The sequence below is a fragment of the Leptolyngbya boryana PCC 6306 genome (genome assembly GCF_000353285.1).
Taxonomy (GTDB): domain Bacteria; phylum Cyanobacteriota; class Cyanobacteriia; order Leptolyngbyales; family Leptolyngbyaceae; genus Leptolyngbya; species Leptolyngbya boryana.
Genome location: NZ_KB731324.1, coordinates 1223284 through 1335334 on the forward strand (window position 1 = coordinate 1223284; position 112051 = coordinate 1335334).

The 112051-nt window shown below is 47.1% G+C and carries 123 protein-coding genes, 1 tRNA gene and 1 other RNA gene (1 of these 125 cut by a window edge); 55 read left to right on the forward strand and 70 right to left on the reverse strand.

The window, feature by feature from the left end; translation table 11 throughout:
* Window positions 1–192 precede the first annotated feature (192 nt).
* From LEPBO_RS0105730 to LEPBO_RS0105745, 4 genes are all read left to right on the forward strand, one after another.
* Entirely contained in the window at window positions 193–411 is a 219-nt protein-coding gene (locus tag LEPBO_RS0105730; RefSeq protein WP_017286583.1) for a hypothetical protein, read from the forward strand.
* Between the two features lie 111 nt (window positions 412–522).
* Window positions 523–765 carry a hypothetical protein gene (locus tag LEPBO_RS0105735; protein WP_017286584.1) on the forward strand — a complete coding sequence of 81 codons (243 nt, stop codon included), beginning with the start codon at window positions 523–525 and terminating at the stop codon, window positions 763–765.
* A gap of 259 nt (window positions 766–1024) precedes the next feature.
* A complete protein-coding gene (locus LEPBO_RS0105740) occupies window positions 1025–1348 on the forward strand; it encodes an Mpo1-like protein (protein WP_026148442.1) in 324 nt (107 codons plus the stop codon).
* Window positions 1349–1371: 23 nt separating this feature from the next.
* Window positions 1372–2763 (forward strand): amidohydrolase family protein, encoded by a 1392-nt coding sequence (locus tag LEPBO_RS0105745; RefSeq protein ID WP_017286586.1) that lies wholly within the window; start codon window positions 1372–1374, stop codon window positions 2761–2763.
* Between the two features lie 58 nt (window positions 2764–2821).
* Here the strand turns inward: LEPBO_RS0105745 and LEPBO_RS0105750 are convergent, their stop codons facing one another.
* Window positions 2822–3691, reverse strand: coding sequence for a CNNM domain-containing protein (locus LEPBO_RS0105750; RefSeq protein WP_017286587.1), 870 nt, complete (start codon window positions 3689–3691; stop codon window positions 2822–2824).
* A 116-nt stretch (window positions 3692–3807) separates the two neighbouring features.
* On the opposite strand from LEPBO_RS0105750, the gene LEPBO_RS0105755 reads away from it, so the two are divergent.
* Window positions 3808–5607, forward strand: a complete 1800-nt coding sequence (locus LEPBO_RS0105755) for a DUF3352 domain-containing protein (protein ID WP_017286588.1) — start codon at window positions 3808–3810, stop codon at window positions 5605–5607.
* A 137-nt stretch (window positions 5608–5744) separates the two neighbouring features.
* Here the strand turns inward: LEPBO_RS0105755 and LEPBO_RS0105760 are convergent, their stop codons facing one another.
* The 6 genes from LEPBO_RS0105760 to psbB all read right to left on the reverse strand — a co-directional run bounded on the left by LEPBO_RS0105760 (window position 5745) and on the right by psbB (window position 10959).
* Window positions 5745–5975, reverse strand: coding sequence for a hypothetical protein (locus LEPBO_RS0105760; RefSeq protein WP_017286589.1), 231 nt, complete (start codon window positions 5973–5975; stop codon window positions 5745–5747).
* Window positions 5976–6002: 27 nt separating this feature from the next.
* A complete protein-coding gene (locus tag LEPBO_RS36270; RefSeq protein WP_017286590.1) occupies window positions 6003–7166 on the reverse strand; it encodes an EamA family transporter in 1164 nt (387 codons plus the stop codon).
* A gap of 79 nt (window positions 7167–7245) precedes the next feature.
* Window positions 7246–8448 carry an inorganic phosphate transporter gene (locus LEPBO_RS0105770; protein ID WP_017286591.1) on the reverse strand — a complete coding sequence of 401 codons (1203 nt, stop codon included), beginning with the start codon at window positions 8446–8448 and terminating at the stop codon, window positions 7246–7248.
* 130 nt (window positions 8449–8578) lie between these two features.
* The gene (locus tag LEPBO_RS0105775; RefSeq protein WP_026148444.1) at window positions 8579–9169 is read right to left on the reverse strand and encodes a GNAT family N-acetyltransferase; all 591 of its coding nucleotides are present in this window, start codon (window positions 9167–9169) and stop codon (window positions 8579–8581) included.
* A gap of 101 nt (window positions 9170–9270) precedes the next feature.
* Window positions 9271–9366 (reverse strand): photosystem II reaction center protein T, encoded by a 96-nt coding sequence (locus tag LEPBO_RS0105780; protein WP_017286593.1) that lies wholly within the window; start codon window positions 9364–9366, stop codon window positions 9271–9273.
* Window positions 9367–9429: 63 nt separating this feature from the next.
* Window positions 9430–10959 (reverse strand): photosystem II chlorophyll-binding protein CP47, encoded by a 1530-nt coding sequence (gene psbB / locus LEPBO_RS0105785; protein WP_017286594.1) that lies wholly within the window; start codon window positions 10957–10959, stop codon window positions 9430–9432.
* Window positions 10960–11306: 347 nt separating this feature from the next.
* Here psbB and LEPBO_RS0105790 point away from each other — a divergent pair, with 347 nt between their 5' ends.
* Both LEPBO_RS0105790 and psbM read left to right on the forward strand, forming a co-directional pair.
* Window positions 11307–11693 (forward strand): 2Fe-2S iron-sulfur cluster-binding protein, encoded by a 387-nt coding sequence (locus LEPBO_RS0105790; RefSeq protein ID WP_017286595.1) that lies wholly within the window; start codon window positions 11307–11309, stop codon window positions 11691–11693.
* A gap of 52 nt (window positions 11694–11745) precedes the next feature.
* Window positions 11746–11859: a photosystem II reaction center protein PsbM gene (psbM, locus tag LEPBO_RS0105795; RefSeq protein WP_017286596.1), complete on the forward strand. Its 114-nt coding sequence runs from the start codon at window positions 11746–11748 to the stop codon at window positions 11857–11859.
* Between the two features lie 62 nt (window positions 11860–11921).
* On the opposite strand, the gene LEPBO_RS0105800 is transcribed toward psbM, so the two are convergent.
* On the reverse strand, window positions 11922–12362 hold the full coding sequence (locus LEPBO_RS0105800) for a hypothetical protein (RefSeq protein WP_017286597.1): 441 nt from the start codon (window positions 12360–12362) through the stop codon (window positions 11922–11924).
* Window positions 12363–12574: 212 nt separating this feature from the next.
* Here LEPBO_RS0105800 and psbO point away from each other — a divergent pair, with 212 nt between their 5' ends.
* The 4 genes from psbO to LEPBO_RS0105820 all read left to right on the forward strand — a co-directional run bounded on the left by psbO (window position 12575) and on the right by LEPBO_RS0105820 (window position 16273).
* Window positions 12575–13402, forward strand: coding sequence for a photosystem II manganese-stabilizing polypeptide (gene psbO, locus LEPBO_RS0105805; RefSeq protein ID WP_017286598.1), 828 nt, complete (start codon window positions 12575–12577; stop codon window positions 13400–13402).
* A gap of 371 nt (window positions 13403–13773) precedes the next feature.
* Window positions 13774–14547 (forward strand): RNA polymerase sigma factor SigF, encoded by a 774-nt coding sequence (locus LEPBO_RS0105810; protein WP_017286599.1) that lies wholly within the window; start codon window positions 13774–13776, stop codon window positions 14545–14547.
* Window positions 14548–14606: 59 nt separating this feature from the next.
* A complete protein-coding gene (locus tag LEPBO_RS39790; RefSeq protein ID WP_017286600.1) occupies window positions 14607–15542 on the forward strand; it encodes a hypothetical protein in 936 nt (311 codons plus the stop codon).
* A 98-nt stretch (window positions 15543–15640) separates the two neighbouring features.
* Window positions 15641–16273: a DUF6391 domain-containing protein gene (locus LEPBO_RS0105820; protein ID WP_017286601.1), complete on the forward strand. Its 633-nt coding sequence runs from the start codon at window positions 15641–15643 to the stop codon at window positions 16271–16273.
* On the opposite strand, the gene LEPBO_RS0105825 is transcribed toward LEPBO_RS0105820, so the two are convergent.
* Window positions 16270–17169: a 4-hydroxybenzoate solanesyltransferase gene (locus LEPBO_RS0105825; RefSeq protein WP_017286602.1), complete on the reverse strand. Its 900-nt coding sequence runs from the start codon at window positions 17167–17169 to the stop codon at window positions 16270–16272. The two genes, LEPBO_RS0105820 and LEPBO_RS0105825, sit on opposite strands and share 4 nt — an antisense overlap.
* 192 nt (window positions 17170–17361) lie before the next feature.
* Between LEPBO_RS0105825 and LEPBO_RS0105830 the strand changes: the two genes are divergently transcribed.
* The gene (locus LEPBO_RS0105830) at window positions 17362–19005 is read left to right on the forward strand and encodes a Ppx/GppA phosphatase family protein (RefSeq protein ID WP_017286603.1); all 1644 of its coding nucleotides are present in this window, start codon (window positions 17362–17364) and stop codon (window positions 19003–19005) included.
* Window positions 19006–19148: 143 nt separating this feature from the next.
* Here the strand turns inward: LEPBO_RS0105830 and LEPBO_RS0105835 are convergent, their stop codons facing one another.
* The 7 genes from LEPBO_RS0105835 to LEPBO_RS0105865 form a co-directional block, all read right to left on the reverse strand.
* Window positions 19149–19802 carry a PIG-L deacetylase family protein gene (locus LEPBO_RS0105835; protein WP_017286604.1) on the reverse strand — a complete coding sequence of 218 codons (654 nt, stop codon included), beginning with the start codon at window positions 19800–19802 and terminating at the stop codon, window positions 19149–19151.
* Window positions 19803–19825: 23 nt separating this feature from the next.
* Window positions 19826–20614 carry a glucose-1-phosphate cytidylyltransferase gene (locus LEPBO_RS0105840; protein WP_017286605.1) on the reverse strand — a complete coding sequence of 263 codons (789 nt, stop codon included), beginning with the start codon at window positions 20612–20614 and terminating at the stop codon, window positions 19826–19828.
* A 26-nt stretch (window positions 20615–20640) separates the two neighbouring features.
* A complete protein-coding gene (locus tag LEPBO_RS0105845) occupies window positions 20641–21957 on the reverse strand; it encodes a DUF4910 domain-containing protein (protein WP_017286606.1) in 1317 nt (438 codons plus the stop codon).
* 5 nt (window positions 21958–21962) lie between these two features.
* Complete coding sequence (locus LEPBO_RS0105850; protein ID WP_263970823.1) at window positions 21963–22868, reverse strand: phytanoyl-CoA dioxygenase family protein; 906 nt, start codon at window positions 22866–22868, stop codon at window positions 21963–21965.
* A gap of 104 nt (window positions 22869–22972) precedes the next feature.
* A complete protein-coding gene (locus tag LEPBO_RS0105855) occupies window positions 22973–24310 on the reverse strand; it encodes a UDP-glucose dehydrogenase family protein (protein WP_017286608.1) in 1338 nt (445 codons plus the stop codon).
* The gene (locus LEPBO_RS0105860; protein ID WP_051077844.1) at window positions 24310–25443 is read right to left on the reverse strand and encodes an NAD-dependent epimerase/dehydratase family protein; all 1134 of its coding nucleotides are present in this window, start codon (window positions 25441–25443) and stop codon (window positions 24310–24312) included. Before LEPBO_RS0105860 ends, LEPBO_RS0105855 begins: the two co-directional genes overlap by 1 nt.
* 131 nt (window positions 25444–25574) lie before the next feature.
* Window positions 25575–26807: a class I SAM-dependent methyltransferase gene (locus tag LEPBO_RS0105865; RefSeq protein ID WP_036044424.1), complete on the reverse strand. Its 1233-nt coding sequence runs from the start codon at window positions 26805–26807 to the stop codon at window positions 25575–25577.
* Window positions 26808–27350: 543 nt separating this feature from the next.
* Between LEPBO_RS0105865 and LEPBO_RS0105870 the strand changes: the two genes are divergently transcribed.
* Window positions 27351–28166, forward strand: a complete 816-nt coding sequence (locus LEPBO_RS0105870; RefSeq protein ID WP_017286611.1) for a VanZ family protein — start codon at window positions 27351–27353, stop codon at window positions 28164–28166.
* Here the strand turns inward: LEPBO_RS0105870 and LEPBO_RS0105875 are convergent.
* Window positions 28113–29072 (reverse strand): inositol monophosphatase family protein, encoded by a 960-nt coding sequence (locus tag LEPBO_RS0105875; protein ID WP_017286612.1) that lies wholly within the window; start codon window positions 29070–29072, stop codon window positions 28113–28115. The two genes, LEPBO_RS0105870 and LEPBO_RS0105875, sit on opposite strands and share 54 nt — an antisense overlap.
* 524 nt (window positions 29073–29596) lie before the next feature.
* Between LEPBO_RS0105875 and LEPBO_RS0105880 the strand changes: the two genes are divergently transcribed.
* Window positions 29597–30535 (forward strand): alpha/beta fold hydrolase, encoded by a 939-nt coding sequence (locus LEPBO_RS0105880; protein ID WP_017286613.1) that lies wholly within the window; start codon window positions 29597–29599, stop codon window positions 30533–30535.
* Between the two features lie 306 nt (window positions 30536–30841).
* On the opposite strand, the gene LEPBO_RS36280 is transcribed toward LEPBO_RS0105880, so the two are convergent.
* The 5 genes from LEPBO_RS36280 to LEPBO_RS0105905 all read right to left on the reverse strand — a co-directional run bounded on the left by LEPBO_RS36280 (window position 30842) and on the right by LEPBO_RS0105905 (window position 39087).
* Window positions 30842–35224 carry a PAS domain S-box protein gene (locus tag LEPBO_RS36280; RefSeq protein WP_017286614.1) on the reverse strand — a complete coding sequence of 1461 codons (4383 nt, stop codon included), beginning with the start codon at window positions 35222–35224 and terminating at the stop codon, window positions 30842–30844.
* A 167-nt stretch (window positions 35225–35391) separates the two neighbouring features.
* On the reverse strand, window positions 35392–35556 hold the full coding sequence (locus tag LEPBO_RS43270) for a hypothetical protein (protein ID WP_017286615.1): 165 nt from the start codon (window positions 35554–35556) through the stop codon (window positions 35392–35394).
* Window positions 35557–35961: 405 nt separating this feature from the next.
* On the reverse strand, window positions 35962–36651 hold the full coding sequence (locus tag LEPBO_RS0105895) for a glycoside hydrolase family 24 protein (RefSeq protein WP_017286616.1): 690 nt from the start codon (window positions 36649–36651) through the stop codon (window positions 35962–35964).
* Window positions 36652–36716: 65 nt separating this feature from the next.
* On the reverse strand, window positions 36717–38351 hold the full coding sequence (locus LEPBO_RS0105900; protein ID WP_017286617.1) for a dipeptide ABC transporter ATP-binding protein: 1635 nt from the start codon (window positions 38349–38351) through the stop codon (window positions 36717–36719).
* 49 nt (window positions 38352–38400) lie between these two features.
* Window positions 38401–39087, reverse strand: a complete 687-nt coding sequence (locus LEPBO_RS0105905; protein WP_017286618.1) for a diacylglycerol/polyprenol kinase family protein — start codon at window positions 39085–39087, stop codon at window positions 38401–38403.
* Window positions 39088–39297: 210 nt separating this feature from the next.
* Here LEPBO_RS0105905 and LEPBO_RS0105910 point away from each other — a divergent pair, with 210 nt between their 5' ends.
* On the forward strand, window positions 39298–39522 hold the full coding sequence (locus LEPBO_RS0105910) for a DUF433 domain-containing protein (protein ID WP_017286619.1): 225 nt from the start codon (window positions 39298–39300) through the stop codon (window positions 39520–39522).
* On the forward strand, window positions 39519–39860 hold the full coding sequence (locus LEPBO_RS0105915; protein WP_017286620.1) for a DUF5615 family PIN-like protein: 342 nt from the start codon (window positions 39519–39521) through the stop codon (window positions 39858–39860). The genes LEPBO_RS0105910 and LEPBO_RS0105915 overlap by 4 nt, the downstream gene beginning before the upstream one ends.
* Window positions 39861–39904: 44 nt before the next feature.
* Here the strand turns inward: LEPBO_RS0105915 and LEPBO_RS0105920 are convergent, their stop codons facing one another.
* The 8 genes from LEPBO_RS0105920 to pedR form a co-directional block, all read right to left on the reverse strand.
* Complete coding sequence (locus tag LEPBO_RS0105920) at window positions 39905–40726, reverse strand: slipin family protein (protein ID WP_017286621.1); 822 nt, start codon at window positions 40724–40726, stop codon at window positions 39905–39907.
* A gap of 92 nt (window positions 40727–40818) precedes the next feature.
* Window positions 40819–41745 (reverse strand): branched-chain amino acid ABC transporter permease, encoded by a 927-nt coding sequence (locus LEPBO_RS0105925; protein ID WP_017286622.1) that lies wholly within the window; start codon window positions 41743–41745, stop codon window positions 40819–40821.
* The gene (locus LEPBO_RS0105930) at window positions 41742–42692 is read right to left on the reverse strand and encodes a branched-chain amino acid ABC transporter permease (RefSeq protein WP_017286623.1); all 951 of its coding nucleotides are present in this window, start codon (window positions 42690–42692) and stop codon (window positions 41742–41744) included. The genes LEPBO_RS0105925 and LEPBO_RS0105930 overlap by 4 nt, the downstream gene beginning before the upstream one ends.
* A gap of 41 nt (window positions 42693–42733) precedes the next feature.
* Window positions 42734–43918, reverse strand: a complete 1185-nt coding sequence (locus LEPBO_RS0105935) for an ABC transporter substrate-binding protein (protein ID WP_017286624.1) — start codon at window positions 43916–43918, stop codon at window positions 42734–42736.
* A 64-nt stretch (window positions 43919–43982) separates the two neighbouring features.
* Entirely contained in the window at window positions 43983–44693 is a 711-nt protein-coding gene (locus tag LEPBO_RS0105940; RefSeq protein ID WP_017286625.1) for an ABC transporter ATP-binding protein, read from the reverse strand.
* 36 nt (window positions 44694–44729) lie between these two features.
* A complete protein-coding gene (locus LEPBO_RS0105945) occupies window positions 44730–45494 on the reverse strand; it encodes an ABC transporter ATP-binding protein (RefSeq protein ID WP_017286626.1) in 765 nt (254 codons plus the stop codon).
* Window positions 45495–45553: 59 nt separating this feature from the next.
* On the reverse strand, window positions 45554–45814 hold the full coding sequence (locus LEPBO_RS0105950) for a hypothetical protein (protein ID WP_017286627.1): 261 nt from the start codon (window positions 45812–45814) through the stop codon (window positions 45554–45556).
* The gene (gene pedR, locus LEPBO_RS0105955; protein WP_017286628.1) at window positions 45811–46080 is read right to left on the reverse strand and encodes a photosynthetic electron transport-dependent transcriptional regulator PedR; all 270 of its coding nucleotides are present in this window, start codon (window positions 46078–46080) and stop codon (window positions 45811–45813) included. Before pedR ends, LEPBO_RS0105950 begins: the two co-directional genes overlap by 4 nt.
* 167 nt (window positions 46081–46247) lie before the next feature.
* On the opposite strand from pedR, the gene LEPBO_RS0105960 reads away from it, so the two are divergent.
* Window positions 46248–46754: a DUF2396 family protein gene (locus tag LEPBO_RS0105960; RefSeq protein WP_017286629.1), complete on the forward strand. Its 507-nt coding sequence runs from the start codon at window positions 46248–46250 to the stop codon at window positions 46752–46754.
* A gap of 63 nt (window positions 46755–46817) precedes the next feature.
* Window positions 46818–47648 carry an Rpn family recombination-promoting nuclease/putative transposase gene (locus LEPBO_RS0105965; RefSeq protein WP_017286630.1) on the forward strand — a complete coding sequence of 277 codons (831 nt, stop codon included), beginning with the start codon at window positions 46818–46820 and terminating at the stop codon, window positions 47646–47648.
* Window positions 47649–47711: 63 nt separating this feature from the next.
* On the opposite strand, the gene aroF is transcribed toward LEPBO_RS0105965, so the two are convergent.
* The 6 genes from aroF to LEPBO_RS0105995 form a co-directional block, all read right to left on the reverse strand.
* Window positions 47712–48773, reverse strand: a complete 1062-nt coding sequence (gene aroF, locus LEPBO_RS0105970) for a 3-deoxy-7-phosphoheptulonate synthase (RefSeq protein WP_017286631.1) — start codon at window positions 48771–48773, stop codon at window positions 47712–47714.
* 100 nt (window positions 48774–48873) lie between these two features.
* The gene (locus LEPBO_RS0105975; protein WP_017286632.1) at window positions 48874–49416 is read right to left on the reverse strand and encodes a PAM68 family protein; all 543 of its coding nucleotides are present in this window, start codon (window positions 49414–49416) and stop codon (window positions 48874–48876) included.
* Between the two features lie 6 nt (window positions 49417–49422).
* Window positions 49423–49692, reverse strand: coding sequence for a 30S ribosomal protein S15 (gene rpsO / locus LEPBO_RS0105980; RefSeq protein ID WP_017286633.1), 270 nt, complete (start codon window positions 49690–49692; stop codon window positions 49423–49425).
* Between the two features lie 66 nt (window positions 49693–49758).
* The gene (locus tag LEPBO_RS0105985; RefSeq protein ID WP_017286634.1) at window positions 49759–51354 is read right to left on the reverse strand and encodes an alpha-amylase family glycosyl hydrolase; all 1596 of its coding nucleotides are present in this window, start codon (window positions 51352–51354) and stop codon (window positions 49759–49761) included.
* Between the two features lie 38 nt (window positions 51355–51392).
* Entirely contained in the window at window positions 51393–52061 is a 669-nt protein-coding gene (locus LEPBO_RS36285) for a 4'-phosphopantetheinyl transferase family protein (protein ID WP_017286635.1), read from the reverse strand.
* Window positions 52058–52729, reverse strand: a complete 672-nt coding sequence (locus LEPBO_RS0105995) for a hypothetical protein (protein ID WP_017286636.1) — start codon at window positions 52727–52729, stop codon at window positions 52058–52060. Before LEPBO_RS0105995 ends, LEPBO_RS36285 begins: the two co-directional genes overlap by 4 nt.
* 41 nt (window positions 52730–52770) lie before the next feature.
* On the opposite strand from LEPBO_RS0105995, the gene cutA reads away from it, so the two are divergent.
* The 4 genes from cutA (at window position 52771) to LEPBO_RS0106015 (ending at window position 54490) form a co-directional block, all read left to right on the forward strand.
* Window positions 52771–53097: a divalent-cation tolerance protein CutA gene (gene cutA / locus LEPBO_RS0106000; protein WP_017286637.1), complete on the forward strand. Its 327-nt coding sequence runs from the start codon at window positions 52771–52773 to the stop codon at window positions 53095–53097.
* Window positions 53067–53579 carry a GNAT family N-acetyltransferase gene (locus tag LEPBO_RS0106005; RefSeq protein WP_225885712.1) on the forward strand — a complete coding sequence of 171 codons (513 nt, stop codon included), beginning with the start codon at window positions 53067–53069 and terminating at the stop codon, window positions 53577–53579. The genes cutA and LEPBO_RS0106005 overlap by 31 nt, the downstream gene beginning before the upstream one ends.
* A 93-nt stretch (window positions 53580–53672) precedes the next feature.
* Window positions 53673–53873, forward strand: coding sequence for a hypothetical protein (locus LEPBO_RS0106010; RefSeq protein WP_017286639.1), 201 nt, complete (start codon window positions 53673–53675; stop codon window positions 53871–53873).
* Window positions 53874–53899: 26 nt separating this feature from the next.
* The gene (locus LEPBO_RS0106015) at window positions 53900–54490 is read left to right on the forward strand and encodes a pseudouridine synthase (RefSeq protein WP_017286640.1); all 591 of its coding nucleotides are present in this window, start codon (window positions 53900–53902) and stop codon (window positions 54488–54490) included.
* Here the strand turns inward: LEPBO_RS0106015 and LEPBO_RS0106020 are convergent.
* From LEPBO_RS0106020 to LEPBO_RS0106065, 10 genes are all read right to left on the reverse strand, one after another.
* Window positions 54447–54635: a hypothetical protein gene (locus tag LEPBO_RS0106020; protein WP_017286641.1), complete on the reverse strand. Its 189-nt coding sequence runs from the start codon at window positions 54633–54635 to the stop codon at window positions 54447–54449. The two genes, LEPBO_RS0106015 and LEPBO_RS0106020, sit on opposite strands and share 44 nt — an antisense overlap.
* 27 nt (window positions 54636–54662) lie before the next feature.
* On the reverse strand, window positions 54663–56345 hold the full coding sequence (locus LEPBO_RS0106025) for an NAD+ synthase (RefSeq protein ID WP_017286642.1): 1683 nt from the start codon (window positions 56343–56345) through the stop codon (window positions 54663–54665).
* Complete coding sequence (locus tag LEPBO_RS0106030; RefSeq protein WP_017286643.1) at window positions 56342–56689, reverse strand: HepT-like ribonuclease domain-containing protein; 348 nt, start codon at window positions 56687–56689, stop codon at window positions 56342–56344. The genes LEPBO_RS0106025 and LEPBO_RS0106030 overlap by 4 nt, the downstream gene beginning before the upstream one ends.
* Window positions 56686–56994 carry a nucleotidyltransferase family protein gene (locus tag LEPBO_RS0106035; RefSeq protein WP_017286644.1) on the reverse strand — a complete coding sequence of 103 codons (309 nt, stop codon included), beginning with the start codon at window positions 56992–56994 and terminating at the stop codon, window positions 56686–56688. The genes LEPBO_RS0106030 and LEPBO_RS0106035 overlap by 4 nt, the downstream gene beginning before the upstream one ends.
* On the reverse strand, window positions 56991–57332 hold the full coding sequence (locus LEPBO_RS0106040) for a HepT-like ribonuclease domain-containing protein (protein WP_017286645.1): 342 nt from the start codon (window positions 57330–57332) through the stop codon (window positions 56991–56993). The genes LEPBO_RS0106035 and LEPBO_RS0106040 overlap by 4 nt, the downstream gene beginning before the upstream one ends.
* Window positions 57329–57622: a nucleotidyltransferase family protein gene (locus LEPBO_RS0106045; RefSeq protein WP_017286646.1), complete on the reverse strand. Its 294-nt coding sequence runs from the start codon at window positions 57620–57622 to the stop codon at window positions 57329–57331. The genes LEPBO_RS0106040 and LEPBO_RS0106045 overlap by 4 nt, the downstream gene beginning before the upstream one ends.
* A gap of 11 nt (window positions 57623–57633) precedes the next feature.
* Complete coding sequence (locus tag LEPBO_RS0106050) at window positions 57634–58377, reverse strand: NUDIX hydrolase (protein ID WP_017286647.1); 744 nt, start codon at window positions 58375–58377, stop codon at window positions 57634–57636.
* Window positions 58341–58928, reverse strand: a complete 588-nt coding sequence (locus LEPBO_RS0106055) for a nicotinate-nucleotide adenylyltransferase (RefSeq protein ID WP_017286648.1) — start codon at window positions 58926–58928, stop codon at window positions 58341–58343. The genes LEPBO_RS0106050 and LEPBO_RS0106055 overlap by 37 nt, the downstream gene beginning before the upstream one ends.
* Window positions 58925–60259: a nicotinate phosphoribosyltransferase gene (locus tag LEPBO_RS0106060; RefSeq protein ID WP_017286649.1), complete on the reverse strand. Its 1335-nt coding sequence runs from the start codon at window positions 60257–60259 to the stop codon at window positions 58925–58927. Before LEPBO_RS0106060 ends, LEPBO_RS0106055 begins: the two co-directional genes overlap by 4 nt.
* A gap of 165 nt (window positions 60260–60424) precedes the next feature.
* Window positions 60425–60658 (reverse strand): hypothetical protein, encoded by a 234-nt coding sequence (locus tag LEPBO_RS0106065; protein WP_017286650.1) that lies wholly within the window; start codon window positions 60656–60658, stop codon window positions 60425–60427.
* Between LEPBO_RS0106065 and LEPBO_RS43275 the strand changes: the two genes are divergently transcribed.
* The 10 genes from LEPBO_RS43275 to atpC all read left to right on the forward strand — a co-directional run bounded on the left by LEPBO_RS43275 (window position 60657) and on the right by atpC (window position 68104).
* Entirely contained in the window at window positions 60657–60818 is a 162-nt protein-coding gene (locus LEPBO_RS43275) for a hypothetical protein (protein WP_172410470.1), read from the forward strand. The two genes, LEPBO_RS0106065 and LEPBO_RS43275, sit on opposite strands and share 2 nt — an antisense overlap.
* Window positions 60819–60945: 127 nt before the next feature.
* A complete protein-coding gene (locus tag LEPBO_RS0106075) occupies window positions 60946–61629 on the forward strand; it encodes a hypothetical protein (RefSeq protein WP_017286652.1) in 684 nt (227 codons plus the stop codon).
* 94 nt (window positions 61630–61723) lie between these two features.
* An RNA gene (gene rnpB, locus LEPBO_RS40500) (RNase P RNA component class A) lies at window positions 61724–62119 on the forward strand.
* A gap of 264 nt (window positions 62120–62383) precedes the next feature.
* Window positions 62384–62992: a hypothetical protein gene (locus LEPBO_RS39795; protein WP_017286653.1), complete on the forward strand. Its 609-nt coding sequence runs from the start codon at window positions 62384–62386 to the stop codon at window positions 62990–62992.
* 59 nt (window positions 62993–63051) lie between these two features.
* On the forward strand, window positions 63052–63768 hold the full coding sequence (gene rnc / locus LEPBO_RS0106085; RefSeq protein ID WP_017286654.1) for a ribonuclease III: 717 nt from the start codon (window positions 63052–63054) through the stop codon (window positions 63766–63768).
* A gap of 27 nt (window positions 63769–63795) precedes the next feature.
* Window positions 63796–64794 carry a Gfo/Idh/MocA family protein gene (locus tag LEPBO_RS0106090; protein WP_017286655.1) on the forward strand — a complete coding sequence of 333 codons (999 nt, stop codon included), beginning with the start codon at window positions 63796–63798 and terminating at the stop codon, window positions 64792–64794.
* A gap of 55 nt (window positions 64795–64849) precedes the next feature.
* The gene (gene ureE, locus LEPBO_RS0106095) at window positions 64850–65281 is read left to right on the forward strand and encodes an urease accessory protein UreE (RefSeq protein ID WP_017286656.1); all 432 of its coding nucleotides are present in this window, start codon (window positions 64850–64852) and stop codon (window positions 65279–65281) included.
* Window positions 65265–65918: an urease accessory protein UreF gene (locus LEPBO_RS0106100; RefSeq protein WP_017286657.1), complete on the forward strand. Its 654-nt coding sequence runs from the start codon at window positions 65265–65267 to the stop codon at window positions 65916–65918. Before ureE ends, LEPBO_RS0106100 begins: the two co-directional genes overlap by 17 nt.
* Window positions 65919–66159: 241 nt before the next feature.
* Window positions 66160–67611: a F0F1 ATP synthase subunit beta gene (gene atpD / locus LEPBO_RS0106105; protein WP_017286658.1), complete on the forward strand. Its 1452-nt coding sequence runs from the start codon at window positions 66160–66162 to the stop codon at window positions 67609–67611.
* Window positions 67612–67693: 82 nt separating this feature from the next.
* Window positions 67694–68104 (forward strand): ATP synthase F1 subunit epsilon, encoded by a 411-nt coding sequence (atpC, locus tag LEPBO_RS0106110; RefSeq protein ID WP_017286659.1) that lies wholly within the window; start codon window positions 67694–67696, stop codon window positions 68102–68104.
* 164 nt (window positions 68105–68268) lie between these two features.
* Here the strand turns inward: atpC and LEPBO_RS0106115 are convergent, their stop codons facing one another.
* Window positions 68269–69264, reverse strand: coding sequence for a pentapeptide repeat-containing protein (locus LEPBO_RS0106115; protein WP_026148450.1), 996 nt, complete (start codon window positions 69262–69264; stop codon window positions 68269–68271).
* Between the two features lie 46 nt (window positions 69265–69310).
* Window positions 69311–70306 (reverse strand): hypothetical protein, encoded by a 996-nt coding sequence (locus LEPBO_RS0106120; protein ID WP_017286661.1) that lies wholly within the window; start codon window positions 70304–70306, stop codon window positions 69311–69313.
* Between the two features lie 448 nt (window positions 70307–70754).
* Here LEPBO_RS0106120 and LEPBO_RS0106125 point away from each other — a divergent pair, with 448 nt between their 5' ends.
* The 6 genes from LEPBO_RS0106125 to LEPBO_RS0106150 all read left to right on the forward strand — a co-directional run bounded on the left by LEPBO_RS0106125 (window position 70755) and on the right by LEPBO_RS0106150 (window position 75117).
* Entirely contained in the window at window positions 70755–71075 is a 321-nt protein-coding gene (locus LEPBO_RS0106125; protein ID WP_017286662.1) for a 2Fe-2S iron-sulfur cluster-binding protein, read from the forward strand.
* On the forward strand, window positions 71072–71236 hold the full coding sequence (locus LEPBO_RS43280) for a hypothetical protein (RefSeq protein ID WP_017286663.1): 165 nt from the start codon (window positions 71072–71074) through the stop codon (window positions 71234–71236). The genes LEPBO_RS0106125 and LEPBO_RS43280 overlap by 4 nt, the downstream gene beginning before the upstream one ends.
* Window positions 71229–72308: a DUF3326 domain-containing protein gene (locus tag LEPBO_RS0106135; RefSeq protein ID WP_017286664.1), complete on the forward strand. Its 1080-nt coding sequence runs from the start codon at window positions 71229–71231 to the stop codon at window positions 72306–72308. The genes LEPBO_RS43280 and LEPBO_RS0106135 overlap by 8 nt, the downstream gene beginning before the upstream one ends.
* Before the next feature lie 66 nt (window positions 72309–72374).
* Entirely contained in the window at window positions 72375–72959 is a 585-nt protein-coding gene (locus LEPBO_RS0106140) for a CPBP family intramembrane glutamic endopeptidase (protein ID WP_017286665.1), read from the forward strand.
* A gap of 562 nt (window positions 72960–73521) precedes the next feature.
* Entirely contained in the window at window positions 73522–74511 is a 990-nt protein-coding gene (locus tag LEPBO_RS0106145; protein ID WP_017286666.1) for a sigma-70 family RNA polymerase sigma factor, read from the forward strand.
* A gap of 195 nt (window positions 74512–74706) precedes the next feature.
* Entirely contained in the window at window positions 74707–75117 is a 411-nt protein-coding gene (locus tag LEPBO_RS0106150) for a response regulator (protein ID WP_026148451.1), read from the forward strand.
* A 101-nt stretch (window positions 75118–75218) separates the two neighbouring features.
* Here the strand turns inward: LEPBO_RS0106150 and LEPBO_RS0106155 are convergent, their stop codons facing one another.
* Window positions 75219–75641 (reverse strand): hypothetical protein, encoded by a 423-nt coding sequence (locus LEPBO_RS0106155; protein WP_017286668.1) that lies wholly within the window; start codon window positions 75639–75641, stop codon window positions 75219–75221.
* A 170-nt stretch (window positions 75642–75811) separates the two neighbouring features.
* Window positions 75812–76372: a DUF2808 domain-containing protein gene (locus tag LEPBO_RS0106160; protein WP_017286669.1), complete on the reverse strand. Its 561-nt coding sequence runs from the start codon at window positions 76370–76372 to the stop codon at window positions 75812–75814.
* Window positions 76373–76868: 496 nt separating this feature from the next.
* Here LEPBO_RS0106160 and LEPBO_RS0106165 point away from each other — a divergent pair, with 496 nt between their 5' ends.
* Window positions 76869–77339, forward strand: a complete 471-nt coding sequence (locus LEPBO_RS0106165) for a DUF4149 domain-containing protein (protein WP_017286670.1) — start codon at window positions 76869–76871, stop codon at window positions 77337–77339.
* A gap of 110 nt (window positions 77340–77449) precedes the next feature.
* Here the strand turns inward: LEPBO_RS0106165 and LEPBO_RS0106170 are convergent, their stop codons facing one another.
* The 3 genes from LEPBO_RS0106170 to LEPBO_RS0106180 are packed head-to-tail and all read right to left on the reverse strand — an operon-like array spanning window position 77450 to window position 78511.
* On the reverse strand, window positions 77450–77740 hold the full coding sequence (locus LEPBO_RS0106170; protein ID WP_017286671.1) for a TMEM165/GDT1 family protein: 291 nt from the start codon (window positions 77738–77740) through the stop codon (window positions 77450–77452).
* A gap of 3 nt (window positions 77741–77743) precedes the next feature.
* Window positions 77744–78100, reverse strand: a complete 357-nt coding sequence (locus tag LEPBO_RS36295) for a TMEM165/GDT1 family protein (protein ID WP_017286672.1) — start codon at window positions 78098–78100, stop codon at window positions 77744–77746.
* A 60-nt stretch (window positions 78101–78160) separates the two neighbouring features.
* Window positions 78161–78511: a YkgJ family cysteine cluster protein gene (locus tag LEPBO_RS0106180; protein WP_017286673.1), complete on the reverse strand. Its 351-nt coding sequence runs from the start codon at window positions 78509–78511 to the stop codon at window positions 78161–78163.
* A gap of 111 nt (window positions 78512–78622) precedes the next feature.
* Between LEPBO_RS0106180 and LEPBO_RS0106185 the strand changes: the two genes are divergently transcribed.
* Together LEPBO_RS0106185 and LEPBO_RS0106190 are read left to right on the forward strand one after the other, a co-directional pair.
* Window positions 78623–78699, forward strand: a tRNA-Met gene (locus LEPBO_RS0106185).
* A gap of 211 nt (window positions 78700–78910) precedes the next feature.
* Window positions 78911–79525, forward strand: coding sequence for a hypothetical protein (locus tag LEPBO_RS0106190; protein ID WP_144056151.1), 615 nt, complete (start codon window positions 78911–78913; stop codon window positions 79523–79525).
* Window positions 79526–79530: 5 nt separating this feature from the next.
* Here the strand turns inward: LEPBO_RS0106190 and ppk1 are convergent, their stop codons facing one another.
* The 5 genes from ppk1 to LEPBO_RS0106215 all read right to left on the reverse strand — a co-directional run bounded on the left by ppk1 (window position 79531) and on the right by LEPBO_RS0106215 (window position 84465).
* Window positions 79531–81690 carry a polyphosphate kinase 1 gene (gene ppk1 / locus LEPBO_RS0106195; RefSeq protein ID WP_017286675.1) on the reverse strand — a complete coding sequence of 720 codons (2160 nt, stop codon included), beginning with the start codon at window positions 81688–81690 and terminating at the stop codon, window positions 79531–79533.
* On the reverse strand, window positions 81690–81911 hold the full coding sequence (locus LEPBO_RS0106200) for a hypothetical protein (RefSeq protein WP_017286676.1): 222 nt from the start codon (window positions 81909–81911) through the stop codon (window positions 81690–81692). The genes ppk1 and LEPBO_RS0106200 overlap by 1 nt, the downstream gene beginning before the upstream one ends.
* A gap of 378 nt (window positions 81912–82289) precedes the next feature.
* Entirely contained in the window at window positions 82290–82787 is a 498-nt protein-coding gene (locus LEPBO_RS0106205) for a DUF427 domain-containing protein (RefSeq protein ID WP_017286677.1), read from the reverse strand.
* Window positions 82784–83653, reverse strand: coding sequence for a peptide chain release factor N(5)-glutamine methyltransferase (gene prmC, locus LEPBO_RS0106210; protein ID WP_017286678.1), 870 nt, complete (start codon window positions 83651–83653; stop codon window positions 82784–82786). Before prmC ends, LEPBO_RS0106205 begins: the two co-directional genes overlap by 4 nt.
* 5 nt (window positions 83654–83658) lie before the next feature.
* A complete protein-coding gene (locus LEPBO_RS0106215) occupies window positions 83659–84465 on the reverse strand; it encodes a Tic22 family protein (RefSeq protein WP_017286679.1) in 807 nt (268 codons plus the stop codon).
* A 377-nt stretch (window positions 84466–84842) separates the two neighbouring features.
* On the opposite strand from LEPBO_RS0106215, the gene LEPBO_RS0106230 reads away from it, so the two are divergent.
* Together LEPBO_RS0106230 and LEPBO_RS0106235 are read left to right on the forward strand one after the other, a co-directional pair.
* On the forward strand, window positions 84843–85163 hold the full coding sequence (locus LEPBO_RS0106230) for a hypothetical protein (protein ID WP_017286682.1): 321 nt from the start codon (window positions 84843–84845) through the stop codon (window positions 85161–85163).
* Window positions 85163–85852, forward strand: coding sequence for a DUF6745 domain-containing protein (locus LEPBO_RS0106235; RefSeq protein ID WP_017286683.1), 690 nt, complete (start codon window positions 85163–85165; stop codon window positions 85850–85852). The genes LEPBO_RS0106230 and LEPBO_RS0106235 overlap by 1 nt, the downstream gene beginning before the upstream one ends.
* 6 nt (window positions 85853–85858) lie before the next feature.
* On the opposite strand, the gene LEPBO_RS0106240 is transcribed toward LEPBO_RS0106235, so the two are convergent.
* The 4 genes from LEPBO_RS0106240 to hpf all read right to left on the reverse strand — a co-directional run bounded on the left by LEPBO_RS0106240 (window position 85859) and on the right by hpf (window position 92290).
* Window positions 85859–87706, reverse strand: a complete 1848-nt coding sequence (locus tag LEPBO_RS0106240; RefSeq protein ID WP_017286684.1) for a VWA domain-containing protein — start codon at window positions 87704–87706, stop codon at window positions 85859–85861.
* A 160-nt stretch (window positions 87707–87866) separates the two neighbouring features.
* Window positions 87867–89144, reverse strand: a complete 1278-nt coding sequence (locus LEPBO_RS0106245; protein ID WP_017285711.1) for an IS5 family transposase — start codon at window positions 89142–89144, stop codon at window positions 87867–87869.
* A 228-nt stretch (window positions 89145–89372) separates the two neighbouring features.
* Entirely contained in the window at window positions 89373–91397 is a 2025-nt protein-coding gene (locus LEPBO_RS0106250) for an elongation factor G (protein ID WP_017286685.1), read from the reverse strand.
* A gap of 263 nt (window positions 91398–91660) precedes the next feature.
* Window positions 91661–92290: a ribosome hibernation-promoting factor, HPF/YfiA family gene (gene hpf, locus LEPBO_RS0106255; protein ID WP_017286686.1), complete on the reverse strand. Its 630-nt coding sequence runs from the start codon at window positions 92288–92290 to the stop codon at window positions 91661–91663.
* Window positions 92291–92488: 198 nt separating this feature from the next.
* Here hpf and lipB point away from each other — a divergent pair, with 198 nt between their 5' ends.
* Window positions 92489–93145: a lipoyl(octanoyl) transferase LipB gene (gene lipB / locus LEPBO_RS0106260; RefSeq protein ID WP_017286687.1), complete on the forward strand. Its 657-nt coding sequence runs from the start codon at window positions 92489–92491 to the stop codon at window positions 93143–93145.
* The gene (locus LEPBO_RS0106265; RefSeq protein WP_036044440.1) at window positions 93114–94199 is read left to right on the forward strand and encodes a histidine kinase; all 1086 of its coding nucleotides are present in this window, start codon (window positions 93114–93116) and stop codon (window positions 94197–94199) included. Before lipB ends, LEPBO_RS0106265 begins: the two co-directional genes overlap by 32 nt.
* Here the strand turns inward: LEPBO_RS0106265 and LEPBO_RS0106270 are convergent.
* From LEPBO_RS0106270 to LEPBO_RS0106280, 3 genes are all read right to left on the reverse strand, one after another.
* On the reverse strand, window positions 94196–95212 hold the full coding sequence (locus LEPBO_RS0106270) for a substrate-binding domain-containing protein (protein WP_017286689.1): 1017 nt from the start codon (window positions 95210–95212) through the stop codon (window positions 94196–94198). The genes LEPBO_RS0106265 and LEPBO_RS0106270 overlap by 4 nt on opposite strands.
* Complete coding sequence (locus LEPBO_RS0106275) at window positions 95209–96585, reverse strand: serine/threonine-protein kinase (protein WP_026148453.1); 1377 nt, start codon at window positions 96583–96585, stop codon at window positions 95209–95211. Before LEPBO_RS0106275 ends, LEPBO_RS0106270 begins: the two co-directional genes overlap by 4 nt.
* A 78-nt stretch (window positions 96586–96663) precedes the next feature.
* The gene (locus LEPBO_RS0106280) at window positions 96664–97548 is read right to left on the reverse strand and encodes a CoB--CoM heterodisulfide reductase iron-sulfur subunit B family protein (protein WP_017286691.1); all 885 of its coding nucleotides are present in this window, start codon (window positions 97546–97548) and stop codon (window positions 96664–96666) included.
* Between the two features lie 225 nt (window positions 97549–97773).
* Between LEPBO_RS0106280 and acpP the strand changes: the two genes are divergently transcribed.
* The 5 genes from acpP to LEPBO_RS0106315 all read left to right on the forward strand — a co-directional run bounded on the left by acpP (window position 97774) and on the right by LEPBO_RS0106315 (window position 102650).
* Window positions 97774–98025, forward strand: a complete 252-nt coding sequence (gene acpP / locus LEPBO_RS0106285) for an acyl carrier protein (protein ID WP_017286692.1) — start codon at window positions 97774–97776, stop codon at window positions 98023–98025.
* A gap of 80 nt (window positions 98026–98105) precedes the next feature.
* On the forward strand, window positions 98106–99359 hold the full coding sequence (gene fabF, locus LEPBO_RS0106290) for a beta-ketoacyl-ACP synthase II (protein ID WP_017286693.1): 1254 nt from the start codon (window positions 98106–98108) through the stop codon (window positions 99357–99359).
* Window positions 99360–99536: 177 nt separating this feature from the next.
* Window positions 99537–101546, forward strand: coding sequence for a transketolase (gene tkt, locus LEPBO_RS0106300; protein WP_017286695.1), 2010 nt, complete (start codon window positions 99537–99539; stop codon window positions 101544–101546).
* A gap of 371 nt (window positions 101547–101917) precedes the next feature.
* Window positions 101918–102133, forward strand: coding sequence for a hypothetical protein (locus LEPBO_RS0106310; protein WP_017286697.1), 216 nt, complete (start codon window positions 101918–101920; stop codon window positions 102131–102133).
* Between the two features lie 115 nt (window positions 102134–102248).
* Entirely contained in the window at window positions 102249–102650 is a 402-nt protein-coding gene (locus LEPBO_RS0106315; protein WP_017286698.1) for a hypothetical protein, read from the forward strand.
* Window positions 102651–102697: 47 nt separating this feature from the next.
* Here the strand turns inward: LEPBO_RS0106315 and LEPBO_RS0106320 are convergent, their stop codons facing one another.
* Both LEPBO_RS0106320 and LEPBO_RS0106325 read right to left on the reverse strand, forming a co-directional pair.
* Complete coding sequence (locus LEPBO_RS0106320) at window positions 102698–104044, reverse strand: TIGR03279 family radical SAM protein (protein WP_017286699.1); 1347 nt, start codon at window positions 104042–104044, stop codon at window positions 102698–102700.
* A gap of 27 nt (window positions 104045–104071) precedes the next feature.
* A complete protein-coding gene (locus LEPBO_RS0106325) occupies window positions 104072–104926 on the reverse strand; it encodes an undecaprenyl-diphosphate phosphatase (protein WP_017286700.1) in 855 nt (284 codons plus the stop codon).
* A 243-nt stretch (window positions 104927–105169) separates the two neighbouring features.
* Here LEPBO_RS0106325 and LEPBO_RS0106330 point away from each other — a divergent pair, with 243 nt between their 5' ends.
* Together LEPBO_RS0106330 and LEPBO_RS0106335 are read left to right on the forward strand one after the other, a co-directional pair.
* Entirely contained in the window at window positions 105170–105907 is a 738-nt protein-coding gene (locus LEPBO_RS0106330) for a DUF3120 domain-containing protein (protein ID WP_017286701.1), read from the forward strand.
* Between the two features lie 168 nt (window positions 105908–106075).
* A complete protein-coding gene (locus LEPBO_RS0106335; protein WP_017286702.1) occupies window positions 106076–107065 on the forward strand; it encodes an adenylate/guanylate cyclase domain-containing protein in 990 nt (329 codons plus the stop codon).
* 17 nt (window positions 107066–107082) lie between these two features.
* On the opposite strand, the gene LEPBO_RS0106340 is transcribed toward LEPBO_RS0106335, so the two are convergent.
* Both LEPBO_RS0106340 and LEPBO_RS0106345 read right to left on the reverse strand, forming a co-directional pair.
* Complete coding sequence (locus LEPBO_RS0106340) at window positions 107083–107496, reverse strand: DUF4079 domain-containing protein (protein WP_026148455.1); 414 nt, start codon at window positions 107494–107496, stop codon at window positions 107083–107085.
* 147 nt (window positions 107497–107643) lie between these two features.
* A complete protein-coding gene (locus tag LEPBO_RS0106345; RefSeq protein ID WP_017286704.1) occupies window positions 107644–107964 on the reverse strand; it encodes a DUF1830 domain-containing protein in 321 nt (106 codons plus the stop codon).
* 358 nt (window positions 107965–108322) lie between these two features.
* Here LEPBO_RS0106345 and LEPBO_RS0106350 point away from each other — a divergent pair, with 358 nt between their 5' ends.
* The 3 genes from LEPBO_RS0106350 to LEPBO_RS0106360 are packed head-to-tail and all read left to right on the forward strand — an operon-like array spanning window position 108323 to window position 111925.
* The gene (locus tag LEPBO_RS0106350) at window positions 108323–109894 is read left to right on the forward strand and encodes a photosystem II high light acclimation radical SAM protein (RefSeq protein ID WP_017286705.1); all 1572 of its coding nucleotides are present in this window, start codon (window positions 108323–108325) and stop codon (window positions 109892–109894) included.
* 9 nt (window positions 109895–109903) lie between these two features.
* On the forward strand, window positions 109904–111265 hold the full coding sequence (locus tag LEPBO_RS0106355; RefSeq protein WP_017286706.1) for a DICT sensory domain-containing protein: 1362 nt from the start codon (window positions 109904–109906) through the stop codon (window positions 111263–111265).
* Window positions 111266–111925 carry a pentapeptide repeat-containing protein gene (locus LEPBO_RS0106360; protein ID WP_017286707.1) on the forward strand — a complete coding sequence of 220 codons (660 nt, stop codon included), beginning with the start codon at window positions 111266–111268 and terminating at the stop codon, window positions 111923–111925.
* A gap of 81 nt (window positions 111926–112006) precedes the next feature.
* On the opposite strand, the gene sixA is transcribed toward LEPBO_RS0106360, so the two are convergent.
* Window positions 112007–112051: the end of a phosphohistidine phosphatase SixA gene (sixA, locus tag LEPBO_RS0106365; protein WP_017286708.1), read on the reverse strand. 444 nt of this gene lie beyond the right edge of the window; the window shows 45 of its 489 coding nt (coding positions 445–489); the start codon falls outside the window, past its right edge; the stop codon is at window positions 112007–112009.

Genomic DNA, 112051 nt, shown 5'->3' on the forward strand with positions numbered 1-112051 from the left:
TCTAGCCTGTTCTGAATTTTAAGAGGAATTTTACAATGCTTTGCTTTTGGCAGTGCTAAAAAACTACGCCATTTTGGCTACATAAATAGCAAGATATGCCCTATTTCTAAATTCAAACCGATACCTTATACATAACAGCTTCAAATCAAAGTTGTTAACCACAAAAAACATTCAACCCAAACGGAGAACATCATGATTATCAATGAATTGACCTATCAAGAAATCGCAGTTGAAGCAAACGAACTCGAAGGTGGACTTGATCTTTCGATCACTGGTAACTACTACAAACAAGAGCTTTCGGCTATGCAATCGGGCACAACGTCTGGCCCTCTTGGTACAGCATCGTTCGCTAATGCTCAACACGTGAAAATCAACTCAGGTGGTTTTAGCATGATCGCATTGGGTGCATAAGTTTAGAAAACCGATTTTTTTCTAAGCTGCTCTTCTCTTGAAGTTCGACATAAATCGCGTATTTAATACTTCTTGAATGCGCGATTTTTATTCTTTTTGTAGGAGCCATTTATGATTATTTCTGATCTCAATTTTGAAGAAACTCCACCTGCCAGTGAAGATCTTCAAGGCGGCGCAGATTGGGCAGCGACCTTGACTGCTTTTAATCAATTTTTATCCATGATCCAAACAGGCGCAGTTTCAGGACCCAATGGGAGTTCAGCCTTTGCAAATATTGGTCGATCGTATACTTCGACACTGGGCTTCAGTACGATCGGACTCGGTATCAACAATCCCAATTTTTGGCAGCTATAAATTTCGGACAACACAACAAAAAGCATTTGCATCAATGTGCCAATCTCGAAGTCACCTAGGTTGGCACATTGATATTTGAAAAAACGCGATGCCGAATCGTTGGCACACTCACAAATTCTAAATTTTAGCTAAAGTTTTTGTTACTTTATTTTTCTATAAATTACAAATTTAGACCGCCGCGTTACGAATGCTTGAGCGGTTATTGCCCTCCAGATGCTTATGTTATCGTTCGGAAAACCGTGTCCAATAGGAGGGACTCATGAGCGATTTCATGAGCTACTACCGTGAAGCAAAGACTCATTTCATTGCATCTCACCAACACCCTATTAATCAAAAACTTCATCACTTAACTAATGCATTAGCGATCTCCGCTGTGATTTTTTTATTCATTGACTGGCGATGGACACTTGTGTGTCTTGTTCTGACTCAGGTTTTTGCTTTGGGCGGTCATGCCGTATTTGAAAAAAATCACCCTGCATTTGTGAAATACCCTGGCATTACAATTTTGGCTTCATTGTCTTGGTCATTTGAACATTGGTTTGGATTTCGAGAAATTTTTCAACGTTTCAACGCTCATTCATAACATTCATTTTGGAGTAATCGTTTATGTATAACGGCATATTAGTCATCGATGCCGATGCTCATAAGCTTGAAAATCCGCTCGTAATTCGCGATTATATTGAACCTGAATATCGCGATCGTGTGACATTAATTGTTGATAATCTCGGCGATCAACGGATGCGCATCGTCGATTTCAATCCGGCAACCGGAAAAAATGATTTGGTGCGGCTGTTCCCGCAACCTCAAGGACTCGGAAAAGGTGGATTCCGGAATCTGCATCCCGAAACGACGTTGGGTGCTGTGTTTAATCGCACGCGACTTGAGCACATGGATCAAGAAGGGGTCGATGTTCAAGTCATTTATGGCACTTGGAATCTCAGTTTTGGCAGTTATCTCGATCGAGATTTAGCCGTCGCACTTTGCAAAGCCTACAACAACTACATTGCCGAGGATTGTAAGGGCTACGATAACCGCTTGAAAGCGATCGGCATTTTACCGATTCAAGATGTGCAAGAGTCGGTGAAAGAGATGCATCGCTGCGTCGAGGAATTAGGCTTAATTGGGGTTGCAGTGCCTCCGAATATTGCCATTCCCCATCCAAAAGCACCGGAAGCGTTTCCCGAAGTTCGGACTTGCAAAACAATTTCACATCCTGACTTTGAGCCGATTATCCAAGCTGCGGTTGAACTCGATATTGCCTTGGGCATTCATGGCGGGCCTGGGTCTTACATGGTGGGCGGACTCTCGGATCACACCGAAACTTTCGTGTTGAGCCATATTTTCGTGCAGCGAAACCAGCAACAGTTAGCACTGGCTCGAATGGTTTTTGACGGTGTGTTTGAGCGCTATCCAACCTTGAGAGTTGGCTTCCTAGAAGGCGGATGCGGTTGGCTGCCCGATTTGGCGCATTCTTTCCATGAACATTGGGAAAAACGGATTCGGGACTTTGATCCGAAGCATCCTTATCGTCCTTCCGCACTTGAGTTTACGAAGCTGATGATTCAAGAGCAAGGGGCGCACAATAGCAGCAGCATTGTGACCCAAGCGAAGAACTTGTTTGATCTGCTGTGGACGAAGCAGCACGATCCCACCAAGATCAATGATGCTAGCTTGTACGAACACTTTGAGCTGAAACATCGCGATCCGATGGAGTACTTCGAGCGTGGTCAAATCTTTACGTCGTTTGAGTCTGACGATCCGGCTCCGGCTTATCTCCCTGCCGCGATGGGCGAGATGGGTAAACGGCTCGCTTGCTTCTCGGGTGACTACGGTCATTGGGATGGCGTACTGCGAGACTGCGTGAAATCGGCAGCTGAAGTGACGAACTACGATCGTGATCACCTCGAACTCTTACTGAGCGGCAATGCTTTAGCTCTGTATGGCGATCGCTTGAGAAATTCTCTGCCACAAAGAAGCCTCGCAGGCGCGATCGCATAGCCTCTTAGACCTCCGATTAGAACTCCGAGTCTTGACAAACTCGGAGTTTTTGCACGTTTTAAGAGCGCGTAGCTAGTTCTTTCTCACCAATTTCAGCGATCAAAGGACTCGTCACGCGCCGAAGTAAAATCTTCTCGACCTGATTTTCTACCACCCGCGTTGCTTCCAGTTCTAGCTCTCCCCACTGAAGGCGATCACCTGTTGTGGGAACCCGTGCTAAATGATGCACCATGAATCCCGCGATCGTCCGATAAGCATCACTTGCAGATAAGCCTAAATCAAATTGCTCATTCAGTTGGCTCACCTCCACCGTCCCAGCGAGCAAGATCGAGTGAGCGTCTTTCGGAACGAGCGCATCCTGATGATTTTCTTTCTGAGTAATCCGCCCCGTTAACAATCGAACGGTTCCATTCAGAATCACGAGCGCTGGAAAGAACAGATAAAAGCAAAATTGCAGCGGACGAATCAGAAACAGTGCTGTTCTTTCTGGCGCATGAGCCGCTAATACTTTTGGAACCAGTTCACCCAGTACGATTTCGACATACGTAACAATCAGAAATGCGATCGCAGTTGCAATCGTATGCGTCGTGATCATCGCAGGCAAATGCGCGATCGGGAGTAGCGCAATCCACGGTTCGATCCAATGCACGGTCGCCCCTTCCCCCAACCAACCCAAAACCAGACTACCCGCCGTTGTCCCCGTCTGCGTTACCGATAAATATTGCCCTAAATTGTTTTGGGCATATTGAACTTGCTGTGCTGCACGATTGCCTTGCTGCGCTAAATGATCGATTTCGCCTTTTGCAGCCGATACGATCGCGAGTTCTGCCGCCACGAAGAAGGCAACCGCTAGCACAAACAGCAGCAATACTAGCAAACGGAGAAGTGTCTCAGCCGTTTCAATTTCAAATGTCTCTAAAGTCGTCAAATCACCGCTCCCGTACGCTTTTTGGGAATTCTATTTGTGTAAAGATTACTGAAGTTTCTCAGTAATTTCATCCTCATCGCGAGGATCTAAATTAATCGCAATATTCACGTGAACTCATGTTGCTAAAACGATCTGCGCTCTCAACCCTGGCTGTATTGAGTCTAGCCAGTTTCTCAGATTTGTCGGTTCGTCCTGCTCAAGCGGTGACTGCGCCGACTCCTGTCGTTGCCCCCCTGACTCAGCCAACCCGGATCTCTCTCTCGACAATTCTCCCGTCTGAAACACTCGGAGTCGTACTCGTCAACACGCAAGATGATCGCTGGCAAGAATTAAGCCAGTTTCAGTTGTTCCCCGACGGATTTGCATTTCCAGGCAGTCTGCTCTATCCCACTGAAAAAGATGCAAGTTTCGAGAAAGATATTAAACCCTGGCTAGGCGAGCAGTTTGGAGTTGCCTTTCTTTCAGCGAAAAGCATCGTGACGATTTCCGATGTGAAAGACCCGGCAGCTTTGGCGCAATATGTCGATCGTGTTAAAAAAAGCCGCAAGAAAGCCCCGAAAGAAGCGCAGTATAAAGGCGTGACGATCCTGGAGTTTGAAGCAGAAAAAATACCGATTCAAGCTGAGCCTAAAGCGACTGTCAAGAAACCTCAGCCTGATGCACCTGACCCTGATTCAGAAGACTCAAGTTTCGTTCCGACTCAACCCAAATTTGCGATCGCGGTTCTTCCCAATCATTTTGTCAGTTCAACTTCAACGGAAGCGATTCAAGAACTGCTCGATGCACAAGGCAAGCTGAGTGAAAATCCTAAGTTTCAAAAATTTCAGCAAAACCCGAAAGCGCTTAAATCGATCGTGACGCTCTATGGCGAGTATGGCAAATTTCTCAAAGCGTTTACTCAACTCAATCAACAGCAGATTGAAGAACTGACCAAGAAAAATCCCAACCTACCTGTGCCACCCGTGCTCGATCCGAGTTTACTGGATCCATTGGCAAAATTTTATGACACCGCCGAAGGCTTTGTCTGGGCAGAATCCACAGGATTACGCGCGCAATTCGCAGTGAATTTGACTCAATCTGTTCCAGAGAATTTGTTAACTCCGTTGACTACTCGCAATCAGATTCTCAGTCGCCTGCCAGAAGTCAATTACATGATGTCCAATAGCCAGAATTTAGCGCTGTATTGGCAAGCATTGACGCTAGGACTAGAATCGCAGCCATCCTGGAAGAAAAACTTGGAACAAAGCCGGAAGTGGATGCAGGATTTCATTGGCGTGGACGATCGCGATATTTTCCCTTGGATGAATGGAGAGTACGCGATATTTGCTTATCCGACTCGCCAAGGATTTATTCCCTCGATTTCGCCAGGGTTAGACATTGCCTTCGGCATGATGGTGCAAACAGACGATCGCGCTGCCGCCGAAGCGGGATTAAAGAAATTCCAGGAGTTTGTCACCCCTCGTTTAGGGCAAGCGCTCGTCCATCAATCTACCCTGGCAGGTCAACCTGTCACGAGTTTTGGATCCATTGAGAAAGGTCGATCGCTGAATTTCTTAAGTCATGGTTGGACAGATGAGCAGACTTTAGTGATGTTATTTGGAGGCGGATCAATGAGCGAGTTTAGCCCGACACCGACTCGGACTCTACCGCAATCTGCCAACTTTAGATCTGCGATCGCACCCTTCCCCGATGCGAATTTAGGCTATTTCTATGTCAATCAAGGCGCATTCATGAGCTTTTTGAACACTGCGGCGTTTCCGATGATATTCGGTGCATCGAGGTCAAGCAATCCATTTGCCACGCAGCTTCAAGATAGCTTGAGTAGCATTCGGAGCATTAGCGGTGCGAGTTCGATCAAAGACAATCAAGTGCAATTTGAAGGTTTTCTTTCACTTGCATCGCGATTAAATCGCTAAGTTGAGCGATCGCGCTACATTTCGACTTTGCTCAACCCTCTAGATCCGAGGTCTTCACAGGTTGAGCAGAGTCGAAATTCAAATTCCATGAAAGATAGAGAACAATTCGCTTCTCTCTCATCTCCAATTTGCGAATATTAGAGCGAAGTCATCTTAATTCCCATCACACCCCAGGCCCGAAAAAATTGCCGATACAATTCCTGCCCTGCCTCAGTGAGATCTCCATCTTCGCCAATCTCACCACCCACAATGAAAGTTCCACGATCGCTTTCAAAACAAAGTCGTTGCACCCCAGACTCATCGGTCTGAATTCGCAACGACCCATTCGCTAAAACTTGCCCAGATCCACTTGAAACCGCAAATCGCATCACATTATTTGAGTAACACCTTTCCCATTATGCAGATTTTGCGGTCTTTCTCATCCGCTCAAAGCTCAGAGCAGTGACCCCGATCGTCACAAGCAAAATTCCAGCAATTTGTACCCAATCTAACTTAGTACGGATGATCACAGCGGCTAGCAACGCCGTTAACACAGGACCACTCGATGCGATGATCGAAGCTTGTGCCGCCCCCATATAGCGCACCCCGAAATTGTTCGAGAGGTATCCGACGAGAGTGAACGCCCCCAAGACTAGACCTCCCATGAATAATCCAGGTCTGCCCGTCGCTGAAACTGCAACCCCTAACTGAAGTGGTAAGGATAGACTCACACTCGTACAAACGAGCACCGTGAGAAATTGCACCACACTGACGGGAACCGGATGCACTTTGCGAAATCCAAGCTGCATCAAAATTAAATACAGCGCGAATGCCGCTCCGGAGAATATGGCAAAAAACACGCCTCCGCCCAGTTTTGCGACCATTAAACTGGGAATAGCTGTCAAAATTACACCCAACAAAATCAATCCCATCACGACAACCCGCAGACGAGTTGGTCGATCGTTAAACAACCACCAAGCGAGGGGAACCGTGAGCAGCGGATACATAAATAGAATCGTGACCGCAGCACCTGGCCCAATTTGTGCGATCGCAATATAAATCAGAACTTGTGACAAAAACAGAAAAACACCGCTGCCGATAATGTGCCAAAGCGGACGACGATCGCGCTTCAGCAGGACTTTCTGAAGATCTTGCCAAACTGGAGGGTAAAGAAATCCCGCAATGCCAATCATCAAAGGCACGACCACCAGCATTCGCATCCAGAGAATCAATAACGAATTCCCGATTGTCGGCTGGATAAAGCCACCCGCGGAAAATAGACCAAATAATCGAATCGGTTGCCCGATCGTGATGCGGACAATCACGTTATGAATCGACAGCGCAAAAGTCGAAAGCAAAACGAGCCAAAGCCCCAACCTTAATTTTGATACTTTAGGTTTTTGGGGCTTGAGAGAAAGCTGAGATTGAGACCGTAACTCTTCAACCTCTTTCCTCAACTGCGCATTCACCTCGCGCAGTTCCGTAATTTCCCGCCGATCGGTGCTTGCACCAGATGTAGCAGAAATCTCTTCATTTTGATTCGGTGGGCGCGAATCACCCCATGATTGCTCTTGCTCCATCGGTCTTCACCCTTGACATCCGGCTGTAGATAACTTCACAACCTATAGTGCCCAGTGAAGAGTTGATAAACTCTATTGTCTAAAATTCAACGAAAGTCGTACGCAAAATCAAAAATAAAATTCCGCTGAGCACAGCAGCAATGGGAATCGTCACAAACCAAGTTAAACCGATCGATCTCAGAGTTTGAAACTGAATGCTTTTCATGCCTTGAACAAATCCCACTCCAACAACACCGCCCACTAGAGCGTGAGAAGTCGAAACCGGAAATCCCATACGAGAGGCAATCAATATTGTGGTTGCTGTTGCGAGTTCTGCACAAAGTCCGCCGCTAGGCTGCAAAGGAATAATTCCTTCTCCAATCGTTGAAATCACTTTTTTCCCTAAGACGGCTAACCCTGAAACGATGCCAACTCCACCAAGTATCAAACTCCAAACTGGAATCTGGAAGTCTTCTAACGGCAAGTTTCCAGTTTGCAGAATGTAGACGATCGCGGCAAAGGGTGCGATCGCGTTGCCAACATCATTTGAGCCATGAGCAAACGCGACAAAGCAGGCACTGACCACTTGAAATTTAGCGATCGTCGCTTCTACGGTCTGTAAATTTTGGAATCCGTAAACGGATAACGTTCCGATTCCAATGACTCCAAGCATGAGTGAAATAGATGGAATCGGTAAATGAATAATAGTTTGAATCGGTTTGGCGATCGTCGGAAAGACAATCACACCGAAAACGCTAATCAATACGGCACTGAGCCAGGGAATCCATTCTTCGAGTTGATGAGGTCGATCAAGAATCCATTGTTTGATCAAACTGTAAAAAACAGCCGCGATCGTGCCACTCACTAAGGGAGTGATCACCCAAGTGAGAGAAATAAGACCGATCGTGCTCCAATTGACAGCAGTTTTGCCGAACGCGAGATAGCCAACGCCTGCGATCGCGCCGACAGTTGCATGAGAAGACGACACGGGAAATCCAAACACTGTGGCAATATTCAACCAAACTCCTGCGGCGATTAAGACCGAAATCATCCCAATCAGCAAGATTTGGGGCGTGAATTGGGCGGGATTAATGATGCCTGTAACGAGTTTCTGAGAAACAGTTTGACCAAACAAGACTGCGCCCGTGAATTCTAGAGTTCCTGCAATGATTAAGGCTTGTTTGAGCGTGACAGCTTTAGAACCCACCGAGGTTCCCATCGAATTCGCAACATCATTCGCGCCCAGATTCCATGCCAGATAGAATGCTAGAAGACTCGTAATGAGCAAGACAATCTGATCCATTTCCACGTCAATTTCCTCAGGGCATGAACAGAAGCTAATTCAACGCAGGCACCCTTGGCGGGTTCTAAACCTCAAGGAGCAGCGAATTGTACACAGCATGGGACGCTAACAGCAAGTTGGGAAATTCAGATTAAGCCTCTCTTGCATGTGTCGATCGCATTTCCTTACGCAACAGCATCCGTCTTGGCTTTCCTAAAAACCAATCCCAACTCAACTGAATTTCCTCCAATCGATACCCCAACTTGAAATACAATGCTTTCGCTGCCTGATTCGTCTCTAGAACGTGCAGATAAATCTGGCGATAGCCCCAACTTTCTACATAAGGCTCACACGCCAATAACAGCTGTTCTGCAATGCCCTGCCGCCGGAATTCTTCTCTCACCGCCAAATTTGACAAATAAATATACTGGCTCGTTTTCGGTTGCCAAGGATTGGCGCTGCGTATCCCCACCTCCACCGTTCCCACAATTAATTCATCCCGATGCGTCGTATCGATCGCGACGAGACACGCATAGTTTGAGGTCATTGAGCGCGCTCGACTCCGCAAATCCTCATAAATTCCTACTCGAATAATCGCACCCAACCAGGGCAAAAACGGCGGATACAGCGGAAAACTATCCACCAAAATTCCCGCAATTTCGTTCAAATCCTGCGGCTGCACAGCCCGAATTCGATAGCGAGTCGGACTAGAATAATCCATTTGACGCGAAGAAACGCTCACAAGCTCAGATAACCCAACCTTCACATCCTAAATCACCCTGCCCAAAATCAGCGCAAAAAAGAACCCGTCTTGAGTCAAGACGGGTTCTTTCACAGAAGGATTTACTTACCAATTCTCGGAGGTTCGCGGAATGCAATCGCAAAAAACAAAACTCCGATCGCCAAAGCCAAAATCAAAATATACGCTGCACTTTCCATGATGGTGTCCCAACAAAAGAATCGAACCGGGCCTAAGCAACCTGCCTAGACCCGTTAAACCATTTAGACAGGTTCCCGAAGCGTGGTCTTATCACCCACTTTCGCAAACCGTCCCCATTCGACTTGTTCTTCCGACAAATCTGGGTCAACCCCAGCAAACACATCCCGGAAAATCGTCCGAGATCCGTGCCAGATATGACCAAAGAAGAACAACAATGCAAAGACCGCATGACCAAACGTGAACCATCCACGCGGGCTAGTCCGGAATACACCATCCGAATTCAATGTTTCACGATCGAATTCAAACGGTTCACCCAACTGAGCCGCACGCGCAAAGCGTTTGACCTGCGCTGGATCGGTGATCACCTGACCATCCAACTTTCCACCGTAAATGCTTGCCGTTACACCTGCTTGTTCAAAGCTGTACTTCGACTCAGCCTTACGGAACGGAATGTCAGCGCGGATCACGCCATCTGCATCTTGAAGCACAACTGGGAAGTTCTCAAAGAAGTTCGGCAAGCGACGCACAAACAACTCACGACCTTCGCTGTCCTTGAACACCGGATGTCCGAGCCAAGTTTGAGCAATCCCGTCACCCTTGTTCATTTGACCTGTACGGAACAAACCACCTTTCGCGGGGCTGTTACCGACATAGTCATAGAACGCCAATTTCTCAGGAATTTGGTTATACGCTTCTGATAAGCTCGCGCCATCCGCTACTGCACCCTGAACTCGACGATCGATTTCCTGGCGGAAGTAGCCGCTATCCCACTGATAACGAGTCGGACCAAACAACTCGATCGGAGTCGTCGCATTGCCGTACCACATCGTTCCTGCAACCACAAAAGCCGCAAAGAACACAGCCGCGATACTGCTCGACAACACCGTTTCGATGTTCCCCATTCTCAAAGCGCGATATAAACGCTCTGGCGGACGGACACTGAGGTGGAACAAGCCTGCAATAATGCCGACAATTCCCGCCGCAATGTGGTGTGCGACAACCCCACCTGGATTAAACGGATTAAATCCAGACGGTCCCCATTCAGGCGCAACAGGCTGAATATGCCCTGTCACCCCATACGCGTCCGATACCCACATTCCTGGACCAAACAATCCAGTCAAGTGGAACGCGCCAAAGCCAAAACAAAGTAATCCCGACAAGAACAAATGAATCCCGAACATTTTCGGCAAATCGAGTGCAGGCTCACCTGTACGCGGATCGCGGAAAAGTTCCAAATCCCAATAAACCCAATGCCAGCAAGCTGCTAAGAACAGCAAACCTGATAAAACGATGTGGGCAGCTGCAACGCCCTCAAACGACCAGAAGCCTGGATCGGTGACGGTTTCACCCGTAATGCTCCATCCGCCCCAAGAAGAAGTCACGCCGAGTCTTGCCATAAACGGCAGCACGAACATGCCTTGTCTCCACATAGGATTCAAAACTGGATCGCTAGGGTCAAAAATCGCAAGCTCATAAAGCGCCATTGATCCCGCCCAACCTGCAACCAGTGCGGTATGCATCAGGTGAGTCGCAATCAACCGCCCCGGATCGTTCACCAGGACTGTGTGTACGCGGTACCAGGGTAGTCCCATTGACTACTCTCCTCCTCTAAATTACGTCTACTGCAACGCTTCTTTCAGCCTTTTGTTAAAGTGCCTAATATGGGTAACTTTACCAGATAAGGCATCCTGTCCCCCCGCCGTTTCTGATGATCCAGCTATTCCTTGGAACGTTGAATCGGCAGTATGACAAGGAATTCATAAAAAATGAAAGTGTATAAAGAAGTGTAACCAGTGTTAGAAACGATTGCAAGCGAATATGAAATCGCCTGAAATTCCGACGACTCGCCCGTTTCACTTCTTAATTATTCTTAACTTTTGGCGCGATTTGAGTTACAAATAGAGTGGATACTAACCCTTATCTCTTTAAGAGGAAGACTATGCAACCCGCCGATACTGACCTCCAAGCGATTTCTGAAGTCCAACCTGAAGAAGGGATGAGCGCTGAACCGCCGAAACCTGCGTTTCAGTCTGCCAGCATCAAATTCATCAAAGAAGACAAAGAAGTCGTTGCGGCTCAAGGGGCAAATTTGCGGATTAAAGCGATCGAGAATCAAGTGGATCTCTACACGCTCGGTGGCAAACTCATGAATTGCGGGGGGTATGGACAATGCGGCACTTGCATCGTTGAAATTGTCGAAGGGATGGAAAATCTCTCGCCTCGAACCGCCTTTGAGGAGCGCAAACTCAAGAAAAAACCAGCGTCCTACCGTCTTGCTTGTCAGGCGCTAGTCAACGGGGCAGTCAGCGTAAAGACGAAACCCTAATGAGTGGTATCCTGAAAAGTGTTGATGCCGAGTTTAGAAGGGATCGGGCTTTATGCAAGTTAATGAATTAGGATTTATTGCGTCGATTTTGTTTGTGCTTGTGCCGAGCGTGTTTTTGCTGATTCTCTATATCCAGACCGCTAGCCGTCAACCAAAAGACGAGTAACAAAACTTTACAATTTCACTCAGAAAAAGCGCTAGGAGTTTCATCTCTAGCGCTTTTTACTTTTATTCAGGCGAATCTAAGCTAGATTCAGCCAGCAAATTATTCAGAAATTCTTGTAGCCGCATTCGATGGATATAGGGCCACCCGCCACTGGCTTCAATATCTTTCAGCAACGCGTAAAGCGCCTGTCGATTACTGGGCAAAGACTCTTGGAAGAATCCCTCACGAATTTCACGATGGAGGGCTTCTAAAACTCTCAGCAATGCCAGCAACGCGATTCCATCTCCCCGCGAGTTTTTTGCAATCGTCCGAATCTCTTGGGCAATTTGATCGAGATCGCGCGATAGCGCCTCCGAATTCGAGGCATATTCTCTAAACATCACATCATCATCATTCATGCAATTCGTTCCTAGCGTAGGGGCGCAATCTAATACGGTACTGCTTTTCGAGCATTTCGTTCGTTCTTCGTAAGCAGCCGAATCGCGCCGAATCGACTTTTCCACACATGCGATCGCGGGCGATTCTTAAAAAGTTTACGAATATCTGTAAAATGCTATGAGAGGTTCGATCAGAGCCACTCCAGAATTTATTAGAAACTCCATGAGATCTGACAGCAGTTTAGAGCGCCCTTCTAAGAATCACTCTCCGAGATTGACTTCTTTGAACTCCCGCCCGAACGCACTGGCAGAAATTTGACATTACTTTGAGGTTGACCATGAGGTATCGCGCTTTTATTGTGACACTGTTGGCGTTCTGCCTGAGTGTTTTGACCGCTTGTAGTGAAGCTCCCGCTGCCAGTACGGAAGGCTTAACCTACGAGCAAATCCGTAACACGGGCTTGGCAAATAACTGCCCCCAAATCGAAGCCACCTCTCGTGGCTCTATCCCGATTGAGAGCGGCAAAACCTACTCAATCACTGGATTGTGTCTGCAACCCACATCTTATTTCGTCAAAGAAGAAACGGCGAGCAAGCGTCGCGAAGCTGAGTTTGTCCCGGCGAAGTTGATGACTCGCTATACTTCCTCGATCGATGCAGTTTCAGGAACCCTAAAATCGAACTCTGATGGTAGCTTGACCTTCACCGAAGAAGATGGTCTGGACTTCCAAGCGATTACCGTTCAGCTTCCTGGGGGCGAACGCGTGCCGTTCTTGTTCACGATTAAAGGTCTAGTTGCAACCACCGATCCGGGTTCTTCGAGCATCAACACGTCAACCGACTTTACCGGCGAATTCCGTGTGCCCTCCTACCGGACATCCAACTTCCTTGATCCGAAAGGTCGGGGTCTGACCACAGGCTATGACAACGCAGTTGCACTTCCTGCTTCGGCTGACTCTGAAGAATTGAGAAAGGAAAACGTCAAGCGTTTCCAGTTGGATAAAGGCACTATCTCGCTGCAAGTTGCAAAAATCGACAGTGCATCGGGCGAAATTGCAGGAACCTTTGAAAGCGATCAACCCTCAGAAACCGATATGGGATCGCGTGAAGCAAGCGAGGTAAAAATCCGTGGATTGTTCTACGCACGAGTTGCACCTGCAGCGTAATTACCGATAATCAGATCCACAACTTAGTGCGATCTCAACTCAAAATATTCAATTTTATGGGGCAGATAGCCCCATTTTTATTATTTATTTTTTGATAAAAACAAGTTTTAATCTTAATCAGAAATTCGTTAAAAATTCGTTAAAAAAGTGACCAAGATCACGGTAGACAGACGTTCCGTGGAAATGCAGTTGTAACAAATTCGCTGGAAGAAATAAGTTTTATGTGTCATGAAAAGTGAGCAAGAAACGCGGTTTCATTATTTGTTCACTTTCTCTAAATGTCTTTCCGGTGTGATTCCTACCCTCACAGTTTGAATCAGCAAAACGGTTTGATTTCTTCTTGAGCTTTTGCGCCAACCACTGAATTCGTCATGCCTAATCTTGTGTCTACCGACCTCAAAAGTGAAACCTTAGAACTGCTTCATCAATATCAAACGACCGCAACTGCTGCTATTCGTAATCAATTGGTTGAATTGAATATTGGACTGGTGAGAAAAGAGGCTCACCACTGGATGAATCAGTGTACTGAGAGTTACGACGATTTGCTCCAAGTTGGGTGTATTGGGCTGATTCGAGCGATCGAGCGGTTTGATATGTCGAAAGGTCATGCATTTAGCTCATTTGCAATTCCCTACATTCGAGGAGAAATCCAACACTACTTACGGGACAAAAGCCCTTCAGTCCGAATTCCGCGCCGTTGGCAAGCGCTACAACGTCAAGCCACTCACGTGATCCGTGACTTTCAAGCAAAAGAGCGGCGGCAACCCACCGATATTGAGATCGCTGCGATATTGGATATCTCGATCGAGGAATGGCAGGAAATTCGGCTCTCGGTGCAAAATCGCGCGCTGCTCAGTTTAGATGCTCCTGTCGGCGACGAAGAAGGCACAGCATTTTTAGGCGATCTCGTTCCTGATTCACGGTATCGGAGTTTTCAACTGGCTCAAGAAGATCAAATTCGGCTGCAGCAGGCACTCGTCCAATTAGAACAGCGCACTCGTGAAGTGTTGGAATTTGTTTTTCTATATGACCTGACTCAGAAAGAGACAGCTGAGCGACTAGGAATCAGCGCTGTGACGGTTTCACGCCAAGTGAAAAAAGGGCTTCAGAAACTGCAAAGCATCATGGTTTGCAGCGAAGCTTAATCCCCATCTTCTCTAAAAATTCGCTCAAAAATTAGCAGCGAGTAAAAAACCCATCAGATTTGGGCACACTTGCACTAACTGAATCGTTCTCTGCTGCGGGTCAATTTCAAGCTTGTACTGCGAACGGTGATCCAGGCGAATTTTTAAGTCGAATTTTTGGAGTGGTCATGAGCAAGCGGTTTACACAGCAAATCACAGCACGAATCCCGAAAGGGACGCTGGTACTTTGCGCGAGCGCATTAACAGTCTGGATAGGCGGATGTACGGTGGGTGAAGAGCCAACTGTTACGAGCGCCAGTCCTTCTCCAGCGGCATCGCCTTCGACCTCAACCCAGGCTTTTGCAAAACCCACTGTTCCAGAGAAGGATAAAGACAAGAAAGACGCAGCGACAGGTAAAGCAGGCAAGGTCGCAGGGCTGCTGCAATCAACTGACCCAGCAGAACGGGCGAGACAAGTTCAACGCGGCATCAATACCAAAGGCAAAGATCCATTTTCTAGCATTCCGCCGATCGTCTCGTTCAAAGTTCCCATTAAACTGCCTGAAACTGCGAATCAGCCTGCTGTCAGCCCGAATGTTGGAGATCGCTCGATTGCGAAACAACCTGCTGTTGTATCCCGTCCAAATCCGAAGGTCGTGGCTGCAAAATCGCCAGAGCAATCCCCCATTAAAGCACTACCACCTCTGCCAGATCCGACTCTTGCGAAATCGGTGCAAGTAACAGGTGTGATTGTTGTTGCAGGTGTGCCTCAAGCCATTATTCAGGCTCCCAATGAGGCGACAAGCCGTTATGTTCAAGCAGGGCAACGCATTGCAGGTGGACAGGTCTTAGTCAAGCGAATTGAAATGAATGGAGGGTCTGATCCGCTCGTGATTCTGGAGCAAAATGGCGTAGAAGTGGCTCGTGGAGTCGGCAGTCCTGTAGTCGCACCAAATTTGCCAAGCGTTCCACCTGCACCCGCAGCAGCGGTTCCAACTTCAAATCTTTTCAGCTAAAAGTCGCAACGATTTGCAACAGCCGCCCTGCAACTTCAGCAAACAAACGCTAGAGTTGAGACACTAACTTCTCTAGGATTGTCTGAAGTTGCTTTGTTATGACTGCAAATGCTTCTGAGTTCGATGAGTTTTTGAATTTTTTCCTCCCAACTCCTCAAGTGGCTCAAGACACTGAGTTGCTTAGGAAAATTGGATTTCTTCCAGGATTGAAAGAAATGCTGACGGTGCGCCAAGTTCATGCCCTAGAGCATGCCACTGTTTGGATTTTGAGTGGATTACCCGATCGGCGTAGCTCACCGCAAACTGATTGGGAAGACAATAGCGGTTTAGGCGGATTATCAACCGAGCAGGGATTTTATCTCTATGGGCAGGCGAACACGGTTGATGTCAGACGGGCTGTAAATCAAGCGTTGTCCCGAATTACGCATGGAGAATGGAATCTCGCAGTGCATCCACGTTGTGGAACAAATCTTTCAGTCGGGATGTTGTTAACGGCTGCGATCGCGTTTGGGTTCCATTTGGTATTGCCTCGCACGCCGATCGAGCAATTATTAGGATTCGGAGTGGCTGCAACGACTGCCGCACAACTAACCCCAGAGTTAGGACGCATCGTCCAGCAGTACATTACAACCGCAGTACCCTTTAACTTGAGGGTTCGAGAAGTTTCGAGCGTGCAGGACAGTTGGGGTCGTCCGGCTCACTTCGTTCGAGTTGAGTGGATTGATGTCTAGATTCCAGCAATCATGCCGCCTAAGAGAATAAAGCCGATCCAAACGTTCTGCTTGAAACTGAAAGCGTAAAACGAATGGGGGATTGTCGGTTGGGTGAGTTGATAAGATTGCCATGCCCAGGTGATCGCGCTGCACCCTAATGCGCTCCAGTACCAGACATTTAATCCCATTACTACACCGAGTTTCGCAAGAATTAATGCGGTTCCGACGTAGAAGGCAGCGATTGCGTAAGGCGCGTATCGACCGAAGAATAAGGCGCTTGATTTCACACCAATTCGTTTGTCGTCTTCGCGATCGGACATGGCATACACTGTGTCAAATCCCAACGTCCAGAGAATTGTTGCGCCCCAGAGCAACCACATCGGTTGAGTCAGACACACTAAATTTGATGTATCACGGCAACTGACCGCACTCCAACTAATCAGAACTGCAAACCCCCACGCGATCGATAACACTAACTGCGGGACTGGAAAAACTCGCTTCGCGGCTGGATACAGCAAAATGACCGGGACTGCGGCAACACACAGCCAGAATGTGAGTGGATTTAGAAAAACTGTTAATCCGGCAGCACACAAGAGTGAAATTAGCCCAACGCCAATTCCAACCTTGACAGAAAGTGCTCTTGAAGCCAAAGGACGATCGCGAGTCCGTTCGACATGCGGATCAATATTGCGATCCCAGAGATCATTTGCAACGCAACCTGCTGCACTGGTCGCTAAAGTTCCTAGAATAATAATGCCGACTAATAATGCCGGTGGTTTGCCTTGTGCAGCCAAGACCACAGCCCACAGAGCCGGAATCATTAAAATGAGTCGTCCTTCAGGCTTGTGCCAGCGTAGAAGTCGCGCAATCACGCGCCAAGTCGGTTCTGGAGATTGATTCGGCTGAGTCCACATAGAAAATTGGTCAATCGCAGGTCTATAAAAGAACTTAGCGCGGTTTTTGTGTAAAGATCCGCTGAATTGCTCAAGATTTGAGGTAAAACCTTAGTTTAGAAGTAGTTCGATCGCTTTTGTTCACGTCAGACGTTTGGTGTTCTCGCTCTTGCCTCTAATAGCCCTTTATTCGATCGCAGTACGTCTAGTCTCATGGTTAACTCCATCCCGAAACCCCAGAATAATCCGGTGACGCTTCCCATCATTCCTCCTGATCAAGACCGCATCCTCGCCGCAATCGATGTCGGAACGAATTCGATTCATATGGTGATTGCCCGCATTCAACCTCATTTACCTGCGTTTACGATTGTTGGACGAGAGAAAGCGACCGTGCGATTGGGAGATTTTTGTAAGAAAACGGGGGAATTGTCAGAAGAGGCAATGGATCGCGCAATGGCAGCCCTCCGACGATGTCAGGATGTCGCCAAAAGTGTGAACGCCGAACATGTGATTGCGGTCGCGACAAGTGCTGTCCGCGAAGCCCCGAATGGACAAGCATTTCTGCAACGAATTGAGAATGAGCTTGGACTTTGGGTCAATTTAATTTCCGGAGCGGAAGAGGCGAGGCGGATTTATCTCGGTGTGCTGTCGGGGATGAGCTTTGATAATCAGCCGCATGTGATTGTAGATATTGGGGGCGGTTCAACTGAGCTAATTTTGGGAGATGGACATGAGCCTCGCACCCTTAGTAGTACCAAGGTGGGCGCGGTTCGACTGACGGCTGAACATATCAAAACCGATCCAATTAGTTCAACTGAATTTTATGCGCTACAGGCTTATATTCGGGGCATGTTGGAACGATCGATTGAGGATCTCCAAGCCCATGTCAAACCTGGAGAACGTCTGCGTATGGTTGGAACGTCAGGCACGATCGAAACTTTAGTCGCACTCAATGCACGCGAGAAATTTGGCACAGTTCCAACTCCGTTGAATGGCTGCGAAATGTCCGTAAAAGATTTGCGCGACTGGGTGAATCGGTTACGGAAAATGAGTCTTTCAGAGCGTTTAGTCATTCCCGGATTAAATGAGCGGCGAGCAGAAATTATTTTGCCTGGAGCGATGATTCTGCTGGAAGTGATGATGCAATTAAAAGCGGACTCGATCGTCATCTGTGAGCGATCGCTGCGAGAAGGCGTGATTGTGGATTGGATGGTGGCACATGGGCTGATTGAAGATCGGCTACGCTATCAGAAATCGGTTCGCGAACGAAGTGTCTTCAAAACAGCACAGAAGTATCAGGTGAATCTAGCGCACAGCCAACGAGTTGCAGAATTTGCCCTAAGTTTATTTGATCAAACTCAGGGCAAACTGCATACTTGGGGCGAGGAAGAGCGAATTTTACTTTGGGCGGCTGCGATTCTACACAACTGCGGGCACCATGTTGGACATTCTTCGCATCACAAGCATTCTTACTATCTGATCCGACATGCCGAATTGTTAGGGTTTACGGAAATGGAGATTGAAACGATCGCAAATCTTGCTCGCTATCATCGTAAGAATGCACCTAAGAAACGTCATGAAACCTACCGAAATTTAACGAGCAAACACCATCGGCGAGTCGTTGAACAATTGCATTCATTGTTGCGTTTAGCAGTTGCCCTCGATCGCCGTCAAATCGGAGCCATTCAATCGATTGAATGTCGTTTTGATGCAGTTCAACGCAGTTTTCAGTTGCTTATCACCCCGACTCAAGCCGATGATCCTTGTTCGCTAGAATTGTGGAGTTTGGATTTCAAAAAAGGGGAGTTTGAGGCAGAATATCACGTCAAACTGACACCGATTTTGCAAGCAAATTAAGCAAATCAGTGAACAACTACATCTTGATAGTTATCAAATTGAGTCATCTTGCTTTTTTCAGTTTGATGAATACGATCGCAGAAAGTCGATAATCAATGACTATCAGGCTTTCTGCTTCATTTTAGATGTTCGCGAAAATGTGATCAAAACACTAACTTGCGACTGTAAAATGCCTCCGCAAACTTACTGGGCGCATTCGATTCAATGCCTCGGAGCCGCATGATGGCTTGGAACGTATCTTCAGTGAACCACTGACGTTTTTTCTGCGTTTCAAACACTTCCATCAGCGTTTGAATCTTGCGATTGCAAATTTCTTCGCTAACGGGAACGTAGAAATTTGGATTCCCAATATCCCCGTCATACTTGGGAATTTCGTATTCCAGAACGAAATGATTCCGATAGCTATTCCAAGTGAGATCGGAAATCACGCGGTGATCTTGGTGAGCATCATGCTTGTAGTGCGTCAGGATCAGATCGGGTGAAAATGCTTGGCTGAGTTCGTTAAAGTACTCCTTGATTTCAGTACCCACGAATGGAAAGAAACTGTTGCGGAAGTTTTTGACAACAATGTTCTCAACTTTCGCACCTGCTAAAAATCGATCTGCGCTCTCGAACGCTTCTTTCGATCGCACTTCGCTAGAGCTAAACACAACCCAGTAAAAGATTGCGTTCGGATACTCTTCGATTAGTTTCAAAATCGTGCCACCGCATCCGATTTCAATATCATCGCAGTGTGCGCCCAGACACAGAATCCGATATTCAGCGTCTTTTCCTCGATCGAACATCAACTTCAGCATTTTCACCTTCTCAGATTTGCAACTTAGAGCGTTTTTCGGGTCTTCCAAACTTCCCAGGGAGGATTCCCTTGAGAATACATATCATCCAAATTTTGCTTGTCTCTGAATGTATCCATACAAGTCCAGAAGCCATCATAGTTGTAAGCAACCAATTGCTCTTTCTCAATCAAGCGCTGGAATGGCTCAATCACTAGTTCCTCACCGGGCTGCATGTATTTAAAGATTTCGGTCTTGAGCGCGAAGAATCCACCATTGATGCGTAGATCCGCATTGTTCACATGTTCAATGCTCTTGACTAATCCATCTTCTTGAGTAGAGACAACGTGGAACGTCTGAGTCGGCTTCACAGAGAGAAAACTTGCAACTTTGTCATGTCGCATGAAGTGATCGATGAAGTCATCAAGCGGCAGGTTGCTAAGTCCATCGCTGTAGTTGGCTAAGAACATCTCTTCGCCTTCGAGATACTTTTCAACTGCTTTTAGGCGCTGTCCGATGTTAGAAGACAACCCAGTATCAACAAAGGTAATCCGCCAGTCGTGAATGTCACTCCCAATCATTTGAACTTGCTTGCCGCCTGCGGATAGCACGAAGTCATTGGAGAGGCATTCGTTGTAGTTCAAAAAGTACTCTTTGATATAGTCTGCTTTGTATCCCAGACAGAGAATGAAATCTTTGTGTCCATAGTGAGCATAGTATTTCATCAAATGCCACAAGATAGGACGATACCCGATGTTGACCATCGGTTTGGGAACTTTTTCCGAATAGTCTCTCAACCGAGTGCCTAGACCGCCACAAAACAAAACAACTTTCATGCAGATATCCCTCTTAATGAATTTTCTCAGTTAGCCGATTCCTTCAACAGATGAGTCTCGATCAACGCATCTGCGACTTGCTTAATCACGTCAAACTTAAATCCTGATCGCTCTGCAATGTCAAGCAATGAATGTTGTCCATCTGACAAATTCAATGTCCACAGTAATGCAAGCTCATTCAATCCAGTTCCAGAGGAACCTCCTATCGATCGATAGAGTCCCCGTTTACCGAGTTGAGGTTCACACTTCGGATTCTGGTTTACATAAATCTTATTGTGCTCTAAGACTGACAGCACTCCTAAGCATTTCACAAAGGAGTCTGCGAGGCATTCAGACTGGATAAAGTCCAAGTTGTCTGCCGAGGTATGGTACTCCGGGAACTTACTATTGGGCGATCGCATAAAGCAACCCACAGGCAAATTAAACCCGGGTGAGCAAAACTGCCGCTCATCATAGCCATAGGGCAAGAAATCGATAATGTTGTGATCCTGCTCCGAATGGCTCAGAACATGGGTGACAGCTCGATCGACTTCTGCATTTCCCTGCCGACTTTTCTTGTAGGTTGACTTGCCTGGATCGCCTAGACAACTCAGGACTAAACCATGCTTGATGCGATGGACTTGATCTTCGTTTTGACTCAACCAAGTAATTGACCCAATCGTGGCTGGAATGAAGATGAAGCGGTAGGAATAGCGGCGAGCAACCTCACTCAAGGCTTTAGCAAGATACACCGCGATCGCAATTCCTGAAAGATTGTCATTTGCTAAAGATGGATGGCAAGCATGACAAGAGACTAAGACTTCATCTTCGACTTCTCCAGGTAAGTAGTACTCCCCATAGGTTAAGTTTCCAGCGTCTAACGTTGAGTCAATACAAACCTCATACTGATCCTCTGGTAGGTCGAGCAACTGCTGATGAGTTAAGCAGAACCCCCAGGTATCTTTGTAGTAAGACGTACGATACGGAATCCAATCTGGATGCTCAGGCAAGCTAAATAGATGCGGTTTTAAGGCTTCCAGCGACATCGTTTCATGAACTGGAACACTGTAGTTCACAACATGCAGATTGTGCTGTTTAAAGTCAATGACGCGCTCCCCTTTAGAGTTTTTGACGTAAGCATCTCGGATATTCCATTCACGCGGGACTGTCCAATCAAACACTTGTGTTCCAGTGGGCACTTCATAACGCTTGAGTGGAATAAATTGCTCGATTTGACGCAACGTTTCTCGGAAGCCATCGCCCGTAATGCTACGACAGATGGGATATAACGTAGTCGCAAAGCGATGCAGATCTTCACCGATCGCTTGGGGATCAAGCACTGTTTTGAGGTCAGTAATATTCATTGGCTCTAATAGGCAGCGAGAGCAACAGGCGGTTGAAACACTAACTCGCCTTCAGGCGGAGGAGTATCTTCGTATAAGGCAACAACTTCTTCAGGCAGCTGAGCGAGATCTGTCGCTCGCATAAAGTCTCTGAGCGCAGTTCCAGTAGAAGCATTATCGATATTTGGTGCGCCTTGCTTGGCAATGAGATCATCGAGATGAACGGTTCTGAAATCGATACTAAAACGGGTGTGTCCAGAAGTATTTGGCACAGTTGAATGCATCTGTGCGCCAGAGAACAATAGAACTCCACCGACTTCGCACACTAGACGAACTTGTGGATCGATATCTACAAATTCTTCGGCACGAGGCTGAAAACGAGTGTCTTTCTTCACATGCTGAGCAGCATTCTTACGACCTGTATTGTTGTACTCGTAGTAGTTAAATCCACTAGAGCTATTTTTCACAGCCTGATTCCAGTATTTTGGATGGAATGCCATTGAGCTTTCTGACTCAAATTCATAGACTGGTAGCCACCAATTGACTTGGCTTGGAGGCGCACAGTACCAGGTATCTCTGTGAGGATGAAAAGGATATCCGACTCCTGCTGTGAGATAGGCGTGACTCGTAATGATTTTTAAGCGAGGTACATCAAAATATGTTTTCTCTAAGTCATAGCCATACTCTTCCAGAATCTTCTGAATGAGCTGCTTTGACTTGGGATGATGGATAAAACTAGGCTTAAGTGACGCAGCGATCGCGACAAATTCTTCGACGCTTAACTGATGTTGTGCTTGAGTCGGATCGAGTGGAGCGAATGCCGCTGCAATCATTTGACGCGCATGTTCACAGAGCGCCAACATGCTAGGGCGAGGAGAGTAAAGAAATAGCTGACCATTGTAAAGGCGATCGCGTCTAACTTCGTCACTCACCGGGGAATCGAAATAAACGGTGTGCATAAGGGTTCCTTACTTCAATTGTAACCAGGGTCAATCCTTGATCGAGCGATTATCTTGATCAAGGATTGCTGTCTTGCTTAAAGTCCAATGCCTTCGTATCGTTGGATCGAATTCTTATCCAACATTCGGCGACCATCCACAAAGACGGGCTGTGGATCAAATTGAGCAATCAGTTCGGGAACGGCTTTGAACTCATCCCAACGAGTCACAAGCACGATCGCATCAACATTCTCAAGGACTTCTTTCAAGCTATTGCAAAGTTCAGCCTCTTCTGGGCGGATCAACTTTGCTGCTTCTGAATTTGCAACCGGATCATAAGCTTTGAGGGATGCATTCTGTGCTTTGAGTGCTTTGATCAAGGGAATTGCAGGCGTTTCGCGCATGTCATTCGTATTCGGTCTAAATGACAGACCAAGAATTGCAATCTTCACTCCATCGAGTGACGGAAAATGCTTGTTCAATCGGGCAATGACTTGCTGCGGTTGAGATTGATTGACTTGAATGACTGCATCTAACAAGGGCATCAGACTTTGATACTTCTCACCATGAGCGATCAAAGCTTTCACATCTTTGGGGAGACAGCTTCCACCAAATCCGCAGCCTGCGGCGAGGAAGCTAGTAATGGGCGGAACAACACGCTCGCCATTCGGCAGCACGGTCGTCAAGTAACGACTGTTATGGACGCCTTTCATGACTTCCACAATGTCGGTGTTGCCAATTGCAGAACACAGATTACCAACTTCATTCGAGAAAGAGATCAACAGCGCCAACAATGAGTTTGACGTGTATTTGATCATCTCTGCGGTGGAGTTGTTCGTTCTTAAGCGATCGACATTCTCAAACCCCGTATAGAGTGCGTCTAGCATATCGATGCTTTGTTCATCAATCCCGCCGAGCACAATCCGATCCGGGTACATAAAATCGTCGATCGCTTCACCTTCGGTGAGAAATTCCGGGTTCATTCCCACACCAAAGTCAACACCAGCTTTCTTACCTGAAGCGGCTTCGAGAATCGGGAGAACCACTTGATCAGTTGTTCCAGGCACAACAGTACTTTTGACAACGACTAAGTGATAAGTCGATTTATCCTTGAGTGCTTCTCCAATCTGCTGAGCGACTTGCTTCACGTAAGTCAGATCGACCTCTTTACCGTCAAATGGAGTTCCCACAGCAATGAGTGAAAGATCTGTGTCGAGAATCGCTTGGCGGAAATCAGTCGTGGCTTTGAGCCGAGTGTGAATGTTGCGCTCTAATAGTTCATTCAATCCAGGCTCATAGAAGGGAGAAACGCCCTGATTGATCTGGTCTACTTTTGATTGATCGACATCAACACAGAATACTTGATGTCCTTTCTCTGCAAAGCAAACGCCTGAAACTAAGCCAACATAACCTGTTCCAATAATTGAAACTTGCATTATGCATCCTCCGCTTCTTGATTGCCTTCGTACCAAATCAGCGATCGACGTAGTCCTTCTTCAATTCCGATCGTTGGATTGTAGCCGAGATGAGTTCTTGCTTTCTCAATGACAGGACAACGGCGAACCGGATTGTCAACCAGATAGTCCTTGTCTTCGCTCACTTTGCGAATCACTTGACCTTCGTATCCAAACAGTTCTTTCGAGAGCGCAACGACTCTTTCAGCGAGTTCTAGAACTGAGATTTCAGGGGTTTCGATTCCGATATTGTAAGCTTCGCCTGCGTGACCTTTGACGAGAACTTTGTAGTAACCCGTGATCGAATCAGCCGAATAACAAAAGGTACGCTTTGGTGAACCATCCGAAAGCATCGTGATATCTCGACCACTGAAGACATCGCGTGCAAAGTCGGGAAGTAAACGTCGATCGGTAATTTTCAAGCCAGGTCCGTAGTTGTTGAACGGACGGGCAGATTTAATCGGTAATCCGTACTGTTGAGCAAAGTTCACACACAGCGTTTCGCCATAGCGCTTCGCTTCGTCATAGCAGGCACGAGGTCCCGTACAGGAAACATTCCCCCGGTAGTCTTCAGGAGTTGGGATGTTCTCTGGAGTCGGATCGCCGTAAATCTCACTGCTCGAGAAGAATAGAAATCCGCCAACTTCTTTACCTTGATCCTTCTGATTTTTGAAGTATTCCAGCAGATTGCGAAGTCCGTTGACGTTGGCATCCATGGTGCCGATTGGATCTCGGCGGTAGAACGTGGGAGACGCAATCGAAGCTGCATGAATGATGTACTGGAAGTCGCCCATATCTGCGGGCAACGGTTGAGTCATATCATGCTTGAGTAAGGTCAAAGTTGGATCATCTTTGAGATCCGTTAGCCAAGTCGGAACGCCTCGTGAATAGTTATCGTAGACTGTGAGGCGAATTTGCTGGGCTGATTCTTGCTTCTGGTTCCAATGTAAAACGGCTTGGACAAAATAGTAACCTAAGAAGCCTGCACCACCGGTAATGAGTAGATTCTTGCCTGCCATCGTGCCAAACTCTTCAGTGAGGTTGCCACAGATATAGTCAAGGTCTTGAGCGATGATGTCTTTCGTACGGAGTCGGGTTTGGGTTGGGTTAGTCATTAGTTTCTCTTCGTTGAGGCTCGCGCCTACACTACTTCCACTCATAAATCGATTTGAACAACGGTAGAACTCAAAGCTCATCAAGAACACAAGACTGGCAAAACTCGCATCAAAACTCACACCCAAAAGTGCTAGGCGTAAATTTTGACTTCAGGAATAGGAACCACGAACTGACCGCCCCATTCACGAATGTAAGAGACTTGCTCCATCACTTCGTCTTTGACGTTCCAGGGAAGAATCAACAGATAATCGGGTTTTGTTTCTCGGATCTTGTCCGGAGAGTAGATGGGGATATGGGTTCCAGGCGTGTATTTACCTTGCTTATAGGGATTGCGATCGACCGTGTAGTCCAGAAAATCAGTCCGGATACCACAGTAGTTGAGCAAGGTGTTTCCTTTTCCAGGCGCACCATATCCTGCAATGCTCTTCCCTTTCTGCTTGGCAGTGATCAAGAATTCCAGTAATTTGCGCTTGGTTTCTTTGACTTGTTCTGTGAAATGAGAATAGGTTTCGAGTTTGTCGAATCCAGCGGTTTTCTCACGTTCTAACAGTTCAGTCACACGATCGCTAATCGGCTTCGATTCGTCGTCGGTGTGGCGCGCGTAAATCCGCAGCGATCCACCGTGAATTGGGATTTCTTGCACATCAAACAATGTCAGCCCGTGGAATGCAAAAATGCGATTTACCGCCATGAAGGACAAATACGAGAAATGCTCGTGGTAAATCGTGTCAAATTGATTCTCTTCCATCAGCCGCATCAGATGCGGAAACTCCATTGTGATAACGCCGTCTGGCTTCAGCATAATCTTCATGCCACCGACAAAATCATTAATGTCGGGAACATGTGCCAAAACATTGTTACCTAGAAGCAAATCAGCTTTGCCGTCGGCAGCAAGTTCGGTTGCAGTCTGCACACCGAAGAACTTGTTGACTACGGGAATGCCTTTGTCTTTTGCAACTTGCGAGACGTTGACTGCAGGTTCAACGCCTAATACGGGAATGCCTTTTTTGTGGAAATACTGCAACAGATATCCATCATTGCTGGCAATCTCAACCACTTTACTCTGAGCATTGAAGCCGAAGCGCTCAACCATTAGATCGCTATAATCGCTGGCATTCTTGAGCAGCGCATCAACATAGGACGAAAAATAAGCGTACTCAGTAAAGATGTCCTGGGGACTCACGAACTCCTGCAATTGCACTAGAAAGCAATTCTCACAAACATAAGTATGGAGTGGGTAAAACGGCTCCATCTCGTTTAATTGCTCAGGAGTGATATGGGTTTGGCACAGTGGCGACATTCCCAAATCAACGAACGTATGATGCAGTGGTGAACCACAAAACCGACAACTCGAACTACTCATAAACTTTCTGCACCTCACGGCATCAGGACGCTAAAATCACAGTCCATTGAGCTTGACCTCGATCAGAACTTATGGACTCAAGCAGACGGTGCCCCTGGTTGACGTTGTAATTATCGTCTGAAGGTTGGCTGAGTCAAGTCTCTACCATCTCTGCATAATTTTCCAGTATTTCTACGTAATCTTTATCCAAACTTGGTCATCTTTACTTAAACAAAATAGAGGTGCAAAAAATTCCATTTGGGTGATTGAATAGGGAGTGAAATTGGGCAATCGTGCAAGGGTGCCTCAAATTTGAATCCATGTAGATTACTGACAATTCAGTAGAAAATTCACTCATTCTTGTGATTGAGATCATGTAAACCCTATGCTATGTCCGCACTGACATTGCAGTCTCAAAAAGTTTCGCTACAGTAGATGGACAAGATTGATTTGATCCTGAACGGAATACTGTCTGCCGAGCATGAAGAGAGTGAGAGCACTCGGTTTGCCGATTAGAAAAATCTCCAAATTCTATCAACAGTCACGCACGATCGCTTTGAGACTATGAGCAATTCTTCTTCCCATCGTTCGATTTTTATTACGCTAAGTAGTGTTTTACTCGTTTTGCTGGTAACGCTATTGCCGTTTAATTTCACAGCAGAAGGAGTGACATTCAGAAGCGCAATGCGCAGTTTTTTTCAGCATGCAAGTGGCTTCAGCGATATTGTCGGCAATGTTTTTCTATTTATGCCATTTGGAATTGATTTAGCTTACGAATTGCGTCAGCGAAGATTCAGACCAAAAGCAACATTTTTACTCGTTGTGATCTTGAGTACAGCGCTGTCTCTTCTGGTAGAAACGCTGCAAGTTTTTCTACCGTGGCGGGCATCGAGTTGGATTGATATTTGTACAAATACAGCTGGTGGCGCAATTGGAGCAGCGATTTATCTGGCTTGGCAGCACATGTTCCCCAACGGATCGCGTGCGATCGCAAAACAGATTCGTCACTGGCTCTCACCCAGAATGTTGATGGTTTTGTCCGTGCTCTGGTTCGTTGCGACGGCCGGACTGTTCCTTGTATTGGAGCAAACCGTCCAGATTGCCACGTGGGATTTCTCACTGGCATCGATGTTTATCTTCTACAGCGCATTTTTCATCCCGCTCGGAATTTTACTGGCGATGATTACGAATGTTCTGAAACATGAGCCAAAGCTGTATTTGATGCTAGCGAGTGCCGGGATTGTTTTGCCTGCCATCATGATGGAGGTACTCCTGCGGGGCACAGACTTGAGAAAAACAAATTTGGTGATGAGTGTCACGATCTCTCTATTCACCCTGCTGGTTGTCCGGGGTCGTTTGGGACATCTGCTGCGCTATTGATGCCAGCACTGCTGCATGAATTTCACCTGAACTCGCGATGATGCCACGATTCTCAATCAGTTGGGCGGAGACCGAAAAATTGAGGGGGTTGCCGTCCATGTCGGTGACCCGTCCCCCCGCTTCTTCGACAATGATGGCACCCGCTGCATGATCCCAAATGTTCTCTCGATAGTTCGGCTTTTCTTTCCAAGGTAGTCTCATGTAGAGTCCAGCGTGACCGGATGCGATCGCACCATATTTTGCCTGACTATCCATCTGAAGCGATGGAGTTGTGAATCCAATCGATCGAGCAATCCTGCGCTGTAACTCTGGGTCACCGTGGCTGGTTTCTACACTTTCAGCAAGACGGAAATTTGGCGTATCTAAAGCTGAGAGCGTGCGAGATGCGCCAGTTTCGAGGGAAATTCGGCGCGTACCTTGACCCCGAATTGCCACAAATAGGCAGCCCTCTTCAAACGCAGGACAGGACAGGACACCGACTTTGACTTCGCCGGATTCAATCAAGGCGATCGCAATCGCATACTGCTGATTTCTCAAAAAACCTTTCGTTCCATCGATCGGATCAAGTGTCCAAAATCGTTCTTCGACTTTGCCCTGTCCCAAATCGATCCAGTCCAAGATTTGATCCGGAGTTGCATTAGGAATGAGCTTCTGAACGGCACTAAATTGGGTCGGAGATTGACGCAAAAGGGCAGAGGATTCTTCTGCCACGATCGCATCCTGCGGAAAATGTTCAGCGAGGAATCGGCAAATGATCGCCTGCGATCCAAAATCCGCGATCGTGACAGGAGACTGATCGAGCTTTTCTAAACTTGTCAACTGGATCGAGTGCTGCACGTGTTTGCACAGAATCGTTGCTTGTTTGGCGGCAGCGATCGCAATGTCTGCCTCGTAGATGTACTGCATTAGTTTTTTCTAATCCGTAGTGCTGATCGCTAAATTTCGGAGGTCAAATCGGAGATTATCAGAAAATTCATTAAACTCAGTCCTAATGCTCGACGATTTATCTGGATCAATACGAGATTAAGACGCGAAATTTTCGCCATCTGGTCAGACATCTGGTCAGAAAAGCCATGAAATTCTCCGTACAAACTAAGACGAATCCTCAAATGTAGTGAAGACTAGACGAAAGCCGTAGAATCTCCCAGAATCAGTGATCAGACGACTGTTAGAAAGATTAGAGGTTACGAGCGATCTGACAATTTACGAAGGCAAAATGCTTAGGTTTCTAAGTTGGTTGCACTTCTCTCATGATTGATGAGACACAGTAGAAAGCAAATTCTCAACGAGTTTAGCGATAACTGTTGCCACGATCGCAGAAAGTTTCACTCAATTACTCCTATTCGATTCGGGTAGTCTACAAAATTTGATGTAGGCTGCCTTTTTTGTTGGACAATAGAGGACTGAGTTAGCGGCTGAGGCAGTTTTGCATGAGCGAATATCCCCCAACAGATACGATCGAGTGTCCTGAACTGCGAGAGCATCGCTGGAGTTGGAAAGGGAAGGCGCTAACGTTGGCATATGAGGTGGTGGGGGAAGGGCAGCCCATTTTGTTGCTTCCGGCATTAAGTTCGGTGTCGAGTCGGGCGGAGATGCGCGGCTTAGCGAAACAGTTGGCGGGAAATTATCAGGTTTATACGATCGACTGGATTGGATTCGGGGAGTCGTCGCGTCCGGCAGTTGCTTATACACCTGCTTTATATGAGGCATGTTTGCGAAATTTTGTGCAGGCAATGTTTCCTGATCCAGTGGTTGTCATTGCCGCAGGTCATTCAGCAGGGTATGTGATGGAGTTAGCACAGCGGCAGCCGCCTTGGGAATGGGTGGTGTTGGTATGCCCAACCTGGCGAGGTCCATTGCCAACTGCGATGGGGGAACATCGTTGGGTATATCGGATTTTGCAAAAATTGGTTGGGCTGCCGTTGATTGGACAGTTTTTGTATTTTCTGAATACGACTCGTGGATTTCTAAGAATGATGTATCAGCGGCATGTGTTTGCAGATCCGCAGAACATTACGCCGGAACTGATTGAGCAAAAGTGGAAGACGACACGGGCGAAGCGATCGAGATTTGCCTCAGCCGCATTTGTCACGGGAGGACTCGATCGCGCCAAGTCGCGTGAGGATTGGTTTAGCTGGTTTCAGCCCTTGCCTGTACCTGTGATGATGGTGATTGGGGAAAACATGCCTGCAAAATCTCGTCAAGAAGTGGAAGTCTTAGCACATTTTTCAGGCGTGCAAGTTTATCGAATGCCGGGATCACTTGGATTGCATGAAGAGTATCCAGAACAGTTGGCGGTGGGGATTTTAGGATTTTTGGAGAAGTATCGATCGAGAAGAAGAACCAGAAATCCTCAGATTGATTTTTAAAAATAAAAAACCCTGGTCAGAAACCAGGGCAAATAATCAGGGTGCATCTACCAATTCACTCTTCTGACTGAGGAGATTCAATCCGGAAGATTTTCAAAAAATGGCAATAAAAAACCCTGGTCAGAAACCAGGGCAAATAATCAGGGTGCATCTACCAATTCACTCTTCCCAATCGGGGCAGATCGTCCGGACAAATCATTCGATTCTTGTGAAGACAGTTTCAACCTGGCGTTGTACTTCATCCGATGTCTGGAAGTCAATTTCAAACGCTCCCGGTCTGGTTCGAGATGCCCGATGTAAACCACCTTACAAACAGGCATTGAGTTGATTCTGGGCAAGGGTTACTACTGCTTGAACTAATCGTTCTGGGTCAAGGGGCTTTGTGATGTGGCGTTGAAACCCGCTGCTGATTGCCCGTTTGTGATCGTCCTCTCTCGCATAAGCAGTCAGGGCGATCGCAGGAATCTGCCCCCCTTGCGTGGGAGGTAACGCACGGATCGTTTGAATCAATGTATAGCCATCAACTTCAGGCATCGCAATATCGCTCACGAGCACAGTCGGTTGAAAGGCTTCTAAATTTAACAACACCTCTGCCGCAGAAGCAACGGTTAAAACATCTGCACCGTATTGGGTCAGTAGTGCTGTTAACAACTCACGGGCATCTGGTTCGTCATCGATCGCCAGCACGCGAATTCCTGTCAGGTCAAGTTCCTGTTGTGGAGATTCATCTAGCGGCTGAATCTCCGGTGTAACGTTGAGGAGAGGCAGTTGGACAGTGAACGTCGCGCCTAGTCCTTCCCCGAGGCTGTGCGCCGTGATAGTACCGCCGTGAGCCTCGACCAATTGACGAACAATTGCCAATCCGAGTCCAAGACCGCCATATTTGCGTGTGATCGAAGCGTCTTCCTGTTGGAAAGATTCAAATAGGTAAGGCAGAAAGTCTGAGCTGATGCCTTTGCCGGTATCTTTAACGGTGATATGAACTTCAGTGCCCACCTGTTGAAGCTGAACATCTACGCGCCCACCTTGGGGCGTGAATTTGATCGCGTTGGACAACAGGTTCCAGACAATCTGCTGAAGCCGGGCAATATCTCCAAAGACTTGTCCAACGTTGGGTAGGACAGCCCGTAACGAAATAGATTTAGCAGCAGCGGCCGCACTGACGGTGCCGATCGCTGCTTCAACGGCGAAAGATAGATTGGCAGCAGCCATATTTAGGCTCAGCTTGCCACGCAAAATTTTAGCGACATCCAGCAGGTCATCAATGAGTTGCGTCTGCAACTTGGCGTTGCGCTCAATGGTCGCGAGGGCTTCAGCAGTTTTAGCAGTGTCTAACCTGCCCAATTGCAGGAGTTTAGTCCACCCCAAAATGGGGTTCAGGGGCGATCGCAATTCATGAGAGAGTACAGCTAGAAATTCATCTTTGATCCGATTAGCCCGTTCGGCTTCTGCTCTGGCAGCCTGTTCGCGCTGAAGGAGCTGGTCGCGTTCGGTCTCCGCCTGTTTCTTCTCGGTAATGTCACGCACCGTTCCAATAAAGCGAATCACCTCTCCATCTGAATTGCAGAAAGCTTTTCCTTTCGCGGCGACCCATCGTTCAATCCCGTCTTCAAGCCCCACGGTGCGATATTCAATGTCGTAATCACCGCTGCTCTCAGGATTGAACGATTGCAGCACGACTTGATGAGTGCGATCTCGATCGTCTGGATGCAGTCCTGCTAGGAAAATGTCATAGTCAATGTTGGCTGTGGGCGACATGCCAAATACAGCTTTGCACCGATCGTCCCATTTCATAACGCCCGTCTTCGGATTCAAGTCCCAAGTGCCGAGTTGGGCTGACTCAATGGCGATGCGGAAGCGGTCTTCACTCTGGCGCAGGGCTTCTTCGGCAAGTTTGCGCTCAGTGATGTCTTTGAAGAGAACAGCCACTTTCCGCTCATGAGGAAGCCCAACGCGATAGGCATAAAGGTCGTACCACCGCTGCAACGCTTCAGCCGAATTCTCAAATCGGACAGGGGTTCCGGTTTGGGCAACACTGCCATAGATTTCAAACCAATGATCCTCATGGTGCGGAATCAGCTCGCGCATCCGCTTGCCCTGGACGTCATAAAGCCCGCACTGTCTCTCAAACGCCGGATTCGTTTCTAAAAAGATGTAATCGACGGGCTGATCGTTCTGATCAAAGATCATTTCAATGACGCAAAAGCCTTCGTCCATTGATTCAAACAGAGTACGATAGCGCTCCTCAGAGCGCTGCAACGCCTCCTCAGTTTTTCTGCGTTCGGTAATATCGACGAGGGCACCCGGAAAAGCGATCGCCTTTCCATTCGCATCATATTCAACCTGTCCCCGAGCAATCACACAGCGTTCTTCTCCGTCAGCATTCAGGACACGGTACTCTTCGGTGTAGGTTTCGCCAGTTGCGATCGCATGTTCAATGCAGGCAACAATGCGATCGCGATCGTCGGGATGAATGCCGTTTAGAAGAGCCTCTAGGGAAACACCTGTGACCGCTTCCTCAGGATCAACGCCGAACAGATGAGCAAAATTGCGATCGGCAGCAAACACATCCTCAACGATATTCCAGCGCCAGGTGTAGATCGCCCCCGCCACCAGAGCGGCTTCTAGCTGAATATGGGCTTCTTGCAACGCCAGTTCTGCCTGTTTGCGATCATGAATATTGACCACAGAGCCGATATAGCCTTTGAATTCCCCATTCTGCCCAATCCAAGGACTCGCGGCATCGATCGCCCAACAATATTCACCATCATGCCGGCGCAACCGATATTCCAGTTGAAAAGCCATTTGCTGCTCTAAGGCATTCAGGAAGATAACTTTAGAAAATTCGCGATCATCGGGGTGCACAGCCTCCAGCCAACCGAATCCCAACCCTGTTGCTTCGGTTTGCCCGGTGAACTTGTACCAGCGCTGGTTGAGATAGGTGCAATATCCAGTAGCATCCGTCACCCAAATCTTCATGGGTGCGTGGTCTGCTAAGTTGCGGAATCGTTCTTCACTGGAGCGCAGATCGGCTTCTACCTGCCTGCGCTCTGAGATATCCATATCGACCCCAGTCATGGCGACAGGATTCCCATTGGCATCATAGAAGACCCGCCCTAAGCTCAATGCCCAACGCACTGCCCCGTCAGGCTTGATGAAGCGAAACTCAATGTTGTAGTCTTGCCGATCATAAATCGCGCGATGAATGGCTTGGTCAACCCGGGTCAGATCGTCAGGATGAATCATGGTTCTGAACGTTTCATACTGCCCATCAAAGCTGCCGGGAGCCATGCCAAGTAAGCCCTCTAGACTGGTAGACCAATGAATTGTGCCAGTCTGAATATCCCAATCCCAGCTGCCCAACTGAGCAGCTACCATGGCCAGTTCAAGGCGTTTCTGGCTTTGCTGCAGGGCGATATCCATCCGCTGACGGTTCGCAATTTCATCTAATAATCTGGCTTCTAGCTGCTTCTGGTCATCAATATTGGTAATCGTGCCAATCCAGCCTGTGATTTGACCTTCACCGTCTCGGGTGGGTACGGCTCGGCAAATAAACCACTGATACTCACCATCCCAACGACGAAAGCGGCACTCTATTTCAAAAGGCTCTCCCGTTGCGATCGCAGTTCGCCACACCTTCAAAGCCTGATCTCGTTCATCGGGGTGGACAGCATCGGCTCTAGCGACTCCGATCGACTCTGCATCACTCATGCCAGTGTATTCGTACCAGCGCTGATTGCGGTAGGTCACAACGCCATTGGCATCGGCAGTCCAGATCATTTGGGGCATCGCTTCGGCAAGTTCGCGGTAGCGCTGCTGACTCGCTTTGAGGGCAAGTGCATCTCGATGACGCTCGGTGATATCCAGAAAAGCGCCGATTACGCCTCGAATTTGGTTTTGGTCGCTCTGCAGGGGCGTTGCGTAGCACAGCAGTTGGCGCAGGGTCCCATCCGGCAGCAGAATATCAAATTCCACGTCGTTCACCTGTTTACCAGAGCGACCCGCAATCTGCATCGGCAGATCTTCAGCAGCGATTTCTACTCCATGGCGGAAGGTTTGATAAGGGGGCTGATTGGCAGCGGACGCACTCTTCGAGATATTGTCGTCAGAGGTAACCCCGAGTAACTGCCGCAGGTAGGCGTTGCTGTGCATGTGCGTACAGTCGGAATCCGTTGCGATCGCGACTCCGACTGGCAAAATATCCAGCAGGGTTTGCAGTTCAACGACCCGATCGGTCAACTCCTGGTTAAGCTGTTGCAGTGCCTCGATAGTCTGGTGCTGACGCTGTTGACACTCCCGACGGAGTTCGGCGTTTGCGATCGTACTTTCCAGCGCCCGACACAAATCCTCAGAGGTGAATCGATCTCTGACTAAATAGTCCGCTGCACCATTCCTAAAAGCCTGGACTGCACTTTCTATATCTTCGTCATCAACCACCACAATTGGCGGGCAACTATTGCCCATCTGATGCTTTAGCTCCAGTAGCAACGTATTGCTGCTGGAACGGGAATGAAGCTCTAAGAGAATGCTGTCAATTTTCTGCGATTGCGGCAGAGGCAACTCTAGAGCATTGTATTGCTTTGAGAGAATTTCATATGTCACCCTCCTATCGTGCTGTAACTGCTGTCGATACTTGATTACATCATCACTCGAGGCAGCAATTACAAGAACGGTTCGGTGTAGTGACATACCTAGGATCCAGCCTGTGAAGCGAAAGGAGAACGACCGAAGCGACAGAATCTAAAACTTTCTGTAGTCGTTGCCTAAATTTTAACAGTTTTAAATTGCGACAACTTTGGCGCTTCAAGTCCTCTACTACCTGCATCCTTCTGAATCAATTCCGAGACCCGTGCTCCTCATGCAACAGAGGATGTTGGGATACAATCACTCGCTTTGAACCAAGATTTTCTGCCGCCCTTGACTTTCACTAAGACGCGATCGCGAAACCAAATCGAAGCCGGAATCACCACACCTTCGCGTCCATCGGGCAATCTGACAGCAGTACCTGGAACAAGGCTCATAGAGTTCTCCAAACAATCAAGGAATTGAAAGAAAAAATGGGTAACACCATCAACTCACTCGCCTCCTAAACAGTTAGGCAAGAGTTAACAGTTCGCCTAACAAGCGAGTAGCGAGTTATTAAGAAAATCTAAATAGTGTCTAGTAGTTTACCGAATTCTCTGTACCGACTCTAGAGCGTCTTAACATTAGTTTATGTAAGACATTAGCCAAAGTAATACTTAATTTTCAGCAGAATGATGGAGGATGTCACTCATTGCGGTTTGCAAGTTCGTTGAATCAGTCACGCGATCGCTCATTCAACAGGGGCAGTCAATTGACTGACTTGATTGGTAGCCTGTAATCTCAGCTTTGCGATCGCGCTGAACTTGCAATTCAGTTTAATAGAATTCTGCAAGCCAAGTAACTTACCGAGATTGCAATTCTTGTTGCAGAACTTTCTGATAGATCTTTGGCAACTCGTCACTCATCGAATTGTCTTCGATTCCATAGCCCAGGCTTGTCCACGTTCCTGATAGCATTTTGAGAACAGCATTGACTTGACCTCGCTTCAATAATTGGCGAATGTCGGCTCCCCATGCACTGGAGTCGCTGAGCCACCGATACACCACTTCATCTTGGTACTGCGGCTCAAAACTATAATCTTGCCAGAATAAGAAACCTCCAGGAGCCGGATGATACCGTTTTGCTTGGGCTTGCCAGGTGGTTGTGATAAATTGATAGCGACCTGCGGCGGTTGTGCAATTGCCCATATTTGGACCATTGACGATCGTGATACAGCGATCAGGATGGGTACTCAAATCCTGAATGCGATCGCCCCCGTAGAGAACACTGTAGGGATTGCGGACATTCGACTCGCTCGCAGAAATTGTTCGCATCAAAGCACGAATGTAGGGATCGCCTCCCTGCATCACTAAAGGCGCATCCGATCCGCGTTCTGCACTGTCAAACCAGCGTAGTGAAGGTTGTTTCCCCTGCATGTGCCCGATGAAGATGACGATCGCTAATAAAATCAGACTGCGAACCAGCCAACTTCCAACACTCTGTTCTAAAGTATCCGGTTTCGGTAAGGTCTTTTTTGAGTCCGTTTTGGTCATAGAAAAAGTCACGCACTGCAAAGCATTCTAGCTTCGATTCCCTGAATTGGTAGATTATTGGCAGATTAACCCGTCATTTTGTTCAATAGGGGTGCTGCGCCGAGAAGTGATTGAGTATAGGGGTGTTGAGGCGATTTGAACAGGGCTTGAGTCTCACCCAGTTCGACGATTTTACCGCCATGCATCACCGCAATGCGATCGCAGAAATAGCGGGCGACCCACAAATCATGAGTGATGAAGAGATAAGTCAGATCGAATTCTTCCTTCAAATCTTGCATTAATTGCAGGACTTGAGTTTGAACGGTCGCATCGAGCATACTGACAGGCTCATCGCAAATGACTAATTTGGGACGAGTAATTAGGGCACGTGCGATCGCAACGCGCTGCTGCTGTCCGCCGGAAAGCTCTCCAGGATAGCGATTGTAAAAAGATTCAACTGGCGTTAACCCGACTCGCTCTAGAACATATTCGACTTCCTGCTTTGCTGCTTCAGGAGTTGCAATCTTGTGAATTAGGAGCGGATCAGCAATGCTTTCGCCGATCGTCATGCGCGGATTGAGACAAGCATGTGGATCTTGAAAGATCATCTGAATTTGACGGCGCTGGTGTTGAAGCTGATCACGATTCAGTTGCGTGAGATTTTGACCTGAGAATTCTACTTTGCCGCTCGTTGGACGGAGCAATTGTAGGATGGTTCTGGATAACGTACTTTTCCCACAGCCTGATTCCCCGACTAAGCCCAAAGTCTCACCCGGATAGAGTTCAAGATTAATGCCATCGACAGCTCGAATCGTCCGATCTTCTTTATCAAATAACTTTGAGATGAAATTTGATTCGATCGAATAGTGCTGTTTGAGATCAGATAATTGCAAAATCGGTGTAACACTTGATCGATCAGCACTCACAATCGTCTCTGCATCTTTCTGCAAATGCAAAGCAGAATGCAGGAGTGTCTGCGTATACTCATGCTGCGGATTCCGAAAAACCGATTCAGTTGAACCAGTTTCAACAATTTCACCGTCATACATGACTGCAATGCGATCGCAGTATTCTGCCACCATTGCTAAGTCATGTGAAATCAGAATCAGCGCCATGTTTCGCTCACTGCATAAGCGAGTCAGTTCTTTAAGAATTTGGGCTGAAACGGTGACATCTAAGCTTGTGGTTGGCTCGTCTGCCACAATCAATTTGGGATTCAGCAGTAAGGCAAGAGCGATCGCAACTCGTTGCCGCATACCGCCGCTAAATTCATGAGGATACTGTGACCAGCGATTTTCAGGAATGCTCACCGCTTTTAGCGTCTCGATCGCTCTCTCTCTAGCTGCTTTGGTTGACAGATGTGGCTCGTGTGCTTTTAAAGTTTCGAGACAATGATCGCCGATCGTCATTAAAGGATCGAGCCGGGTCATCGGATCTTGGAAAATCAGCGCAACTGCTTCTCCCCGAAAGTGTCGAAGTTCGGTAGGAGACATGTCTAATACAGATTTGCCCTGAAATTTGACCTGTCCTTGAATCTGTGCAGAATCGGACAAGAGCCGCATTGCTGCGCGTCCCAGGGTGGATTTGCCACACCCAGATTCACCGACGAGTCCTAACCGTTCTCCAGGTTGCAAGACAAACGAAACATTCTCGACAACGGCATTCTGTCCGGCTTGGTAAGCAACTGAGAGGTTTTCGACGGAGAACAGCGGCTCGTTCATGAATTTGGCGCGTAGTTTTCGATGAAACCCACTTTAACCGATCTTCTCGCTACAACAGATTTTGCGTTAGAAAAAATGCGATCGCAGCAGACATAATTGGCACCGTCAAATTATCAATCCCAAATTTTGAAAATGCTTCTAATCCAGCAGCACACAAGCCAACCAGCAGCGAAACGAGCCAAATTTGCCAAACATTCCCGATCGTCGAAAGCAGAATCAAGGCGCAGACTGAAAAACTAATGGCTGCCATTGCGGATGATCCTTCCCAACTTTTTTTCATGTCCCAAAGTCGGTAAGAATGCTTGCCAAAGCGCTGTCCAATCAGAGCCGCAAATCCATCTCCCCAAGTCATGACAAGAATACCGATCGCTGCAAATTCTGGTTTTCCCACTGTCCAAAACCAAGCTGCTAGCACTCCAATGCTCACTGCATAGAAAAAGGTTCCAAAGCTTTTCCGTCCGATGCTGTTGATATTCGGCAGGATTGGAAAATAGTAAGACAAAAGGGTGAGAATGCTAAAGAAAATTGAGGCAGCGATGATTATCCACATCGGAATATTTAACCACCAAGCAATCAAAATGATATTGCCTGTACCAATGTGAATCACTTTGCGAACGAGTTCATTACGATCGGGATTGAAGTGATTGACGATCGTGGCACACAAACCCACAATCAACAGCCAGAGCGTTGCGATCGTCAATTGTCCAAATAAGGAATGTGTCCAGCCAGAGGTCACGATATTTTTCAAGTAAAGCGATTCTCTAACTTTATCGGGTTTCGTTTCTCGATCGACGATTCTTTCAGAATGCGATCGCAGAAATGATGAAATGCTCCTGAAATTTGGACAAGGAGGGTAAAGTTACGGTAGGCACTCGTCGTCAACACCACGCAGAATTCAACGAACGCACTTCTCGATAAAAACTTAATTTTATAGAGGCTGTATCCAATGTCAGACTTACTTAAACGAATCACCGTGAATCCTAAGCAATGTGGGGGTCGCCCCTGTATTCGTGGCATGAGAATTCGAGTGTCCGATGTTTTGGATTTATTTGCAGCAGGGTTAAGTGCTGAACAAATTTTGGAAGAACTGCCTGATCTGGAAAGAGATGATTTAAGAGCAGCACTTGCCTACGCTTCACGTAAAGTCAACCACCCTGTTTTAGTCGCGTGACAACGATTTGGATCGATGCCCATTTGTCGCCTGTGATCGCAACTTGGATTACAGGCAGATTTGGAATTACCGCGATCGCTTTACGGGATATCGGCTTGAGAGATGCCGAAGATCCCGAAATCTTTGAGGCTGCAAAAGCTCAAGGCGTTATATTCATGACTAAAGATAGCGATTTCGTGGATCTCGTTGAACGTTTGGAAGCACCGCCACAAATTATTTGGTTAACTTGTGGCAATACATCAAATGCCCGTTTGCAGGAAATTCTAAGCTCGACTTTGCCTGATGCATTAGAGTTATTGAAATCTGGCGAAAAGCTAGTAGAGATTAGCGGAGAGTAACTCATCGATCGCCTGTAGAACACATTTCAGCGATCTCCCTACTCCTACTCCTCCTGCTTCGGCACAAACAGCACCTCTGGATTAAAAGGTTGAGCCTGCCCATTCGCAAAGCTAGGCTGAGGGGATTCTGCCAAGCGTCTTGCAGCATTAATGAAATCTGACGGCATCATCACAACCGTTGTCGTATTGTTCTCCGCTCCAATTTCAGTCAGCATTTGCATCCGTCGCAACTCTAACGCTGCCGGATTCGCGCTAATCAATTGAGATGCTTCCGCGAGTTTTGCTGAGGCTTCTTGTTCCGCCGCTGCTTTGATAATCCGAGCACGCTTTTCACGGATTGCTTCCGCTTCTTTCGCCATTGCCCGCTGCATACTGGCAGGGATTTCTACATCTTTCATCTCGACTCGCTCGATCACAATTCCCCACGGTTCTGTGATTTCATCGACGATTTCTTGAACGCGAGTATTGATCTGGTCGCGATTTTGCAACACGTCATCCAAAATGTTCTGACCCACGACATTGCGAAGAGTCGTCAGGGCAACTTGATAGACGGCGATTTCGTAGTTCTCAACGCGGTTAATCGCTTTTGCTGGATCAATAATGCGATAGTACAGCACGGCATTGACGCGAATCGTAACACTATCCGCAGTTACGGTTTCTTGGGGTTCAATATTGACAGTTTTAGTACGGATATCAATCTGCACTTTCTGATCGACAAACGGGATAATCCAATACAAACCTGGTCCCTTCGTTGCTTTCGTTCGTCCTAAGCGGAAAATCACACCTCGCTGATATTCACGATCGAGCTTGAGTCCATTCGCTGACAAAATCAGTAGTGCTAAAACTAGGGTGATGACGCTGCCCATATCTTTGTCCTGAGAAAAGATAGTTCTGTTCTAGCACTTGCGATTCAGACCCTCTCAAAACATAACTTTTTAGTTAACTTTGGTAAATGTTGTTAACGGCGCTTCAGTTTCACCCGACTTAAAAGCTCTGGTGTCACCCAACCTTGCGGAAAAAAGATACTACCAATCACGATTAACAATCCAAAGATAATTAACCGTCCATCTCGCAAAAGTTGTGCCAATGCGATCGGTAAATTGGGCAGATCCGCGATCGCTCTTAAAACTTCTGGCAATGCGGTAAACACCATTCCACCCAAAATCGCACCGAGAAACGATCGCGATCCACCAATCAGCACAAATGTCAGATAGATAATACTGGCATCAAACGTGCCCTGGCGAGCATTCCAGGTATTGAGGAAGTGAGCATAGACGACTCCAACCACTCCCGCCAAAATTGCACCTAAAGTAAAGGCTAAAACTTTGTAGTAGGTGGGATTAATACCCACTGCATCTGCTGCTAGCTCATCTTCTCGAATCGCTGTAAATGCTCGCCCAACTCGAATATTTTCGAGCCGATAGACAAATGCAGCACTAAGCAACAGTAACGGTAAAGCAATCCAAAGATACTCAATCCGAGATGCAAACGGTTGAGGAATGCCAAAAATCCCCACTGCTCCACCCGTGATGTCTAAATTGAGCGATAGCACGCGGAGAATTTCAACAAACGCGATCGTTGCAATTGCCAAATAAATTCCCCGCAATCTCAGTGCAGGAATACCAATCAAAACGCCCAAAATACCACAAGCGATCGCAGCAACTACCATTTCTAAGAGCAACAGTGGAATGGGAAATAAGCTGCCCGAAGTCGGAAAAATTCGAGTTGAGCAAATTGCTGCAATGTATCCCCCCAATGCATAGAATCCGGGGCTTGCTAATGAAAGTTGACCCGCCATCAATGGCAGATACAACGATAAGCCCAACATTGCGCCCAATACCATTGAGACAATCAGAAAGTCATAAGTCGAAATAAAATCAATCATACTTTTTGAATCAATTTGCGACCAAGTAAGCCTTGAGGACGGATGAGCAGCATCAGAAACAAAATACTAAAAGCAACCGCATCTTTGTAAGCCGAATACTCACCCGGAACAAAGGCTTCAATCAACCCAATCAGCAAGCCACCTAAAACCGTTCCAGAAATACTGCCTAAACCGCCTAAAACAATCACGGCGAGTCCTTTCAAGCCAAAACTAATCCCAAAATAAGGACCTGCAATTCCCACGCTCGATGCCACTAATGTGCCAGCAATTCCACCCAGAAAACCGCTGAGAAAAAATGTGCCAACGATAAAGCGATCGCTATCAATTCCCAGTAAACTTGCAGTCGTCGCATCCTCTGCAACGGCTTTCATCGCTTTACCGAATTTAGTAGCATTGATCAGATAAACCAACACTGCCAGGATGAAACCTGAAACCCCAAAAATCACAATTTGAACACTCCGAATTGGAATCGGGGCTTGATCTGTCCCAAAGTTCACCGCATCAGGCAAGCTGCCATACGTTTCCGCTGGAAATGTATAGATCTCAGCACCAACAAGGTACTGAATCACATTCACAATCACAACAGCGACCCCTAAACTTGAAACCACCGTCAGTAAGGGGTCGGCTCCTCTGCGTCGTAGGGGACGGAAAGCAATTCTTTCGATCGCTAAACTGACAAAGCCCGTCAAAATCCCGCCTAAAATCATTGCCAGTACAAACGGCAATTGAATCGGCAAGGCTGCTAAAGCCAGCAATCCATTCGTACCAAAAGCTTGCCCCATCAGCGCATAAGTAAAATAGGCTCCGAGGGTAAAAATCGCGCCGTGAGCAAAATTGATAATGCCCAGAATCGAAAAAACGAGCGTGTAGCCTAACGCGAAGATCGCATACACGCTCCCAATCGACAAACCATTCAACAGATTTTGCAGCAGGATAGTGAAAGACACGAGTTTAAGGTTTAGAAGGTGAATTAAGAGCCGTTTGCCGATTACTTGAGAAACTCAAATCGTCCAGTCTTGCCATCGGGTGACATTTTCACTTGAGCCACATAGAACGCTTGCTGAAAAATTTCGCCTTCAGGATTAAAAGAAATTTGTCCGATCGGCGTGTCATAGTTTCCTTTCAACAGTGTTTGATTGAGTTGAGTGCGAACCTCATTTAACGATTTTTTCGTATCCACTTGCTTCAACGCTTCTACAAAGACCTGAACGGCTGTAAATGCTTGCGCCGAAAATTGGGGTGGTTCTTTCTTAAACTGAGCTTGATAGGCTGAGCGAAACGCTTTATTCACTGCACCTGGATGTTCAGGACTATAAGCTTGAGCAATCAGAATGCCATCACACAGCGCCTGACAAACCGGAAACACATTCGATGTATTCAACCCGTTTCCGCCAATGATCAATCCTTTGTAGCCGAGTTGGCGCAACTGTTTAACTAAGTTCCCACCATCTGCTGCGAGTCCCGAAATAATCACCAAATCTGGTTTAGCATTAATTCCAGCCGTGGCTTGCGTCTGAAAATCTGTATCTGTGGTTTGAAACTTCTGCACCGTTACGAGTTCTAAGCCTTTATCTTTCACGGTTTGCTGAAAGATCTCTGTTTCTGACTTACTAAACGCATCATTCTGAGCAAAGAAGACTGCGACTCGTTTGATATTGGGATTTTGCTTCAGCGCGGCTTGCACAGAGTTAGGCGCAACGACCGCCACTGGGGCAGACACTCGCGCCACAAAATCGCCAATTTGTGGAATTCCCTTGGCAGTATTTGAGGGGCCGAGAACTGGCACTTTCGCATTATTCGCGATCGGACTTGCAGCAAACGCCTGTTGCGATAAAGTCGGCCCGACAATTCCGACGACGCGATCGCGATTAATCAACGTCTGAAACGCATTGATCGCCCCTTGTTCATCCCCTGCTGTATCTTGCAGAACGATTTTGATCGGCGTACCATTCACACCACCATTGTCATTAAAATATTTTTCTGCAATCTTCACGCCTGCCACTTGTTCTTGTCCAAGTAAGGCAACGTTGCTCGTCTGCGCGATGCCAACTCCGATCGGAATCGCTCCAGAAATCGCTCCCCCACCAGAATTCGACCCTCCAGAACTACAAGCCGAAACTGCGATCGTGAGGGCAAACAATACGATCGAACGACGGGAAACAATAGATTTCATAGCACACGTGTAATTTTGAATTGCAGACAAAATTCGTCCTTAGAGTTGATTTACCACGTTTTGATTACCCTAAGTAAGCTTGTTTTACACGATCGTCACCCAATAATGCTGAAGCGTTTCCAGAAAGCGTAATACATCCCGCTTCTAAGACATAAGCGCGATCGCTAATTTGTAACGCTAAATTTGCATTCTGCTCCACCAGAAGAATCGTTACGCCTGTCGTTTTCAACTGGGCAAGAATCGAAAAGATTTCACGCACGATCGTCGGCGCTAAGCCTAAACTGGGTTCGTCGAGTAACAACAATTGAGGACGACTCATCAAAGCGCGCGCGATCGCCAACATTTGTTGCTCACCCCCACTGAGCGTCCCGGCAAGTTGATTGCGCCGTTCTGCGAGTCGAGGAAAGAGTTGAAACTGCCGCTCCATATCAGCTTTGATTCCAAACCGATCTGAGCGAATATAAGCCCCGAGTTCTAAATTATCCAGCACCGTTTGTCGGGCTAAAACTCTTCTGCCTTCTGGACTATGAGCGATGCCTAACTTGACGACTTCACTCGCCCGACGCTGCGTGATGTCTTGTCCAGCATAAATAATTTTGCCGCTGCGGACTCCCACAATTCGAGAAATCGCTCGCAGCGTCGTGCTTTTACCTGCGCCATTGGCTCCGACTAGGGTGACGACTTCACCGGGATTGATCTGAATGTCGATCGCTTGTAATGCCTGAATACCACCATAATTGACGCTGAGATTGATCAGTTCGAGCAAAGGAGACATAGGACAGCTAGAAAAGCAAAGTGACTGTATTGTCGCCTATTCGCCGCCTAAATAAGCTTCAATGACCGCTCGATCATTGCGAACCTGAGCCGGATCGCCCATTGCAATCAGTTGTCCAAAATCCAAAACGGCAATGCGATCGCACAATCCCATAACCAAGGGAACGTGATGTTCGATCAATAAAATGGTCAGGTTGAAGCGATCGCGGATTTGACGGATAAATTCACTCAGTTGATGTTTCTCGTTCAAATTCATCCCCGCAGCAGGCTCATCGAGCAATAACACCTGCGGCTGAAGCGCTAAAGCTCTGGCAATTTCTAAGCGGCGTTGTTCACCATAGGGCAAATTGCGCGATTTCTCTTCCGCGCGATCGCTCAGTCCTACCAATTCCAACAGTTCTAAAGCCGCTTGCCGAGTCGTCTGTTCTTCCTGAGCGGCGGCTCCGATCACCCCTTGAAGTAATCCACTACTTGTTTGCAGATGTCGAGCAATCATCACATTTTCCAAAACGGATAAGTTGCTAAACAATCGAATATTTTGAAACGTCCGAGCAATCCCTTTCGCGGCAATCTGATGCGGACGGAGCTTAGAAATTTCCGTTCCGTTGTACAGCATTTGCCCGCTCGAAGGGGGAATCATCCCCGTCACGAGATTAAACAAAGTGGTTTTCCCGGCTCCATTCGGCCCGATCAACCCAAAAATTTCTCCGGGATTGACTGAGAAACAAACCGCATTCACTGCGACTAATCCACCAAAGCGACGAGTCAGTGATTTTGCTTCGAGTACCGGAGAAGAAACCATCTTCATTTCACCCTTTGGAATTGATTGCCGCGAAGTTATAGATTGCCTTATGAGCAGCGCTAAGCCTGAGCAAGGATTGTCCAAGCCCCAAAGCGATCGCCATAATACGCCAAGATTTTTTCAACCTGGGCACGCGCTTCGGAATGAGCGGTTTCTGAGAATTGAATTTCTAAACTTCCCACTTGGCTCAGCGTGTAATCAAACTGCTTCGAGGTTTGTGGAGTGAGTTCCGTTTGAACCCCCTCTACCTGAGATAAATGAGCAGCGACCTCACGATACACTGCTAACGGCAATTTGGGATTTTGAACCGAATAACTCATACCGCTCCGTTATAAGGGGGCAAGGGACAACAATTGACATCATCTAGGCAAACCTTGCCCCACTGCAATGCCCAGCGCACTAAGGCGACCCGGTTTTCCGTTTCGGTCTTCGTGAGAATGTTACTGATGTGGTTATCGACAGTTCGCTTACTGATTTCTAGTTTTTCGGCAATGTCTTGGTTCGTCAAGCCAGCAGCGACCAATTCAATGACCTGCAATTCGCGCTCTGAAAGAGGCGCTTGTGCCTGAGATTCGCCCTCTGCCATATCGATAGCCCTGCGCTGTGTATATGTACTTATCCATCTATTCTAGGTGGAATTGCTCAATCCGCAAATGGAATCTCCTGATAGCAAGGATTAAAGGAATTAGAGGAATCCCAATGCTCAAGATGAAAATCGTTAGACTAGACAAAGTGATTTTCTGAGGCTGGATCATGCAGCATCCAAAAACGAATGGGGTTCACGATCGCAAAACGTTGAATACACAAGAAGCCTTTCCTTGCCCAATTTGTCGGCATGGGCAGATCGAAGCGTTGACCTTGATGGATGCATTTGCCTGTAATTTCTGTCGCCATATTTTCACAACGAATCTCAAAGAGCAAACGGTACATGTGGAGGACAGTTCGCAACCGATGACCTGGCGCTGGAATGGGCGGAAATGGCAGACGGTCAATCAGACAGATCTGGACTTGTCGATCATTATTTGGATGGTCGGACTTGCGCTGGTCGTTTTGCCCCCTAGCTTGATCTGGCTACCCTCGAAGATTTTTGTGCCATTGGATGGGGATTCAGGAGCCTGGTTTCCGACGTTCTGGATCGCGTTGACGTTTGGGCTGCATTTCACGTTTGTGGCTTGGCTGATGGCGGAGCATTATCAATTGCCGTTTTATGTCGCAGGAAAGGTGAGAATCCGGCGCTGGTTAGAGCGGTTTTCAGCTTGAGTTAAACTTGCAGGAAGACAAATAAATCAGTACAGTTGATCGAGTAAATTTGCAGATTGCTGTATGCGGCGCGATCCAATTTTTTATCAAATGTTCCAGCGTTCTCCTCAACTGCTGTTTGATTTGATCGGTGATCGTCCTCACAATGCAGCAAGTTATCAATTCGATTCTGTTGCCGTCAAAGAGCCAAAGTTTGAAATTGATGGGGTCTTTCTCCCACCTGAATCTGAACCTGGGATCGTTTTCTTTTCTGAAGTGCAGTTCCAAAAAGATCAAACGCTTTATGAGCGGTTGTTTAGCGAATCCTCGCTGTATTTTTATCGCAATCGATCGCGTTTTTCTGACTGGCAGGCTGTGATTATTTATCCTTCACGCTCAACTGAGCAAGATGATATTCATCCGCATCGGTCTTTGCTCAATGGCGAACAGGTGCATCGAGTTTACTTGAACGAGTTAGGTGAGATTCGCTCATTACCAATTCCAATCGCTGTTGTCGTCTTAACGATCGTCAAAGAAGAGCAGGCCGCAGATGAAGCGCGATATTTGCTGACTCGTACACAGCAAGAGGGCTTCCCTAATCAAGAGCGCCAGAACATAATAGATGTTGTGACCTCGATTATGCTGTACAAATTTTCCAGTTTAAGCCAAACGGAGATTAGAGCAATGTTGGGACTAGATTTGACTGAGGAACCAAGAGCGATTCGGGAAGCAAAGGAAGAAGGAGAACGATCGCTGATTTTCCGACTATTGAGCAAGAAAGTGGGGCAGCTTGACGAAGCGATGCGAAGCCAGGTTGCGACTCTATCCTCTGAACAGCTTGAGCAGTTGGGTGAAGCGCTATTAGATTTCGCAACAGTTCAAGATTTAGAAATTTGGCTCTCTGAGCAAGGTTGAACTTTGCACAAAAAAATCCTCAGGTGTCTTTGACGACCTGAGGACTGTTTTCAAATTCTAAAATTAGACACCGACGGGTTGACGTTGTTCTGTCCAGCGTCCGAGGGGTTTACCGACGATCGCTAAATCGCGCATCAGTTGATCAAACGCATCTGGAGTCAACGATTGCGGCCCATCAGAGAGCGCTTTCTTCGGATTCGGGTGAACTTCGATCATCAGCGAATCGGTTCCAGCCGCGATCGAGGCCATTGCCATTGAAGGAACGTATTCTGCGCGTCCGGTTCCATGACTCGGATCAATCATGATCGGCAGGTGAGTCAATGTTCTCAGCACTGGAATCGCAGAGAGATCGAGTGTGTTACGAGCATATTGGCGATCGAAGGTACGAATTCCACGCTCACATAGGATCACGTTCGGATTTCCCGCAGCAAGAATATATTCTGCTGCCATCAGCCAATCTTCGATCGTTGCGGCCATACCCCGCTTGAGCAGAATCGGCTTGTCTTGTGCGCCTACTTTCTTCAACAGCGAGAAGTTCTGCATGTTGCGCGCGCCGATTTGAATCACGTCTGCAATTTCTGCCAACGGTTCGAGATCAGAAGCATCCATCAATTCGGTGATGATCCCCAATCCGGTTGCTTCACGGGCAGCAGCCAATAATCCTAATGCGCTTTCACCATGACCTTGGAATGCATAAGGAGACGTTCTCGGCTTAAATGCACCGCCTCGGAGGAATTGAGCACCAGCCGCTTTGACGCGCCGTGCCGTTTCGATGATCATTTCCTCATTCTCAACCGAGCAAGGCCCTGCAACTGTGACGATCGGGTGATGCTCTCCGATATAAACCACACCATTGGGAGTCGGGATGGCAACTTCACTCGCTTCACCATTGCGGTACTCGCGGCTTGCGCGTTTGAAAGGTTGCTCAACTCTTAAAACTTGTTCAATCCAAGCGCTAGCTTCTTGAATTTGCAGCGGATCCATTGCGACAGTTTCGCCAACTAGCCCGATCACAACTTTGTGCTTACCGACGATCTTTTCCGGGCTGAGTCCCCAACTGACGAATTCCTCAGTGAGGCGAGCAATTTCGGCTTCTGGGGAGCCAACCTTCATAACCACAATCATGTTAAAAATCCTGCTGAGTGTATTGATTCTGTAGCGTGCTGATTGAGCTAGAATCCGCCCTGATCAGCAGTGCATTTTTCATCGTAGCCTGATCGATTGCCTAATTCTCGCTGCGCGGTTGCTTTTGTCGCGCCCGTGCTTCTTTCCAGGCTCCTGCTAAGCGACCTACATTCGTTGTAAATTCGCTCGCTCCAACGAGTCCGCCGACTCGATCTTCATCCCAAGAGGCGGATAGCACACCGTAGGACAATCCAATCACCCCTAACCCAAAAAAGAGCATACTCACCAGTACCACGGCAACATTCGGCAGTTTGTAAATGCCTTGCGTGACGATGAAGTAGCTGACCACAAATGTAGCGATACCCAGCGTGGTTGGAATGCCGCAAAAAAACGCCATCCGTCGCGCCATTCGTTGAGTCACAACTTCCGGGATGGGGGCTGGGGCTGGGGCAGCAGGTCGAGCGGCTGGCTTCTTCACCGAGGTTGGTCGTTTCTCGATTAAGCCAGATTTGCCCGACGACTTCGTGCTGGCTTTCTTTTCGGGTTCGGGCGCAGGTTTGGCAGGCTTCGCTGCTTTCTTGCGTCCTGGCTCGAAAGGTAGGCGCTCTGGTTGGGGATCAGGGGTATTGGATTCGGAAGCCATTGATGATTAACCCCGGATGCCGAGGCGCGCAATGAGTTCGCGGTAGTGTGCAGCGTCACCTTTTTGGATGTAGGCGAGCAGACGCTTGCGCTGACCGATCATTTTCAAAAGTCCGGTGCGGGATGCGTGGTCTTTTTTGTTGCTGCGGAGGTGAAGGCTGAGTTTGTTGATCCGCTCGGTGAGGATGGCAACTTGGACATCCGCCGATCCGGTGTCGGTTTCGTGAACTTGATATTGGGTGATGATTTCTTGTTTGCGCTCTTGTACCAGTGCCATTACGTTGTCCTGAATTGCGATGAATACGGCAGTTTACAATATTATCACAGCAATTCGGGAGCCGGATCATTGGAGCAAAATTTTGGCGCTGAAACTGGGAAGATCGATCGCACTAGGGTCAACCTCTTGCCCATCGCTCCAATCTTTCCAAGTTCCATCAGCGGGAAAATGGTCGATCGCATAATTCTCAAAATCTTGATCTGAGAAATTGGCAACAACGACCATTCTTTCTCCTGCCTCATTCCACCGCACATAGGCTAAAACTTTGCCGTTCTCATGGAAAAATTCAAGATTGTCGCTGCGTAAGGATGATTTTTCATGCCGCAGTGCGATCAGGCGTTTGTAAAAGTCAAAAAGAGGCTGATTTTTCTGAAGCAGTGACCAATCAAGTGGGTTAGGTTCAGTTGTCGTTTCGGTTTTGTACGTGTCTTGTCCGAATTCGTCCCCCATCCAGAGCATAGGAATTCCAAGGGCAGTGAATTGAATCATTGCGCCGAGTTTGATGCGATCGAGATCATCAATGCCAGCGTCTTGCAGTTCGACGATGAGATGTTCGCGATCGTGGGTTGCGAGATAGTTAATCACAGAAGTCGCCTCTGCATATCCTTGCGGCTGAGCAGCGATCGCAGATTTGAATTCGTTGAAGTCGATGTCTTTGCCAATCAGGAGATCTGTGAGAAAGTAGCGAAAGCTTTCATGCCAGCAGGCATCAAAGACTCCTTGAGGTTTGCAGATTTCGCTAGAGTCGGGAATGTGTTCTGCAATGTGAAAGAACGGCTTAGGAACTTTAACCTGCTCAAATAACCAGCCAAAGAATTCATCGTTAGCAATTTGGCGAACGGCATCATAGCGGATGCCATCAATGTGATACTCATGAGTCCAGAATTGCACGATGGCATTGACGTAGTTCCAAGTTGGGCGGATGTCGCGATCAGGGTCGTAGTTTTCGTAGCTGAGTTCAGGCCCCCAGTAGTTCGCATCGTCTTCAGGGTAATGTCGATCGTGGTAGTACCAATAATCTCGATCGATTAACAATAACGGGCTTTCTTCATGCGTATGATTGAAAATACAGTCGATGAAAACGCGAATTCCACGCGCATGACATTCATCGACAAAAGATTTGAAATCCGCAGGTTTGCCATAGCTACTTTCTAGGGCAAAAAAGTGTTGAGGCATATATCCCCAACGGTAATCGCCAGCATATTCAGTAATCGGCATTAGCGCGATCGCATTAATGCCTAATTCGCTGAGATAATCGAGCTTTTCTAAAGCTTGTTTGAATTTCGTCGGATCAGAAGGATCGGCATTACAGAAATCAGCAATGTGCATTTCGTAGAGAACTAGATCGCGATTATCGGGGAGAAAACTGTCGTCATGTTGCCAAATAAAGGTATCTAAGATGCGTTGACCTTCTTTAATATGAACGATGCCATTTTGAGTTTTACGATCCATTTCTGTCATGTACGGATCGTTGGTTTCAATCCATTTATCTTGATGTTTAATGCGAAATTTATATTGATAATCACCATCTTTTAGCTCAAGCTGAACTCGGAAAAAGCCTGTTTCATCTTTCTCCATCGGAACGCCTTGCCAATCCGAAAAAGAACCAATAAGCTCCACCGCTTCGTTGCGAGGCGCGAAGAGATTAAACTCGATTGTCATATTTTTGAGGAGAGCATACTTTCTGGAGTATTGCTTGACTAATCAAGCTCCTGCATCTCACCTGTGAGTGATTTAAAAGACTTCAATTCGAGAGATGGACAATTTTGCTCAACTGCGATGGCTCCAGCAAAATCATCTTGAATCGATAGCTGCTGAAGATGCCATTTTCGCGATCGCGCTTCCACTGGAATCGTCTTTAACTGTGCATTCTCAATCTCTAATTCTTTCAGTTTTGAAATTCCGGTTCCAATCGCTTTTAGAAACGCTTCTTTGCAAGTCCAGTACTGAAAAAATAAAGCATTATCGGCTCGAATTGCTTTGTACTCCGAAGGTAAAAAGAATCGCTGCACCAGAGACTCTAAATCATCCATCGGTCGAATTGCTTCAACATCAATCCCCACCAGTCGATCGTAAGTCACTGCATACAGAGCTAAATGCTGCGAATGCGCTAGATTGAATTGAATTCGTGATCGCTTGAGCGCAGGTTTTCCGTGCGAACTATATTCAAATTCCAAGGCCATCGGATCGGCTTGACAATAGCGAGAAAGCAGCGATCGCAAAAACGATCGCCCTGCAATAAATCGTTTGCGATGCTGCTCAAATTTAAATCGATCGGCTCTGACTTGTTCATCTGCTGATAAGAGATGGAGTTGCACCTCGTCTAAGTTCACTTGCCAAATGTGGACTTCAGAATCGCCTAACTTCATACTGCAACTTGCTCAGATGGAACAGGAGTCGATTGCTCGATCGTGGGTGGACGCAATGCCAAATAAATCAACGCTCCAAAGAACGGGAAGAATGACAGAATCTTGAACACTTGTGAATCAGTTAAACCACGTCGTTTCATATCGTCTTGCAACAGAATCGGAAACAATGCACATAATAGACAAAAATCTAAACTCATTACATGAATAAATCGACTAGTCTGCCACTGTTGCACAAAGTTACTCCAATCGCCATTCATCACTCCGTAAAGAAATAGACCAATTCCGCTGAGTGCGATCGCGCTACCTGTGATTCGAGAATCTAAAATCTTGAGGAGCCAATTTTTCTGTCCCTGAAAGGTCGGACTCGGCTGACGGAAAATCAAATACGGCAATAACGCAAATGCACCAGTACCAAATGATGCAAGCGTAAACAGCCAAGCCGGAATTTTTTGCGATCGACCATCCAAGAATGTGATGCAACTATACGCCATCGGCAGAACGCCCATGATATTAAAGAGCGCCACAATCAAAGGATTCACCCCTGCGATCTTTCCGGTTGAGAGATTGATAATTAAATCAAACGTGTCAGGCTGCTGAGGAGGAGCAAGCGTGAAAGCATAGCTTACAAAACCGATCCATACTAAAGTCAACAGGATTTTTTTGCTCATGGCAATTACACTGAAAGTCGCTAGGGTTCATTTTTAAGCTTATGACACAATCAGAGTTCGGAGTGATTTTAGTAACCGCAGGCTCAAAGGCTCAGGCGGAAATGCTAGCGCGATCGCTGGTTGCTGCGAAATTAGCAGCCTGCGTAACACTCCTACCCGTACAGTCCGTCTACACTTGGCGAGAGGAGATTCACCAAGAAGAAGAATGGCAATTGGTCATTAAGTCAAAACTCGATCGCTTTGCTGAACTCGAAGCGAAAATCCGTGAACTTCATTCTTACGAAGTTCCTGAAATTATTGCCCTCCCGATTGTTCAAGGATCACACCCTTATTTGCAATGGATTTCTCAGCAGGTTACGCCGCAATGATTCGAGATGCTGTTGAAGCTGATTTACCCGCCATTGTTGAAATCTATAATCACGCAGTTGCGGCAAAAACCATTACGGCTGATGTTGAACCTGTATCAGTCGAAAGTCGATTAGATTGGTTTCGATCGCATTCTCCCGATCGCTATCCTTTATGGGTTTTAGAACGAGACAATCAGATTGCAGGATGGTTTGCGTTTCGGATGTATTACGGTCGAGAAGCATATCGATCGACGGCTGAAATTAGCTTATATGTTGCACCGAAATTTCATCGACAAGGCGTTGGGCAGACTTTGCTCAAACATGCGATCGCACAATCTCCAAACCTCGGCATTAGAACGTTGCTCGGCATTGCCTTTGCTGAAAATATGCCCAGTGTTGAATTGCTGAAAAAATTCGGCTTTGCCCAATGGGGATATTTGCCCGAAGTTGCTCAATCCTGGCAGTGCGATCGCGATGTGATTATTTTGGGACGAAAGATTTAAGTTCGCAATAAATTCCGTAATGCCACCGATTGTTCAACTGTGTCATCTTGGACGAATTCCGCCATAATGAACAAGCTGTTCTCAGACATATCGATGGTTCGTCATTTCCCACTGATTAAGTTTCCGACCGCTTGGACATTAGTTCTAGTGATTACGATCGCGCTACTATTCAATACACCGATCGCGCGCACAACAAAGCCGCTGCATGAATTAAAAATTGTGCTGCAACTGTCAGAAACAACTTCAAATGGTCGATCACGCCGCTGGCTCACATTACCCTTCCTAGGATCGTAAAATCAAGCAAGTCTTTGGCAATCGTTATGCCTCACTTGCTGTTTTATAAACCTTACAATGTGCTGAGTCAGTTTACCGATGACTCACCGAATCCTCGATCGACGCTAAAAGATTTCATTCCTGTGCCGAATGTTTACGCGGTCGGTCGGCTCGATCAAGACAGCGAAGGCTTGATGCTGTTGACGGATAACGGTCAGCTTCAGCACCGACTCAGCGATCCAAAATTTGAACATTCCAAAACCTATTGGGTACAAGTTGAAAACATTCCAACAGACGAAGCGATCGCTCAATTGCGAAAAGGCGTGAAAATCAAGGATTATCTGACTCGTCCGGCGATCGTCGATCGCCTACCTGAGCCAGATTTACCCGATCGCGATCCCCCAATTCGATTTCGCAAAAACATTCCGACCGCTTGGCTCGAAATCACGTTAACTGAGGGACGAAATCGGCAAGTTCGTCGCATGACTGCAGCCGTCGGTTTTCCGACGTTGAGACTGGTTCGAGTCGCGATCGGAAAGCTTCGCCTCACAGGACTATCTCCCGGAGAATGGCGAGAATTAACCCCCGATGAACTTAGCTACCTTCGTCAAACTCAACGTTCTCGATCTGCAATTTGAGTAAGCGATTTTCATAGCGACGATTGCGGCGACGACCTTTAGCAGGTGTGGCACGTTTATGAGATCGCTTATCGTTGACTAAATGCTCGATATCCTGAGCATCGTCCCAATTTTGTAAATCATCTGGAGAAGTTCGTCTCGTCATCGGTCTTGCTTCACACAACTACACATTTTACGAATTGTGAGAAATTTGAGCAATCCAGCGACTCGCGATCGGCATTCTCCACCCGGTTCCAAAAGCTCGATCGGTAACTTTCAATCCAGGCGGTGCTTGCTTCCGTTTGAACTCCGCAATCCGAACTAATTTCGCCACTCGTTCGACGATCGCAGCGTCATGTCCGGCTGCAACGATTTCTGCTAAAGGTTGATGCTGGTGAAGATAGCGATCGAGAATATCGTCCAGCACGTCATACTCTGGCAACGAGTCTTGATCTTTTTGATCTGGCTTCAGTTCTGCACTCGGAGGCTTGCTCAGAACATTGTTCGGAATGATTTCAGTAGAACGATTTAACCATTCGCACAGTTTGTAGACTTGAGTTTTCGGAACATCTGCGATCGCAGCAAGCCCCCCATTCATATCGCCATACAACGTACAGTAACCGACAGCGACCTCAGATTTATTCCCCGTCGAAACGAGTAGATGCCCGAATTTGTTCGATACTGCCATCAGCAACGTGCCACGAATTCGAGACTGTAAGTTCTCTTCTGCCAGTCCAAAGGGCGTTCCAGCAAACAATGGATCGAGCGTGTGGTCAAAACATTCCATTAAGGTTCCAATTGGAAATGTTTGAGTCTGAATTCCCAAATTCTCAGCGAGTGCTAGAGCATCTTGAATCGAGTGATCTGAACTATAAGGCGAAGGCATTAAAATACCGAGAACGTTATCTTTGCCCACTGCTTCAGATGCGATCGCAGCAATCAAAGAGGAATCAATCCCACCACTCAAACCCAACACAATCTTAGAAAAGCCACATTTGCGGGCGTAATCTCGCACCCCTAGCACCAATGCTGACCAAAGTTCGGCTTCTTTACATTCTGGGGCAGAGGCGATCGCGCTTTTCTCGAAGTCTTGCTTTTCTGAATCGTACTCAAGCACAACCCAATCTTCTTCAAAGCTCACAGCACGTGCAATCAGTTCGCCTTTTCTGTCGATCGCAAGACTCGCTCCATCAAAAATCAAATCATCATTGCCACCCACCTGATTCGCATAGATCAACGGTTGATTGAACCTTACTGCTCCATGCTTCAACATTGCTTCTCGAAGCTTTTGCTTTCCAACCGTGTAAGGCGATGCAGAAAGGTTAATCGTAAAATCGACTCCTGCTTGAGCTAAATCCGCGATCGGGTTCAAGTTATACGTGCGTTTTCCCCAGAATTCCTCATCGTTCCAGAGATCTTCACAGATTGTGACTCCAATCCGAATGCCATCTAGCTCGAACTGATTCGGCTCATTTCCCGGTTCAAAGTAACGATCCTCATCAAAGACATCGTAGGTTGGTAGTAACCGCTTATGAAAGATTTTGAGAATGTTGCTTTTCTCAATCAGAGCGACACTGTTGAACAGAAGTTTGCCACCTGTAGAAACCGCTTCCGCATTCGGCTCAACTGTTCCGACTAGCACTGCTACACCTTCAGGCAAATTCGATGCGAGTTGAGAAAGCTGCTGTGCCATTGTTTCAACAAAGCTTGGATGCAGCAGTAAATCGCGAGGAGGATAGCCGCAAAGTGAAAGTTCTGGAGTGAGTAACAAACGAACACCTTCGGATGCTGCACGGTGAGCTGCTTTGAGAATTTTGTCCGCGTTACCTTGGAGATCTCCGATCGTCGGATTGAGTTGTGCGATCGCAATTTTCATGATGGTATGGAATTCAAAGTTTGCAGAATTTCTAGAATTTTCGGCTTGAGGCTAGGTAATTCAATTTCGATAATTTCCCAAACAATTGCCAGGTCAACTCTTAGATAGTCATGAACAAGTACATCTCGAAATCCAGCCATTCTTCGCCATGGAACATCTGGATGAGCTTGTCTAAGTTCTGGAGAAATGTTTTTAGTTGCATCGCCAATTACTTGAAAGTTCCGAATGACGGCATCTTGAATTAAAGTTGATGCTGCAAATGCGTCTTGTCCAGCAGTAGTATATTCTTCAATTCGGGCAACACATTCTGCAATGCAAGTCATATTTAAGCCATCGTCAATCATAAGACAATTGCCTCTTTCAAGACACGATCGCGAATCCGCTCATGCAGCATTTTCTCAGTTGCAACATCCACTTCTCGCCCTAGTAGATCTTCAAGATCTTGAATTAATCCAACAGGAAACCAGGAGCTATGTTTTTCACCCATATCTACTAAGAAATCAATATCGCTCTTACTATTTGCTTCATGACGAGCAACAGAGCCAAAAACTCTGATGTTGTAAGCTCCGTGTTTTAGCGCGATCGCTAAAATCTCTTCTCGCTTATCAGCTAGTAATTCTTCAATCCCAAGCCCTGTCTTTTTCATCATGATGGGTTCAATTCTTGAAAAATAGCAGTAATGTTCGTTTTCAAGCCTGGTAGATTTTGCTCTACAACTCGCCAAACTTCTTCAGGATCAACGCGGACATAATCATGAATTAAAACATCTCGTAATCCTGCAATTCTCTTCCAAGGAACATCAGGATAGCTTTCTTTTAAAGAGGGCGGCAATTGTTTGGTTGCTTCGCCAATCACTTCAAGATTACGAGCAACAGCATCTTGAATTATCCGACCTTGGAGAAAAGCTTCGCGTCCCTCAATCGTGTATGATTCAATCCGCTCAATGCACTCTAGAATATCACTCAGTAAAAGACGAGCTTCTCTCATAAAGGAACTGCCTCTTGCAAAACACGATCGCGGATCAACTGATGCAAATTTTGTGGCAATGCGACATCCACTTTTCGCCCCAATAAATCCTGAAGATCTTGAATCAACGCGATGCGATCGAGCAAACTATGGTTTGACATCTCAACTAAAAAATCAACATCACTCTCTGAACTTGCTTCTCCTCGCGAGACAGAGCCAAAAATCCGGATATTAGAAGCGTTGTGCTTGTGCGCGATCGCTAAAATCTCTTCTCGCTTATCAGCTAGTAATTCTTCAATCCCAAGTCCCATAATTTCAACACTCAAATAAACACTAAAGGCTTATCTTTTAGTGGCGCAAATGCCTCAGCATCAAAGCGATATAGACTTGCCGGTCGCCCCGCTCCTCTGGAAACTTTTACCCCAGTATCTGAGAGAAACCCAAGCTTGAGTAAGCGCGATCGAAAATTAGAATAATCTGAAAAGTTTTCTCCCAACACAGTCGTATAAAGCTGAAATAAATCACTCAACGTAAACAGTTCAGGCAACACATCAAACGCAACCGGACTGTACTCTAATTTGTTTCTTAAGCGGCGATGACCATACTCCAAAATCTTGTTGTGATCAAAAGCAAGTTCAGGTAATTGATCCACAGGATACCAAGCAATTCCGCTCACCCCATCTGCAATCAGTTCAGCTTCCGCAAATCGAACTAATGCAAAATAGCTCACCGATAGATACCGCACGTCATAACTATCCTTTGCCTCACGCGGATCGCGATCGGGACCGCCAAACGTATAAAGCTGCTCTAGATAGAGATTACGCGCCCGAATCTTCTCTGACAGAATTCGATACGCCGCATCTTCTAGCGATTCCCCTTGGCGAACCAGTGTCCCAGGCAAACTCCACTGACCCAAAAACGGCTCCTCATGACGCATCACGAGCAAAACCAGTAACCGATTTTGCGCCGTATCGACTGAGAAAATCGCGTTATCGACTCCCACTCTGAAATCTGCAAGTTTCTCTCCTATTAATGAACTGGTTGTTTTTCGATGTGTGCGTGGCATGGATACAATTGCTCCCGATCGATATAAGCCTGAATTGAAGCGGTCACCCCAGATAAGTCACAGCCTTCGCGATATGCAGTCGAAGAAACATCTGGAACACTTGCCGGGGCAATCTCAGTCTTCGCGCCCAGGGTCTTTAACTGCTCCAAATCTTCTTGAGTAAATGAATAGCGCGATCGCGGAATCACCAAAACTTGAACGCGCTGCAACAATTCTTGAGCACGATACCATTTCGATAATTGCCTCGCGACATCAAATCCGACAACCAAGGTTAATTCTGCATTCGGATAGCGTTGCTGAATGCGATCAACCGTAATCAGAGTTCTCGGATGGCTCAATTCTGGATGCACTTCCACATTGGCACAAGCTAATTCATCCACTAAAACTTTCAGCATCTCGGTTCGATACCTCAACTCAGTTTGCTGAGATTTAAACGGATTGTCGGCAGCCCAAACTGCAACGTGATCAAATCGCTGCGAGAGCCAGCGTAAAATCTCTAGATGTCCCGTCGTAGGCGGATCGGCACTTGTTCCAAATAACGCGATTCTCATGCGTGACGGCTCCGGGTACGATCGGTTAACTCAGATAACGCTTGGGATAGTTCGACTGGAATCGATACCGGGTTTTCAAGACATCGAACCGCTTTTGGCAATCGCGCAACATTGACCGTTGCCCGATCGCGAATTTCAGCAATCGTCTCCGGTTCATTGACTCGCTCTCCCTGCTTCAAGACTAATTGTAATAAGGGAATTTCACCATTCGCAGCTTCTGTGATTAAACCTAAGCGATCGCCGTTTTCACCTCGAAAAATTTGCTTGCGCCCCGGATAAGTCATCTTTCCAGTCGCTTCCTTCATCACAGGAATGCCATCAATTTCGACCAATTTATAAACGCCATTCACAGGCGACCCTGTGACAAGTTGCGTTCCCAAGCCATATCCCTCAATACAAGCACCCTGAGCTTTCAGTTCAGCAATCCGATATTCATCTAAATCGCCACTGGCAAAAATTGGAACGCCAGGCAGCAGCGATCGTACTTTTTTCGAGAGATCAACCAAGTCACCTGAATCAAGCCGCACACCCGAAAGCTGAATTTCTCCGGCTTGAAGCTGTTTAGAAAGCATTTCCGCCGCCGCGATCGTGTCATACGTATCAATCAACAATGGCGCACCTGGAAAGTAGCGATGAAAAGCTTGAAACGCTTGAGATTCAGTACCTTCGATCGCACCCAGCGCCATCACCAACGAATGCGCCATCGTTCCAGCAGGTTTACGATCTAGCTTCAACGCTGCCAAGACATTTGAGGTTGCATCAAGTCCTCCGGCTAATGCCGCTCGGGCTGCCCAGACGGAGGCTTGTGGACTAAACGCGCGCCGAGTTCCAAACTCTAGCAAGGTCGCATCTTTGCCTGCAATATCTCGCAGCCGCGCCGCACGAGTTGCGACCAAAGTTTGATAATTAATCACATTCAGCAAATAAGTTTCCACCAATTGCGCTTGCCACAGCGAAGCTTCAACTCTCAAAAATGGCTCATTGGCAAAAATTGCTGTCCCTTCTGGAACCGCCCACACATCTCCTTCAAAGCATGCTGTTTCTAGCACCGTCCAAAATTCAGCGGGCGCATCGTCAAAAATCCCGGTGGCTTGCAGTGCTGAAATTTGATCTAAGCTAAATCGAAAACTTTCTAAATAATCTAACGCTTGTGCGAGACCCATCGCGATCGCGTAACCAAAACCTTTGGGCAAGCGTCGCGCTGAAAGCTCAAAACTGGCACGTCGTTGATCCAAACCCTCGCCCACATAACAAGCTGACATTGTTAACTGATATAAATCAGTGAGCAGACTGTAATCTTCAGGTTGAATTGTCAGTTTAAGGTCTTCCACCCAAATCCTCCTTAGATGCAAAAGGGTTGTGAGAGTTAGGGGGCAGTTGAAAGCGCTTCTTCATCTAAATTATAGTTAATTTAACCAAAAGTCAAGCGACCCTTTCTGATTTTTCTAGCGAATTTATGTGTGATGCGCGGTGCATTATAGTGAATTCGACAAAAATCAGCCTCTCGATTTGTAAAGAAATTGTCGCGATCGCGCCTGTTCTCCCTCTCCATTTGTGTTGCTATTTGAAACAAGAATACAAAGCTTTAAGAAACACCGAAAAAAGCCTGTTCTTTCTAACAAATTGATGCGATCGCTAGTCATTTTTTCTTGAAATCCTGATAATTGACTCAGTAAGAGATCATTCACCCATTGAATTGGTTGACCTAGAAACTTCAGAGGTGATTTCATGAGCGTTCCAAAAGTTGTAGTAGACGTAGTAGACTATTTCTCCGGCGCATTTGGTCGAATCTTCGGTTTAAGAGATGATCAGTATCCAGAGTCAGGAGTACAGCCATTTAGTGGAGATGTTTACGATCGGAAACACGCCAAAAAAGATTTTGAGCGTTAAATTAACTTCTAAATTTGTCTTGAAAAAATCGGCGCAAGTTTCAATTGCGCCGATTTTTTGATCTGTGAACACAATCAATCCCAAAATGGTATAAGAACAGAATCAAAACTGTATCTGCTCTAAGCGAATGACTGAACTCGATTTTGTCTTACTGACGACTTATTTTTTGTGCGTCACTTACGTCCTCTACCAAATCGTAAATTCATTCAACGACGAAGTGATGGTCTGGCTAGACGATGACGACTTAAAGCAGCAGCTCGCTGACCAAAATCTGACCGATGCCATTGGCATTAGCTTTAAGTTCAATAGTCGCTATGAATATCACAACCTGGAAAAGCTACAAATCCGAATCAATAACAAAACGAAAGATCGAGCACTTTATGTAGATTGGGACTATTGTGCCTTAACCGAGCAGTACGATAAGCGATCGCGTCGTGTCACCCGCTCGGTTCCTGGCGAACCGACTGATCTATTTCAACGTCAAGTTTTCAGCGTCATTGCTCCCGGAAAAACCCTCTTCGAGGACATCTTTGCCGAAGATATGATGGCTCGCAAAGATGGAACAATCAAAGCAAGCAAAACTTTACTAGACTTTTCAGAACCCAATAAAAAAGCACCTGAAGCCAAGAAAAAACTCTACAAAAACTTCGTCAATAGCAAAGAACCGTTCCAGTTCGACCTCGATCTCGTCTTGCGCTTCATCGGTTTCGGCACATCTCCAACCGGCGATCGCATTCGCCTCGTCTGCCGCTTCAACGTCCGCAAACTCGACTGGACAGCCGGACTTCCCTGGAATCCTAAGATGCCGTAGGAGCTAGGGAAAATAACGAAGCCCAAAATCATGATTCTTCTACCCCACTCCCCCACTCCACTCCCCCTCAATCAGCTAGACTAAACAACAGAGAAGAGTCAGCGCGGCGGTTGCGGATTTAGTTTTTCTAAATCTGAGGAAAGTCCGGACTCCCCAAAACCCAGACTTGCTGGATAACGCCCAGTGCGCGTGAGCGTGAGGATAGTGCCACAGAAAGATACCGCCAACTCCGTTGGTAAGGGTGCAAAGGTGCGGTAAGAGCGCACCAGCAATATCGAGAGGTATTGGCTCGGTAAACCCCGGTTGGGAGCAAGGTCAGACGAAACAAAGGTTGGGTTTTTTCCTGTTTCGGCGAATTGTTTGCGGACATGTCTGCGGACGATTGTGAACCGCTTGAGGTTGAAGGTAACTTCAATCCCAGATAGATAACTGCCCTCTCTATATCTTTGATATGAAGAGAACAGAATCCGGCTTATGTCTAACTCTTCTCGACCCGCTTCTAAACTCGTGGAAAACACGGACTTTTCCCTCGATCGCGCGCCCGATACTGAGAATCACTCCCTTGAGAAATTGTGATCCGCGCTTTTCTTCTTGAACTTACTTTAAACAGTGGGAACCAATATGTAGATTCAGCAAAGTCCATGAAAGTTAAGCAATGAGTTGGGGTTGCCTGGTCTACTATAAATGTGCTAAACGTCCGCGTCTGAGCCGTTCGTCAGTCAATCGCCCACTTGCACCCCCGTAGGGTAAGTCTGTGAAAAGTCAAGCTTCTACACTCGAACTCCCGAAGCATTCCGAGGTATGCCCGTCCTCAGAATCCCTGCTCGCAATTAGCGAACATAAAAAGAGCGGTTTAATCCTCTGTAAGCAATATCACGCAGAGTTTGCCGGACCCGGTGCAGCAGTGAATTGCGGCGTCGAACCGATTTATCGCGCTGTGATTGCGATCGGGTCTCCTGAATTAATTCCGACTCAAACCTTTGACGAACGTCGGCGAGCCTATGGACGAAGAATTCAGTGGGGACGATGGCTTCAGAAAATCGTCGAACATCCTGACCCGATGATGCGGGCGGAAAAATTATTAGCCGGATTTGAAGAATTTTTTGGGCGGCAAGTCGTGATTGGCTTACCCAGCGAAGTGTTAGCGCTTTTAGCGGGTGTCTTTCCGGGCACGATCGAGCAAGTTAGAGTCCAACACTGGCGGGGCAGCAGAACTGGAACGATGTCATTTCTCCCCGGTTCAGATCAGCTAAAAGTCACCACGATTTCGATGAATCGGCATGAAACGCCGGAAGTGCCCTTACTGACAAGCGCAACCGTTAGCGAAATCGAGCGCACCTATGCCGTTTTGAAATCCGCTTAAATTTGTCGGAGTGTCCTTTCACCCCTACGATGGGAACAGCCTGATTTTTTACTGATCCCATGTCTCTTGCCTACCCGCGCCGTCAGCAGGAACTCCACGCACTGGCTCAACGATTAGGGCTATCAAAGCTCGACGCGATCGACTGGAATTTAATGGATCTCGCGCTGATTCACATTACCTTCTCAGCCGAACGAAACTACGAACAGCTTGAATTCGTAGGCGATGCAGTGGTTAAATTAGCAGCTGCCGAATTTCTGCTCAAGACTTATCCGGATTTGAAAGTCGGAGAATTTACTGCAATTCGATCTGTTCTAGTGAGCGATCGTATTCTTGCCAAAATTGCAGATTCCTTTGGCTTCGATCGTTATCTTCTCGTCGCATCGAGTGCCAAATCTGATCCGGCTGGACGTGATTCTCGGCTTGCCGATTCTCTCGAAGCCGTTCTTGCAGCACTTTACCTAAGCACTCATAACCTCAGTTTGATTCATCCTTGGCTCGATGAGCAATTTCACCCCCTTGCTGAAGAAATTCTCGCTGATCCGGCTCGGCAAAACTACAAAGCTGCTTTGCAGAACTGGACACAAGGGCATCAGAAAACGCTCCCTGAATATCGCACTCAGGAAATGGGGAACACTCACAATGATCCGAACCGCTTTGTTTCAGAAGTCTGGATTCAAGGACGCTGTATGGGACAAGGAACAGGTCGATCGCGCAAAGCTGCCGAACAAGCAGCCGCGCAAGAGGCGTTTTTGGTGCTGAGCGGTCAGGAGACTTAACCAGCCCAAGATTTTAAGAGGTTGGTTATGTCAGAGCAAACAGCGATCGCACTGCTTGGCGTTGGACGTTGGGGAGCGCATCTCCTGCGTAATTTTCTTCACAATCCCAGAGCGCGAGTGGTGGCAGTCGTCGATCCCTGCCTTGAGCAATTAGAAGCGATCGCGAAACGGTTTGAATTAGACGTTTTCTGCACAACGCAGTGGCAAGACGTTTTAGAAATGAATGGATTAGATGCAGTTGCAATTACTACTCCCGCCACGACTCACAATTCTCTAATCACAGCCGCCCTGAAACAAGATCTGCACGTCCTCGCAGCGAAGCCGCTGACGTTAAGTTTTGCAGAATCAGTCCAACTTTGCCGTTTAGCTGAGCAACAACAGCGTCAACTCGTTATCGATCACACTTATTTATTTCATCCTGCGGTGTTGCGGGGTCGAGAACTCGTCCAATCTGGCAAACTTGGGCCGTTGCGATATGGGTATTCAACGCGATCGCATCTCAGCCCCGTTCGCTCTGATGTCGATGCAATGTGGGATTTAGCGATTCACGATATTGCCATCCTAAATTTTTGGCTCGGTGAAACGCCTTGCCAAGTTGAAGCAAAAGGATCGACTTGGTTACAAGCAGGGTTAGCCGATACCGTTTGGGCAACTTTGACGTATCCTTCTGGCTTTGAAGCAAGACTGCATTTAAGCTGGCTGAATCCAGACAAACAGCGGCGATCGTGTCTTGTTGGCGAGAATGGCAGTTTGATTTTTGACGAACTCGCTCAAGATCAATTAACTGTACAGTGGGGAAAATTTGACGAGAAATTTAGACCGATCGCACAAAGTCGCGAAATTCTTGACCTCCAAAATCAAGAACCGCTTCAACAAGTCTGCAATCATTTCTTAGACTGCGTTCAGCACAATCGAACTTCAGCAATTTCTTCAGGTTGGCTCGGTGCGGGGTTAGTCCAAACTTTAGTCGCACTTTCTGAATCGATGCAGGCAAATGGCAAAGCGATCGATATTCTAAAAATTTAGCCCTCTCAAATCACAGCACGATACTCTGAGAACAATTCGTTTTCAGTTTGTTATCGTGACTCCGACTTTTGTTCGACGCATTCCGCCTCAATCCTCACCAGATTATATTCTCTCGCTCACGGCTGAAGAGAGAACGCGATCGCGCTTTCTCTTCCAATCTGATGACGGGCAAGAAGTGTATCTCAATCTTCCCAGAGGCACAACGCTCAAAGATGGCGACTGGCTGGAATCTGATCAGGGAAAATTCGCCAAAATTCAAGCGAAGCCTGAACCTGTTCTAACCATCACAACCTCGCAGTCACTCGATCTGCTCCAAGCTGCCTATCACTTAGGCAATCGCCACGTTCCGCTAGAAATTAGTAGCGCGTATTTGAGACTTTCACCTGACCCCGTGCTGCAAGACTTGTTAGAACATCGCGGACTCCAAGTGAAATCTGAAATCGTTCCCTTTCAACCCGAATCCGGTGCGTATGGACACTCTCACTAAGCTTTTGCAATTGGCAAGTCCTGCTTTGCCTGTTGGCGCATATAGCTATTCAGAAGGATTAGAAACTCTCGTACATAGCGGTGTGATTCACGATGTCGATGCGCTCGAACATTGGATCATTCAAGAATTAAACTATGGTGCAGTTCGGCTCGAAGCAGCCATGATGCTGCGATCGTATCGCGCCACACTGAATCAAGAGTTCGATCGCGTGCTGGAGTGGAATCAATGGTTTACCGCCGCTCGCGAAACCGAAGAACTGCGATCGCAAAGTCTACAAATGGGCGGTTCACTTTTACGATTATTCCGCGCGCTCTATCCCGAACCAATTCCAAATTTTCCAGATGGGTGCAATTTCGCTATCGCGTTCGGACTCGTCGCGGCACTCTGGGAAATTGAAGAATCCTCGGCGCTTCTTGCATATCTGCACAGTTGGGCAACGAATCTCGTCAGCGCAGGCGTGAAATTAATTCCATTGGGACAAACTTCTGGGCAAAAGTTGCTGCTGAAGTTGGGCGAAGAGATGGGGAAAAGTACGATCGCGGATCTAAGCGATGATGAACTTGAAACGTGTGGATGGGGATTCGCGATCGCCAGCATGTCTCATGAAACGCTCTACAGTCGATTATTTCGGAGTTAGTCAAAATTCTACAGCGTCTTGAAAAATCTCAAAACATGAGTTGAGTCCATCCTTGCTCACTCAGATTTGCGCTTCAATTTCTTCGCAGTGTCATAGACAACAAACGATCGCACAATAGGAAAAATTGCTTAATCATCTGTAACCCTTCAATGATAAGCTAACTCTTGGCGAATCCGCGCAACCCGTGTATTCACACGGTCTATTCACAAATAGTAGAACCACAACTTGTAGGGCGTTCTTCATGGTCACCACCGCAGAGAAAACAAACATCGGTTACATCACACAAATCATCGGTCCCGTATTGGACGTTCGATTTCCCGGTGGCAAAATGCCCCGAATCTACAACGCACTCTCCATTTCGGGTCAAACCGAATCAGGTCAACACGTTTCAGTGACCTGCGAAGTGCAACAACTTTTGGGCGATAACCAAGTTCGTGCGGTGGCAATGAGTTCCACCGATGGTTTAGTTCGCGGCATGGAAGTTGCAGACTTGGGCGCACCGATCAGCGTCCCCGTTGGAACCGCAACTTTAGGACGAATCTTTAACGTATTGGGCGAACCTGTGGACAACCAAGGTCCGGTCAATAACACTGAAACTTCTCCGATTCACCGCCCCGCTCCGAAACTGACCGAACTCGAAACGAAGCCGTCAGTCTTTGAAACTGGAATTAAGGTGATCGACTTGCTCACGCCCTACCGTCGTGGTGGAAAAATTGGTCTGTTCGGTGGTGCGGGTGTCGGCAAAACCGTCATCATGATGGAACTGATCAACAACATCGCAACGAATCACGGTGGAGTATCCGTATTCGCAGGTGTAGGTGAGCGGACTCGTGAAGGAAATGACCTTTACAACGAAATGATCGAGTCTGGCGTAATCAAAAAAGACAACCTGAACGAATCGAAAATCGCTCTGGTGTACGGTCAAATGAACGAACCGCCGGGAGCACGGATGCGCGTCGGTCTGTCAGGATTGACGATGGCAGAATACTTCCGCGACGTGAACAAGCAAGACGTATTGCTGTTCGTTGACAACATCTTCCGGTTTGTGCAAGCCGGTTCTGAAGTATCCGCACTCTTGGGTCGGATGCCGTCTGCGGTAGGATATCAGCCGACTTTGGGTACAGACGTAGGGGACTTGCAAGAGCGGATCACCTCGACGACCGAAGGTTCGATCACTTCGATTCAAGCAGTTTACGTACCTGCGGATGACTTGACTGACCCCGCACCTGCAACCACCTTCGCTCACTTGGATGGAACCACCGTTCTTTCCCGTGGTTTGGCTGCAAAAGGAATTTATCCAGCGGTAGATCCATTGGATTCGACTTCGACCATGTTGCAACCCAGCATCGTTGGAAACGACCACTACGATACGGCTCGTGCAGTTCAATCGACACTGCAACGCTACAAAGAATTGCAAGATATTATCGCGATTCTTGGTTTGGACGAATTGTCGGAAGACGATCGTTTGACCGTTGCTCGTGCACGTAAGATTGAGCGCTTCTTGTCTCAGCCGTTCTTCGTGGCAGAAGTCTTCACCGGATCTCCTGGTAAGTATGTAACCCTGGAGAAAACCATCGCAGGCTTCAAGAAGATCTTGGCTGGTGAATTGGATGATCTGCCAGAGCAAGCATTCTACTTGGTTGGCGACATCGATGAAGCGATCGCGAAAGCAGAAAAAATGAAGGCGGGCTAATTGCCAGGAAAATCTGAATTGTGAAGGGTGAACTCTCATCCTTCACCGCTTCTCATTTCACCCTTTACCTTCATTTTTTACTATGGCTTTAACTGTTCGTGTAATTGCACCAGACAAAACCGTCTGGGATTCTTCGGCTGAGGAAGTGATTCTTCCTAGCACTACAGGGCAGCTGGGCATTCTTACAGGTCACGCTCCCTTACTTACGGCTTTAGAAACGGGCGTTCTGCGCGTTCGGGCTGAGAAAAATTGGGTTCCGATCGCAGTGATGGGCGGTTTTGCGGAAGTCGAGAAGAATGAAGTCACGATTCTAGTCAATGGGGCAGAACGTGGTGAAGATATCGATCGGACTGCTGCTCAAACTGCTTACGCGGACGCACAAACCAAATTTGCTCAAGCAGAACAAGGTGGATCTAAAGAAGACCAATTGAAAGCAACTCAAGCATTGAAGCGTGCGCGCGCTAGATTGCAGGCTGCTGGTGGTCAGGTTTAACTTTAAATTTGAAGTCTTCAATCAACGTTGAGAGGGTGCGATCGTACCCTCTTTTTCTGCTTTAAAGCAGCGTTATCAAGTGCTAGATAGAGAAGACAATTAAAAAATTGGGTGGTTTCGAGAGAGTGTTTGTATGAGTTCTTCTATGTTCTTGGAATGACAGGTTACGATACAGTTGAACCATCGGGTTGAATCATAGAATCCGTGATCGCACCTGTCATTAAAGCACTACTCATTTCAGCGCGTGTAAAATTCGCACGAGTCAGATTTGCCTGACGCAAATCAGCACGTCCCAAATAAGCGGCGACTAAAACGGCATCCATTAAAATTGCATTCTGCAAATCCGCACGACTTAAATCTGCTTGATTCATTTGAGCGCGCGTCAGATTCGCACGATCGAGCTTCGCTTTATGTAATTTTGCATGGTTTAAGGTCACTTCTGAGAGATTCGCTTGGCTGAGGATTGCTTGATTGAGAATCGATCGATTCATCTTTGCGTCTCTGAGGCTCGCTTGAGTCAGATTTGCTTCGCTCAGGTTCGCATCGGTCAGAAAAGCACCGCGTAAAATTGCCTCACTCAAATTCGCTTGCGCCAAGTTAGCCTCTCTCAAACTCGCTTCGCTGAGATTTGCACCTGCGAGATTGGCGCGACTTAAATCCGCTCCACTCAGATTTGCGCCGCGTAAATCCGCCCCACGTAAATCGGCTCCGCGTAGCGTTGCGCCTTCATAAGCGCGTTTCTCCTCTCTAAAATTTGCGCCGCGTAAATCCGCCCCGCGCAAGTCGGCTCCGCTAAAATTTGCATTTCGCAAATCCGCTCCACTAAAATTTGCATCTAATGCGATCGCGAGTGAAAGGTCAGCCCCACGCAAATCCGCTCCACAGAGAATTGCGCCGTGTAAATCTGCATCCCGTAAATTCGCATTGAGTAAATCGGCTTGACTGAGATTTGCACCGCTCAGGCTCGCTTGCAACAAGTTTGCCTGGCTCAGATTTGCGCGATTGAGAAAAGCCAGAATTAAAACTGCATGATTGAGATCCGCCTGAGCCAAATTTGCGCCAATTAAATCCGCCCCTATCAAATTAATTCTGCTTAAATTTTGACTTGAAAAGTTGAGTTTTCCGGCATCATACTGTCGCATCAATTCTTGAGCATTCATCGTCATGCAGCCCTACAAAGATCTTGATGTTCAGTTTTCCCAACTTCTAGGAAAATGCGCGAGTCGATCGTGCAATCGTTGTATCTGCAAGACTACTCACGCTAGAGACTTGTTGCAATTTTTGCCGGAGATCGTTGTAATCCTTTTTCAGAGATCTGATTAGCACAGGCACAATCTCTAGATAAGTATCTGGATCTCGCAGTTGGCTCGCTTTACTATTTAAAAGCTGCTGGAGTTCCTCGATCGTTGCCGATTGAATCACAACGGTTCGCAGTAATCCATCTAAGCTATAAAGTTTGAGATTCGACCAATCTTGCTCACAAAACTCGAACAAATAGTAAACGGATGAAAACAGTAAAACCTTGGTCTGTAGAGGGTTTACAGATTTGAGAATCGCACACCGAACATCAAATAAGTCAATCGGATCACACAGCGCTAAATTGTCTGCTGGTTGATCATTGCCATACAGGGGTTCTACTTCACGAATAATGATCTCTGCAATCAATGCATACTCAACCGATTTATTCAAAGTCTTCACCATTTTATTCAACCCCGATCGCAGTTCTGCAGTGGTGGGATACTGTTTAATCAAAGTATCAATCAGGTCCGGAAGAGCGGTTTGTTCAATGATGTAAGAATTCGCTTCCCAATATTTTTTACAAGTGTAGATAAGAAGCTTCTTGATGCGATGAATGTTGATATCTTGTTCTAATTTCGTGGATCGCCGTGACGCGCTAACCATCGTGACCGCACCTTCGGCATAAAGTCCCTCTAGAACAGAAAGAATGATTTGTCCAATTGCGGCATATTCTTTGGATTTATTCAGCGTTCCGATTTGATGAGTCAGACGAGAGCGCAATTGGTCGAGTGTCGGATACGCGATTCTGACTTCTTCGATCAGTGATCTCCACTGGCTAGCATCGAAAAGGGACATCTCACTCTCCCAATGATTTCGACACACGTAAACTAGTAACTTTTGAATCCGAATTGCACTCGGATCTTGGTCAAACTGATTCACGATTGGAGCAATCGGATCGTTCATCTCTTTCTGGGTCAAAGCTCATCATTGGTTAGAATGCCCGAATCAGTGCTGGTCTTAACGAGAGTAAAATGCGATCGCATTGCTGCTGCCGTTTTCCTGAAATCAGTACTATTGCTGTTCCTTTTGCCTGATCCACCCGTCAATATCAACTCAAAATTATTTATCCCCGCAGTTGGATCATTTGACGTGAAGAGAGCACGATAGATCACTCTTAGAAATATCTGAAAATATGGCACGAGTAGCGATCCTACTAGTAGAAACCTCGTGATCGACAAAGACGCACTTTTCAGGTCTTACAGCAGCATCTCACTTGGCTATTAAATTCCGACCGAGAAGAGGTTAAGGGGCTATTAACTGAGGATAAATTTAGAATGGTCAGCAAAAACTTTTGCGCTGGCAGGATCGCCACTCGTGATGGATAATAATGATCCTCCAGACATCATTGTTTATGGCTACTTATACTGTCGAAATTTCACATCAAGGTCAGATCTACACGATCGAAGTGCCCGACGATCGCACGATTCTCAGTGTTGCGAATGACGATAAAGGTTTGAATCTCCCTGTATCTTGTACAGCGGGTGTTTGTACGACCTGTGCTGCGTTGATTACAGAAGGCACAGTCGATCAAACAGACGGGATGGGTGTAAGCCCCGATTTACAAGCGCAAGGATATGCGCTGCTTTGTGTCTCGTATCCGCGATCGAATATCAAACTCGAAACCGAAAAAGAAGAAACCGTTTACAAAAAGCAATTCGGACAGCAAGGATGATCACGGATTTTATTACGATCGAACTTTCTTTAGCTCCCGTTCGAGAGTTACATCCACTTATCGAACAAAAACTGCGTCAATTCGGTGAGCCTCTGCGGTGGGCAATTACTCGAATTGATGCAAATACAGTTGAAATCGAAGCGGTCGTGACTCGTGAATAAACCATCATTTACGGTTGGGCTGATTGTTCCAACTGGGATTGGAGCTGCAATCGGCGGATATGCAGGGGATGCAATGCCTGTCGCGCGCGCGATCTCGGAAGTTGCAGATTGTTTGATCACGCACCCCAATGTTCTCAACGGCGCACAACTCTACTGGAATCTACCGAATGCACTTTATGTAGAAGGCTATGGGTTAGATCAGTTCGCTGCTGGACATTGGGGACTGTTACCCACTACCTCGAATCGGATTGGCTTGATTTTGGATCAAGCTATCGAACCTGATCTGAAACTAAGGCATTTACAAGTTGCGGATGCTGCAAGAGCCACATTAGGACTAAATATTTTGGACTATGTGGTCACAGATCAGCCTTTGAATGTTGAACTAAGAACGGCAAAGTCTGGCGCGACCTGGGGCACGATCGAGCATCCTGATAGCTTATTGAGAGCAGCTGAGAAACTCATTCAGGCTGGAGCCGATGCGATCGCAGTTGTCGCTCGATTTCCTGACGATACAGGTAGTGAAGCATTGCAGAACTATCGACATGGGCAAGGTGTAGATCCGCTATCTGGAGCAGAAGCGGTGATCAGTCATCTCATTGTGCGCACATTTCATGTACCTTGTGCACACGCGCCTGCTTTGTCTGCGTTACCCCTTGATCCCGATCTCTCTCCGCGATCGGCAGCGGAAGAATTAGGACATACTTTCTTACCTTGTGTCTTAGTCGGTTTGAGTCGTGCGCCACGATTTACAGAATTTCCTAAGGCTCATGCAATTTGGGCGGATCAAATGAATGCTTTAGTGATTCCTGCTTCTGCCTGCGGAGGGAGTGCAATCTTGCATCTCAGTCAGACACGCACGCGAATTATTGCCGTGCAAGAGAACCAGACAAAGCTTAATGTTTCCGCAGAAGCTTTGGGAATTCGCGCAACAATCGTCAAATCTTATTTAGAAGCGATCGGGATTTTGATCTGCGATCGTGCAGGGATCAACCCGACAGCGTTAAGTCCAGAAATCGCTGCTCTCAAACGGTTCGATCAATCGATTCGGGGATCGCAACTTACAGGAATTTAGCCTCTAGTTTCCTTTCGAGCGCTTGAGTTATACTGTGAGCCTTAAATCAAGCACCTTAAATTTACTGTGGCACAACAAATTCCTGATACGCCGGAAATGCAGCCGCTAACTCGTACCCAAGTTCTCATTGCAATGGGGGTAACCGCGGTTGTTCTATTAGTTGTTTCTAAAATTTGGCTTCATTTTAGCCAGTTATCAATGTTGCCCGTTCGCTTCTCAGTTCAAGCCTTGCTTGAAGGACTAGCATTAGGCGTTGGCATCTCGATTGCTAGTGCGATCGTCTACCGGATTTGGGGAGAGTATCGCAGAAGTGCGGATCAATATCTCACGATGGTGATCAAACCCCTGCTCGTTCCTGATCTGCTTTGGCTTGGGTTACTTCCCGGGTTAAGTGAAGAACTCTTATTTCGAGGGGTCATGCTGCCAGAGTTTGGCTTAGATGAGCTTGGCGTTCTGTTATCAAGCCTCTGTTTTGGAGTCCTGCATATGAGCAATCTTAAACAATGGTCGTATGTCGTATGGGCATCCTTAGTCGGCATAGCATTAGGTCTGAGTGCCGTTTGGACAGGAAATCTCTTAGTCCCGATTGTGGCGCACATTCTGACGAATCTCGTTTCTGGCGCAACTTGGAAATTGAGCAACCGCGACTAATCTACTGTCAATCTTTGCATTAACACGCCCTGAGTGTACTTTAGGGCGTGTTTTTTTGGGTTATCCCATTCAAAAGTGTCAATCTTCGACTTTTGTCTTTAACTCTTCAAATTAGTGCGCTATTTTTTGTAGTCTAAGTTACTCTACAAAGACACTAATTTCAAAATTCAAATTGAATCGATCCAGGTTTCTTTGATTCCTCCGCAATATTTCGGAGAAACATCACAATTTCAAATTTCTTCAAAAAACCACTGCAATTCCCCGGATCTAATTCTTAAAATGAGTTAGTGTAACTGTACAACTCAGTGAAAGTTCTGGACAGTTACTTAAGCAAAAACCGATTACTATACCGCCTTTCCACCGTGTTGTTTCTTCCGTATAGCTACTGAAATTCGGCGAAAAAACGGACTCATTTCAATTCATAAACTAAGCCTTGATAAAGTGCATAAAAAACAATCAAAAAAGCGTTATTTTACTGAACCAAACTCAAACATTTCGATTACAGTAGGTTGCAGTTGAAGATGACTTTCCGAAAAAATTAAAGACCCAGCGTAACCTGACAATGGCAACTAAATTACCCACTGACTCCTTTCCGGTTGACTCAGTTGTAACTGAGGGCGATATCGATCTTTCCGAACTCGAGTCTCTCGAAAATGAAGATCTTTCACCCGAAGCTTTGGCGAAATCGCTGCGTGGTAAAACCAGCGAATATTTAGGTCTATCAGATGACTCGGTTGGAATGTTCCTGAGAGAGATGGCACGCTACCCCCTTTTAACTCAGGCACAAGAGATTGAGCTCGCTAGAGAAATTTCAAAAGGTGGAGTCATAGGAGAGCGAGCAAAGCGGAAGTTAGTCCGGGCAAATTTGCGCTTAGTTGTTTCGATCGCGAAAAAGTACCTGAATCGGGGCGTACCTTTCTTAGATCTAATTCAAGAAGGGGCGATGGGTCTGATGAGGGCTGCTGAAAAGTTCGATTACGAACGGGGTTATAAGTTCTCAACCTATGCCTACTGGTGGATTCGTCAAGGGATCACCCGTGCTATTGCGTCTCAATCGAGAACAGTGCGCTTACCCGTACACATGGTTGAAAAGCTCAATCAGGTTCGTAAAGTTCGGCAAATGCTTTCTCAAGAACTCGGTCGCAAGCCGACCAAGCAAGAGTTAGCAGGTGCGCTGGATATGGAGGAAGATAAGTTAGAGCAGGTTCTAGACGTGAGCCAGCGTACTTTATCGCTTCATGCTTGGGTGGGACGCGATGAAGATACTGAATTAATGCAACTGATCGAAGATGCAGATAATGTTGCACCCAACGATAATCTGGATCACAAATTATTAGTCGATCGCCTCAACTCCGTGTTGGATCATTTGAGCGATCGTGAGCGTGAAATTATTAAGTTGCGATTTGGTTTAACGGATGGTCAGCACTACACCCTGAGCGAAATCGGTCAGATCTATGATTTATCCCGCGAGCGTGTGCGCCAAATTCAAGCGAAAGCGATGAGAAAGCTACGTCACCCTCGTCGTCAAGCCTTATTGAAAGATTGGATGTAAGTTTTCAAGTCTGTCGGTTGCTATCAGCGATGCTTCTTCTAAATGCTTGATTTAGTAAAAGGATCGCTGATTTTTTTTGCTTCTCCTCGCTCTTCTCCAAAATGGCTGACTAGATTAATCCTTGCGGTAGAGGTTTTCAGAGTGTTCGTCTCGCTACACTCTCCTGTAACACTCGAATTATCGGTCGGTTGTCCCATGCTGTCTAGTGAGTGCAAAGTGTTGCGTGTTTTAATTGTCGATGATCATGAACTAACCCGATTTAGCTTGAAGTTAGCAATGCAGCGTCAAGCGGGAATCGAGTTAGTAGGTTTAGCGAGCAATGGGCGAGAAGCTGTGGAAATGGCGGATCGGCATTGCCCCGATGTGATCGTTCTGGATCTACAAATGCCTATCATGGATGGGCTGAGTGCTTCAACTCAGATTAAGAGCGTGCATCCCCAGATTAAGATTTTGGCGTATTCGTCGTTAGAAGATCCTCAGACTGAGGTGATGCTGCAGACGGCAAAAGTGGATGCGTTTTGTAATAAAGAGACGGCAGTGCAGGATTTGATTGCGATAGTCAATCAATTGGGGCAAGAAGCGGAACACAAGAAAAGTCACTCTTAATTAGAATGCCGATCCTGTTAGAAGGAGCGGCACTCTTGTTGATTTGAAGTGATCGTGTTTGAGAGCAGATATGTTCGTATCGAGCGGCTCATTTGTCTGCTCTATTGCGGAGAAATAGACAATGTATAAGGATTTCGCGCCCGTCCTCTGTCTCCTACAAAGACTGAATAATTGTCTTTTGTCCATCGCCCTGGAATTTCCACCTTGCCGTTAGAAAGACGATCAGCTTGGACACAAAAATTTTGTCCTTGTGTACCGATGATCAATAGTGTCGGTTCGCCGCTGCCTTGAAGTGTAAATTTGAGATTACGATCGGCAGTGACTTGAACGGTATGATTTGGACGATCGCCAATGAAGCCAGCACAGCTTGAATCTTTTTTGTCACCTCCGGATATGCCATTGAGAGTAATGGGCGACGTATTAGAGGAGATCGAGACCACTTGTTGACTTGCAGCGAGATTAGACATTGCGAAAACAGCCATGATCGCAGTCGGAAAAATTGACCAGCGTAGAGAAGCTTGCATGATGGGTTCACTCCTGGGGACTCTCACAGTTTCAGTATGACTAGTCACAAAATCGATTTTGGTGCAAGATGTTCCTGTTCCCGAAGTGGCACTAAAGCTTGCGGAATAGAAGATACAGAGTTTGCAGCCGCGCAAGGGTTGATGTGGGATAGAAACAGATCGATCTGTAGCTAATGCCGAAATCGAGGACGGAAAAAGAACGAATCAAAGCGATTGTCGTAAATTGAGATGCGCCCAAATCCTAGAAATTGTCCATAGGCTGGATCGCCTGTGGGAAAGGCAGTGACTCCAAACAGGTAGACTCCTCCGTAAGCTGGGTTGCGCTCTGGTGCAAGTGCGATCGTCACTCGTTTTCCAGCCGGAATTGGTGGATTGAAGTTAACAGTTACGGCTTTGGTTTTCTCGTCAAGCGTAACTTCACCGAGTCCAAGTTTAGTGCGCGATCGCCGATCGCCGTCGAAGGCTTCTGTTTCCTTTAGATTGAACCGAACCCGATCAACTCCATCGTCTTGAGCGATCGTCACTCGTTGCAGGGGTTCGCCCGAATTGTCTGGAATCTCTAACGTAAAGTAGTAGGTTGCGCTCCAAGCATAGACATGATTCTGAGTGGTGGATGCACCGACTAGCCGAGGTGGGGAGACAAAGTAAGTTGTGCCTCGAACTTGTACGGCTTGAGCGGGAAGCGTCAAGCTCAAAAGACTGAAGACAATTGCAGCGAATTGGCTTTTCATAAAGCGATGTAGAGCAATACTTTCAGTCTAAACGATCGTACTTTAAACCGGAGTTTAAGAGAAGATTAACTTATATTAACTTCGATTTTTAACTATTAAACTCGCTCGTCAATTTTGGAGAGAAATGCTAATTTAAATGCAGACACAGAGAGATGTTTCTCCTCAATCTCCATACCACCGCTTTGAGTTCTGTGTCTCCGCCTCAAAGCCCCTGCAACTGGATATCTTGCTGTTTTCAGAAGATACGTAGCCAATTGAGTTTGTACTGTTATCAATTAAGGAGGATATTGCATCTCTCAAGATGGAAGTTGCAGGATTCTGATCAGTTTCGATTTATATTTTAATGTTCGATTACCTGAATAGAGGATCTAGTTTTTATCGCTAGATCCTCTATTTTTGATCTAAATTTCTTTGCTAAGTTTCTTGTCTCAAATCCATTGTCTAAAGTGGGATTTGTTAGGCTGAATTTAGAGTAATTCGAGCATAGGTCTGCGTTATGACTGTCGCTTCAAAAGTCAGTTCCAATTTTGTAAATTGGCGAAAGATTTTGATCCTCACCTTGGCATTTTGGATCAGCAGTAGTGTGTTGCTTGATTTGGTAGTTCTGCCAAGTCTATTTGCAGCTGGAATGATGTCGCAGCCTGATTTTGCAACGGCTGGATATGGAATTTTCTGGATATTTAATCGCTTAGAATTGCTTTGTGCTGCTTCGGTTTTGACGAGTGTTTTAGTCCAGCAGCAGTCTGAGAAGACTTTAACTTCGATCGTATTAGCTGGAGTGTTGTTTGCGATCGCGATAACTTGCACTTATTTGCTGTCGCCTCAGATGAGTGCGCTCGGCTTGAATCTGAATCTCTTTGCGCCTGCGCAAGTTCCAACGGGAATGGATCAGCTTCACATCGGCTATTGGATGCTTGAATCGTGCAAGCTACTTGCAGGGGGATGGCTGCTGAAACGTGAATTTTAGACAAGTTTGGAATGGTGAATTCCAATTCGTGCGGTGAACTCCATTGAAAAGCCTCCAAATGCTGGAGGCTTTTTCTCTAATTTTTTCTAAATTGTAGAATTGCAATGGGGTTACGCTTCTTCTTCGCAGTTGCTAAACCAAAGGAGTCGTACGGCTAGGATCAAAAACCCGATCGCTGCAATAATTTTTGTCCATTTTGTCGGCAAAAGCTGTGCGGTTCCTTCTCCAAGAATCACACCAATAAAACTGGCTAAAACTAACGCCGCTACAGTTCCAAGAAAAATTGCTTTGGGAGAGTTATTGCTGTTGCTGCTGAGCGCGATCGCGGCAAGCTGACTTTTATCGCCTAGCTCTGCTAAAAAGACAGTGACAAAACTAATGCCCATTAATTGCCAGTCCATAATTTACATCCCCATGACATCGACAACTAACAGCGCTGCAACTAATAAGAGAATTCCACCGGTTGCTTTTTCCAAGGTTTTTGGAGAAACGTTTTGACAGAGCCAACGCCCGACCAGAACGCCGACTAAGCTGGTTGCCACGAGCGCAGTCGCAGCGCCCGCAAACACGATCCAAGGATGATGAGATTGAGCGCTCATCAGCAAGGTTGCCAGTTGGGTCTTATCGCCTAACTCGGCTAAGAAGATCGTGATGAAAGTGGAACCGAAGGCGCTCAGAAAATTCGCCTTCAGGCTAGGCTGGGTCTTTTCAAGAATGATGACTTCTTGTGTTTCAAGGGTGGGGAGGTCAGGAGAAGGCATGAAACTACTTTCATTTTCTTTTCATTATTCTGACACTATACCCGCAAATGCTTTCTTTTGCTAGAGTCCAATTTCTCGCTCAAATTTCAACGACTCCAAACTGCGATCGCCATAAACGGCTTCGATCTGTTCGCGACAGCAGTCGATCGCGAACTCGTTTAATTCTTCTGGCTCAATGCCAAACATCTCCTGAAAGGTTTCCGGCGTGACGCGGCAAAAGCTCGGTCGAGTGTCATAAATTTCGCATTCGCGAGTCGTTTGGTTGAAATTCACACACCAGCCGTCTTCACCGACCATGCTGAGATACAGATGGAGTTGTTCGGGATTGAGATAGGTTTCTAACTCTGGTCGATCGCTCGGATCGAGGTTGCAGCAAGCTCCACAATATTTTACGCACCGCCAAGTTGCCATGATTTCGGCTCGAATAAGAACCTCTCTATCTTCTCTTTTTAAATTGGGTATTGCAACTTTTGGGAACTTGGGGTTATACTAGTTGAGTTGCCAAGCGAAAGCACACAGCGACGCGGGGTAGAGCAGTCTGGTAGCTCGTCGGGCTCATAACCCGAAGGTCCATGGTTCAAATCCATGCCCCGCCACCAAATCTAAAGCGGTAGATTCAGAAGAGTCTACCGCTTTAGTCGTTTAAACAGATTTTAATTTTAAATCTATTGCAAAGTAGTAGGTCGAATTAGCTGACAAAGAGTTTTATTATTGCGCGCTCCGCCCGGAGGTTTAGCTTTGGGCAGAATGAAAATTGCAGTGCAAGAAACTTCAGACGTTTTGTCAGTCAATCGGCTCCTAGGAGGGTAGATGATGTACATCCCTGCAATCTTTTTTGGCTCTTCCAAAGAGGTGCGAGATCGCTGTAAGGGTTTGGTCAAACAGTTTCTCAAAGGGACATCCTGGCAAGAAATTATGAACGCTCAGGAATTAATCAGCACACAAGACCATCCAGGCTTAATTGTCCTTCATGGGCCAGATCGCATGATGGATAGCTATGGCTCACATTTTCACTGTTACAGACTTTGGGAGCAACTCAAGGAACAGCAGTATAAAGGCAATGTAACTTGGGATATGGAAGATGAGATATTTAATACGTCCCTTCAAGCTGATTGGGGCTTACTTGGACTATTGGCGTTGAGAAATGAGCCTTGGGTTTGGTATCGAGAAAATCTTTATTCAGTTGAAGACTGGACAACAAGGCGTTGTATTCCTATCATTTCTGCTTGTTTAAGATATTGGAACGGTATATACGCAGAAGGAAATCGGTTTTCAAATGGTTCTGCGACAGCAAACAATTTGTGGGCATTGCCTAATAGCCTTAAATACGTGCTAGCAAATTTAGGCGTTCCATTACCAGTTTTACAATCTCCTCTTCCAGAAGGTGGGCTACAAGCCATTTTGCCACCGGAACTGTTGGCGTAAAGCAATCAACTTTGTTTCTGTGCCATGTCCATAAAAGTTTGCTGCGAACTCTGCTCAGCTTGATCCGCTTGGGGTTTGCGCTGGACATATTTACCATCCGACTGCAAATCCCAGGCGTGACGGTTATCTGCCAGCATAATGCCTAAAATTTCTTGCAAATCTTGAGCCAGACTCGGTTCTTCGACAGGGACAACCGCTTCTACTCGGCGATCGAGATTTCTCGGCATCCAGTCGGCACTGCCAATAAAGACCTCTGGCTCACCATTGTTGTTGAAATAGAAAATGCGCGCATGTTCGAGAAAGCGTCCCACAATGCTGATGACGCGGATATTCTCACTAATCTCGGGCAATCCGGGGCGCAGACAGCAAATTCCCCGCACAATCAAATCAATTTGAACCCCCGCTTGCGAAGCCTCATACAATGCCATAATCAAGCGCGGATCAACCAAAGCATTCATCTTGGCAACAATTCGACCTTGACCGCCGTTCTGTTGATGCTCAATTTCACGCTCGATATATGCCAACATACGATCGCGCAAATTCACAGGCGCAACCAATAATCTGCGATAAGACTGCTGCCGTGAATATCCGGTCAAATAGTTAAAGAGATCCGTTAAATCAGCGCCTAGCTCCTCTCGACAACTAAAAACCCCTAAATCGGTATAAAGGCGAGCTGTCTTCGGATTATAGTTACCTGTGCCAATATGCACATATCTTTTAATTCGGTCTTCTTCACGTCGAACGACTAAGACAAGCTTCGTATGAGTTTTTAGCCCGACTAACCCATAAACAACGTGAACCCCGGCGCTTTCTAACTTTTTCGCCCAGTTGATGTTATTTTCTTCGTCAAATCGAGCTTTGAGTTCAACTAAAGCGGCAACTTGAACGCCATTCTCTGCGGCTGCAATTAATGCTTGAACGATCGGAGAATCCCCTGAAGTTCGATATAGGGTCATCTTGATTGCCAGCACATTCGGATCGTGGGCTGCTTCTTCAATAAATCGCTGCACACTGCGAGAAAAGGAATGATACGGGTGATGTACCAGTAAATCCTGCTTTCGCATGACTGAAAAGAAGTTCTCATCATGCGTTAAAGCTTCTTGCACAGGGACTTCATTAACTCTTTTGAGCTTCGGATGTGTAATCGGACTCCAGGGGGGATCTTTTAGCTCTGGAAGCGGTAATCCTCCAAACATAAACAGATCGCGCAGACAGAGTAGACCCTCGATTTCGTAAACATCTTCTGAAGAAATCTCCATCTCTTCGATCAGCATCGATCGCAATTGTTCGGGCATCGATGGATTGACTTCAAGGCGCACGGCAGAACCACCGAATCGCCGCTTTCTCAATTCTTCTTCGATCGCGGACATCAAATCATCGGCTTCATCTTCTTCGACTTCTAAATCGGCATTGCGCGTGATTCGGAAGGGATGATATTCCTGAATGTTCATGCCAGGAAATAATGCCTCTAGATTGTGAGCAATGACTTGCTCGAGCGGCACACCTGCCCAGACGGTTGCCCGACTTTTTGCGATCGACGTTGGCAGATCTTGCGTCTCGATCGGCAAAGGAATAAATCGTGGCAAAACTTTCGGAACTTTTACCCGTGCATACAGTTCCTCGTCGTCTACCGGGTCTTTGATCACAACCGCTAAGTTGAGACTGAGATTGGAAATGTAAGGAAAAGGATGTCCAGGATCGATCGCTAACGGAGTCAGAACTGGAAAAACTTTTTCCTCAAAGTATTGATGTAAGTATGCTCGTTGTTCTTGGTTAAGATCGATATAGTCCAGTAGATAAACGCCTTGTGCTGAAAGCTGCGGGCGCAGTGCTTCTTCAAAATGACGATGCTGTTTTGCAACAAGGGGACGTAAGCGATCGTTGATTAAATTTAACTGTTCTTGAGGCGTGCGACCATCTGGACTCAGCTTTCTTACCTGAGCTTCAATTTGCTCTTTGAGTGCTCCGATGCGTACCATGAAATACTCATCTAAGTTCGAGCTAAAAATCGCTAAAAACTTTAAGCGCTCAAGTAAAGGCGTGCGTGGATCAAATGCTTCATGAAGAACTCGGCTATTAAACTCAATCCAACTCAACTCTCGATTCAGATAGTACTGCGGATCATTGAGATTAATTTCCACCGTCGCTTGCTTACGCCGTCGCATTAGAACACCTCATCTTCGATTCCAACCCACCATTCGCCCAAATTCATCACATCCTGATGAATATCGGTCACTCGCTGTTCATATTCTTCTAAGGATAGCTGCGATCGTTGTTCTTTCAGCTTCATGAGTCTAAGCTGAGCGAGCAACCAGGGTTTTGTCACATTTCCAGTTTGCTCAAGATACCGGGCAAATTCGGTGCTGTTTAATTCGTTGCTGCTCATGAACACTTGGAGTTAAGGATACTTTTATTGTTGCGTTATTTTTAGCGATGCGACGCGATCTCATCGACCAATTTGGGCAAAATCAGCGTTTAGTTCTGTCTTTGCCAAAACTGTAGTTTCGCAGGATCGGTCGTATGATCCCAGCCGTATTGTTAAACTAAGTGTCAAAATCTAAAGAACTGTGTGCTTTCCCACCAGTTTGGAAATGCTTTGCGTAAGATTGAAAGTAATAAAGGTATTGAACTCTTACGAGACTTCCCGACTGGCTTAATTAGGTTGGGTTATAAAAAACGGAGCCTAGATCGTCCTCGGTCTAGGCTCTATTTTACGCGAAGAAATTGAAGGCTTTGGAAACACTTCAAGGTTTCAGTTTCTTAGCTACCACCCCCAAGATCCCATATCACCCTTAAATGGGCCTACGATATCTTTTGTAATCCAGCCTCCATAAAACTGTCCTGGCTGCGGAATCACCTTTTCTCCATTCACATAGCATCCATCCATCGGAGCTGCATAGAACGCGACATAGTTCTGAATCGCTGCAAAGTTTGGAGTCGGATTGCTGTAGTACCAAGCGACATCGATCGCGCTTTTTTCTCCCACTTTGACACTGTAATAACTGCCTGCCCCTTTCCATTCGCAGAATGTGGTGCGAGCCGAGGGCAGTAAGTACTGTTGCTGAATGTCTTCTGGTGGAATGTAGTAAGTCGGAGGATGGCTTGTCTCTAACACTCGCATCGCGTGATGCGTATCGACGATCGTCACGCCATTAAAAATAATCTGAATCTGTTTCTCAACAGGCTCTAATCTCGGTGGGCGCGGATAATCCCAGACAGATTCCTGTCCAGGTTCGGGTGGTATTGGAGTCGGTCGCATCATAGTCGGTAAGCAGTTACAAATCGTTCAATTCCAGCGAGATCTTTGTGAATCTCAATGCGATCGTAACTTCCCTGTGCCGAAAGCAGTTGTGCGATCGCGTTTCCTTGTCCCATCATCATCTCAACCATCCAAACGCCTCCCGAAATTAGATAGTCCGGGGCACGATTCACCAATTCTCGAATACTCTCTAACCCATCTGCTCCGCCATCTAAAGCCAGATGCGGTTCGTGTAATCTCACTTCAGGCTGCAATTCAGCAACACTCTCAGTCGGAATATAAGGCGGATTAGACACCACTCCGCTGAGTTGACCTTTCAAATGAGGGATCGCGTCAAACCAGTTGCCCTGATAGAACTGAACAGGTGCATTCAAGGTTTTTGCATTGAGTGATGCGATCGCTAAAGCTTCTGCACTGCGATCAACGGCATGAATGGTCGCATTCGGTAGGGCAAAAGCGAGTCCGATCGCGATTGCCCCGCTTCCGGTTCCTAAATCTACCCAATGCCCCGATTTGAGGGTTAAATCTTGCGCGAGTGCCAAATCAATCAGCAATTCCGTTTCAGGTCGCGGGATCAAGACTCCCGGAGCGACGTGCAATTCAAATTCACGCCAAGGCGTAACGCCCGCTAAATACTGAACGGGAACGAATTCCTGCACTCTGCGCTGCCAAAGTCGATCGAGTTCTTGTAAAGACACCTTCAACTCAAGCTCGGATTCTGGCTGCAAACGCAGGAAAAGCCGACTCACTCCTGCTAGTTCTTGCAAGAGCCAATCGACTTCGTTCGGGGGAAGACCGTGGGCGATCGCGCTATTTTTTGCGTGCGATCGCCACTGCCAAAGTTGGACACCGGGAACTGAAAATCCCATTCAAATTAACGTCTTTGCGGTTGTGGAGCGGGTCTTTGCTGTTGACCTTGCTGCGGTCTTTGCTGTTGACCCTGCTGCGGTTGCTGCGATCGCACAAACTCGATCGTCTCTCTCGGCGGAATCAGCACAATCTTATCGAGTTGCGGGTCTTTTTCCTTTTTCATCGCTTCCATTACGCCTTCAAGCGGGAAGACCTGAATATCCACTGTGGCTGCTAAATCAGGCTTTTGTTGCTTAAAGCGATCGACCAACGGCTGTAAATCTTCTTTGTTAAAGAACATTGGGATCACAGACTGGTTGCCTTCTTGAATCGTCAAAAATCCCTTTTCTTTTCCAGCTCGTGCGACGAATAGCGGTGTGCCATTAAACTGGCTGACTTGCTGACCCCCTTGCTTCAGAATCGCGACAGCAGAATCAACCTGCTGCTTCGTAGGAACATACGCGAAATCTAACTTATCAGGCTTGCCTTGTGCTCCCTGGTTGAGTTGATAGACTTCAGCGAGCGAGACCGGAACGACTCTGACATCCTTTGCCAGGGCTGGATTTTTTGCTTTCAAATTCTCTAAAAATGCTGCTGCATCTTTCTGGCTAATAAATACCCCTGCAACCGGATTTCCCTTTTGACCGTTGGGAGGCTGGGCGACGAGTGGCGCACCTTGGTTATTGGCGATCGTGAAAACTGGAACAGCCCGTAACTTTTGACTAATTTGTTCTGGTGTTAGGGCAAGTGCCTGCAGCCCGCCGACTAGCGTCCCCATCAAGGTTCCGCCAACTAACGCAGCGGTTGTACTCCAACGAACCAATGACTTCATGATTGCTCCTGGCTTCAAAAACGATACATCGACTGAAATCCGAGGCGTTTACTGTCCCTATCGATCATCTGCAAACGGCGGATTTTCATCGCAGGCTCGTTGCATCAGATCGGAGTTGTGATTCGGCTCAATCATCCTGTTCAGTTTGACCGAGGCGAAACGAATTAAGTTTCCGATCGCGATCAAATGACAATTGTTCATGAATATGAACAATTTGCGAAACAATTCTTGGCAATAGTAGCATCGATTCGCTTGGTTATGACACTCAAAGTGCGATCGCCTGTCTTAAAGCAAGATTGAGGACTCTCTATAAATATTGACCTTCAGAGTATTCAATTGGTAAAATTGTACTAATTTAGACTTTCAGGAGTACGCTGATGCGAAGTCCGATTGCAGGTACGCTTTACCGACATGGTGATGTTTTACTGAGACAAATTGATCGTCTTCCCAATAACGTGAGAAAACGCGAGAGTGTAACCTTAGCCGAAGGTGAAGTAACAGGACATCGGCATCGAATTCAGCAAGCTCAAGCGGTGCAACTTTGGGAGCAAGGTGAGAATCTATTTTTAGAAGTTAAAGCATTCAGTGCCACCTTAGTTCACGAGGAACATCATGCGATCGAGCTTCCGCAGGGATTGTATCGAGTTTGGAAACAGCGCGAATATCGTCCTGGTCACTATGTTGAGGTGTCTGATTAATGCGGAGCTTAATGGCAAATGGGCGAATTCCCAAAAAGTCGATTCGTCCTCTTCCTGAAACTCATGAACCGATTTCGGGCGATCGTGCTCGGAAGTTGATTCTTGAACGTCGCGCTTGGGACGGGATGCGCGTTTTGGGTCATTTGAATCTAAGTCGCGCGTCAGCCCTTTACACGCTGCCCGAAAATCTCACGTGTGAAAGCTTGGATATTAGTGATTGTCCAAATCTCACGTTCCTGCCGAAAGGGTTGCATGTGACGCACTGGATTGAAATTGCAGACAGCGGAATTATGCACCTTCCGAAAGGGCATGGATTTGTGTTGCGCTGGCGGGGCGTGCGGGTCAGCGATGCGATCGCGTTTGAAACCCATACGGGACAAGATATTCTCAATGTCGAAAATGTTGAACTGCGCCGGGTGCTGATTGAGCGATTGGGATATGACACCTTTTTGCAGCAGGTCGGGGGTGTCGTGCGCGATCGTGATACCGATGCGGGTGGAGAACGTCAACTGATCTGTATTGCTTTTGAAGATGACGAGCCGCTGATGCTTCTAAAAGTGACTTGTCCTTCAACGGGACATCTGCATATTTTGCGAGTTCCGCCTTATCTACGAACTTGTCATCAGGCAGCCGCCTGGATAGCTGGATTTGACAATCCAGACGACTATCAGCCTGTGATCGAAGCTTAGATTGAGTTAACTTGCGATTGCAGCTTGGACGAACCGCTTGATCTCGCCGCAAGCAATGTAAGACTTACCATCAGGAGCCGTTTTCACCGCTTCGACGACATAGAGCATTCCTTCTTCGCGAATCGATCGCGGAAAGCGCATGTTCCAGTCCGGTTCGTACCCGTCTGCAACGACTCGCGCTCTCAACTTGCTACCGTCTTTCACACACTGCACTAAGATGCCATCTCCAACTGTATCTGTGGTTGGCAAAGCTGCGGCTGTTGCGGGTGCTTTTGATGCGGTGGATGCAGTTCTCGATCGCGATCGACCAAAACTTGCAAATACATCTACTTCCCCTGGCTTCACAAATCGCTGGATCTGACCTTGCACTCGGTAGAAAGATTGGTCTGCGGAAAGCTCAATTCCTTCCACGACATAACGCGCTCCTTCTGCTCGAATCGCACGTGGAAACTGTACATTCTTGGTCGAATCATAGCCATCGGAAACGACCTTGACTCGCAGTTTTCCGCCTTCTCGCACGCAGATTAATTCAATTCCAGAGCCAACTTCTTGCACCGTTGCCATGGCTGCAATTTCTTCGCCAGCCGTCACACCCCGACCTGCTAGATCGCTCCGATTGCGAGTCAAGCTTTGGAAACTTTGATCTCTTAGTTCTTTGCGTCCTGCATTTCCGAGTGCTCCTTGTGCAATCCGATTTGCAAAGTAATCAAGCTGCTCGATCTCTTCTGCAATTTCAAAGGTTTCGTCTAAGCCTTTACTGCGAAGATTTTGAATCAGCGATCGCAGAGCAAATTCTGCTTCTTGATGCTTGCCCTGTTCTGCTAGATTCAGCGCAGTTTCCTTTGTTTTCGCGATCGTCAGTTGGCTGAGTTCTAGAAGGATATGACTAGATGCAGCGCTGGCAGATTCCTCGATCGTGCCAATCTTTGCCACAATCTCAGATGTTCCTGCAACGGATTGAATTGCTCCGTCTTGAATCACATCTGCGCTGTAATGCACTCTCATAATCGGCAAATCGCCAACTGATGCAGAGGGAAGTGACAAGCTCAAGCCTAGTAACTTGTCTTCGCGCTCATATAAATCGCCTAAGCCAATAACAGTTGAGCCTTGAGCAGTTTGTGTCACCTCAGCCAGACTCAATGTATCGAGTAGTTCAACACCGGGAGCAAGCTCGATCGTCACTGAGAGATTTTGTCCCACGACTGCCCGTAAGCTATCGAGTTCGATGCTAAACACTTCGCTCGCTTCATCAATGCTCTGAATGAAGTAGAAGTTCCCTTTCGAGGCTCTTGCCATGCCAATCAGCATATCTTCATTAAAGCCTTGAGCAAACCCTAAGGTCGTGGTCGCAATGCCTTCTTCTGCTTTTTGTCCTGAAGTTGTAGTTAGGACTCGCGGATCTTGAATCCCCATGTTTGCATGACCATCCGTCAGGAGCAGCACCCGGTTGACCTTTTGTGGATCAAGATGCGCTTTGACAAACTCGCATCCTTTGAGCCAGCCACCCGAAAGATTCGTAAGCCCACCTGCTTGAACTCGACGAATCGCAGATTTGAGTGCAGATTTGTCACTCACAGCTTGAGGAGCAACCGGAACATCTACGACATCATCGTAAACCACGACTGAAAGCGTATCGGTTGCTTCGAGTTGATCGACAACAGATTCAGCAGCTTTCAAAGCATGATGTAGCGGCGCACCTGCCATTGATCCAGAGCGATCGATGACGAGAGATAAGTTCAAATCGCGGCGCGGAGATTCAGGAAGATCAGCTCGAAATCGTAGCAATAAATTGGTTTGAAGGGGGGTACCAGTCGGAAGAATTGCCTGTTCAAAATCGTACTTAGTTTCGATCATTTACAGCCCCTCTACTAGGTTCATCATGTAGCCAGAGTGCCCAAATCGAGAGCGAGGGATGGTCAGTGATTGCCGATCATCCCTCGCTCTATTATAGTACATTTGAACCAAAATAGATTAAGTAGTCGTCCTTGAAAAACACTATGCGAAATCGTAGAACCTAAGCAGGTTCTACCTCTAGAACCATCACAGCGCGAAACAATTTGCGAAGATTGAACCCGCACCCTGCGAGTAAAGCATTGAGACTATCGCCAAGCTGCCCTTTGAGATAGTTGCGCCCTAAACAGTGGTCGCTTTTGCTATGTCCAATCACAGGCTCAATGGCACTCCGCCGTTTGAACAATCGTCGCGCCTTCCCGGTGCGTTTGCGGGTGTCACAGACGAGAACTTCGACATCCTGCGGGTGATGGTCTTTGCCCCGAAATCCCTGATCCACGGTGGCATGGTTGGGACGAATGTCTGTGAGTCGCTCGACTTGCTCAATGGCGGGAGTGAGAGTGGAGCCATCATACGGGTTGCCATGCTGGGCAGCAATGCCCACAATCCAATTGCTGGCGTTCGTGGTCGTCAGCACGACTTTGCAGCCAAACTCGTAGGGTTTGTGCGCTTTGCCTTTGGCGATGCACTCGACTTCTGGAGCGTGAATGCTGTAGCACTTGCCTTTGTCCTGCTTCTGCTGTTGATAGATTCGCTTGGCAGATTTGAGCAAGACCGCAACGGCTTCGGGCATCGGCTTCAGTTTGCGTTCTAAATCTCGAATCACTCGTCCCAAGTAGGTGCGTAAGATGCGGGTTTGCTTCTGAGCGCGTCGTCCTTGTCGAGCAGCGGCATAGCGACTTTGTTTGAGCAGTACTTGTTTGCCCACCCGCACGTAAGTTTGTCGCAACTTCACCTGATGTTTTCGGGCCATCCGCACCAGCGTTCGTCTGGCTTTGTCGTACAACCGCGCATCGGTAGGAAACGCGATGGCTTTCTCTTGCACGGTCGTATCGACAATCACTTGCTTCACATCCTGGGGTGACAATGCCTCGCATTGCATGGCGGTCTTGATCACTTGTGACAGCAGTTTTTCCAGTCCATCGACTCCGACTCGTCGTCGCCAGTTCCCTAAACTCGATGGATGACAAGGCAACTGATGCTGAAAGGTCTCTTCTCCGCAAAAGTACTGCCAGTATGGGTTTTCCACCCATTTTGCCACGACTGATTCATCGCTCTCGTTGTACAACGCCTTCAGGTAATGCAGTCCCACCATCAACCGTACAGGCAATGGCGGTCGCCCTCCGTCGGTGGTCATCGTTGTGCCAAAGTCTTGCTCCAAACTCTCCCAGTCCAGCAGATTTGCCAGTTTGAACAACGCATGCTGCGCGTTCAGTTGGGCTTTCAGTTTTGGAGCTTCTGAGCTTGATTTTCCGGATGGTGTTTTCGAGAATCCGGTCATGGGTTTTGCAAGATTTTGAACAGTTTGAGTGATTTTCTTGCAATATTATCATTGTTGCTCATTGCTTAGAAGCCTCATCCCGATTACGCTTCTAGGTTTTTCAAGGACGACTAAGTAGAGGAATTCAATTGGTCGATCGTCGTCATTGAGCAAGTTCCTTCAACAAGAAACCGGAGTCGAAATTGCTCGACTCCGGAGACGCTGATCCTTAGAGAGATAGATCAAAAACTAACGTTTACCGTTGCTGTGCCCAGTCGTGACGAGAACTCTTTCGGCTAGCTTATCGGGGACTTCTTGCAGATGATCGAATTCACACTGGAAGAATCCGACTCCCATCGTTTGCGATCGCAGTTCTACAATTAAGTCATGCATTTCTGCTTGGGGCAGGAGCACAACGACATCATCCCAACCTGTCCAACCCTCTTTCGCGTCGTAGCCTAGTACTTGACCGCGACGACCACTCGACAGCCGTAGCACCTTTGAAGTGAAATCCGTTGGAACAGAAATCACAGCTTTGACGATCGGTTCTAGTAACACAGGCTCACACTTCGCCATGCCTTCCTGCATTGCAATCCGAGCGGCTTGCTTGAAAGCTTGCTCCGAACTATCAACACTGTGATAGGAACCATTCGTTAAAGTCACAGCAATATCGACAACTGGGAACCCTAGTGGTCCCGTTGTGAGATACTCCCGTACACCCATTTCTACTCCTGGAATGTACTGTTTCGGAACGACTCCACCCACAATTTTTTCACCAAACCGGAAGCCATCCCCGCGTGCAACAGGCTGAATGTCGAGATAGACATCTCCAAATTGTCCATGTCCGCCTGTTTGGTGCTTGTAGCGACCATGAGAGTTTGTGGATTTGCGAACGGTTTCTTTGTAGGGAACTTGCGGCAGATGCGTCACCATTGGGAGATTGTACTTGCGGCGTAAGCGATCGAGTGCAACTTGCAAGTGAATTTCACCCTGTCCCCAGAGAATGATTTCATGGGTATCGCCATGCTGTTCCCAACGGAGCCCAGCATCTTCTTCTAAGAGTTTTGCAAGTGTTCCAGTTAGCTTCACTTCATCATTGCGCTTCTCGGCTTGAATTGCCATGGCAAAGACAGGTTTGATCTGCTCAGGCTGACGCAGTGCTGGAACTTCTGCTGGCGAAAGGGTATCGCCTGTTTTAATGCCTTCCATTCGGGCAAGTGCAACAATCTCACCTGCATGAGCTTCATTGATACTTTGCTGTTGTTGCCCCATCAGGCGATACATTCCACCGATGCGTACTCCATTTAAGGTCATGCCGTCTGTGATGGTGCCTTGCCAAACGCGAATCAGAGAGAGCTTGCCTCCTTGTTGAGTGTTGTAAGTTTTGAGCACTTGAGCGATTTCTGCATCAGATTTGATGTTGCGGCGTTCTGCGATCGCAGTTGGCTCTGATGTTTCTTGTAGTAATGCTTCGAGTAAAGGACGCACACCATAATCGCGATCGGCGCATCCAAAGAACACAGGCACAATCAAGTCAGCACCCAGTTCCATTTTCAGATCGTTCAAAATCTCTTCTTCGGGTGGCTCAATTTCTTCTAAAAGTTCTTCTAGCAGGTGATCATCCCAATTTGCGAGCGTTTCCAGCATTTCCATACGGGCAAGCTGCTCTTCTTCTTTGAGTTCATTGGGGAAAGGAACTGGGTCAGCAGGTGCGCCCGGATGATAGTGGTAGGCTTGCTCGTTGACGAGATTGATAAAGCCTAAAATCGATTCGCCCCGGCCAATCGGATATTGATGCGGAATCAGTGGACGGCTTGAAACAGCTTTGAGCGCGTGTAGAACTTCCATGAAATCTACATCAGCGCGATCCATTTTGTTCAAAAATACGAAGTGCGGAATTTCCCAATCGTCTAGGAATTTGAACAAGGGCGATAGAGTCATCACTCGATCGACGACAGGTTCGCAGACGACAACCACTGCATCTACGCCGATCAGGGCGTTCAAGGTTTCCTGAGCAAATTCTACCGATCCGGGACAGTCAAGGAAGGTAAACCGCACGTCTTCATAGACGGTGTGTGCTGCGTTGACTTCAACGGTCATTTGGCGATCGCGGGCTTCTTGGCTGCTGTCTCCGACAGTGTTTTTGTCTTGAACCGTTCCTTTGCGAGACACTGCTTTGGTGACCCAAAGTAGGCTTTCGAGTAAGGTGGTTTTGCCGCTCAGGTAAGGACCTACGATCGCCACACTTCGGATGCCGATAGAATTACCTTTCATATCTGACCTCTTGAATTAAGTGAAATGCAGAACATACCTCGATCGCATTTCTGTAAATGTAATCTCTAAATTTCTGCATTGAAGAGTGCAAAAATCAGACATTAAATTTACAGCGCGATCGAAGCTTGAATTGAGATAGAAAATCGGGAATTTCTGAATCTGAAATTATTCAGTCTATGGATTATCAAATTGATTGCATCCAATCGATTGAAATCTCAGATTGTCTTAACAAAAATGGGGCGCGTTGAGCACCCCATCTTGTCTTATGAAATTAGCGAGCTGGCAGTCTCAGTCGCGTGTTTACCATTCCCATTTTGGTGAGTGTGTCCGTTGCCGTTGCGCGGTTGAATGACACCGTATCCCCCGTGATTCCGTTCATAAGCGACGTTGATTTCACCCGTCTCGATATTGCGGAACATATAGAAGTCATGTCCGACAAGTTCTAGCTGCTCGATCGCTTGATCAACGGTCATCGGTGGCATTGAGAAATACTTCGTCCGAACCACTTGGGCAGGCAGTTCCGGTTCTCGGTCGAGCCGCAACTCTTCTACCACAGGCTGTCCTTCTAGAAGTTCAGTCGTTTTTTCATGACGATGATTTGCACGTTTTTCTTTGTATTTTCGGAGTCTCCGACTAATTTTATCTGCGACTAAATCAATACTGGCGTAAAGATTTTCGCTGGCTTCTTCGGCGCGAACGACAGTTCCGTTCGCATAGATCGTGACCTCTGCAATTTGTTTTGCAACGCGAGGGTTTCGGGCGACAGAGAGATGAACATCGACTTCGGTTGTTAATGCCTGGTAGTGGTTCACCGCTTTTTCAATTTTTTGGTGAACGTACTCTCGAATCGCATCTGTGATTTCAATGTTCTTTCCCTGAATCACAAGCTTCATATAAGCTGCTCCTCCCCTGGAATGGTGGGTGATTAACTTCACACTAGCACTTTGGTATTGCAGTAAACAGTTCGGTTAAAAATGTTTTGCATCTGTTGACAATTCTTGATTCAAAAAGGGCGGTGATCTCCCCTGTTTCTCGCTTGATCTTTCTGCAATTTTGAGCGAATCTTATTAATCGGGGATTCACCAAGCTCTATGCGATCGTGTTTTTTGTACTCTCAAGGGTTAGTGCCTTATCAAACTGCCTGGAAATGGCAGCGATCGCTGGTGAATGAGCGCAAAGAGAATGCGGCTCTCGATGATATTTTAATTTTGCTAGAACATCCTCCTGTTTACACACTTGGACAGGGTTCGGATATCGGATTTCTCAAGTTTGCTCCGGGTGAGTATGAATTGCATCGAATTGAGCGCGGTGGAGAAGTAACCTATCACTGCCCTGGGCAACTGGTGGGCTATCCGATTTTGAATTTGCAGTACTATCGCAAGGATTTGCATTGGTATCTGCGACAGTTGGAAGAAGTGATCATCCGAGTTCTAGCAATGTATGAATTAGAAGGAATTCGGATTCCAGGATTGACTGGGGTTTGGGTTGAGGGACGAAAGTTAGCAGCGATTGGGATAAAAGTCAGTCGTTGGATTACGATGCATGGGTTTGCGTTGAATGTCTGCCCTGATTTGACTGGATTTGAGCGAATTGTGCCGTGTGGGATTGCAGATAAGCCGGTCGGAAGTTTGGCGCAGTTTGTTCCAGGCATTACGGTCGAAGAGGTCAAAGAAAGAATTGCGATCGCGTTTGCTGAAGTCTTTGAAGTCACTCTCCATGAACACACTTTCTCGTCGGGGCAAGCATAAGATTTTCATCGGCATGTCGCCTGGTGTTGGGAAGACGGTCAAGATGCTTGAAGAAGCGCGCGGCTTGAAACAAGAAGGTGTCGATGTTGTCATCGGGCTACTCGAAACGCATAACCGAGAGGAAACCGCGCAAAAAGCGATCGGGCTAGAACAAGTCCCCCGCCAACAACTGCTGGTTTCGGGAGTTGTCCTCACTGAAATGGATACAGCAGCAGTGATGGCTCGCCAGCCTCAGCTTGCGTTGATTGATGAGCTAGCGCATACGAATGTGCCAGGTTCAAAGTACGAGAAGCGATATCAAGATGTCGAAGAAATTTTGGCAGCGGGAATTGATGTGTTCTCGACCGTCAACATTCAGCATCTAGAAAGCTTGAATGATCTGGTAGCTCGAATTACGGGCGTTGTTGTCCGAGAGAGAATCCCCGATCGCGTTTTAGAACAAGCCGATGAGATTGTCGTAGTTGATGTGACTCCTGAAACGTTGGAGGAGCGGCTCAAAGATGGCAAAATCTATGCGCCTGAGAAGATTGATCAAGCTTTGCAAAACTTTTTTCAGCGTCGGAATTTGATTGCACTTAGAGAGCTAGCGCTGCGAGAGATTGCAGATAATGTTGAAGAGAAGGAAATTGAAAGTGAGAATGCTTCCTTCTGTAACATTCATGAGCGCATCTTAGTCTGCATTTCGACTTATCCCAATTCGATTCAGTTACTTCGGCGCGGAGCTAGAATTGCAGGATATATGCACGGGCTACTTTACTGCCTGTTTGTCAACGCGCCGGATCGATTTTTAACGAAAGCAGAAACCTTACATATTGAGACTTGTGAGCAGATCTGTCAGGAGTTTGGCGGTCAATTTATTCGCGTGACAGAACCCGATCGAGCAAAAGCGATCGCACAAGTTGCTCAAGAGTACCGAATTACGCAAATTGTGATTGGGGAAAGTCGTCGATCGTACTGGAGCACTTTGATTCGCGGCTCTCTGACTCAGCGATTGCTAAAATCCTTGCGCAACATTGATGTGCATATTATTGCAACAGAGCCACGAGGAAATTAACGCACGCGCACAAATCCTGCTTTCGCGATCGCCTCCTGTGCTGGAGTACTCAAAAGCAGATTCGCATATGCTTCACCTGCTTGTTGTTCTCTGCTATTGTTTTGTTTCACAATTACCGAAAGATTGCGGGTCAGCGGATAAGTGCCATCCTGAAAGGCTTTTGTATTTAATCGATTCCGAGTTGGACAAGTTGCAAGCGATCCTTCGTAAGCTGCAACAAACTGATTCGTCGTTCCCAACGGCATTGTTTTCACAGTACACTGCGGCACAACTTCAGGCGCTGAAGCAAAGTAGATTCCCCCAGGAGTTGAGCCTACTTTTTGTAATCCCTCTGTTGTGGTGCCAACAATCTGAGTCGTTGCAGGTAAAGGCTGTCCTTTGAGTACTTGCTCAGAGAAGATATTGCCATCGAGATCCCGACGTGAAAAAACGACGATCGCTAAATCCTGCCCGCCGACTTGTTGCCAATTGGTAATCCGCCCTAAGTAAATCTCGCGGAGTTGATCGAGGGTTAATCCCGGCGCAGATTGAGAGGGGTGAACTGCGATCGCAATGCCATCGATCGCGATGGGAATTTCTTTCAAGCTCAAGCCTTTTTGCTGTGCGTCTTGCTGCTCTTGTGGCGTGATAGGTCGTGAAGATTGAGCAAACTGAATTTGACCATTCAACAACATCTGAATGCCGACTGCTGAGCTAGGCGCGCTGCCAACTGGATTCACATAACGCAGTCGAAATTCGGGACGAGCAGCTTGTAGTGCTGCATCCACACTCAAACGAATCGGTGCCCAAGACGTACTGCCACCATAATTAAAAATTCCAGGTGGGACATTCTGCACCTCTGTCCAATCGGCTGAGGGCTTTGAATTGGGCAAAGCAGTCGTAGAGGGCTTCGGCTCAAAATTACCAACCGGAATGCCTGATTTCTCAGCTAGCCACCAAACGCCAGCAGCAATCAAGCTACCTGTAATCAACAACGAAAAAAGTAAAGCAGGGGCTTCGTTTTTCTGAGTCATAAGAGTCGAGAAACTAGGTTGAATATTAAACGAAATACAAGTCCGATCGCGAGTGCAACCAACGCCGTTAAGCCTGCAAAAATTAAAACATTCAGTGCCGGATGACCTGCCCGAACAAATTCACCTGCCTCATTTAGCTGCCTGACAAATCCAACCGTCAACAGTGAAACGCCTGCCAAAATCACGAGATCAATCTTTTCAATGAATCGCCAGTACTGTGCCAAGAGCAGAATTCCAACCAACATCAGCCAGAAGGTCGCACTGATGAGGGTTGTTCCGAGCAGGCTCACCATTGCGATCGCTAAAATGCCTGCCTCAAATCCAGTGAAGATTGATCCGCCGATCCATTCTAGGGTTGAGAAGCGGGAAATAATCGGCGATCGCTGAGGAGTCGGAGTGGGGAGTGGGGGAGTGGGAGGTGGGGGAGTGGGTTTTGGAGCGAGGGCGGCGAGCACTTCAGTTGCAGATTGAAAGCGCTCTGCTGGAGCATGACGCAGCATACGATCGAGGACATCTGCAAATTGCGAACTGACTTGAGCCTGCTTTCGCCAATTCCACTGGTTGTTATAGCTATCAAATAAATCTTGCGGCGATTTTCCAGTGAGTAACATCACACAAGTGGCTGCTAGAGCGTACAAGTCACTTGCAGGAAAAACCTGGCTGCCTGAAATCTGTTCGGGCGGAGCAAATCCTGCGGAGTAAATCCCGGTTGAACTTTGAATATTTCCAACCGCCTTTGTGACAAATTTGACTGCTCCGAAATCGAGCAAGTAGAAGCGCCCATTCTGATGACGCATGATATTAGAAGGCTTAATATCCCGATGAATTGAGCCATTCTCATGCACAAACTCTAAAATCTTCAGGGTTTGCTCTAGAGCGTTGCGCATGTCTGACTCAGAAAATCTTCCGTTTTGAACTAGCTCTGCTTCTAAGGTTTGCCCTTCAATATATTCCTGAACTAAGTAAAAGAATTTGGCGTTTTTCGGAGAATTCGGATCAGTGACTTCAAAAAACGCGAACAAATCGGGAATCTGCGGATGTTCTCGTCCGAGTTGCTCGAGCACTTCGGCTTCTCGTTCAAACAGATCTTGAGCAACTTTGAGCTGAGCAGGCTTGAGATTGCCAGAAGGTTGAAACTGCTTGACCACACACGATCTCATGCCTGGCGTATAGCGATCGCGCGCCAGAAATGCTGTGCCAAATCCGCCTTGTCCCAATAATTTTGTCGGCAAATACCGTCCCACCAATATCAATGGCATGCCACAATGCATACAAAATTTCTGGGGAACAGATTTTAAGATGTTGGGGTCGTCTAGGTCTGCGAAATGATTCACAGGACGGGCACAACCAGGACGAGTGCAGTGTAGCTGCATAGAGACTCACGAATTCGGTGCGTTTACCTACTAAAGTAACCTAGTGTGTCAAGCCTGGCACTATTTCTTAGTATTTTTCTATTTTCCTAATTTTGCAAGCACTGATTTTGTGGCAACGATGTGGCGATCGAGTCCCAACTCCGAAGGCGAAATCCCGATCGCCAATCCTACCAACTGTGGCAAATGCAAAATTGGTAAGCCTAATTTCTCTCCAATGACTTGTTCAACTTCTGGCTGTCGCGAGTCTAAATTCAAATGGCACAGCGGACATGGCGTGACCATACAATCGGCTCCAGCTTGAATCGCCGCTTTGATATGCTTCCCTGCCATCTGAAACGACTGCTCAGTTGCATAACTCGAGAGCGGCCATCCACAACATTGAGTCCGACCGCGATACTGAATCGGTGTTGCGCCCACTGCCTCAAATAAGTTCTCCATTGACGTGGGATTGAATGGATCATCTAAAGGACGATCCTGCCCGCGCAAGAGATAACAGCCATAAAATGCTGCACATTTAAGACCTGAGAGCTTGCGAGTGACTTTTGCCGCGATCGCATCGAGTCCATAATCACTCACCAAAGCCCAGAGTAAATGTTTGACCTCAGTGCTTCCCTGATAAGGCGAACATCCTTCCCGGTTCAAAAACCCATTCACTTGATTCAAATACTCTGAATCTGCTGATTTCAACCGTTCATCCACATGCCCGATTACGCCCTGACAGGTGCTGCAATGCGTCAAGAGCGGCAAGTTTAATTCTTCAGCTAAAGCAATATTTCTAGCATTGACCGTATCTTCGAGCAGTTGAGAATCTTCTTTAAACGTTCCCGAACCGCAACAAGCAGCTTTTTTCAATTCGATCAATTCGATTCCGAGCGATCGCGACACAGCTTTGGTCGATTGATCCAACTCCCGACACGCTCCTTGCGCGACACAACCAGGGAAATAAGCGTATTTCAGAACCATAGAATTTGCCCGACTCATCCGACTTTGATAGTAGCGCCCACCGCCTCGAAAACACCGATCTTAAGAAAAACTGAGGAATTTGGTCAGCGATCGTGGCAAAATGTTCACCGCACCCGAATCTGATATGAGATGACTTCATTCAGATAAGATGAAGAGATGCTCAAAATGAATGAGCATTTCTGTGTTTAGTGTGATTCGTTGCGGCTGCAACTCAAGAGGAATTTTATGAGCGAGACCGAAATTTTTGATAAAGTCCAGAAGATCGTGGCAGAACAGTTAGGTGTCGATGCCGCTAAAGTTGTTCCTGCTGCTAGTTTTGCAAACGACTTAGGTGCAGATTCACTCGACACCGTTGAATTGGTGATGGCACTCGAAGAAGAATTCGACATCGAAATCCCCGATGAAGCGGCAGAAGAAATTGCAACGGTTCAATCTGCAGTTGATTACATCAGTGGCAAAGTTGCAGCCTCGGCTTAGTCAAATCTCCGAAGAATGGGGGATAAGACTGTGACTTGTCCCTCATCCTTTATCCCCACATCCTTTTTTCATTGGACATCATGACAAATACGGTAAATAAGCGCGTTGTTGTCACAGGGCTTGGTGCAATTACGCCGATCGGCAATACGCTTTCTGAGTATTGGGACGGGCTAATGGCGGGACGTAATGGCATTGCCCCCATTACTTTATTCGATGCGTCTCGGCATGATTGTCGTTTTGCCGCTGAGGTAAAAGGCTTTGATCCGATTCAATATATGGATCGCAAAGAAGCAAAACGGATGGATCGCTTTTGTCAATTTGCGGTTGCAGCCAGTAAACAAGCTTTGGCAGATGCAAATTTCGAGATCAATGATCTGAATGCAGAACAAGTCGGAGTTTTGATCGGAACGGGCATTGGCGGCTTGAAAGTTCTCGAAGATCAGCAAGAAATTAACCTGACCAAAGGACCCGATCGCTGTAGTCCGTTCATGATTCCCATGATGATTGCGAATATGGCGGCAGGTCTTACGGCGATTCACATTGGTGCAAAAGGTCCAAACTCTTGTTCAGTGACCGCTTGCGCGGCTGGCTCGAATGCGATCGGCGATGCGTTTCAATGGGTGCGACGCGGCTATGCTCAAGCCATGATTTGCGGTGGTACTGAAGCGGCAGTCACTTCGCTTGCAGTAGCAGGATTTGCAGCGTGTAAAGCCCTCTCATTAAGAAATGATGACCCTACTCACGCGAGCCGCCCGTTTGATAAAGATCGCGACGGTTTCGTCTTAGGTGAAGGATCTGGAATTCTTCTGCTCGAAGAAATGGAACACGCGCTGGCTCGTGGCGCAAAGATTTACGCTGAAATCGTCGGCTATGGCGTAACTTGCGATGCTTATCACATCACAGGACAAACTCCAGGCGGAAAAGATGCCGCAAGAGCGATTCAGTTCTGTCTAAAAGATGGCGGACTCACTCCGGATCAGGTGGATTACGTCAATGCTCACGGAACCAGTACGCCCGTCAATGATCCAAATGAGACGATGGCGATTAAAACTGCTCTGGGCGATCGCGCAAAACAAATTCTCGTCAGCTCCACGAAATCGATGACGGGTCACTTGCTCGGCGGTTCTGGCGGAATTGAAGCCGTTGCAACCGTGATGGCAATCCACAACGATCGCGTTCCTCCAACGATTAATTTGGTCGAACCCGATCCAGCTTGTGATCTCGATTACGTTGCCAATGAAAGCCGCGAACATGTCGTGAACGTTGCGCTGTCCAACTCTTTTGGGTTTGGCGGACACAATGTGACGATCGCATTTAAAAAGTTTGAGCCATAAACTTGAACTGGCTACCGTTATCTAGGATTATTAGGAGGCTGTTATCAATTGACAGCCTTTGATAGCTTTTTCTGATTAGGTATTTGTGCCTACTTTTCTTCATAATGGAATCAAGTATTCGGATTTGATCGAATTCTTCCGTTATTGCCCACTCGTCGTTCATTCTTAACAGAAATCATGGTCGTTGCAGCCCAGTCACTCGAAGAACTTTGCATTAATTCGATTCGCTTTTTAGCGATCGATGGCGTTGAGAAAGCAAAATCCGGACACCCAGGATTGCCGATGGGTGCGGCTCCGATGTCCTTCGTGCTATGGGACAAGTTCATGCGGTTTAATCCCAAAAATCCGCAGTGGTTCAACCGCGATCGCTTCGTGCTGTCCGCAGGTCACGGCTCAATGCTGCAATATGCATTGCTCTATTTAGCGGGCTATGACAGTGTGACGATCGACGATATCAAACAGTTCCGCCAACTCGGATCGCGCACGCCTGGACACCCAGAAAATTTTGAAACTGCAGGTGTTGAAGTCACAACTGGGCCTTTGGGTCAAGGGATTTGTAATGGGGTTGGTTTGGCAATCGCTGAAGCGCACCTGGCTGCAAAATTCAACAAGCCCGATGCAACGATTGTTGATCACTATACCTATGTGATCATGGGTGATGGCTGCAACATGGAAGGCGTTTCGGGTGAAGCGTGCTCACTGGCTGGACACCTGGGTTTGGGTAAACTGATTGCCCTCTATGATGACAACCATATCTCGATCGATGGAGACACTGAGGTTTCCTTTACTGAAGATGTGGGTAAACGCTACGAAGCGTATGGTTGGCAAGTTCTCACTGTGCCCGATGGCGATACCAATACTGCTGCAATCGAAGCCGCGATCGCAGAAGCGAAGAAAGAAACGACCAAGCCGACCTTGATCAAAATCCGCACAACGATCGGATTCGGTTCACCCAACAAGCAAGGAACCGCAGGCGTTCACGGTGCTGCTTTGGGTGGTGACGAAGTGGCTGCAACCCGCAAGCAGTTAGGTTGGGATTACGAACCTTTCGTGGTTCCCGAAGATGCTTTGAATCACTGGCGCAAAGCGATCGAGCGCGGTGCGAAGCTCGAATCTGATTGGAATGCAGCGTTTGCAGACTACAAAGCAAAATATCCTGAAGATGCAGCAACCTTTGAGCGCCTGCTGAGCGGCAAGCTTCCAGACGGTTGGGAAAAGTGCCTGCCGGTCTACACGCCTGAAGATAAAGGCTTAGCGACTCGTCAAACGTCTGAGAAGACTTTGAATGCGATCGCGCCTGTTGTTCCCGAACTGATCGGTGGTTCGGCTGACTTGACTCACTCGAACTTGACCTTGCTGAAAGGGTTCGGTGACTTCCAGAAAGGCTCTTACCAAAACCGCAACCTCCGCTTTGGAGTCCGCGAACATGCAATGGGCGCAATCTGTAATGGAATTGCATTGCACAATTCGGGCTTGATTCCTTACTGTGCAACCTTCTTGGTGTTTGTAGACTACATGCGGGCAGCGATTCGCCTTTCTGCACTGTCTGAAGCAGGCGTGATTTATGTCATGACTCATGACTCAGTTGCATTGGGTGAAGATGGCCCTACTCACCAACCGATTGAGACGCTTGCATCGCTGCGTGCGATTCCGAACCTGTTGGTCTTCCGTCCTGCGGATGGAAATGAAACCTCTGGTGCATACAAAATTGCAATGGAGCGTCGTAAGCAGCCTTCGCTGTTGGCAATGACTCGTCAAGCATTGCCGAACTTGGATGGTAGCTCGATCGATGCAGTCGCTCGTGGTGCATACATTCTTTCCGGTAGCGACGACCTTCCCGATATCATCTTGGTGGGAACGGGAAGTGAAGTGAGCCTTTGTGTAACTGCTGCCGAAAAACTTCGTGCAGAAGGTCACAAAGTCCGCGTGGTATCGATGCCTTGTTGGGAATTGTTCGAGGAGCAAGATGAAGCGTACAAGAACACCATCTTCCCGAAAGCAGATCAAAAACGCCTCGTGGTTGAAGCTGCTTCTAGCTTCGGTTGGCAGAAGTACATGGGAAGCGAAGGCGACATAATCAGCATTGAGCGCTTTGGTATCTCGGCTCCAGGTAACGTTGCTATGGAGAAATTCGGCTACACCGTCGATAACGTTGTGGCTCGTGCGAAAGCAGTGATCGGCAAATAAGCACAAAAGTTGCTTTGAGTGATAGATTGCAAGCCCCCAGAATTTCTGGGGGCTTTTTTGTTGAAATCGGCATCGCTAACTCAATTGCTTTCATCTACTCGGAACCTGGTGAAAGCAATTCCTCATGGGTTGCTACAAGAATTACGAAGGTTGATCTAATCGTTCGATCGATCAGCGCTGCTATTAGATATGCGTGGGCAGTTCTAGATGCGATCGCAGCTTCAAGCAACCCATCTCAGTATTTTCTCTGAGTGATAAGATTCACTGATTCTTTACTTTAGCTGTACGGAAACCATCGCCTCGCCGACGAAAGTATAAACAAGAACACAAGCTGCAATGCTTACTGAACATCTACTCTAGCGAGGTCTGCGATGCTTTACACTCAAACCAATTCCACCTGCTCTGATGGTGCTGTTAGCTCGGTGCTTGACCGAATTCTCGCCACAGGTCAAATTGCTCAAAGTGATGCTCATCGAGTCCTGCAAGCTGCAATGACGTTAGACAGTCCGCTCAGTGCTGAAGAACAAACAAAAATTAGAGTCATTGCTCATCGTTTAGGACTAGGCATGTTGAAGGTTGTCTACTAGGAAATGGCTTGCGTTTGATTGCTACAATCTTGCGGCAAAAACTTATCCAACCGTAAAACCCTGAATTAAAGCAGAATTTGATGAACAATAGAGGAGGCGAGTTATTCAAAACAGAATGGGACAGTACGATCGCTTAATTCTCATGGCAGAAGATGAACTGACACAGTACAGTACCGATGCCCGTAAAATTGAAAAGCTCCGACAGAAAATTGGTTTATCGGTTTCTGCCAATGAGCAAAAGCAAGTCAAAGAGCAACTTTTAGCAGAAATGCCAACTGATCCAATTCGCAAAATCATTGAAGATCAGCGTCAAACGGTTGCACTACCATTTTGGGGAATTGCTGGATTGGGTTTATTGTTTGGCATTTCCATGTCGCAACCGTTAGATTTTGTTGCCACCATCGCTGGAGGCGCGATCGCCTTCCAAATTCAAAAACTCGGCTGGCGACTCCAAGCAAAACGACTAGTACTCAAAACCTTGGAAGATATCGAAGAACGAGTTCGCAAGCCTGATTAACAATATTTGCATAGTTGCGAGTGGGCAGAGCTATCTAGCAACTGCAATTAAACCGCAATAGCCTGCATCGATTGGCAAGCCTCAATCAGACCTTCAACTCCTTGAACGATCGTAATTTTCGTTGCCAATCGATGCTCCAAATCTGCCACAGTCATGTCATCTAAAAATACGGCTGCATCTTGTTTCAGCATCAAAGACGGCAAAAGAATTCCGTCTCCGAGCGCTCTCCCTTGCAGTGCTGCCAAAATGTCTTGCCCAGTCAGTAGCCCTGTGACAGTCATGCTCTGACCCCAGTACTGGCTATTCAGAGCAACCATTTTGACCGTCAAACCTTGAACTTGGTTTAAGCGATCGAGAATCGGCAAAAATGCTCTCTCAACTGCATTTCCCACGACCCAAGTATACTCACGCGCAGGAGCAATCTTCTGCGGAAGTCGTTGTGCTGCTGTTTCAAACTCTTTTAGGAACAATCGAATCGAACCTACACCATTACCAATTTGTGGATAGTCTTCATAGTGCGATTCTGGGGGTAAATCGGCTCCAGCGATTAAGAACCACTCATCTGCTAACCAAACAATCGTACTGCCCTGCTCTTTTCGGAATTTAGCTTGCAGTGCTTGTACTTGGGCAATTACTTCTCTCGCTTTCTCAGGTGAAACGGGAATCAATTCATCTTCATCGGGTCGAAATCGGGTCAGTCCAACGGGAACCACCGCGATCGACGCAACTGCTGGAATCTCTCCTGTGTGAAACTGCGCTAGATCCTCGATCGTCCGAGTTAAGTGCTCACCATCATTGATACCAGGACAGAGAACCACTTGAGCATGGATCTGTAGCTGTCGTTCTTGGAACCATCGCATCTGGTCGAGAATTTGACCTGCTCTTGAATTTTTCAGCAACCGAGTTCTGACATCTGCTTCAGTTGCATGAACTGAAACATAAAGTGGGGAAAGCCTCATCTGTTCAATCCGGTTCCACTCGCGCTGAGTCAAATTCGTCAGCGTCAAATAGCTCCCATAAAGAAAACTCAGCCGATAGTCATCATCTTTGAGGTAAAGACTATCTCGCTTGCCCGGAGGCTGTTGATCAATAAAGCAAAATGGACAGCGATTCGTACATTGGATCAACCCATCAAACAGAGCCGTTTCAAACTCCAAACCCAGATCCTCATCATAATCTTTCTCAATTTCGATCTGATGGGTTTTTCCTTTGCGATCGATCACGTCGAGTTCTAAAAATTCGTCCGCACACAAAAACTGATAGTCGATCAGATCGCGAGGCTTTTCGCCGTTGATCGATACAATGCGATCGCCCACCTCAAATCCAATCTCTTGCGCGATTGAACCCGACAACACCCCAGTAATTAACGCCGGACGAATAGAAATCTCGCTCATGACTCGAACTTTGACAGCTTCTCTAGTTTAAGCCTTTAGAACTTGTGTGGCGATTGCGGCTAATAATGTGATGCCTAACGCCAAGCGATACCAGACAAAGACCCAAGTACTCTGACGCTGCAAAAACTTCAGCAGCCAAGCGATCGATAAATACGAAAACACAAACGCTGAAATGATGCCAAACAGCAAAGGCATTCCCATTGAACCATCTTGTAACACGTCTTTCGTTTGCACTAAGGTGGCAATCGCCAAAGTCGGCAGACCGAGCAGAAAGGAAAATCGAGCCGCTGTTTCTCTGCGTAATCCTAAAAACAAGCCAGTCGTCAAAGTCGAACCTGAGCGCGAGGCTCCAGGCAGCAACGCAATCATTTGCCCAAGTCCAACCAAAATCCCATCTTTCACCTCAAGCTCATCAAACCCCCGTTTCCGAGAACCGACTTTCTCGGCAAGTGCCAACAAAAGCGACATCACGATCGACATCACAGCAATTAGTGTCGCACTCTCTAACTTTACGCCCAACTCTTTGAGCATCAAGCCACCCGCTAAGGCTGGAACTGTTCCGAAGACAATGCCGATAAAGATCTTCCAGTCTTCGCGATACCACTCCTTGCGCACAAATGCCCCCAAAGCTCCTGAGAGAATATTCCGAATATCCTTCCAAAAGTACATCAGCACCGCGATGACACTGCCGAACTGAATCGCATCGATCGCTTCTTTTTTCCATTGGTTCTGCCAGCCAAACACATCTGTAAAAATAATCAAATGCGCCGTACTGCTGATCGGCAGAAACTCTGTAATTCCTTGCACTAAACCCAAGACAACACCTTGGAAAAGAGCAAACAGACTATTGCTCTCACTAGCAACGACTAAAAGTGGGGTCATGCGCTTCTCAACCTTCAAAAACTAGGAGCAGAACTCTCGCTGTGCAGTGTACTGCCATTTCAGCGATTTCTGAATTCGTTCTCCTAAATTTATTCGCAATTTCAAGATAGTTCCGCTATTCTGAAATATGCCTAGGGGGGGCATTCTCCTTAAGAATGATTTACAAATTGAGGCTCCCGTCCCTAGAAAATCCTATGGTAATGTTAAGTTAAGTAAATAAAATGAACAGGATTAAATTTTCCTTTGATTTCCTATTCGCCCACCCCCACCCCATCCCAAGAGGCTGAAGTGATCGCGGTTTCTAAATCTTCTCTCACTGAATCTTCTCTGATAGAGCGGCAACTCCCGTCGCGCAATCGTCTCATTTTCGGTGCATCGGTCTTTTTGGTGTCGGTTCCTGTGTTCTTTGAAGCGCCCTTAGTCCGATCGATTCCGCTGCTCTGCCTTTTACTCACTTCAGTATGGGTTTGGGTCTCGATCGCGCTTTCTGCGAAATCAAAAACACAACACTGGGGTGAGTTAATCACAGGATTCACTTGGACATGGCTTGCTGGCTCGCTTTACTGGGGGTGGATGCGTTGGGAACCCACGTTACATTTACCGATCGAAGCGATTGGGCTGCCGATCGCGATCTGGGGATTGCGGCAGAATTGGTGCAAACTTGGAAACTTTTTCTACTTAGGCTCCCTCTTTGGAACTGCAATCACTGATTTATATTTCTACGTGAGTGACTTGATTCCGTATTGGCGGCGATTAATGCAGGTAGAACCAGATGCAGTGCAGCCGATCTTTCAAGAAGCTCTTATGCAAATGTACACACCTCATGGCATTTTCTGGGTGATTTCACTAGCTACGCTACTCCTTGTAATCGGTGTTCTCTCGCTGCGGGTGAAAACGCCGCATTGGGTAGCATTTGGTGGTGCTGTTCTCAGTACCATTCTAGTTGACAGTCTTTTCTGGATTGCAGCAACCCTGGCATAAACTCGTAGATAGCGCGATTGCACGCAATTTCTCTCAGTTGAATACTGCGGAAAATACAGTAAAAAATAATTCACTTCACCTTTATATTACAAGCGCTACTACTGACACATTTCCATCGCAAGCGTTGCATCATAAGGAAAGAATGACCTTATTTTCCTTGTTGAGCCTGTGGTAACTCTCCAACCTATTCCTCATCTCATCCTACATAGCGATCTCAATCGTCAGCGCTTGCCTTTAGTGGGTAATAGCTGCTGGACAATTGGACGGAGCGAGGATAACACATTTGTGATTGGCGATCGCTGGATTTCACGTAACCATGCCATGCTGCAATGGATGGAAACGGGAGAATATTATTTGATCGATCTCGGCAGTCGCAACGGCACTTTTGTGAATGGGCGGCGGGTGAGCATTCCGGTGACATTGCAGAATGGCGATCGTCTCACGTTTGGACAGACTGAACTAGATTTCTTCTGCCCTATGAATCGTCCTGCTCCGTCGAGCGATCTCGACTCTAAAGATTTCACGGCAACCGCAGCGCTCTCAGTGCGCTGTTTAATCTCGGTTTTGGTTGTTGATATTCGCGATTTTACGATTCTGACGCGTCAGCTAGACGAAAGCATTCTTTCTGAGATGATCGGGACTTGGTTTCGCCAAGCAGGTGAGATTATTCGAGAGTATGGCAGTTGGGTCGATAAATATATTGGCGATGCGGTGATGGCGGTCTGGACGCATGGAGCGCATGGAGTCGAGCGGGATGAGTCACTACGAATCTGTCAGGCGATTAATGCGCTTCATAAGATGACGAGTGATTTGTATCGAGACTATCCCTTGCCATTTCCGATTCGGATCGGGGCAGGTGTGAATACGGGATTTGCGATGGTCGGTAACACAGGTAGCGGCGATCGACCCGATTACACAGCATTGGGTGATACCGTGAATGCGGCATTTCGATTAGAAACAGCAACGAAACAAATCGGACTCGATATTGCGATGGGTGAAACGACGTATCGGCATCTGGCAAGTCATGTAGGTGAGTTGGCGTTCTTTGAGCGATATAACGTTGATCTCAAAGGTTACGATACGCCAACTCCGACTCATGCTTGCTCGTTTGCGGATCTCGATCGCTTTTTGAAGAGTAATTTCGATACCTTTTACTAAAGATCCAAGAAAGAGAGTCAAGAAAGATATTTTTGAACCACTTCCCACCCGGTGATCGAGACCCAAATTAGCCCTAAGCATAAGAGAAAATTCACGCCAATGTGAACAGAACGTGCCCAAGGCTGAGTGGGAATCTGTACAGCACTCCAGGCAGAAAGAAATACCAATTCAACGACAGCCAGCCCCGACCATAAATGATTGGAATGACCTAAACTGCCGTAATGCCCTAGGGTTCCGACAATGCCAATTCCCAGTAAGACCAAGACTAAAATCGCGATCGCAATTCCTACGCCAATATGCAGCGATCTCACCCATTTGATGCCAAATAATAATCCTGATCCCGTTGCTGCTTGAAGCAAATACGCCACGATCGTCAAACCCATTGCCCAAGCAGCAATTCGCCATAACCAAAGAAAGGACGGTAAATCCAAAACGTTCTACCTAACTCGCCTTCTCATTGTGCAAAAAACAACCGCGATCAAAATGCGATCGCGGTTGTTTCTTAACGAATCCCCACACCTTTTACTAAGCAAATCGATAGACGAAGCGGTTTTTCTTATAAAAATTGCAGAAAAAATTTAGGATTCCGCTGGAGTTGCCAGAATTGACCTCAGCTCTTGGCGAAAGGAGGCATCCTCGTCTCCCTCCGTCACAATCAGAGTTGAACAAGGAATTGTATCTGACAAAATCGCACTTGCCATCATGCCAGTATGAATTTCCAAATGAGCTGTCACGATTGCTTCAAAGATCAATCGCTGACCTGGAAAAACGACTCGTTCAAAGTACCAATTTGGCACATCTGTAATCCGAGCAATTTGAATTTGACTTGTAGCATTTACATAACAACAAAGGACGGGATCAGATCCATTAGAAGGAACGGGATCAAGAATTTGAGGCATGGCGATTGAAACCCCTTAGATAAGTAGCGAAGTACCTTGACACTAACATTGCCGGATTTCTAACAACTGTAAAGGTGATTACCAACGGTTTCTTTTCAAGACGATTTATGCTTTGAGATTGAGAACTTGTAAGTCTTCAACGCAAAAAATTAAATTTAGTTCATACCTGAATACTTTGTGCAGTAAAAATACAGAGTTCTCAAAAAAGATTAAGGCTGTTTTGCGATCGCGTGGATGCTTCTTGAGGACAATCCATGCAGAGAACGAGAGTCAGTGATATCGTAAAGTTATGTGAAAATTACTCAGGATCCATTGATCCGATGAATCAACGCTGATGGATTCCTCACCCATGAAGGCTATGGAAACTCGCATTCTCTACGTCCGGTTGCCTTGTAATCCGATTTTTCCGATTGGAGCCGTGTATCTTGCCGATCACGTTCACAAGCAGTTTCCTGACATCATCCAAAAAATCTTAGATTTGGGCACAGTCCCGCCTTTGGATTACGCCTCAGCGCTGGATGATTGCATTGATCAGTTCAAGCCAACGCTGTTGGTCTATTCTTGGCGCGACATTCAGATTTACGCACCTGTGGGGGGCCGCGGGGGAAATCCACTGCAATACACCTTTGAGTACTACTACGCTTTAAATCCGTTCTTGAAGGCGAGAGGCGCGCTTGGCTTACTGCGAATCGCTTCAGGCTATTACGGCGAATTGTGGCGCAATGCCAATCTGATCAAACGGGGCTTCAAACGCGCTCGCAAATATCATCCAGATGCCAAATTGGTTGTGGGTGGGGGCGCAGTGAGCGTGTTTTATGAGCAAGTTGCGAGAAGTTTGCCGAAAGGCACGATCGTATCGGTGGGCGAAGGGGAAACGCTGCTCGAAAAACTGCTGCGGGGTGAAGATTTCTTAGATGAGCGGTGTTATATCGTCGGCGAGACGAAACCGCGCGATCGCATGATTCACGAATTTCCCAACCCGATCGAGAAAGCTGCTTGCGATTACGATTACATTGCGTCGATCTGGGACGAATTTGAATACTATTTTCAATCTCAAGACTTTTATATTGGAGTCCAGACCAAGCGCGGCTGTCCCCACAACTGCTGCTACTGCGTCTATACAGTGATTGAAGGTAAACAGGTTCGGATCAATCCAGCTGATGAAGTCGTCAAAGAAATGCAGCAGCTTTACAAAAAAGGCGTTCGCAACTTCTGGTTCACAGATGCTCAATTTATTCCAGCCAGGAAGTATATTGATGATGCGATCGAGCTTCTGCAAAAGATCGTGGATGCGGGCATGACCGATATTCACTGGGCAGCTTACATTCGTGCGGATAATCTCACGCCGAAGCTTGCCGAATTGATGGTGAAGACTGGCATGAATTACTTTGAGATTGGCATTACCAGCGGCTCTCAGGAACTCGTGCGCAAAATGAGAATGGGGTACAATCTCCGAACCGTCTTAGAAAACTGCCGAGATTTGAAAGCGGCAGGATTCAACGATCTTGTTTCGGTGAATTATTCATTTAACGTGATTGATGAGCGACCGGAAACGATTCGACAAACGATCGCGTATCATCGCGAATTAGAAAAAATCTTCGGAGCCGACAAAGTTGAGCCTGCGATTTTCTTTATCGGGCTGCAACCTCATACGCATCTAGAAGAATATGCGCTCAAGAATGACATTCTGAAGCCGGGATACGATCCGATGAATGTGAAACCTTGGACAGTTCGCAAACTGTTATGGAATCCAGAACCTTTGGGATCATTCTTTGGTGAAGTTTGTCTGCAAGCTTGGCAGCGCAATCCCAATGATTTCGGACGGGAAGTCATGGATATTTTAGAAGAACGTCTCGGACGTGCTGATCTAGAAGAAGCCTTAACTGCTCCGATCGAGAAATCCAATCCTCAACTTGTTACTGCTCCCTAATTTCCGCTCATGTTAGAAGGCTCAATTCTCAAAGATTTAAAAGTAGCGCACCAGTCCGGCGAGGTCGGTAAACGCCCGCTCAATTTCGGTGTGTATTACAAAAATACGCTGGTTTCACTCTGTCATGCTCTGGAAGACTGCATTCTCACCTGTCAGAGTGCACCTCTCGTGATTACTGCTTTCCAGCGGGGAAAATGGTATCTCGTTGAAGCCGATCGCTATGGCGATATCGCGAATCGAGCCGACCAAATTGTGATCATGGCGACGGCAGATGCCGGATTTGCAGAACATCCCACCAGTCAGCGATCGAATGTCACTTTAGTCGATTTAGATCCCACTGATCCGGTTGCTCAAGAATGGCACTTGATGATTTTGGCTCCGTCTTATACCGCCATGGTGCTCTGTCAGGAACTCTCGCCTGAAGACTATGGGACTCAAGGTGTGCCAGAAGAAGACTTAGAGCGGAAGTTTTACGGCTTTTGGACATTTGAGCAGGGCTTAGTCGAAGAGACGGTGAATATTGCGATCGCTCATATCGATCGCTACAACCCGGATTTAGCCAATCAACTTCGGGCAAAAGTCGCAGAAATTTCTGCTCAGAGTAGCGACCAAGACGAAATCTATCAAGCGGTTTCGATGGTCGTGAACTATTTACAAGACGGTCACTCGAAACACAAGCACGAAGCGTTAGATAACAATCTCGTTTCCAATGAGCTACAAGCCTTTCTCCGTCTGGCTCAATTGATTGATCAAACCGATGTGAGCAATCCAAATGCTGCGGCTGAAGTGGCTTCACTATCGGTCGCGATGGCACAGTTGCTTGATCTTCCGGCTTGGCAGGTGAATCGGTTACGGCTCTCTGCCTTGCTGCATCGACTCGCATTCTTACAGCGAGCAGATAGTGTACTCAGTCCAGGAAGCTTTGGACGGGTGACTGAGCCTGATCCCGATGCCGCGCCGAGTTGTCCGATCGTTCCAGGCGCTCAGCTTTTAAGAAATATGGGCAGATTGAATGCGATCGCAACGATCATTACGCATGAATCTGAACACTGGAATGGAAAAGGACAACCTGCTGGACTCGCAGGCGACGAAATTCCTTTAGAATCAAGAATCCTTGGCTTACTCTCTGAGTTTCAACAGCGCGTGACTCAAAGCAATTTAACCGATGCGCTCGCTCAGTGCCAAGCGGAAGCGGGAGAGCGGTGGGATACAAAGCTCGTCGAAGCTTTAACGCTTCTTGTCAGCGCGATTCAGCAAGGGTTAAGCCTACCGATTCAAATGCCGAAAATCGCGGCTGGAATGTGGTTGTTAGATTCTCATTCTGACGAAGAATTGCTGAATCTATCTGAGAAAGTGACGGAGCGAGGGTAAATGGATATTCAGGCGATTCGATCGGGAAAAGTAGCGCAACTCGCGGGCGTAGATTTGCAGGATGAAGATCTGTCTAAAGCAGATTTGGGCGGCGTGATTTTGGCGGGAGCAAAACTGGCGGGGGCAGATTTCACAGGCGCAAAGCTGGCGGGAGCCATTTTAGACGGTGCGAATTTAGTCGGATGCCAGCTGATTGGGGCGGATTTGCGCGCGTCGATGACGGGTGCAAATTTGATGCAGGCAGATTTGACTGAGGCAGATTTGCGCGGCAGTAATTTGCGCGGGGCAAATCTCATGCGATCGCGCCTAACTCGTGCGGCTTTATCCGGTGCATTTCTCAGCGGCACAAACTTGATGGGCGTGAATTTGCAAGGCGTTGATTTACGAGGTGCAGATTTACGAGGTGCAAATTTAAGTGGAGTCAATCTGCTGGGTGCAAACTTGACTCAAGCAGATTTGCAGGGCGCACAGCTCAGCGAAGCGAATCTTGAAGAAGCAGATTTGCAAGGTGCGAATTTAGCAGGCGCGAACCTCTCAGGTGCGAATCTGCTTTGTGCAGAACTCCAGGATGCAAACCTAACAGGCGCAAATCTGATCGGAGCTTGTGTGATTGGAACTCTCTTAGCGGAAGCATCGAAAGGCGAACTTGAGAGCAAATGAATTGGTAAGAGACACGATCGCAGTTAGCCAAGCCAACAAAGGCAAACTCTCAATGCTGAACGATGCGATCGCATTTTTTGTTTACAGAAACAACCGAGGCGGAGTTAGCCAGAATAGTTGGCTATT

Bases quoted from the DNA above. Each gene is read 5' to 3' on its own strand.
- LEPBO_RS0105735 (WP_017286584.1), top strand. From the start codon at position 523: ATGATTATTTCTGATCTCAATTTTGAAGAAACTCCACCTGCCAGTGAA.
- LEPBO_RS0106115 (WP_026148450.1), bottom strand. From the start codon at position 69,264: ATGAATGCTCAAGAATTGATGCGACAGTATGATGCCGGAAAACTCAAC.
- LEPBO_RS0105730 (WP_017286583.1), top strand. From the start codon at position 193: ATGATTATCAATGAATTGACCTATCAAGAAATCGCAGTTGAAGCAAAC.
- LEPBO_RS0106235 (WP_017286683.1), top strand. From the start codon at position 85,163: ATGCGGAGCTTAATGGCAAATGGGCGAATTCCCAAAAAGTCGATTCGT.
- LEPBO_RS0105820 (WP_017286601.1), top strand. From the start codon at position 15,641: ATGACTGCAAATGCTTCTGAGTTCGATGAGTTTTTGAATTTTTTCCTC.
- LEPBO_RS0106250 (WP_017286685.1), bottom strand. From the start codon at position 91,397: ATGAAAGGTAATTCTATCGGCATCCGAAGTGTGGCGATCGTAGGTCCT.
- LEPBO_RS0106280 (WP_017286691.1), bottom strand. From the start codon at position 97,548: ATGGTTCTGAAATACGCTTATTTCCCTGGTTGTGTCGCGCAAGGAGCG.
- rpsO (WP_017286633.1), bottom strand. From the start codon at position 49,692: ATGGCACTGGTACAAGAGCGCAAACAAGAAATCATCACCCAATATCAA.
- LEPBO_RS0106360 (WP_017286707.1), top strand. From the start codon at position 111,266: ATGGATATTCAGGCGATTCGATCGGGAAAAGTAGCGCAACTCGCGGGC.
- LEPBO_RS0106275 (WP_026148453.1), bottom strand. From the start codon at position 96,585: ATGCAGCTACACTGCACTCGTCCTGGTTGTGCCCGTCCTGTGAATCAT.
- prmC (WP_017286678.1), bottom strand. From the start codon at position 83,653: ATGGGATTTTCAGTTCCCGGTGTCCAACTTTGGCAGTGGCGATCGCAC.
- LEPBO_RS0105875 (WP_017286612.1), bottom strand. From the start codon at position 29,072: ATGCAGTACATCTACGAGGCAGACATTGCGATCGCTGCCGCCAAACAA.
- LEPBO_RS0106155 (WP_017286668.1), bottom strand. From the start codon at position 75,641: ATGCAAGCTTCTCTACGCTGGTCAATTTTTCCGACTGCGATCATGGCT.
- psbM (WP_017286596.1), top strand. From the start codon at position 11,746: ATGCAAGTTAATGAATTAGGATTTATTGCGTCGATTTTGTTTGTGCTT.
- LEPBO_RS0106005 (WP_225885712.1), top strand. From the start codon at position 53,067: ATGGATTTCTCAGCAGGTTACGCCGCAATGATTCGAGATGCTGTTGAA.
- LEPBO_RS0105840 (WP_017286605.1), bottom strand. From the start codon at position 20,614: ATGAAAGTTGTTTTGTTTTGTGGCGGTCTAGGCACTCGGTTGAGAGAC.
- hpf (WP_017286686.1), bottom strand. From the start codon at position 92,290: ATGAAGCTTGTGATTCAGGGAAAGAACATTGAAATCACAGATGCGATT.
- LEPBO_RS0106025 (WP_017286642.1), bottom strand. From the start codon at position 56,345: ATGAAAATTGCGATCGCACAACTCAATCCGACGATCGGAGATCTCCAA.
- LEPBO_RS0105900 (WP_017286617.1), bottom strand. From the start codon at position 38,351: ATGAACGAGCCGCTGTTCTCCGTCGAAAACCTCTCAGTTGCTTACCAA.
- LEPBO_RS0106160 (WP_017286669.1), bottom strand. From the start codon at position 76,372: ATGAAAAGCCAATTCGCTGCAATTGTCTTCAGTCTTTTGAGCTTGACG.
- LEPBO_RS0105790 (WP_017286595.1), top strand. From the start codon at position 11,307: ATGCAACCCGCCGATACTGACCTCCAAGCGATTTCTGAAGTCCAACCT.
- LEPBO_RS0105830 (WP_017286603.1), top strand. From the start codon at position 17,362: ATGGTTAACTCCATCCCGAAACCCCAGAATAATCCGGTGACGCTTCCC.
- LEPBO_RS0106230 (WP_017286682.1), top strand. From the start codon at position 84,843: ATGCGAAGTCCGATTGCAGGTACGCTTTACCGACATGGTGATGTTTTA.
- LEPBO_RS0105940 (WP_017286625.1), bottom strand. From the start codon at position 44,693: ATGTCTCCTTTGCTCGAACTGATCAATCTCAGCGTCAATTATGGTGGT.
- psbB (WP_017286594.1), bottom strand. From the start codon at position 10,959: ATGGGACTACCCTGGTACCGCGTACACACAGTCCTGGTGAACGATCCG.
- LEPBO_RS0106075 (WP_017286652.1), top strand. From the start codon at position 60,946: ATGACTGAACTCGATTTTGTCTTACTGACGACTTATTTTTTGTGCGTC.
- LEPBO_RS0105910 (WP_017286619.1), top strand. From the start codon at position 39,298: ATGTCAGACTTACTTAAACGAATCACCGTGAATCCTAAGCAATGTGGG.
- LEPBO_RS0105995 (WP_017286636.1), bottom strand. From the start codon at position 52,729: ATGAGCAAAAAAATCCTGTTGACTTTAGTATGGATCGGTTTTGTAAGC.
- LEPBO_RS0106010 (WP_017286639.1), top strand. From the start codon at position 53,673: ATGGTTCGTCATTTCCCACTGATTAAGTTTCCGACCGCTTGGACATTA.
- LEPBO_RS0106265 (WP_036044440.1), top strand. From the start codon at position 93,114: ATGAACACACTTTCTCGTCGGGGCAAGCATAAGATTTTCATCGGCATG.
- LEPBO_RS0106120 (WP_017286661.1), bottom strand. From the start codon at position 70,306: ATGAACGATCCGATTGCTCCAATCGTGAATCAGTTTGACCAAGATCCG.
- LEPBO_RS0105870 (WP_017286611.1), top strand. From the start codon at position 27,351: ATGAGCAATTCTTCTTCCCATCGTTCGATTTTTATTACGCTAAGTAGT.
- LEPBO_RS0105810 (WP_017286599.1), top strand. From the start codon at position 13,774: ATGCCTAATCTTGTGTCTACCGACCTCAAAAGTGAAACCTTAGAACTG.
- LEPBO_RS36295 (WP_017286672.1), bottom strand. From the start codon at position 78,100: ATGCCTTCTCCTGACCTCCCCACCCTTGAAACACAAGAAGTCATCATT.
- LEPBO_RS0106040 (WP_017286645.1), bottom strand. From the start codon at position 57,332: ATGAGAGAAGCTCGTCTTTTACTGAGTGATATTCTAGAGTGCATTGAG.
- LEPBO_RS0105920 (WP_017286621.1), bottom strand. From the start codon at position 40,726: ATGGGCAGCGTCATCACCCTAGTTTTAGCACTACTGATTTTGTCAGCG.
- LEPBO_RS0105825 (WP_017286602.1), bottom strand. From the start codon at position 17,169: ATGTGGACTCAGCCGAATCAATCTCCAGAACCGACTTGGCGCGTGATT.
- LEPBO_RS0106035 (WP_017286644.1), bottom strand. From the start codon at position 56,994: ATGATGAAAAAGACAGGGCTTGGGATTGAAGAATTACTAGCTGATAAG.
- LEPBO_RS0105935 (WP_017286624.1), bottom strand. From the start codon at position 43,918: ATGAAATCTATTGTTTCCCGTCGTTCGATCGTATTGTTTGCCCTCACG.
- LEPBO_RS0106310 (WP_017286697.1), top strand. From the start codon at position 101,918: ATGCTTTACACTCAAACCAATTCCACCTGCTCTGATGGTGCTGTTAGC.
- acpP (WP_017286692.1), top strand. From the start codon at position 97,774: ATGAGCGAGACCGAAATTTTTGATAAAGTCCAGAAGATCGTGGCAGAA.
- LEPBO_RS0106055 (WP_017286648.1), bottom strand. From the start codon at position 58,928: ATGAGAATCGCGTTATTTGGAACAAGTGCCGATCCGCCTACGACGGGA.
- LEPBO_RS0106320 (WP_017286699.1), bottom strand. From the start codon at position 104,044: ATGAGCGAGATTTCTATTCGTCCGGCGTTAATTACTGGGGTGTTGTCG.
- LEPBO_RS0106020 (WP_017286641.1), bottom strand. From the start codon at position 54,635: ATGACGAGACGAACTTCTCCAGATGATTTACAAAATTGGGACGATGCT.
- LEPBO_RS0105895 (WP_017286616.1), bottom strand. From the start codon at position 36,651: ATGACCAAAACGGACTCAAAAAAGACCTTACCGAAACCGGATACTTTA.
- LEPBO_RS0105960 (WP_017286629.1), top strand. From the start codon at position 46,248: ATGCAGCATCCAAAAACGAATGGGGTTCACGATCGCAAAACGTTGAAT.
- LEPBO_RS0106090 (WP_017286655.1), top strand. From the start codon at position 63,796: ATGTCAGAGCAAACAGCGATCGCACTGCTTGGCGTTGGACGTTGGGGA.
- LEPBO_RS0105860 (WP_051077844.1), bottom strand. From the start codon at position 25,443: ATGACTAACCCAACCCAAACCCGACTCCGTACGAAAGACATCATCGCT.
- LEPBO_RS0105755 (WP_017286588.1), top strand. From the start codon at position 3,808: ATGTTGCTAAAACGATCTGCGCTCTCAACCCTGGCTGTATTGAGTCTA.
- LEPBO_RS0105760 (WP_017286589.1), bottom strand. From the start codon at position 5,975: ATGCGATTTGCGGTTTCAAGTGGATCTGGGCAAGTTTTAGCGAATGGG.
- atpD (WP_017286658.1), top strand. From the start codon at position 66,160: ATGGTCACCACCGCAGAGAAAACAAACATCGGTTACATCACACAAATC.
- LEPBO_RS0106245 (WP_017285711.1), bottom strand. From the start codon at position 89,144: ATGACCGGATTCTCGAAAACACCATCCGGAAAATCAAGCTCAGAAGCT.
- LEPBO_RS0105985 (WP_017286634.1), bottom strand. From the start codon at position 51,354: ATGACAATCGAGTTTAATCTCTTCGCGCCTCGCAACGAAGCGGTGGAG.
- LEPBO_RS0105965 (WP_017286630.1), top strand. From the start codon at position 46,818: ATGCGGCGCGATCCAATTTTTTATCAAATGTTCCAGCGTTCTCCTCAA.
- lipB (WP_017286687.1), top strand. From the start codon at position 92,489: ATGCGATCGTGTTTTTTGTACTCTCAAGGGTTAGTGCCTTATCAAACT.
- LEPBO_RS0105975 (WP_017286632.1), bottom strand. From the start codon at position 49,416: ATGGCTTCCGAATCCAATACCCCTGATCCCCAACCAGAGCGCCTACCT.
- LEPBO_RS0106190 (WP_144056151.1), top strand. From the start codon at position 78,911: ATGATGTACATCCCTGCAATCTTTTTTGGCTCTTCCAAAGAGGTGCGA.
- LEPBO_RS0106315 (WP_017286698.1), top strand. From the start codon at position 102,249: ATGGGACAGTACGATCGCTTAATTCTCATGGCAGAAGATGAACTGACA.
- LEPBO_RS0106125 (WP_017286662.1), top strand. From the start codon at position 70,755: ATGGCTACTTATACTGTCGAAATTTCACATCAAGGTCAGATCTACACG.
- psbO (WP_017286598.1), top strand. From the start codon at position 12,575: ATGAGGTATCGCGCTTTTATTGTGACACTGTTGGCGTTCTGCCTGAGT.
- LEPBO_RS0106015 (WP_017286640.1), top strand. From the start codon at position 53,900: ATGCCTCACTTGCTGTTTTATAAACCTTACAATGTGCTGAGTCAGTTT.
- LEPBO_RS0105950 (WP_017286627.1), bottom strand. From the start codon at position 45,814: ATGAGTTATTCGGTTCAAAATCCCAAATTGCCGTTAGCAGTGTATCGT.
- pedR (WP_017286628.1), bottom strand. From the start codon at position 46,080: ATGGCAGAGGGCGAATCTCAGGCACAAGCGCCTCTTTCAGAGCGCGAA.
- aroF (WP_017286631.1), bottom strand. From the start codon at position 48,773: ATGATTGTGGTTATGAAGGTTGGCTCCCCAGAAGCCGAAATTGCTCGC.
- LEPBO_RS0105770 (WP_017286591.1), bottom strand. From the start codon at position 8,448: ATGGATCAGATTGTCTTGCTCATTACGAGTCTTCTAGCATTCTATCTG.
- LEPBO_RS0106205 (WP_017286677.1), bottom strand. From the start codon at position 82,787: ATGATGCGACCGACTCCAATACCACCCGAACCTGGACAGGAATCTGTC.
- LEPBO_RS0106240 (WP_017286684.1), bottom strand. From the start codon at position 87,706: ATGATCGAAACTAAGTACGATTTTGAACAGGCAATTCTTCCGACTGGT.
- LEPBO_RS0106145 (WP_017286666.1), top strand. From the start codon at position 73,522: ATGGCAACTAAATTACCCACTGACTCCTTTCCGGTTGACTCAGTTGTA.
- LEPBO_RS0106180 (WP_017286673.1), bottom strand. From the start codon at position 78,511: ATGGCAACTTGGCGGTGCGTAAAATATTGTGGAGCTTGCTGCAACCTC.
- LEPBO_RS0105835 (WP_017286604.1), bottom strand. From the start codon at position 19,802: ATGCTGAAGTTGATGTTCGATCGAGGAAAAGACGCTGAATATCGGATT.
- LEPBO_RS0106065 (WP_017286650.1), bottom strand. From the start codon at position 60,658: ATGAAATCACCTCTGAAGTTTCTAGGTCAACCAATTCAATGGGTGAAT.
- LEPBO_RS0106100 (WP_017286657.1), top strand. From the start codon at position 65,265: ATGGACACTCTCACTAAGCTTTTGCAATTGGCAAGTCCTGCTTTGCCT.
- LEPBO_RS36270 (WP_017286590.1), bottom strand. From the start codon at position 7,166: ATGGAGCAAGAGCAATCATGGGGTGATTCGCGCCCACCGAATCAAAAT.
- ppk1 (WP_017286675.1), bottom strand. From the start codon at position 81,690: ATGCGACGGCGTAAGCAAGCGACGGTGGAAATTAATCTCAATGATCCG.
- LEPBO_RS43275 (WP_172410470.1), top strand. From the start codon at position 60,657: ATGAGCGTTCCAAAAGTTGTAGTAGACGTAGTAGACTATTTCTCCGGC.
- LEPBO_RS43270 (WP_017286615.1), bottom strand. From the start codon at position 35,556: ATGAGCCTTGTTCCAGGTACTGCTGTCAGATTGCCCGATGGACGCGAA.
- atpC (WP_017286659.1), top strand. From the start codon at position 67,694: ATGGCTTTAACTGTTCGTGTAATTGCACCAGACAAAACCGTCTGGGAT.
- LEPBO_RS0105855 (WP_017286608.1), bottom strand. From the start codon at position 24,310: ATGCAAGTTTCAATTATTGGAACAGGTTATGTTGGCTTAGTTTCAGGC.
- rnc (WP_017286654.1), top strand. From the start codon at position 63,052: ATGTCTCTTGCCTACCCGCGCCGTCAGCAGGAACTCCACGCACTGGCT.
- LEPBO_RS0105945 (WP_017286626.1), bottom strand. From the start codon at position 45,494: ATGGTTTCTTCTCCGGTACTCGAAGCAAAATCACTGACTCGTCGCTTT.
- LEPBO_RS0106170 (WP_017286671.1), bottom strand. From the start codon at position 77,740: ATGGACTGGCAATTAATGGGCATTAGTTTTGTCACTGTCTTTTTAGCA.
- LEPBO_RS36280 (WP_017286614.1), bottom strand. From the start codon at position 35,224: ATGTCACTACACCGAACCGTTCTTGTAATTGCTGCCTCGAGTGATGAT.
- fabF (WP_017286693.1), top strand. From the start codon at position 98,106: ATGACAAATACGGTAAATAAGCGCGTTGTTGTCACAGGGCTTGGTGCA.
- LEPBO_RS0106200 (WP_017286676.1), bottom strand. From the start codon at position 81,911: ATGAGCAGCAACGAATTAAACAGCACCGAATTTGCCCGGTATCTTGAG.
- LEPBO_RS0105780 (WP_017286593.1), bottom strand. From the start codon at position 9,366: ATGGAAAGTGCAGCGTATATTTTGATTTTGGCTTTGGCGATCGGAGTT.
- LEPBO_RS0106270 (WP_017286689.1), bottom strand. From the start codon at position 95,212: ATGACTCAGAAAAACGAAGCCCCTGCTTTACTTTTTTCGTTGTTGATT.
- LEPBO_RS0105745 (WP_017286586.1), top strand. From the start codon at position 1,372: ATGTATAACGGCATATTAGTCATCGATGCCGATGCTCATAAGCTTGAA.
- LEPBO_RS0106345 (WP_017286704.1), bottom strand. From the start codon at position 107,964: ATGCCTCAAATTCTTGATCCCGTTCCTTCTAATGGATCTGATCCCGTC.
- LEPBO_RS0106150 (WP_026148451.1), top strand. From the start codon at position 74,707: ATGCTGTCTAGTGAGTGCAAAGTGTTGCGTGTTTTAATTGTCGATGAT.
- LEPBO_RS0106215 (WP_017286679.1), bottom strand. From the start codon at position 84,465: ATGAAGTCATTGGTTCGTTGGAGTACAACCGCTGCGTTAGTTGGCGGA.
- LEPBO_RS0106355 (WP_017286706.1), top strand. From the start codon at position 109,904: ATGTTAGAAGGCTCAATTCTCAAAGATTTAAAAGTAGCGCACCAGTCC.
- LEPBO_RS36285 (WP_017286635.1), bottom strand. From the start codon at position 52,061: ATGAAGTTAGGCGATTCTGAAGTCCACATTTGGCAAGTGAACTTAGAC.
- LEPBO_RS0106325 (WP_017286700.1), bottom strand. From the start codon at position 104,926: ATGACCCCACTTTTAGTCGTTGCTAGTGAGAGCAATAGTCTGTTTGCT.
- LEPBO_RS0106045 (WP_017286646.1), bottom strand. From the start codon at position 57,622: ATGGGACTTGGGATTGAAGAATTACTAGCTGATAAGCGAGAAGAGATT.
- LEPBO_RS0106050 (WP_017286647.1), bottom strand. From the start codon at position 58,377: ATGCCACGCACACATCGAAAAACAACCAGTTCATTAATAGGAGAGAAA.
- LEPBO_RS0105865 (WP_036044424.1), bottom strand. From the start codon at position 26,807: ATGAGTAGTTCGAGTTGTCGGTTTTGTGGTTCACCACTGCATCATACG.
- LEPBO_RS43280 (WP_017286663.1), top strand. From the start codon at position 71,072: ATGATCACGGATTTTATTACGATCGAACTTTCTTTAGCTCCCGTTCGA.
- LEPBO_RS0105845 (WP_017286606.1), bottom strand. From the start codon at position 21,957: ATGAATATTACTGACCTCAAAACAGTGCTTGATCCCCAAGCGATCGGT.
- LEPBO_RS0105740 (WP_026148442.1), top strand. From the start codon at position 1,025: ATGAGCGATTTCATGAGCTACTACCGTGAAGCAAAGACTCATTTCATT.
- tkt (WP_017286695.1), top strand. From the start codon at position 99,537: ATGGTCGTTGCAGCCCAGTCACTCGAAGAACTTTGCATTAATTCGATT.
- cutA (WP_017286637.1), top strand. From the start codon at position 52,771: ATGACACAATCAGAGTTCGGAGTGATTTTAGTAACCGCAGGCTCAAAG.
- LEPBO_RS0106350 (WP_017286705.1), top strand. From the start codon at position 108,323: ATGGAAACTCGCATTCTCTACGTCCGGTTGCCTTGTAATCCGATTTTT.
- LEPBO_RS0105925 (WP_017286622.1), bottom strand. From the start codon at position 41,745: ATGATTGATTTTATTTCGACTTATGACTTTCTGATTGTCTCAATGGTA.
- LEPBO_RS0106165 (WP_017286670.1), top strand. From the start codon at position 76,869: ATGACTGTCGCTTCAAAAGTCAGTTCCAATTTTGTAAATTGGCGAAAG.
- LEPBO_RS0105880 (WP_017286613.1), top strand. From the start codon at position 29,597: ATGAGCGAATATCCCCCAACAGATACGATCGAGTGTCCTGAACTGCGA.
- LEPBO_RS0106030 (WP_017286643.1), bottom strand. From the start codon at position 56,689: ATGATTGACGATGGCTTAAATATGACTTGCATTGCAGAATGTGTTGCC.